Source organism: Streptosporangium sp. NPDC000396, from assembly GCF_042898655.1.
Taxonomy (GTDB): Bacteria; Actinomycetota; Actinomycetes; order Streptosporangiales; family Streptosporangiaceae; genus Streptosporangium.
Genome location: NZ_JBIAZA010000012.1, coordinates 82646 through 193023 on the forward strand (window position 1 = coordinate 82646; position 110378 = coordinate 193023).

Here is a 110378-nt window from a genome sequence, read left to right on the forward strand (position 1 = left end):
CGTAGCCCTGCTGCTGACCGTAGTCGGGCTGGGCGGCCTGCTGGCCGTAACCGGGCTGAGCGGGCTGAGCGGGCTGCCCGTAGGCACCGGTCCCCTGCTGCTGGCCGTAACCGGGCTGTGAAGCCTGCTGGCCGTAACCCTGCTGCTGACCGTAGTCGGGCTGGGCGGCCTGCTGGCCGTAACCGGGCTGAGCGGGCTGAGCGGGCTGCCCGTAGGCACCGGTCCCCTGCTGCCCGTAGGCGCCGGTTCCCTGCTGCTGGCCGTACCCCTGCTGCTGGCCGTAGTCGGGCTGGGCGGCCTGCTGGCCGTAACCGGGCTGAGCGGGCTGCCCGTAGGCACCGGTCCCCTGCTGCTGGCCATAGCCCTGAGGCTGCCCGTACCCCTGCTGCTGCCCGTACCCCTGCCCGTAGCCGGGCTGGGTCTGTCCCGGACCCGTGTGCGGCTGTGAGGCCTCCGATCGGTATCCCACAATTGTCACGTCGGGGTCATGCTCGACAGGGGCTCGACCCGCGTTGTGCTGTCCGTACTCCGGCTGACCCGACGGTGTGCGATCGCGGTCGGGATCATCCTGGTACGGCGGCTGTCCGGTGCTCACCGCGTCACCTCACTTCGACTGCGCATGTGGCATATGTGAGACTCACATGCTTGCTGCTGCACAACGTATCGACATAGGTATCAACAGTCATCTTTTTGATCAGTCACAGTCAAGGTCAAGTCAGTCGGACTCTTGTGTCAGGTGAAGCAGCATTCGGGTGTTTCCCAAGGTGTTCGGCTTGACGTGCTCAAGATCAAGAAATTCCGCGACGCCTTCATCGTAGGAAGCGAGAAGTTCTGCGTAGACCTCCGGCGAGACGGGCGTGCCCTGGATCGGGCGGAATCCGTGCCTGGCGAAGAAGTCGACCTCGAAGGTGAGGCAGAAGACCCGGCGCAGGCCGAGTTCGCCGGCGGTGCGGATGAGTGCGGAGACGAGCCGGTGGCCGATTCCCTGACCGTGGCAGGCGGGGTCGACGGCGACGGTGCGGATCTCGGCGAGGTCTTCCCAGAGCACGTGGAGCGCCCCGCAGCCCACGACGATCCCGTCCCGGTCGGCCACCCAGAACTCCTGGACGTGCTCGTACAGGGTGACCGTGGCTTTCTCCAGGAGGCGTGGGCCGGCGCCCCCGTAGGTGTCGACGAGCCGCCGGATGGCACGCACGTCCGGGGTGCGGGCGCGGCGCACCGTGACCACGGCCGCATCCGCCCTGGCCTCCCGCTTCGCGTCCACGCCGTCGCCCCCGGCCCCCTCTCGGCGGCCCGCGATCCCGGTGTCGCGTACGGCCGGCGTCGGGGAATGCTCCGCAACCTGCTCCATGACCGATCAGAGTACGTCCTCGGCGCACTCTAATTACGGCTCACCCATAACTCACAGCTCACAGTCATCAGATGACTTTCGGTAGCGCGGACATCACGCTGAGCAAAAATTGCCGGTGATGGGCCGGATCTCACCTTTCATGCGGTCCGAGACCTGCGAAGACCCGCCCCATCCGCACCCCTGAAGCGCATAGAACCAGCATAATGCGCATGTTGATCATGAAATCGCGTGATCCTCCCGTGACTTTTCAGTTGTGGAAGCTCTACCAAGTTTGTAGTTCTGGTTGAGCATGAACCTTGAATTGCACTAATGTCCCTGCTCGATGTCAGCGACGCGAAACAGCTGACCCGCCGAATCCCCGAACCCGGGGAACCGGGGACCCACCCTCCACAAGTCCCCCGGGGTGAATCCGAGATGCCACAAGCATCCTCGGTAGGGCTGCCTCCGGCCCGAACCCGTCAGCTAACCCGGTAGGCGGCCGAGAGAGGAGCCTGTTGGTGAAGCGCACGCGCAGCCGTGGGAGAAGGCGCACGGGCAGACCTGCCCGTCATCGAGAACACGCGGCGCGTGGACTCTCCGGCCGGATAGCGCTCATCGGGCTGGCGTTCACCTCCCTGGCCATGGGCACTCCTCTGGTCGCGGCCACCGCCGACCCCAAGCCCAATCTCCAGCAGCTCGCCAAGCAGGCCGAGAAACTGCACACTGAGATCGAGACGCTCACCGAGCAGTACAACGGCGAGCGGGTCAAACTCAAGCAGGCCCAGCGCACCGCCGAAACCGCCAAGAAGACCCTGGCCGTCAGCGAATCCGAGCTGGCGTCCCGACGCGCCAAGGCCTCTCTCCTTCTGCAGAGCGCCTACATGTCGGGCGGCCTGGGTTCCGCGCTCGCCTTCACCCAGTCGGCCGACCCCGACACCTTCCTCGACCAGGCCACCACGACCTACGCGCTCCGGCAGCAGCAGAGCGAGGAGGTCGCCCAGGTCACCCGGGCGATCCAGGCCGCCGAGCGAGCGCAGGCCAGTGCCAAGGCCCGGAGCACCGAGGTCAAGACGCTCCTCACCGAGATCGGCACCAGACGCACCAAGATCGAGCGGCTGGTCGCCAGGGTCGAGAGCGACCTGTTCAGAGAGGTGCGCGTCCGGGCCGACTCCACCCGCGGCAGGCGAGTGAAGATCAACGTTCCGATCGTGGGCGAGGGCAAGGCCGCCGAGGCCGCCCGCTGGGCGCTCACCCAGCAGCTCAAGCCCTATGTCTGGGGCGCCGAGGGGCCCAACTCCTTCGACTGCTCCGGCCTGGTCATGTGGGCCTACCAGAAGGTCGGCATCAGCCTGCCGCACTACACCGGCGACCAGTGGACCGCGGGCACCCACATCTCCAAGAGCGAGCTGCGCCCGGGTGACCTGGTCTTCTTCTACAGCGACCTGCACCATGTCGGGATCTACATCGGCGCGGGACTGATGGTTCACGCACCCCAGACGGGTGACGTCATCCACATCGCCTCGATCAACAACCGGCCCTTCGCCGGCGGCGTGCGGATCGCGGGCTGAGGCGGCCCGTGCCGGGCCGAGGCGGACCGGCACGGCTTCAGACCCTAGATCAACCGGCGGCGGGCGGCCCAGGCCACGGCTTCGATCGCCGTGGCCACGCCGATGCGGTCGCAGATGCCACGGAGCCTGCGCCGGACGGTCCGGCCGCTGATGTCGAGGCGACGCCCCACCCGGTCCACGGTGACGCCCTTGGCAAGTTCTGCCAGGAGCACGAGATCTTCGTCACTGAGACCGATCTCGCCCATGCCCGGGAAGCTGTCGCCGCGGCGAGAATCCACTTCTGGATACGCCATCTAGAGTCGCTCCCCCCGCACTGGAACTCAGGCGTGAGTATCTTGGAATGAATGTCGTCCGTCAGGAACGGTAAACGCCTTGTTCAAAGGTCGTCAAGTTCCACTCTCCGTGCGAGCAGCGCACGCTATTGACATAGTGGTCGCTACGTGAAGTACTCATGATATGTCAGCGCCTTTACGGTTAAGTCGCGGCCAAGCCAAAGCTCGCACCCGCAGGCGTCTGATGGCCGCGGCGGCCCAGACCTTCGCAGAACAAGGTTTTGCTGGAGCGTCGGTCGACGAGATCGCCTCCAGGGCGGGTCACACCGTCGGCGCCCTCTACTCGCATTTCACCGGAAAGACGACCTCTTCCTCGCCCTCTTCGACGAGCACGCCGCCCACGAGCTTGACGACGTGGAGAAAATCACCGTGCAATGGAAGAGGAAGGATGGAGCCGGCTTTAGGACGTTCGGCGCATATCTGGCCGAGGCCGCCGATCGTCACATGATGTGGAGCATGCTCGAAATCGAGTTTCTGCGCTATGCACTAACTCGGCCGGAATTGCTCGATCGCCTGGCCGCCCGCTGGAGGTCTCCCCGTACGGCCGTCGCGCGCCTGGTGGCCCCGCACTGCGCGGCACACGACCCGGTCGCGGTGGCGACCGCGATCATCGGACTTTTCGAGGGGCTCGTGACACAGCGGCGCGCCGACCGGGACGCGGTGCCGCCGGAGCTGTTCGCCCAGGCGTTGCGCTGGTTGATGGCCGGGGTCGCTCACACGCCGGAAGGCGGGCCGTGAGCGTCGTCACGGCCCGCCTCCCCGGCTTCGGCCTGTTCGTTCCCCGCGCCGCCCGAGCGGCCGCCGGGCTCAGCCGGTCGGCTTGACCAGCGGGAACAGAATGGTCTCGCGAATGTTCTTTCCGGTGAAGGCCATGATGAGGCGGTCCACGCCGAGCCCCATGCCGCCGGTGGGGGGCATGGCGTATTCCAGGGCGGTGAGGAAGTCCTCGTCGAGCTGCATGGCCTCGGGGTCGCCGCCCGCGGCGAGCAGGGACTGCTCGGTGAGGCGGCGGCGCTGCTCGACCGGGTCGACCAGCTCCGAGTAGGCGGTGCCCAGCTCGGTGCCGAACCCGATCAGGTCCCACTTTTCGGTGAGGAGCGGGTTGTCCCGGTGCTGACGGGTCAGCGGGGAGGTCTCCAGCGGATAGTCCATGACGAACGTGGGCTGGATGAGGGTGTGCTCGACGAGCGCCTCGAAGATCTCCTGCACGAGCTTGCCCTGACCCCACTTGGGATCCCAGCGGATGTCATGGGCGTCGGCGTGCTTGCGGACGTGCTCCAGCGGCGTCTCGGTCGTGATCTCCTCGCCCAGCGCCTCCGAGACCGACCCGTAGAGGGTGATCCTCGGCCACTCCGCCAGGCCGAGGTCGACCTCCTGACCCTCGTAGGTCACGACGGAATGGCCGAGCGCGGCCACGACCGCGCTCTGGATCATCCGCTGGGTCAGGTCGGCCATGTCGTTGTAGTCGAGATACGTCCCGTAGGCCTCAAGCATCGTGAACTCGGGGTTGTGGGTGGAGTCCGCGCCCTCGTTGCGGAAGTTGCGGTTGATCTCGAAGACCTTCTCGATGCCGCCCACCACGAGCCGCTTGAGATAGAGCTCGATCGCGATGCGAAGGTAGAGCTCCATGTCGTAGGCGTTGATGTGGGTCTTGAACGGCCGGGCCGCCGCGCCGCCGTGGATCGGCTGGAGCATCGGCGTCTCGACCTCAAGGTAGCCCTCGCCGTGCCAGAAGTCGCGGATCGCCCGCACGACGGCGCTGCGGGTGTAGGCCATGCTCCGGGCCTCGTCGTTGACGATGAGGTCCAGGTAGCGCTGGCGAACCCGCGCCTCGGGGTCGGTCAGCCCGGCGTGCTTCTCCGGCAGCGGGCGCAGGCACTTGGAGGTGATCGCCCAGCGGTCGGCGAGGATGGACAGCTCGCCCCGGCGGGAGGTGATGACCTCGCCTTCGATGCCGATGTGGTCGCCGAGGTCCACGTCGCGCTTCCACGCGGCCAGGGAGTCCTCGCCCACCTTGTCCAGAGAGATCATGACCTGGAGGTCACCGGACCCGTCGCGGATCGTGGCGAAGCAGAGCTTGCCCCCGGTCCGGGACAGCATGACCCGCCCTGTGACGCCCACTTTGTCGCCGGTCGCGGTGTCAGCGGCGAGATCGGCGTATTTCTCGCGGATCTCGGCGTTGGTCGCGGTGCGCGGGAAGCTCACCGGGTAAGGATCGACGCCCTCGGAACGGAGGCGGTCGAGCTTTTCCCGGCGCACACGCATCTGCTCAGGCAGATCTTCGGCTGGGTTCGTCACGTCGTCGGTCACAAGGGCAAGGGTACCGATGTCCGACTACATGGTGTTGCGGTGATAGATCAGACGGAGACCGATCAAAGTGAGCCACGGCTCATGCACGTCGATCGAGCGCGCCTCGCCGACCACGAGCGGCGCCGCGTTGCCGGTCGCGACGACGGTGACGTCGTCCGGGTCGTCGGCCAGCTCGACCGCCATGCGCTCGACGATCCCGTCCACCTGGCCGGCGAAACCGTAGATGATGCCCGACTGGAGCGCCTCGACCGTGTTCTTGGCGATCACCGAGCGAGGCCGGATCAGCTCCACCTTGTGCAGCTGCGCTCCGGCCGCGGCCAGCGCGTCCACCGAGATCTCGATGCCGGGGGCGGTCACCGCGCCGATGTATTCCCCCTTGGCGGAGACCGCGTCGAAGGAGGTCGCGGTGCCGAAGTCGACGATGATGCACGGCCCGCCGTACAGCTGGATGGCCGCCAGCGCGTTGACGATCCGGTCGCTGCCGACCTCCTTCGGGTTGTCCATCCTGACCGGCACCCCGGTGCGGATGCCCGGCTCGACGATCACCGCGGTGACGTCGCCGTAGTAGCGGCGGCACATCTCGCGCATCTCGTTGAGCACCGACGGCACCGTGGAGCAGAGCGCGATGCCACTGATGTCGGCGTCCTTGAGCAGCGGCGACTGCCCGAGCAGCCCCTGAAGCACGACCGCGATCTCGTCGGCCGTGCGCCGGGCGTCGGTGGCGATCCGCCAGTGCTCGATGACCTCCTCACCCTCGAACAGGCCGAGAACGGTGTGGGTGTTACCGACATCAATGGCGAGCAGCATCAATTCCCCCGAAGGTCCAAGGCGATGTCGAGTGCCGGCGCCGAGTGGGTGAGCGCGCCCACGGCAAGATAGTCAACGCCTGTTTCAGCCACGTCACGAGCCGATTCCAAGGTCAACCCTCCACTGGACTCCAGTCGTGCCCTGCCGTCCACCAGCCGTACGGCCAGCGCCAGCTGGTCCACGCTGAAATTGTCCAACAAGATCTCCTCGGCTCCCTCGGCGAGTACCGGCTCGATCTGGTCGATCCGGTCGACCTCGACTTCGATCGGCAGGCCAGGGTAGGCGTCCCGGACCGCCCGGAACGCCTCGGCCACCCCTCCGGCGGCCACCACGTGATTGTCCTTGATCAGCGCGGCGTCCGAAAGCGACATGCGATGGTTGACCCCGCCGCCGCACCGCACGGCGTACTTCTCCAGGGCCCGCAGTCCGGGCAGCGTCTTGCGGCTGTCCCTGATCCGGGCGCCCGTACCCGCCACGGCCTGGACCCAGCGGCCGGTGAGGGTCGCGATGCCGGACAGGTGGGTGAGCAGGTTGAGCGCGGTCCGCTCCGCGGTCAGCAGGTCTCTCGTGGGACCGGTGACGGTCATCAGCACGTCGCCCTTCGCGGCGCGCTCACCGTCCTTGACCAGGCGCTCCGCCTTGAGGCGCCCCTGGCTGACATACGAGAACACCCCCTCGGCGAGGGCCAGCCCGCAGACCACCCCGTCCGCGCGGGCCACCACGTCGGCGGTGTCGGTCTGCCCGGCCGGGATGGTGGCGAGGCTGGTCACGTCGCCCTGGGCCTGCACGTCCTCGTTCAGGGTGGTCTCGAAGAGCGCCGCCACCGCGACCGGGTCGAGGCCCGCCTCCGTCAGCTCCGTCTCCACCTGGGGCGGCAGCACGGTCGCGCGCCGTCCGTGCGGCACGTAGGTCATGGTCATTCCCTCCACTGTCAGGGTCACGTCGAGGTGGCCCAGCCACCAGGCATCGTTCTGCCGGGAGAAGTCCTCACGCCAGTGTGACCCTCGGGTCTCCTCGCGGCTGCGGGCGGCCAGCACCAGCGCCGACGCGACCGTCAGCAGGTTGGTGGCCTCCCACGACTCGGTGCACGGCTCGACCGCCACCGGGGTCCACCGGGCGGCCAGCAGGGCCTTGGCGACCTCGGCCAGAGACTCCTGGCTGCGCAGCACGCTCGCGCCCCGGCTCATGTGCGCCTGGATCCTGGGCCGGGTCCTGGGGTCGACCAGGCCGGCGGGCCGGTCGTCGGTCACCGGTTCGCCGGGGGCCCGCCGTACGGTGCCCGCGGGTGCGCCCGCCGATCCGGCCTGCCGCTCCGCGTGGATGTCGGCGGCGATCCGCTCGGCGAAGACCAGCCCTTCGAGAAGCGAGTTGGAGGCCAGCCGGTTGGCGCCGTGCACGCCGGTGCAGGCCACCTCGCCGCACGCGTACAGACCCGGCACGCCGGTGCGGCCGTACAGGTCGACGCGGACGCCGCCGCTGGCGTAGTGGGCGGCCGGGGCGACCGGGATGGGCTGGGTGACCGGGTCGACGCCGTGCTCCAGGCACACCGCGTAGATCGTCGGGAAGCGGGTGCGCCACTTCTCCTCGCCGAAGTGGCGGGCGTCGAGATACATGTGGTCGGCACCGGTCTCGCGCATCCGCCTCATGATCGCCTTGGCCACGACATCGCGAGGCGCGAGGTCGGCCAGCTCGTGGACGCCCGCCATGAAGCGGGTCCCCTCGGCGTCGATCAGCACCGCGCCCTCGCCCCGGACCGCCTCGGAGATCAACGGCTGCTGACCGGTCGCTTCCTCTCCGAGCCAGAACACGGTCGGGTGGAACTGGACGAACTCCAGGTCCCGGACGGTGGCGCCGGCCCGCAACGCCAGCGCCACCCCGTCGCCCGTGGAGACGACCGGGTTGGTGGTGGCGGCGTAGACCTGGCCCATGCCGCCGGTGGCCAGAACCACCGCCCTCGCCCTCACCGCGCCCACGCCGTCGCGTTCGCCCTCGCCCATGACGTGCAGGGTGACTCCCGCCGCCCGGCCCTCGGCGTCCTTGAGCAGGTCGAGCACGAGCGCGTGCTCGATCACCTCGATCGCCGACTCCCCGACGGCCTGGACAAGCGCCCGCTGGACCTCCGCCCCGGTGGCGTCGCCGCCCGCGTGCACGATGCGGTTGCGCCGGTGGCCGCCCTCCCGGGTGAGCTGGAGCTCACCCGATTCGTCGGTGTCGAACCGGGCACCCGCCGCGATCAGTCTGCGCAGCGCGGCGGGCCCCTCCGTCACCAGGACGCGGACGGCCGCCTCGTCGCAGAGGCCGACCCCGGCGATGAGCGTGTCGGACAGGTGCTCGGCGGGAGTGTCCTGCGGATCGAGCACGGCCGCGATCCCGCCCTGCGCCCAGCGGGTCGATCCCGACGACAGCACGTCCTTGGTGACGACCAGGACCTTCGCCTCGGGGTCGAGACCGGCATACCGCAGTGCCAGGGTCAGCCCCGCGATGCCGGAGCCCACCACGACCACGTCCGCTTCGACCGTCCAGCCCGGATCGGGCGCGGTCAACCTCTGGGGGATGGCCGGGATAGTCATTGCCGCCTCCTCGCGGGGACTGTTAGAGGCTCTTCATTTCGTCAACATGACGATAACGTCAGCGCCGCGCCGGCTGTTCCCCGGGGGGCCACGACGGCCGCTCCCGGAGGGTGGAGGATTCGTCCCTGTCCCCCGGACCGCCTACCGGGAGACGTCCGCCGCCGGGTGCGGCTCGTCGCCGCGGAGAAGGCCGGGCGACGCGGCGGCGAGGTCGTGGCCGAGATCGACGATCCGGTTGCCGCCGTCGACGTGGACGACCCGGGGCTGGAAGGTTCTCGCCTCGGCGTCGTCGAGCTGGCCGTACGCGATGATGATCACCAGGTCACCCTGGTGGATGAGGCGGGCGGCGGCGCCGTTGACGCCGATGATCCCCGAACCCCGGGGACCGGCGATCGTGTAGGTCACCAGCCGGGCACCGTTGTCGATGTCCACCACGTGGACCTGTTCGCCGGGGAGCAGGCCCGCCGCGTCCAGCAGATCCTCGTCGACGGTCAGCGATCCCACATAGTGCAGGTCGGCCTGGGTGACGGTGGCACGGTGGATTTTGGACGTGAGCATGGTCCGGAGCATGCGTCGATCACCTTTCGCTCGGTCGCGCCGCTTCGTGAGCGTGCACGCCTGAGCGGAATATACCTAAGCCGCAGAACACGGTCTCGCCGACCGTCTCCGGAGGTGGCCACCCATGCCCGACCGACCCGGTGGATCCCGCCGCCGCCGTCGAAGGGTGATCGTCACATCGCCGATCGGCCCGGTGGACCCCGTCGCCGTCACAGGGTGATCGTCACGTTGTCGATCAGCCTGGTGGACCCCACCTTCGCCGCGACGGCCAGGATCGCCTCACCCGCGTGGTCCTCACCGACCTCCGTGAAGGTCGCGGGGTTCACCAGGACCAGGTAGTCGACGGCCACCGCGGGCTCACCCTCCAGTACGGCGAGCGCGGCCCGGCGGATCTCCCCCGGCGTCCGCCGGTCGGCTCCGGCGAACAGGGCCCGGGACAGGGCCAGGGCCGCCCTGCGGTCCTCTGCCGACAGGTAGCGGTTCCGGCTGGACAGCGCCAGGCCGTCCGCCTCCCGGACCGTGGGTCCCCCGACGATGGAGATCGGCAGGTCGAGGTCGGCGACCATCCGGCGGATCATCGCGAGCTGCTGGGCGTCCTTCTGGCCGAACACCGCCACGCCCGGCTGGACCAGGTTGAAGAGCTTGAGCACCACGGTCAGCACACCGTCGAGGTGTCCCGGCCGGAAGGCTCCCTCGACGACCGTGCCCATCTCCCCCGCCGACACGCCGACCTGCCTGTCCGGCAGATACATGTCCTCGGCGGCGGGGGCGAACACCAGGCTCACGCCTTCGGCCGCGCACACCTCCAGGTCGGCGTCGAACGTGCGGGGATAGCGGGAGTAGTCCTCGTTCGGGCCGAACTGCAGCGGGTTCACGAAGATGCTCACGGCCACGTGGTCGGCCCGCTCGTGGGCCAGCCGCATGAGCGAGCGGTGCCCCTCGTGCAGGGCGCCCATGGTCGGCACCAGCGCCAGCGAGGCCTTCCCCGGAGAAGTCACGCCGCCGACCCCGAGGACCTGCCTGGCCTTGGCCAGCTCGGCACGGTCGCCCGCCACGATCACGTCCATATGTTCCCTCCCAGAGCGTCCAGGAGGCGCTCGGCGGCCTCGGGCTTGAGCAGCCCCGCCGCCAGCGCCCGGTCCGCCGTGAGCCTAGCGAGGGCCACGTAGGCGTCCGCCGCCTCGGGTGCGGCCAGGATCAGCGCGTCCACGTGCTTGCGGACCGTCGCGGCGTCCCCGCGCACCACGGGGCCGGTCAGCCCGGCGATGCCGAGCCGCAGCACGTTGTCCAGGGCCGCGCCCAGCAGAGGGCCGAGCATCCGGCCCGGCTGCTCCACACCGATCTTCCCCAGCAGCTCGGAGGACTCCGCGATGAGCGTCACCATGTGGTTGGCCGCGCCCGCCAGCGCCGCGTGGTAGAGCGCCCGGTCCTCGTCTTCGATCCAGACCGGCTCGCCCTCCATCTCGATCACCAGGGCCTCGGCCACCGGACGGAGCGGATCGGGTGCGGTGACCCCGTACGAGATGCCGGTCAGGCGGCGCAGGTCGTCGTCCCGGCCGGTGAAGGTCATCACCGGGTGAAGCGCCAGCGGCAGCGCTCCCGCCCTGGTCGCCGGGTTCAGCACCGCCAGGCCGTACGCGCCGCTGGTGTGAGCCACCAGCTTGCCCCGCAGGTCGACGCCGGTGCCGACCAGACCCGAGACCAGATCGGGCAGCACGTCGTCGGGGACCGCGAGGAGGACCAGGTCCGACTGCGCGACCACGTCCTCCGGGCGGGTGGGAGTCACACCGAGGCGCTCGGCGGCCCGTTCCCTGGAGGCGTCGGAAACACCGCTCGCGGCGACGACCCGATGACCCGCCCGCGCGAGTGCGGCGCCGAGCGCCGAGCCGACCCGGCCGGCTCCGACCACTCCGACGGCCAGCCGTGCCGGGCGATCGACTGCGTCCATGACGTCCCGTCCTTACCAGATGGGGGCTCCGTGCCCAGTTGACCCAGAGTAACGGGCTCGGCCGTGACAGCCACGTCAAGGCACGTGTCCGGAATCGGCCGCGGACACGGACCAGCGAATTCGCCCGCCGTACCGGCGAGATCGACAACACCCCCTTACCGGGACGGGTAGCGTCTGTGAACGTGTGGCTCACCTGGCGCGCCGCGATAGAGCAAGCCCTCTACGGCGAGAACGGCTTCTATCTCAGAGAGCGGCCCTCGGGGCACTTCCGGACCTCGGTCGAGGCCTCCCCCGTCTTCGCCGAGGCCGTGCTGCGCGAACTCGTCGCGGTGGACGACGCGCTCGGCCGCCCGCGGACGATCCACCTGGTGGACATCGGCGCGGGCGAGGGCAGGCTGGCCGCCGGGGTGCTCGCCGTCGCGCCCCCCGAGCTCCGGTCCCGGCTGCGGGTGATCGGGGTGGATCTGGCGCCCCGGCCCGCCCGGCTCCCCGAGGAGATCGAGTGGGCGTGCGCCGTGCCGGACGGGATCCACGGACTGGTGATCGCCAACGAGTGGCTGGACAACATCCCCGTGGACATCGCCGAGCAGACGGCGGACGGGCCCCGGCTGGTCCTCGTCGACCCCGCGAGCGGCGAGGAACGGCTCGGAGACCGGCCGCGGGGAGCCGACCTGGCCTGGCTGAGCCGCTGGTGGCCGATGCGGGCCGTGGGCGAGCGCGCCGAGATCGGCAGGCCCCGCGACGAGGCCTGGGCGTCGGTGATCGTACGGCTGGCACGCGGGCGGGCGATCGCGATCGACTACGCGCACTCCGTGGACGACCGCCCGCCGTACGGCACCCTGGCCGGTTACCGCGACGGGGCGATCGTCGCGCCCGTGCCCGACGGGTCGTGCGACATCACCGCGCACGTGGCCCTGGACGCCTGCGCGGCCGCCGGGGAGCGGGCCGGGGCCACCACGACGGCCCTGACCACGCAACGGCAGGCGCTGCGGGCCCTCGGCGTCACCGGGGCCCGCCCACCCGCCGAGCGCGCCCACAGCGACCCTCGCGGTTACCTCCAAGCCCTCGCCAGGGCCTCGGAGGAGGCTGAGCTGATCGCCTCCGAAGGGCTCGGCGGCTTCGGCTGGCTCGCCCAGGAGAAACCGGCGCGGGCCTTACTTCTGGGTGCAGAGCAGGGTGTCGAGGGCGCTGTCGACGCGCTGGGCCGCGGCCTCCGAGGTCGGTAGCGCGGTCACGGTGAGCGTGGCCGACCGGCCGTCCTCGGTGATGCCGTTGCGGGTCTCGTAACCGGGAATGTCGCCGCCGTGGCCCCATGCGTGACCACCGCAACTCAGCTTGATCTTCATCAGGCCGAGCCCGTACGCCCAACCGGGCGGGAGGTCCGGAGACTCGACCGTCCGCTTCATCTCCTTCAGCTGGGCCGGCTTGAGGAGCTCACCGCCCATCAGCGCGCTCAGGAAACGGGTGACGTCGCGTGGGGTGCTGATGAGGTTGCCGGACGTCCAGCCCCAGGAGGGGTCCATCCGGGTGTATTTCACGAGTTTTCCGCTCTTATCGGCGTGGTAGCCGTTCGGGTGGCTGCCGCGGAGGGTCTGCTCGCCGACGCCGGGCCAGTAGGTGTCCCGCAGGCCGAGCGGCTTGATGATCCGGTTGGTGACCTCTTCTCCCATGGGCCGGCCCGTGACCTTCTGCACGATCAGGCCGAGCAGCACATATCCCGTGTTGGTGTATCTCCAGGCCTTGCCGGGGGCGAACTGCGGCTTCTGCTTAAGGGCCTTGTCGATCAGGTCTCGTGGCTCGAAATAGGTGTGCCGGACGTCGGACACCGCCGGGAAGTTCGTGTACTCCGGCAGGCCGGAGGTGTGCTGCAGCAACTGGCGGACCGTGATCTCGTGGCCGTCGTTGCCGTTGCCCCGGACCACGCCGGGCAGGTATTTCTCGATCGGGGCATCCAGGTCGAGCTTGCCCTCCCCGGCCAGTTGCAAGACGACCGTGGCGGTGAATGTCTTGGTGTGGCTGCCGATGCGTACCGTCCCGTTGACCGGCACCTTGGCCCGGGTGTCCAGGTCCGCCACCCCGGCGGTGTAGTCGCGCACCCGCCCGTCGCGTTCCCGCACCGCGGCCACGACACCGGGGAAGTCGCCGGTGTGAACCAGCTTGTTCAGACTTGTCTGCGCGGCGTCGCCGGAACCGGTCCGCGTGGCGGCGCCGGCGGCAGCCGTACCCAGGCCGAGGGCACCGGCGGCTACGGCTCCTACGGTGGCCAGGGCCAGGAGACGGGTGGACGCTGGGGACATAGCGGTGAAAAGACCCACCAGGGGACTCCCTGTTTGATTACGAAACGTGACGCTACCCAGCATGTCGACGGAGGCATGTCCCGATCGATCCCGCATACCCGAATTGTCGGGTATGGCTGGCCCTACCACGGTCAAGCTTCGGGATGCGGGTTGAGGGTGTCCGGCTTTCGGCTGGAGCGGGGATCGACCGGGTTTCATCATGATCGCCACCCTGCGTCACCTCACCCATGCCCCGCACATCCCCTGCGATCGGCTCGGGCCGGCTGACAACACTCCTGAACCGTTAAAGACATCGTGAACGACGATTAATGAAATGATTCGGAGCCGCGGAGCTGATTACGCTCCGGATCATGCCCTCAAAGATCACTGTTCGCCCCTTCCTCGCGCCGGACGACTACGAGGTCCTGGCGGCGCTGCTCACCCGCGCCGGGGGAAGCCCGGTGTCGGCGACCGCGCTACGCGAGTTCGACGACCAGATGCCACCCCACGACGAGCTGACGACCGATCCGGGCGGCAGGCTGACCGGTCACGGCCGCACCAGGGCTCTCGCGGTCACCGGCGACGGAAACCCGGTGGGGTGGGCGGTGGCGTGGCGTGCCCCGTGGACCCCGGCCGGAGACGTCGTCAGCGAGGTCACCGTCGACCCCGGCGTCTCGGCGGCCGAGGTGCTGCCCGGTCTCCTGGACCACTTGGAGACGTGGGGCGTAGCGGCCGGAGCCGACCGCATCCTGAGCGAAGTGGCCGACGCCGATGAGCACCGGCTGGATCACGTACGGCGGCGCGGCTACCGGATCGACGCGCACGTCCGTACGGCGAGCACGGAACTCCCGCTGGACGGGGCGGAGAGCGCGCTGGACCACCTGCGGGCCGCGGGGCTGACGGTGACCACCCTGGCCGAGAGCGGCGGGGACGCCGTAGAGCGCGAACTGCACCTGCTGTACGACCAGACGCTCACCGACAATCCCGGTCACCTGGACGGGCCGATCGACTTCGACACCTGGCGCGAGGAGGTGGTGACCGGGCAGGGACGCCGCACCGACTGGGTGTTCCTCGCCCTGCGGGAGGCGGAGATCGTCGGGGTGACCGCCGCCCAGTCGACCGACGACCCGCACACGGCCTACGTCGACTACACCGGTGTGGCCCGCGACTGGCGCGGGCGCGGCATCGCCCGGGCGCTCAAGCTGGTGGCGGCGCAGAGGCTGGAGCAGTCCGGCGTCCGCCGCCTGCGCACGGAGGTGGAGGCGTCCAACACCGCCATGATGGCCGTCAACGCCCGGCTCGGCTACACGCTGGGAACGGGCCACTACCGGATGGTCAAACCCCTCTGAGGAGTTGCGGCCCCGGACAATCGGGCCTCACGATCATCGCGCTCCGCGCGACAGGCGTTCGGGCTGCGTTCCGTGGAGCTCCGCCCCACGCCCCGGGTGAGGGACCTGCCGGTCCCTCATACTCCCCGGCCACCGACCGGTTACCAGAACGGCACGGCATCGCGATCGGTGTCCCCGTATGGAGGCGATCTCATCCACAATGAGAGCGACTCGAAATCAAATAACTACACAGAGTTGCAATCATGCTATAGGTGCATAGTACTATTCATCCATGAGGGATCTTCCGCCTCTGCTGCTTCCCCTGATCCGGTCCAACGCCATCGGCGAACTGCTCGCCTGGCTGTACCTCCACCCGGAGAAGGAGTATTCGACAACCGATCTCGCCAGACAGACGGGCATATCCCAGCCGACGGTGAGCCGCGAGGCAGATCGGTTCGCCGCCGCCGGGCTGACCAAGGAGAGACGGCACGGCAACCTCCGTCTCATCCGCGCCGACACTGACACCATCGTCGCCAAGCCACTCACCGACCTACTGGCGGTGACCTTCGGCCCAGCGGCCGTCCTACCGCCCCTCCTCCAGCCGATCCCGGGCATCGACGAGGCGTACATCTACGGCTCCTGGGCCGCCCGGTACGCGAACCAGGCCGGACCACTCCCACGCGACGTCGATGTCCTCGTGGTGGGATCCGCCGATGAGGACGAGCTGTACGACGCAGCACGAGCAGCGGAGCGCGTCCTCAGCCGCGAGGTGAACATCAGCCGGATCTCACCCGCGTCGTGGGCCGCAGACCAGGGCGATCCGTTCGTGGCGTCCCTGCGGAGCAAGCCCCTCCACCCCCTGATTCAGAACCGGAGCACATCGTGAGATGGATGCAAGGACGCGACCGGATCGACGCGATGCTGGACGCAGGCCAGTCGGAGCGGGTGCCACCGAACCGGGAACACGCCGACAGCGGGCTTCCGGCCGTACGGAAACCCTGAAGGCCAGCCGCAAACACCTCCTGGCGGCGTGCCGCCGTACGGCCCTGCGGATCAGAGGTCTCCGTCGCGGACACTCTTGAGAAAGTCACGCCAGACCTCCGGAGTGAAGGTCAGCACCGGACCGGAGGGGTCCTTGCTGTCGCGCACGGCGACGACAGCAGGAAGGTTCATGGCAACCTCCACACAGTTGTCGCCGCCACCGCTACAGCTGGACTTACGGAACTCGGCACCCGATAGGTCAGGGGAGATCATGATCGCTCCTTACCGTAGCGATGAACACTGCGGACTCCTGAGGGGACAAGCACACGTCGGCAAGGTGTTCGAACGTCAGCTTAAGCTTCCGCACCTGATCCGTCGCCTCTACATAGATTTCTCCACCCGGGCACCCGATGTAGCCCGCATCCGGATCTTCATCGTCGAATGACAGCAGAGAGAAAGCGCCCTCCAGACCACTGTGTGCACCAGCCCGGAGCGGCAAGACTTGAACCGTGACATTGGGCTGGTCAACGATCTGAAGAATGTCACCAAGTTGGCGAGTCATGACGCCGGGTGGCCCGATGGGGCGGCGCAGGGCGCATTCGTCCATGAGAACGTGCAGCGTTGGCGCACGCGCTCCAAGAAGATTGATCTTTCGCGCCATTCGGGCGTCCACACGCCGTTCCAGTTCGCCGCTAATCAACTCCGGACGCACGGCATTGATGATCTCGCGGGCATACTCCACGCTCTGAAGTAGACCTGGCACCAGGAGTGGCTCCCAGGTGCGAATGGCCGTCGCCTCGGCTTCCAAACCAACATAAGCACTGGCGAACACATCGCTGTAAGCAGTCCACCAGCCGCGACGGCTGGCATCGCGACCGAGCTGAATCAGTTCCGCCTTCGTCAGCGGATCCACACCGTACAGATCGCAGACGTTGGCGATGTCCGCGCCGCTGGGCATGGTCCGGGCATTCTCGATACGGCTCAGCTTTGCCGTGGACCAGCCAAGCCTCGTGGCCACCTCCTCCAGCGTGAAGCCCATCTTTTCGCGAAGTCCCCGCAGTTCGCGGCCGAGGCGGCGGTGCCGCACGGTAGGACCCGTAGAAGCCATGCCGCCAAGTCTGCCCGATCCCGGTCACCTTGCGTAAAGAAAAGTCACGGAAAGTGCTTGTGATCATGCAAGTTACACACGACACTATGGGAAATCAATCGCTCACAAGAGGTGATGATGATGCGAAGGTGCACGGGCGACACCGCCGCCGTCATTGATCATCTACGGTCGGGCCTGCCACGAAATTACCCAGCCCTCGGACGGCGTAGACGACCCCTTCTTCACGTAGACGCACCAGAACCTTGCGGGCCGTACCGCGAGCGACACCAAACTCCTGCACGATCTGATGTTCGCTCGGGACCTGCTCGTCGACGGCGTAGACACCCCCGTCGATGCGCTGTTTGATCACGGCCGCGATCTGAACCCATCGCGGCTGGTTAGCACGCCATTCGATCACCACAAGGATCACCGTAGATCCCTGTGATGAACCTGAGATACCCAGAGAGAACTCAGGTTCACCATGGTGAACCGTAGTGAGGGAACAGCAAAATCAGACCCGCCCGGCGCTTGCGACGACCGGACGGGCCCTTGATCAGGAAGTGAGTCCTGACCCATAAGCAAGCCTAGTGCTCCGGTCCTCGACCGGCAGGCGATAAGCAACTGTGGCTGCTTCACCGACAATCCGCCGATGCCGATGGGATGCGCCCTCTGTGGCCACCCGCCGTACGCGCACGGCTGCCCTGGTCAGCCCGCCGATCATGACTACGCGCAGCCATCCGGCTCACTGATCGCCGAGCGACTGGAATCGCACGCCTCCCCTGAAGCCGGGCGAACGGCCTCTGAAGCCGAATCAAACGCCGCGACGGACCTGGCGTTCGTCCCTTCTGCCAAGCGACTGCGATTTTCCGGTTGTCGATGTGGTGATTGGTCAGCCGCTATGGCCGGGGGCCGGTGAGGCCGTGTCGCAGCAGCCCGGTGAGGGTGTCGATCGCCTCGTCATCCCCGAGTGAGCGGCCGATGGGCTCGCCGCCGCCGGTGAGCCAGGCCGCGCAGAACCCTTCCAGCAGGGCGTTGAACGCCGATGCCAGAACGGCGGGGTCGCCGGGCAGGTCGAACCCGGTGGTCTGGAGCCGCTGGAGGTGTTCGCGCATGGTCTGCAGTTGGGCGTGCCGGATCTGGGCGACTCGCTCGGCGAACTCTGGGTCGACCAGTGCGGCTTGGCCGAGCGCCTGGATCTCGGGCAGGTGCGCCTTGTAGGTGTGCCAGTACGTGGCCACCCGGGCGCGCAGGGCGGGCTCGCTCGACAGGTCGTCGCCCGCCTCATGGACGGAGAGTTCCTGGCCGGCTTGGGCGAGCCAGTCGGACAGCAGCGCTTGGAGCACTTCCTGCTTGCCGGCGAAGTGCTTGTAGAAGGAGCCGGCGGAGCGTCCCGCCTCGGCCGTGATGTCGGTGATCTTGGCGTTGAGGTAGCCGTTGCGGGCGAACACGCGGCGGGCGGCCTCCTTCAGGGCGATCTCGGTCTGCGCGGCCTTTTCCTTCCGGCTCGCAGGCGTCGGCTCGGATGCGGACACACGGCCCCCTTGACGGATAAGCAAACTTAGATGAATCTAGATTCATCGAATCCAGATTCACTGAAAATTCGTTCATAGACAGTATGACCTACCGAGAGGGCGGAGCCATGGGCGTGGCACATAACGGCGACATCGAACTCGCCTACGAGACTTTCGGCACCACGGATGGAGCGCCGTTGCTGCTGATCAGCGGTACCGGGGTGCAGATGCTGATCTTCCCCGAAGACCTCTGCAACGCGCTGGTCGAACTCGGCTTCCAGGTCGCCAGGTTCGACAACCGCGACACCGGCCTGTCTACCCACCTGACCGGCGTGCCGGCGCCCGGCTGGCTCAAGACCATGATCCGCCCCTCTTCGGCGCCGTACCGACTGAAGGACATGGCCGAGGACGCCCTCGCGGTGCTGGACGCCCTCGGATGGCAGTCCGCGCACCTGGTCGGCACCTCGCTGGGCGGGATGATCGCCCAGACCCTCGCCATCCTGCACCCCACCCGGGTGCGCACCCTCACCTCGATCATGTCCACCCCCGCAGCTCGAATCGGCACCATGCCCAAGATCGCCACCCTGAAAGCGATCATGAAACTCTCCAACATGCCGGTCACCAGCCCGGACCAGGCAGCCCAAGAGGCAGTCGCGATGAAGAAACTCATCGGCTCCCCGCGCTACCCCTTCGACGAAAAGGAAGCGGGCGACATCGGCCGCCGCTCCTATGAGCGCCATCCCGGCAGTCCCGAAGCCGACGCGCGCCAGCGCGCCGCAGTCACCGCCTCCGGCGACCGGCGCAAGGCACTGGCCACGCTACGCATCCCCACCCTCGTCCTGCACGGCGAGGACGATCCGGTCATCCAGCTCAAGGCCGGACAGGCGACCGCGGCAGCCATCCCCGGCGCACGCCTGGTCACCTACCCCGGCATGGGCCATGACCTGCCCAGGCGACTCTGGCCGTCCATGCTCGAGCAGATCCGGGCCCTTGCCTTCACACATCGATAGATCATCAAGCGACCAAGCCAGAAGATCATCAGGAGTCCCGACATCCCCGCAGGTAGGGACGTTGGTGACGGTTGCTGAAAGTTTGCTGCCCGGTATGGGGAAGTAGAGACAGGACGAGGGACGCTGGAGGCGAGGCCCAAAGAAATTCTGCTGGGACTGTCGCAGGCCGGGAGGCTGTCCTGTCCTAGCCGGCGACCGGTTGGCAAAGAATGCCCCCGGCGGACGGGGAGGCTTGTCATGAAGATCGTGGTAGTCGGCGGAACCGGTCTGATCGGGTCGAAGCTCGTGACCAAGCTCGGTGAGCACGGTCACGAGGCGGTGGCGGCGGCGCCGAGCACCGGCGTGAACACTCTCACCGGCGAAGGGCTGGCCGAGGTGCTGGTGGGCGCGTCGGCGGTGGTCGACGTGTCGAACTCCCCCTCCTTCGAGGAGGCCGCCGTGCTGGAGTTCTTCGAGACCTCCACCCGCAACCTGCTCGCCGCGGAGGCGACGGCCGACGTCGGCCACCACGTCGCGCTGTCGGTGGTGGGAACGGATCGACCCCCTGGGAACGCCTACTTCCGGGCGAAGATCGCCCAGGAGAGGCTGATCGAGAAGTCGTCGATCCCGTTCTCGCTCGTGCACGCCACCCAGTTCTTCGAGTTCGTCCGGAGAATCGCCGACGATGCCACGGACGGCGACAAGGTGCGGATGGCGCCCGTACTCTTCCAGCCCATCGCGGGAGACGATGTCGCGCGGGCGATCGGCCGGGTCTCGGTGGGGACGCCGTTGAACGGCAGGGTCGAGGTGGCCGGGCCCGAGCAGTTCCGGATGGACGAGTTCTTCCGCGACGCGCTGGCCTCCTGGGATGACCCGCGCGAGGTGGTCACCGACCCGCATGCGCGCTACTTCGGAGCCGAGCTGCTTGAACGGTCGCTGGTGCCGGACGAAGGCGCCACCCTCGGAGAGATCCGCTATCGCGACTGGTACGGCCGGAACACGGCCGGGAAGTAGCGCGTCCTCGCCCGGCACCACCCGGGCCCCATCACCCAGAGGTCACGGAGGTAGGTCCCATGTCCGATATCGACCCGGCGACCACCGAGGCCAAGCCGAGATCGACCGCGTGGCAGACGGCGATCACCATGCTGCAGGAGGCCGAGCCGCCCTTCATCCCGGAGGGAGCGCACGCGATGACCGTGGTCGTCGAGTTTCCGCCCGGCGACCCCGGCACGCCGCCGCACCGGCACTCCGGCCCGGCGTTCGGCTACGTGCTGGAGGGCGAGATGCTGCTGGAGCTGGAAGGCGAGCCGGAGCGGGTCGTGCGCGCCGGTGAGGCGTTCTGGGAGGCGGGCGGCGACGTCATCCACTACCAGGACGGCAACAACCGCGACGACGTCCCGCTTCGCTTCACCGTCACCATGCTGTGCGAACCCGGCCAGCCGATGCTCACCCTGGTGGACGACGAAGAACTCGCCCAGCGCAAGGACCGCCGCGCCCCTCGCCCGTCCTGAACGCGGATGGACAGCATGACGGCAGCAGCCGATCTTCAGCTGCACTAACGGCTCGGCCTTCGACGCCGCACGTAGTAGGCGTAGGTCAGGACCAACACCAGGGGGCCCCACAAGATCCCAGGGGCGATGCACACGTTCGCCAGCGCTTCCCACCAGCCGTTGGAAAACCCCAGACCATGGAATCCCGGGACGTTCAGCCAGGTCGGCAACGCGCTTGCGTACAGCGCGGTCGCGGCCAAGCCCCCCAGAGTGGAGGGGATGATCACCGTCAGCGGTGGGATACGCCTCCCACCAACGATCGGAAGCCAGGCGGGCGCGACCTCACCCCATCCCCGCACCAGACCGAGGGAGAGCAGCGCCGCCGCCTCCGACACCACGCTGAGCCCGAAGACATAGGGGGTGGCCCACCACACCCATGCCGGCGCGTTCGGATCGATCATCCCCATCCTGAAGTCGAAGGCGAACGGCAGCCGCCACAGGCAATGGGGAAGCAGCAGGAAAGGGATCGCACGGGCGGTGATGACCGCCCATCTCGGAACTGGCTGTTCGGTATCGTGCGCAGCCAGCGTCGGAGTCATCAACCTGATCGCCATGAGATCACCGTCTCCGATCTTCGACGGCTGGACCTCCCCTACCCGGGTGACCTCACTCCCCCCGGCGGGGGAGAGGTCGTTCATGCCGATGACGAGTTCTACCCGGGCCCCACACTCCGGCGGCAAGCGAATGGAGCTGTCGAAGCAGCGCGTCCATCAGCTCAAGCACGCCAGTCGACAGCCGACCTTCATCGGAAACCGAAGTGATCGCCCCCGATGGGCTCGGGGGCGACCAACTGGTTCAGACCCGCACCTCAAGGGCCGTGAGGCCCCGGATGATGTAGCCGGCGCCCCAGGCGGGCTCGGAGACCAGCTCCAGCTTCGGCGCCTTACGCAGCAGCGCGCCGAACGACTCGGCCAGCTCGATCCTGGCCAGCGGGGCCCCCAGGCAGAAGTGGATGCCGGCGCCGAAGGAGATGTGCGGGTTGTCCGCCCGGCCCACGTCGAGGCGGTCGGGGTCGTCGAACACCTCGGGGTCGCGGTTGGCCGACCCGAACAGCAGCGCCACCTCCGTCCCGCGCGGGATGTCCACCCCGCCCACGGTGATGTCCTCCAGCACCCAGCGCTCGAACATCTGCAGCGGGGTGTCCCACCGCATCAGCTCCTCGATCGCGGTGGGCAGCAGGCCGTGGTCGGCGCGGAGCCGTTCCAGCTCGGCCGGGTTGCGGAACAGCGACCACCAGCCGTTGCCGGTGACGTTGACGGTGGCCTCGTGGCCGGCGTTGAGCAGCAGCACGCAGGTGCCGACCAGCTCCTCCTCGGTGAGCCTGTCGCCCTCGTCGGCCACCTGGGCCAGCGCGCTGATCAGGTCGTCCCCGGGGTTCACCCTGCGGGCGCGGGCCAGCTCGATGAGGTAGTCCGAGAACTCCTGGGCCGCGCGCACGGCGGTGTGCTGGGCCTCGATCGAGGGGTTGAGCTCGTACATCCCGCAGATGTCGGCGGACCAGGGCCTCAGCAGGTGCCGGTCGGCCTCGGGAACGCCGAGCATCTCCGCGATCACGGTCACCGGGAGCGGCTCGGCCACCTCGGCGATCAGGTTTCCTCCGCCGCGCTCGACGAACGCGTCCACGAGCTCCCCGGCGATCCGGGCGACCTTGGGGCGGAGCGCCTCGACCATGCGGGGGGTGAACGCCTTCGACACCAGCCGGCGCAGGCGGGTGTGGACGGGGGGTTCGACGTCCAGCATCCCGGCCCTGACCACCCGCCAGAACGGATCCTGGAACTCGGGGTCGTCCGGTCTGCCGAACTCCTCGTGCGTGGCCACGTGCAGGTAGGACCTGCCGAGCCTGCGGTCACGCAACAGGGCGTTGACATCGGCGTGCCGGGCGATCAGCCACTGTCCGGTGGGCTCGAAGAAGCTGACCGGGCGCTCCCGCCTCAGCTCGTCGTAGACGTCGTAGGGGTGGGCGACAAATTCCGGATTCCAAGGATCAAAGTGCACGTAAACATCGTAATGTTCGCCCCTGAGAGGTGCGGTGACCGGGAACGTTCACCGGGTCGGGCACCGCTCACCCGCGCCGATCGAGACCACCGCACCGCTCGCCGTACCGACCGAGACCACCCCACCGCTCGCCGTACCGGCGCCCTGGACGGACGACGAACACGGTGAAGGTATGCGGTCACCGCAAGAGGGCGTCTTCAGACCCCTCAACGATCTTGATGTAGCGTCAAATGACCCAAAGTGAGCGCCTAGGGCGCTATCGGATGTCAGGCCCGTTTTGAGGAGGGGAAGCCCAATGCTGACTGACATGCTCGCCTTTGCTGTCGCTTCCCTGCTGGTCTCCATGATTCCCGGGCCCACCACCGTGGTCATCTTGCGGCAGTCGATCACTTCGGGACGTTCGGCGGGCACGGCCACCGTGCTGGGCAACGAGACCGGTTGGCTGCTGTGGTGCCTGGCGGCCGCCTTGGGCCTGTCCGCTCTGCTGGTCGTCTCGCAACTCGCCTTCGACATCATGCGGATCGTCGGCGCGATCGTCCTCGTCTGGTTCGGCGTCAGGATGTTGTGGCGGGCTCGGCGGACCGCTCCGGACTCACCGTCTGTGGACGGGGTCGCGCCGTCGCTGTGGGGTTGTTACCGGACAGGGTTGCTGACCAACCTGGCCAATCCGAAGGCCGGCGTATTCGCCCTGTCTTTCTTGCCGCAATTCGTGCCCGAGGGCGCGCCGGCGCTGCCGACGCTGCTGCTCTTGGCGGTGGCCTCGGCCCTCATCGATCTGGCGTGGTATCTGGGGATCGTCCGGTTGGTCGGCGTCGCCGAGCGGTTCTTCAGGCGGCCCGCCGTGCGCCGGTACCTGGAGTACGTGTCCGGAACCCTGCTGATCGGGCTGGCTGTCCGCCTCGCTCTGACGAGCAAGCCTTAACGCGATCTTGCGCACGTCGATCGGCGGTGCCCCGAGGCGGGAAACGGCCACGGGGCGACCCCGGTCTCAGTACTGGTTCGGGCTTATGGCGTAGGTGATGACGTTGTGGTTGCCGTTCCAGACATCCACCTGCGTGAAGAACCCGCCCACGTCCGAGGAGTAGAAGTAGCTCGTGGAGTAGGTCCGGCCGGTCCAGCAGCCGGAGTCGATGCTGTTGAGGAGCTTCCTGGACCGGGTGAACAGCTTGACGGTCACACCGGCGCACCCGGACGGGACGCTGCTCAGGTAGCCGTCGGCGACCAGGTAACGGCTGCTGTTGACGCTGATGCACGCCCGTACGGTTCCGCTGCTACAGCCGCCACCGCTGGCCGCGTCGGCGGGGGTCGCCGTGAGGACGGCGGCCAGGGTGACGCTCGCGGCGCCAAGGGTCGCGAAGGCGCGACGAAGATTCTTCACAGTGTTTCCTCGATCTAGATCAGAAAACGGATTTCCGTAATCTAGATCACAAGTGATCAAAACAACCAGATCCACGCGCGCCGGGCGAGGCCCGCGACGCGGACCCTAGGATCCGGTCTGCTCGTCCGCCTCGTAGCGGTGGTGCAGTTCGACCGGCTCCTCCCGGCCCGCCTTACTGCGCGCCCGGATGTTCAGCAGTTCCACGGCGAGCGAGAACGCCATCGCGAAGTAGACGTAGCCCTTCGAGATGTGCTGATCGAAGCCCTCCGCGAGGAGCACGACGCCGACCAGGACCAGGAAGGACAGGGCGAGCATCTTGATGCTCGGGTGCTCGTCCACGAAGCGGCTGATCGGGCCGGAGGCGGCGAGCATCACGAGAACCGAGGCGATGACGGCCGCGACCATGACGCCGATCTGGTCGACCATGCCCACCGCGGTGATCACCGAGTCGAGGGAGAACACGATGTCCAGGATCATGATCTGGACGATCACCGCGGCGAAGCTGGACGCGACCTTGCCACCGGCGTGACCGGACTCGCCCTCCAGGCTGTCGTGCATCTCGTAGGCGCTCTTGGCCAGCAGGAACAGGCCGCCGAAGATCAGGATCAGATCGCGTCCCGAGATCTCCTGGCCGAAGATCTCGAACAGCGGCGATGTGAGCTTCACCACCCACGACAGCGCCAGCAGCAGCGCCAGCCGGCTGAGCAGGGCGGCGAGGAGGCCCAGCTTGCGGGCCCTGTCGCGCTGCTCGGGCGGGAGTTTCCCGGCCAGGATGGAGATGAAGATGATGTTGTCGATGCCCAGCACGATTTCCAGGCCCACAAGGGTGACGAACCCTATCCATATCCCCGGATCTGTCACCCAATCCATTACGCTCTCCTTCATACGGTAACCGGCAGTAATTGCTAGACGACCGAATGGTTCCGTAAGTTCCTCCTGGTCAATCACCTGGCCGATCACCGTCACGCGATCATGCCCCGCTCAGGCGGTGACCTGCGGTGATCGTTGGACGGCCGGATGCCCCGAGCACCCCGGGAAACAGCACGCCGCCATATTTGACGACTTGCGATCCACCGCGGGGGATCGGTTATAGTCCCCCCTATAGGTCATGAGTGCCAGCGACAAGCCCCGGCTTGCTGGCCGGCAACCCTCGCGTCCGCGGCGGGGTGCCCCGGGTGAGGACCTGGTCCGGCGCGCAGGGCGCCGGGCAAGCGCGGGCTCCACGCACCAACGCCATGGGTTGGGGTCCGATGACCTCATAGGGAGTCCTGGCGTGTCCACACTGACGATCTTCACTTCCGCCGCCACCACCACCGCAGCCGCGACCGTGACCGTTCCCGCGACCCGTGTGTCCGACGACCGGCGGATCCCCGCGGTGCTGGGCTCGGACCTCGAAGTGCCCGTCAAGGGCGGCAGGCTCGCCCCCTACGCCAACCTCGACTACGCCGCCAGCGCGCCCTGTCTGGAGCCGGTGAGCGCCGCCGTCGCCGCCGCGCTCCCGGCCTACTCCAGCGTCCACCGCGGCGCCGGGTACGCTTCGCAGCTCACCACGGCCCGCTACGAACAGGCCCGGCACACGGTCCGCGCCTTCGCCGGGGCACGCCCCGGCGACTCGGTGGTCTTCACCCGGAACACCACCGACGCGACCAACCTGCTGGCCCGCAGCCTGCCCCGGGAGACCACCGTCGTGGTCTTCGACACCGAGCACCACGCCTCGCTCCTGCCCTGGGCCGACGCCGTACGGCTCGCGCCCCCGGCCTTCCCCGGCGAGGCGGTCCGCGCGGCCGACGACGCCCTGGCCGGGATCGACGGTCCCAAGCTGCTGGTCGTGACCGCCGCGTCCAACGTCACCGGGGAGCTCTGGCCGATCGCCGCCCTGGCCCACATCGCCCACCGCCACGGCGCCCGCATCCTCGTCGACGCCGCCCAGCTCGTCCCGCACCGCCCGCTCAACCTGACCGCGCTCGACCTGGACTACGTGGTCTTCTCCGGCCACAAGCTCTACGCCCCGTTCGGCACGGGCGTCCTGATCGGCCGCGGCGACTGGCTGGCGGAGGCGGAGCCGTACCTGCGGGGCGGCGGCGCGGTGAAGTCCGTGAACGACGACGAGACCGAATGGCACGAGGACCCCGAGGCCCGCCACGAGGCCGGCACCCCGAACGTCCTCGGCGCCATCGCCCTGGCCGCCGCCTGCGACGCCCTGAGCGCCACCGGATGGAACGTGCTGCTCCGCGAGGAGGAGCGCCTCCTCGGCCGTCTCCGCGCCGGCCTCGCCACCGTCGAGGGCGTCCACGAGCTGGGCCTGTGGGGTCCCGACCACCCCCGCGTCGGCATCGTCTCCTTCGTGGTGGACGGCTACACCGCCCGCGAGGTCGCCGAAGCCCTGTCCGGCGAGTACGGCATCGGCGTCCGCGACGGCAAGTTCTGCGCCCACCCCTTCGTCCGCCACCTCCTCGACGTGAAGGACGGCGGCTGCGACGACACCACCGCCTCCGCCGTACGCGCCTCCATCGGCATCGGCACCACCGAGGAGCACATCGACCGGTTGATCACTGCTTTGCGGGAGCTTGTCTCGCGTCGCTGACATGGCAGCATGGCTCTATGACTGAGCATCGGACCGAAGGCGCGCCCCGGGAAGTGAGCGTGGGGATCGGTGCCGGAGCCGGTGCCGTGCAATCCGCGCGCGGCAAGGAGCTCGCGACCGAAGACATGATCCTCAACATCGGGCCGCAGCACCCGTCCACGCACGGGGTGCTGCGGCTGCGGCTCACTCTGGACGGGGAGCGGATCAGCGCGGCCGAGCCGGTCGTGGGCTACATGCACCGCGGCGCGGAGAAGCTGTTCGAGGTGCGGGACTACCGGCAGATCATCATGCTGGCCAACCGGCACGACTGGCTGTCGGCGTTCGCCAACGAGCTGGGCGTCGTGCTCGCGGCGGAGCGGATGCTCGGCATGGAGGTGCCGGTCCGGGCGGTCTGGACGCGCACCCTGATGGCCGAGCTCAACCGGGTGCTCAGCCACCTGATGTTCCTCGGGTCCTATCCCCTGGAGCTCGGCGCGATCACCCCGGTCTTCTACGCGTTCCGGGAACGCGAGACCCTCCAGGCCGTGATGGAGGAGATCGCCGGCGGGCGGATGCACTACATGTTCAACCGGATCGGCGGGCTCAAGGAGGAGCTGCCCGAAGGCTGGACCGGCCGCGTCGCGAAGGCCGTCGCGGACGTGCGGCGGCGGCTGCCCGACATCGAGAACCTGATCTCCGGAAACGAGATCTTCCTGGCCCGCACGGTCGGGGTGGGCGTGCTGGACCGCGAAACGATCATGCAGTACGGCGTGAGCGGCCCGATCGCCCGCGCCTCCGGGGTGGACTTCGACCTGCGCAGGGACGAGCCCTACCTCGCCTACGGCGAGCTGCCGGTGCGGGTCGTCACCCGGTCGGCGGGAGACTGCAACGCCCGGTTCGAGGTGCTGCTGGAGCAGGTGAAGGTCTCCCTGGACCTGGCCGACGCCTGCCTGGAACGGCTCCGCGAGCTCCCCCAGGGGCCGATCAACCAGCGCCTGCCCAAGGTGCTCAAGGTCCCCGAGGGCCACACCTACGCCTGGACCGAGAACCCCCTCGGCATCAACGGCTACTACCTGGTCTCCCGCGGCGAGAAGACCCCGTGGCGGATGAAGCTCCGCTCGGCCTCCTACAACAACGTCCAGGTGCTGCGCGAGATGCTCCCGGGCCACCTGGTCCCCGACATGGTGGCCATCCTCGGCTCGATGTTCTTCGTCGTGGGCGACATCGACAAGTGACGCCCACGGGCGCCAGGCGTGTTTCGCGGCTCTTTCCGCCCATCACCGGTGGCCGCGCACCCTCGTCGTCCTCCGGGAGCGCCGGTACGGCGAGCGGTGGGGTGGTCCTGATCGGCGCGAATGAGCGGTGCCCACCCCGATGGGCGTGCCTGGTCACCACGCTGGGAGCCCTCCCGCCGGCCGCGTCACCGGCCTCACGGGTCAGTACGGCTAGCCCCGTTTTCCGCACGTGCCGCTTCGTCCCTGGTACCGCGTCCACACCCCGTCCTTCTCTTCCACCTAAGCTTCCTTTTCAAAGGACCCAAGCCTCCCTCTCTTCCAGAAGGACCTAGGCCGAAGTGCGGCGGGGGATGCGGACGCGGGATAGCCGTGATGACGTGCGGAAAACGGCGCTAAACCACGTCGAATTCGTTCCCCTCGGGATCCACCATCGCCACCGCATAGTGATCAACCCCGGGCTGCGACAGCACCCGCACAACGGACGCCCCCGCCTGGACAAGCCGCTCCATCTCGGCATCCACCCGCGCTTTCCGGGTCTCCAGTGGTACGTCCTCCCGCTTGCCGCCCACCTTCACATCCAGGTGGAACCGGTTCTTGACCACCTTGCCCTCAGGCACCTGCTGAAACCAGATCCTCGGCCCGTACCCCTCGGGATCGATGATGCTGTCGCTGCCGTCCCCCTCGCCCAGCTCGTCCTCCGGCACTCCGAGACTGCGCCAGTAATCCCGCCACGTGTCGAATCCAACCGGCGGCGGCTCCACCGTGTATCGCAGCGCGCCCGCCCAGAACCGGGCCATCCGCTCGGGTGCCGCACAGTCAATGACCAGCTGATAAGAAACCATGGCAGCCATCCTGCCGGACCCATCCGACAATTGTTCCGCCTGCTCATGCCCCGCGACTGCGGCACTCGGCGCTGACCCACGCGGCCGAGGACGGGGCAAACACCTCTACGTTGCTCGCGTTTTCTGGCCATACTTCGGTTGATGCCTGACCCAGGGCTCCCGCTTCTTGATCTACTGAGCTCCTGCCGGGTTTCAGCACCGCTCCGCCCGCTGTAATCCGCTGAGCCGGCGATGATTCCGTTGATGCCCCTCGTTACCGACTGGGCTGGCCGTGCTCACCGACGAGGTGGGGACGGTCGCGGTTGTCGTAGGCGTGGCGTGCTGCGGCGATGACAGGGCCGGCGTGGCGGGCCCATGTCGCCAGAGCCTCCAGGGGAGCGCGTATGTCCTCAACCAAATACGTGGTTGCGTAGACGACGCGGGGCGGAGCGTCGGGGTAGACGGTGCGTGTGATGAGTCCGTTGCGTTCCAGGTTTCGCAAGCTCACCGTCAACATCCGCCGGCTGATGCCATCGATCGCCCGTTCGAGCTGAGTGAACCGGCGCGGGCCCTCCCCCAGTTCGACCAGTACCTGGGCACTCCACTTGTCTCCGATCAGGGCCAAGACCTCCGGCAACGGGCAATCCTCGGGCGGGGGCGCATCGGCGGGTGCCACGAGCTGGTCTGTTACCACGATGTTCCGTTGCGACAAGAAAGTGCCTCCTTCCGGGCCGTTTGATCATGCTGCAGGATAAACCCGTTACAAGTCGTAACGTTCCTGCACGGAGGCCATTATCGGTCTCTTGCCGATGAAACTCACCAAGAGGGTAAGGAGCAACAGGTGCCAACCGCCCGCAGCAACGGTTTCAAGATCTCGTATGAGGTGTTCGGGGACGGCCCGCCTCTCGTGCTGCACCCGGGGATGTTCCAAGACGGCGCGCACTGGGCGCACAGCGGATACACGCCGGCTCTGACCGCTGCCCACACGGTGATCGCCATCGATCCGCTGGGGTTGGGCGCCAGCGATGCCCCGCGCGAGATCGAGGCCTACGCCTTGCAACGCCGCGTCGACTATGTCACCGCCGTACTCGACGATGTCGGCGTCGGCAGAGCTGCATTCTGGGGGTATTCGCTGGGGGCCATGACAGGCTATGCGGTCGCCGCGCACGCACCCGAACGCCTGACCCGCCTGGTCGCCGGCGCCTACGATCCCATCCACGGCTTCCGGTCTGCGGTGGAACAGGCGATTGCGCAGTTCGGCTTGCCCGCCGACATCGACGCGTATGAAATCGTCAAGCAGGGGGCCTCCGCCGACCCCTACCAGGCCGCTCTGATCGACGCCGGGGACCTGGGGGCTTTCCGCGCCAACTACGACGCGTTCTCGCGCGAGCCCGGCCTGCACGCCGAGCTGGCGGCCTGCGGTGTACCGATCCTGATGTACGCGGGCACGGCCGACCCTTGGCACGAGCCGATGCGGACCTTCGCCGAACGCTTCAGCTCAGCCTTCTTCTCCCTGCCCGGCGCCGACCACAAGGGTGGCTGGGACAGGTCCATCGACGTGCTCCCTCACGTACTGCCATTCCTGGATGCAGACATTCACCATTGATCGGTCAGAAAGCCGCCCTGAACGCCTTCGCCATCACCTTCGAAAACCGCGAGCAGAACCCAGCCACCACCGGTAATGCCCAGCATCTTCTCGACACTGGCCTGGCCCCACTGCGCACGCTGTCTCACCAGCCACGTCATACCGCGACGACGATCACCACAGCAACCCGGCGATCTTCAGACAACCTCACGTGCGGAAAACAGGGCTAGCGCTCCCGGTCCTCTTCGGAGCCCTTCGGCACCCTGCAGCAGTACTCCAGATAGAGAGCCGAGCAGATCAGCAGGATGCACGCCACGAACGAGCCCCCGGCGATCAGGAAGTCGCGGCGGGGCACGCTCTGCTCCAGCAGGTCGGCGGTGTGGAAGGTGAATCCGGCGAAGATGCCGGCGAACACCGCTCCGCCGTACGCCGAGGCCTTGGCGAGGGCCACGAGGCGGGCCACGGCCAGCGGCTCGACGGGTTTGGTACCGGCCTTGCGCTCGATCCTGGCCTTCGTCATCCACCCGCTGTAGATCTCGCCGAGCGCCAGCAGGAACACCGTCGGGATCGCGGTCCACGGCACGGTCGGCAGGGACGAGTAGAGCGACCTCAACAGCACCCAGGTGAGGGCCCCGAACACGACGACAAGCCCGACGATCACGCCGGGGCGGCTCTGCTTCACGCGGGCCCCTGCAGCGTCAGGTCGGTGCGGAGCCTCACATAGTCCTGATCCAGCCCCTCCAGCAGGTCGGCGATCCGGCGCCCGGCCAGAACCGCGTCCGGATCGATCCGCGACCACGGCACCAGCACGAACGCGCGCTCGTGTGCCCTGGGGTGCGGCAGCGTCAGCTCGGGGTCGTCCGAGACGACATCCCCCACGGTGATCAGATCGACGTCCAGGGTGCGCGCTCCCCAGCGCTCCACCCGGACCCGGCCGAAGGCGTTCTCCACACTCTGAGCACGTTCGAGGAGCGTCTGGGGTTCCAGGGAGGTCTGGGCGATCACCACGGCGTTGAGGTAGGGCCCCTGATCGGGGCCGCCGACCGGGTCGGTCTCGTAGACCGGTGACACCGCGACGAACTCCAGCCCCGGCGCGTCGAAGAGCGAGTCGACCGCGCCCTGCAACGTGTCGAAACGGTCACCCAGGTTGCTGCCGAGCGCCAGCACGACCTTCATGCCCGGCTCCGGTTGATCGTCACGATCACGTCGTCGAACGGCAGCGGGATCGGCGCGGCCGGCTTGTGCACGCTCACCTCCGCCGACTGCACCAGCTCGCGAGCCAGGCAGACGTCCGCCAGGCGTTGCGCCAGGGTCTCGATCAGCTCGACCGGCTCGCCCTCCACGACCTTCACCAGGTCCTGGGCCAGCTCACCGTAGTGCACGGTCTTGGTCAGGTCGTCTCCGGCCGCCGCGGGCGCCGTGTCGAGAAAGAGCGTGACGTCGACGACGAACTCCTGGCCGAGCTCCCGCTCCGCCGCCAGCACGCCGTGCCGTCCTCGTGCCCGCAGGCCCTTCACACTGATCCGATCTGTCACGCGGCTTCCTCTTCCTCGTCTTCGTCTCCCTGGAGCACGGGCGAGCCGTGATGCAGCCAGAGCCGCCACCCGGCCGATGTCCTGACGAAGGTGTTGCTCGCCACCACCTTGCCCGCCGCGAAGCTGGAATCGCCCTCGTCGCCCGCCGTGAGGATGTTCTCCTCGCAGGTGAGGATGGCGACGTCGCCCAGGACCATGACCCGGACGTCGGTCAGGACGAACTGGATGTAGGGCGTGTTGGCCATGATGAGCGCCCAGGAGCGCAGGACCTCCTGCCGGCCGTTCACGATCGGCCACCCCGGATGCACGCAGCTCACCTGCTGGCCGTCGATGTCCTCGGCCCATATCTCGGTCATCCGGTCAAGGTCGGCGTTCTCGATCGCGGTGTAGAACGCCTGGTTGACCGTCTCGACGGCGCTGGTGTCGACGCTCATGATCTCGCTCTCTGGACTGCGGCAGCCACGCGGACGGCGTCCGCGTTCGGGCGTACGTCGTGCACCCGCACACACCACGCCCCCGCCTGCGCGACAAGGGCGGTCACGGCGAGCGTGGCGTCATCGCTCCGGCTGAAAGGACGCGGGCTGCCGTCCGGGTCGGCGAGGAGGCGACCCAGGAAGCGCTTCCGCGAGGCTCCGATGATCAACGGGTAGCCGAGCCCGGCGAGCTGGTCGATGCCCGCCAGCAGGGCCCAGTTGTGCTCCGGGGTCTTGGAGAAGCCCAGCCCGGGATCGAGCACGATCTGGCTCTCTGAGACCCCTTCGGCCAGCACGGAGGCCACCCGTTTGGAAAGCTCCTCCCGCACCTCGGTCACGACGTCGCCGTAGACCGCCCGGCTGTCCATGGTGTGGCTGTGACCCCGCCAGTGCATCACCACGTACGGCACCCCGGACGCGCCGACGACCCTGGGCATCGCCGGGTCGGCCAGCCCGCCGCTGACGTCGTTGACCAGCTTCGCCCCGGCGTCCACGGCCGCCTGGGCGACCTCGGCCCGCATGGTGTCCACGCTGACGGTGACGCCCTCGCGGCTCAGTGCCCTGATGACCGGCTCGACCCTGGCCAGCTCCTCCTGGAGCGACACCCGGGCCGCACCGGGCCTGGTGGACTCGCCTCCCACGTCGACGATGTCGGCGCCCTGCTCGACCAGCTCCAGGCCGTGCCGTACGGCCGCCGCCGTGTCGAACCACTGCCCGCCGTCGGAGAACGAGTCGGGGGTCACGTTGACCACGCCCATCACCAGGCAACGGCCCGCGTCGGGCACTCCCGGCACATTCCACGTAGTCATGCGGACAAGCCTAGGCGTTGTCCACCCTTCGCCCATATCGCGGGTCCAGCTTGCGTCACAACGGACCGGCCCGCCCGTCGCGAAGCGGGCAGCCGCCGATCGGCACGCCGCTCGGGGCGCCTGTCGGCCATGTGTTCCTCCACCCGGATCCTGGAGCTCCGCCGGCCCCGGCCGCCACCCTTCCGCACCTCAGCAGGCCGTACCCGGCCACGCCCGGCTGTGCCGCCTCCGCGAGCCCGGACGGGCCGTGCCTCCCCGGCCGGCCGATCGAAAGAGCATTCGGATCAGGAGTTCGGAGCATGCCGGACCTTGGCAAGTGTGGCGATACTAGCCCGAGCGGCGCGAGGTTGGGAGGGTTTCGAACCGGGCCATAACGCAGAAACCTTGTTCGGGCCGCCGTAGCGGCCCGAACAAGGTTTCTGCGGCAAAGGTCAGCGGGACGGGTCAGCGGACGAGGAGCGCCATCGCTTCGGCGCGGGTCTTGTCACTGCTGCGGAAGTCTCCGCGCACGGCCGAGGTGATGGTCTTGGCACCGGGCTTGCGAACACCTCTCATGGTCATGCAGAGGTGCTCGCACTCGATCACGACGATGACCCCACGAGGCTCCAGCACCCTCATGAGCGCGTCGGCGATCTGGGAGGTCATCCGCTCCTGCACCTGGGGGCGCCGGGCGTAGACGTCGACGAGGCGGGCGAGCTTGGACAGGCCGGTGACCTGGCCCTTCTCGTTCGGGATGTAGCCGACGTGGGCGACGCCGTGGAACGGCACCAGATGGTGCTCGCAGGTCGAGTAGACCTCGATGTCACGCACGAGCACCATCTCGTCGTGGTCGACGTCGAAGACGGTGGTCAGCACGTCTTCCGGGGACTGCCCCAGCCCGGCGAACTGCTCCGCGTAGGCGCGGGCGACACGGGCCGGGGTGTCCTGCAGGCCGTCTCGATCCGGGTCCTCGCCGATCGCGATCAGGATCTCGCGAACAGCCTTCTCGAGCCGGGCCGAGTCGACCTGGTGTTGCTTGCCTCCCACGTTCAGTTCCCGTCCCTGGGCACCGAGTCGGTGTGACTCACACCCGTGGGGAGCGCGCCGTTGCCGGACTGCTCCTTCGGGGTCAGGATCGGCGGCCGGTTGGACGGCAGCCGCTTGCCGTAGCCGGAGTAGGAGGGACGCTTCTCCTTGACGACCACCGGCGCGAAGATCTGCAGCACCTGCTCGCGGGAGAGCGTCTCCTTCTCCATGAGTTCGAGCACCAGGTTGTCGAGCACGTCGCGGTATTCGACGAGGATCTCCCAGGCCTGGTCGTGCGCGGTCTCGATGAGGCGGCGCACCTCCTCGTCGATCGTGGAGGCGATCTTCTCGGAGTAGTCGCGCTCGTGGCCCATCTCGCGGCCGAGGAAGACCTCGGCGTTGCCGCTGCCGAACTTGCGCGCACCGAGCTGCTCGCTCATGCCGTACTCGGTGACCATGCGGCGGGCGATGGAGGTGGCCTTCTCGATGTCGTTGGAGGCGCCGGTGGTGGGCTCGTGGAAGACGAGCTCCTCCGCCGTGCGGCCGCCCAGCAGCATCGCGAGCTGGTCCATCATCTCCGAGCGGGTCGCGAGGAACTTGTCCTCCATCGGAAGCGTCATCGTGTAACCGAGGGCGCGTCCGCGGGACAGGATCGTGATCTTGTGGACCGGGTCGGAGTTGGGCAGCGCGTGCGCGACCAGGGCGTGACCACCCTCGTGGTACGCGATGATCTTCTTTTCCTGGTCCGACATGACCCGGGACTTGCGCTCGGGACCGGCCATCACGCGGTCGATGGACTCCTCGAGCACCTCCATCGTGATCAGCTTCTGGTCGGCGCGCGCGGTGAGCAGCGCGGCCTCGTTGATCACGTTGGCCAGGTCGGCACCGGTGAAACCGGGCGTCCGGCGGGCGATGACGTCGAGGTCGACGCCCTCGGCGAACGGCTTGCCGCGGCCGTGCACCTTGAGGATGCCCTTGCGGCCCTCCAGGTCGGGGCGGTCGACGGTGACCTGACGGTCGAAGCGGCCGGGACGCAGCAGCGCCGGGTCGAGGATGTCGGGCCGGTTGGTCGCGGCGATCAGGATCACGCCGCCCTTGACGTCGAAGCCGTCCATCTCGACGAGGAGCTGGTTCAGCGTCTGCTCGCGCTCGTCGTGACCACCGCCGAGACCGGCGCCACGGTGGCGACCCACCGCGTCGATCTCGTCGATGAAGATGATCGCCGGGGCGTTCGTCTTGGCCTGCTCGAACAGGTCACGGACGCGCGAGGCGCCGACACCGACGAACATCTCGACGAAGTCGGAGCCGGAGATGGAGTAGAACGGCACGCCGGCCTCACCGGCGACGGCCCTGGCGAGCAGGGTCTTACCGGTTCCGGGCGGGCCGTACAGCAGGACACCCTTGGGGATCTTGGCGCCGATCGCCTGGAACTTGGCCGGGGCCTGCAGGAACTCCTTGATCTCCTGGAGCTCCTCGATGGCCTCGTCGGCACCCGCGACGTCGGCGAAGGTGGTCTTCGGCGTGTCCTTGGTGATGAGCTTGGCCTTCGACTTGCCGAAGTTCATCACCCGGGAGCCGCCGCCCTGCATCTGGTTCATGATGAACAGGAAGATCAGAACGATGATGACGATCGGCAGGAAGCTCACCAGGAGGCCGAGAAGGAAGTTCTCCTTCGGCACCTCGACGGTGTAACCCTCGGCGAGCTTGCCGCCCTTCTCCGCGGCTTCGAGCTTGTCTGCCAGCTGGACACCCTGACCGGTCACCCACGAGGAGTAGTAGCGCTTCTTGTCGGTCAGAGTGACCTCGATGCGCTGATCCTTGTCAATGATCTTCGCGTTGGAGACCTTGCCCTGGTCGATCCAGCTGATGACCTTGGAGGTGTCGGCCTTCTCGTAGCTCCCGTCACTGCTCCACATCGTGGTGACGAGCAGGAGTAGCACGACGATGCCCAGGATCCACAGCAGTGGCCCACGTGTAAATCGCTTGAGATCCATCCGATGCGGAACCCCGGCGGGCCCGTCCCTTCCTGACCATGGCCTGCAACCCCGGGCGAACCCGGGGCTCGCGGTATCCCAAACCGCTCCAACTGACTGCCGAGGGGAGGGCCCGGAAGCCCGCTCCCTCGGTGTCCGAAGGTACACCGGCGTGCCGCGCAGGGTAACTGCCCGGACAGTACCGGCTTTGCCCTACCAACGTACGTCAGGTATCCCAGTGTTCCCTGCCGCTCTGGGCAATGTCGCCTTTGTTAGGGGCCCACTTCGCGCAGGGCGTACTTTTTCAGCTCGCTCCATACACGTGAGGGGCGAGGGTCCCGATGAAGGGCAGATTGCGGTATTGCTCCGCGTAGTCGAGGCCGTAGCCGATGACGAACTCGTTGGGAATATCGAAACCGATGTATTTCACATCGATCGGCACCTTGACCGCGTCGGGCTTGCGAAGCGCGGCGCAGATCTCCACGGAGGCCGGGTTGCGCGACTTCAGGTTGTGCACCAGCCACGACAGGGTCAGGCCGGAGTCGATGATGTCCTCGACGACCAGCACGTGACGGCCCGCGATGTCGGTGTCCAGGTCCTTGAGCACACGCACGACGCCCGAGGACTTGGTGCCCGCGCCATAGGACGACACGGCCATCCAGTCCATCTGGAGCGGCAGGTGCAGCGCCCTGGCCAGGTCGGCCATGACCATGACCGCGCCCTTGAGCACACCCACGATCAGCAGTTCCTTGCCCGCGTAGTCCTCGTCGATCCGGCCCGCGAGCTCCTTGATCTTCGTTTGGAGCTCTTCCTCGGAGATGAGGACCTTCGCGAGGTCCTTACCCATGTCGGCTGCGTCCACCTGGGATTTCCTTACGAAACGGGACTGATTTACTGTCTGGCGAATATCAGGGTGCCACACCGACGGACCACCCCAATCCCCCCGGGGACCTCTACTCGCCGCTGCCCCCGCCACTCGGTGATCAAACGGTCCACCTGGAGGACGTGCGACGCCGCGAGCGTGCCCGCCGGAGCCCCCGCCTCGATCGCCGCCCGTCGCAGCACCCGCCGCCGCACCGCGACGGGCAGGTCCGAAAGATCCGATACGGCCAGCGCCACCGTTCCGATATCGCTAAGAGCGGAATCACGGACGACGGTCCGCGCGTAGACGGTTTCGGCCCAGTCGTCCAGGGCGTCGGCGTCCTCCCGGCAGAGGATCGCGGTCCTGGAGAGCGCCTCGGCGATTCCGGGCCCCAGCTCGTCCTCCAGGGCCGGCAGCAGCCGCTCACGGACCCGGACGCGGGTGTAGCGGGGGTCGAGGTTGTGCGGGTCGTTCCACGGCGTCAGCCCGAGCGCCGCGCAGACCGCCACGGTCGTCTCGCGGCCCAGCTCCAGCAGCGGCCGCCGGTAGAGCCCCGCCCGCGCGGGCATCCCCGCCAGCGACCGCGTCCCGCTCCCCCTGGCCAGCCGGAGCAGGACGGTCTCCGCCTGGTCGTCCCTGGTGTGCCCGAGAAGCACGGCCGCCGCCCCGAGGCGCTCGGCGGCCTCGGACAACGCCGCGTATCTGGCCTCCCTGGCCGCCGCCTCGGGACCTCCCGAGGTTCCGACGGAGACGCTCAGCGCCTCGGCGGGGGCCAGCCCAAGGGTGGGCGCGAGCCGTACGACGTCGGCGGCCTGCTCCGCGGAGCCCGCCTGAAGGCCGTGGTCGACGGTCAGCAGGCCGCCGCGAAGCCCGATCCGGGGCGCCACGAACCCCAGCGCGGCGGCCAGCGCGAGGGAGTCGGCGCCGCCGCTGCACGCGACGACCACGAGAGCACCGGGCGCCAGGTCGTCCAGCGCGTGCCGTACGGCACGGCGGACATCGGCGACGACAGGAGGCGGACCCATGTCCGCCATTGTCGGGCCTCGGATCAGCCTGTGGTGCCGTTGACCTCGGACCAGCGCGTGGCGCCCGTCGGCCCCAGGTCAGCCCGCGGTGCCCATCGGCCTCGGATCAGCCCGTGGCGCCGTCGGCCTCGGGAAGGGCCGGGGTGTCGATCACCCTGGCGATCCATTGCTCGGGCCTGCTGATCTCCTGCTGGGTGGGAAGCGTCTCCGGGGAGGTCCAGACCTTGTTGAAACCGTCCATGCCCACGCGGTCGACGACCGTGCGGACGAAGGTGGAGCCCTCGGCGTACTGCTTCATCTTGAGGTCGAGCCCGAGCAGCCTGCGGACCATGCGGTCGAGGTTGGAACCGCCCTCGCGGCGGTGGTGGAACTTGGCGCGGATGTCGGCCACCGAGGGGACCACCGAGGGGCCGACCGCGTCCATGACGTAGTCTCCGTGGCCCTCGACCAGCGTCATCACCGCGGTGAGCCGGTCGAGGATCTTCTTCTGCTCCGGCGTCTGGATCGCGTCGATCAGATTGCCCTCGCCACCCCGGACGGCGTCGGCGACCGCGTCGGCGGCCGAGCGGAGCCGTTCCAGGAGCGTGCTCAGGTCCATGTCGGAGGCGAGCAGGAACTCGGTCATCTGGGAACGGACGTATTCCCGCAGCCAGGGGACACCGGTGAACTGCACCCGGTGGGTCTCCTCGTGCAGGCAGACCCAGAGACGGAAGTCGCGCGGGTTGACGTTGAGCTCCTGCTCGACGTGCACGATGTTGGGCGCGACCAGGGTGAGACGGCCGGTGGCCGCCTGGCCCGTGGGGTCGGGCGGGAGGAACAGTTCGTACTGCCCGAGGACGCGGGAGGCGAGGAAGGCCAGCACCGCGCCGACCTCGATCCCGGTGACGCGGGAGCCGACCGCGCTCACGATCGCCGGCGTCTGGTCCCTGCGGGCGGCCATCCGCTGGGTCAGCGGCTCCAGGACCACCCGGAAGCCCTCGACGTTGGCCTTGATCCAGCCGGGCCGGTCGACGATGGTCGCGGGCTCCGGCGCGGTCTCGGTGTCGATCCGGGTGAACTCGCGGACGTGCCCTTCGGCCTCGCGAGACAGCTGTCTCAGCTCCACGACCGCTTGCCGGGCCTCCTCTCTGCTCACTTGAGGCCCGGGGCGCACCAAGCGCGTTCCGGTCGTCACGGCAAGGTCCCAGTCGATCACCTGCATACCGTCCACCGTACGTGGTCTCCGACCGCGCCGCGCGCCCCAGGTCGTCGATCAGCCGGCCGCGACGGTGGCGGCCAGCCTGTCGAGCGCCGCTTCCGCCTTGCCCCAGCCGGGTGGGACATGATCGGCCATGAAGGCGAACGTCACCAGGCGTCCGCTCTTCGTGGTGGTCATCCCGGCCAGCGTGCTGACCCCGTCGAGGGTGCCGGTCTTCGCGCGGACCAGGCCGTAGGCGGAGTCGCTCTTGCCGAACCGGTGGCCGAGCGTGCCGCTGAACCCGGCCACCGGCATGCCGCTGATGATCGGGTGCAGGTGGGAGTTCGCCGGGGAGGCCGCCACCGCGACCAGGCGGGCCAGGCTCGCGGGAGCGATGCGGTTCTTGGGCGACAGCCCGCTGCCGTCGAAGACCTGCACGCCCTCGGCCGCCTTCAGCCGGGTCAGCACCTGCTGCACGGCCGCCGCGGCGCCGTCGAAGGAGGCGGGCTTGCCCTCCTTGACGGCCACCTGCCTGGCCAGGGCCTCCGCGAGGTCGTTGTCGCTGAGCGTCAGCATCCGCTCGACCAGGGCGTAGACCGGCGCGGAGTCGACCCTTGCGATCTCCTGGGCGGTGGCGGGCGCCTTGGCCCGGCGGGCGGACCGGGAAACCGTGACGCCGTACTTCGACAGCAGCGAGACGAACGCCCCGTGCGCCGTGCGCGAGGGGTCGGAGACCCGGTCGCGGCTGCCGGAGGCGACCCTCCCCTCGTTGACCATGAGCGCCGTGACCGGGGCGACGTTGCCCTGGGGGGCCACATAACCGGGCTTCCAGGTCGAGGCGGTGCGCGGCCCGGTGTAGAGGCTGTCGTCGTAGGCCACCGTCACCTTGGTGACCCCGGCCGCTTTGAGCGCCTTCGCGGTGCGCAGGGCGAGCATGGCGAGCGAGGCCGGCTGGGGGTAGACCAGACCGGCCGGCGACCTGGAGCCCGCCAGCGTCGGGTCTCCCCCGCCGACCAGGATGATCGAGTCGGGCGAGGCCCCCCGGACCACGCGGGTGCTCAACCTGGCGTCCGGCCCCAGAGAGGCCAGCGAGGCCACCCCGGTGACGACCTTGGTGGTGGAGGCGGGGGTGAGGCCCGCATCCGCGCCGCTGTCGAACAACCTGGCGCCGCTCTCGGCGTCGATGACCACGGCGCCCACGCTTCCGCCCAGTGCGGGGTCCCCCAGCGCCTCGGTGAGGCGCCTCGCCAAAGTACCCTTGGCAGGGAGAGGTCCGTTCCCCCCCGAGGCCAGCACCGGACCCGCGGTGATGACCGGGACGGGAGGCGGCTCAGGTGAAGCGACCGGTTCGGGAGCCTTCTTGGCCAGCAGTCCGCTGGTGAGCAAGTGGGCGCCGGCCGCGACGACGAACAGTTGCAGCAAGACGAGAGTGACCAAGGCCACCCCCCGCTCACGCCGCATCATGTCGCCGACCTCTCATCATTTCGGTATGCCAACAGGTACCAACCAGGTATCAACGCTTACGAGACACTAACGCCCGGCCGGGAGTGCCCGGAGGGCTTGAGCGGAGGAACAAGCGGTGGAGTTCGACGTTCTCGTTGAGATTCCCAAGGGACAACGGAACAAGTATGAGGTGGACCACGAGTCCGGGCGGATCAGGCTCGACCGGATGCTCTTCACCTCCACGCAGTACCCCGCCGACTACGGTTTCATCGAGAACACCCTCGGCGAGGACGGCGACCCCCTCGACGCCCTGGTGCTGCTTCAGGAGCCGACATTCCCCGGCTGCCTGATCAAGTGCCGCGCCGTCGGCATGTTCCGCATGACCGACGAAAAGGGTGGCGACGACAAGGTCCTGTGCGTTCCCGCCACGGACCCCCGGATGGAGCACATCCGCGACATCCACCACGTTCCGGAGTTCGACCGTCTGGAGATCCAGCACTTCTTCGAGGTCTACAAGGACCTGGAGCCGGGCAAGTCCGTCGAAGGCGCCAACTGGGTCGGACGGGTCGAGGCCGAGGAGGAGATCACGCGCTCCATCAGCCGCGCCCAGGAACAGCAGCACTGAGTATCAGGCCGGGCGGGTCGCGCCGACGAGGTCCTTACGCCATATCGGCGCGACCCGAACCACGTCTCCTGTCTGCGGGGCGTGCACCATCAGACCCCTGCCGATGTAGATCCCCACGTGGGAGATGTCGGCCGGGTTCCGGGTGCTCCGGCCGAAGAACAGCAGGTCCCCCCGGCGGATCTGGCTGAGCCGCACGTGCCGCCCCGAGGTCCACTGGGTGCCCGTCCAGTGGTCCATCTTGACCCCGACCCGCGCCCACGCCCGCATGGTCAGGCCTGAGCAGTCGTAGCCGCGGGGCCCGGTGCCCGCCCACACGTACGGCTTGTCGAGCTGGGTGAGCGCCCAGTCGGCGGCGATGTCGCCCCGCGACGTCCACGGGGTCGAATTGAGCGTCCAGACCGGTCCGGGCCCCGCGGGAGCCGATGCGGCCTGCACCCCCTCATCTGCCGGCGCCACGACCTGACGGTCCTCATACGCCGGCGCCATGACCTGATGGTCCTCATGTGCCGACGTCACCGCCCGACGGTTCTCATGTGCCGGCGCCACGGCCCGGTGGTTTCCGTGCCTGACTCTGGCTCGCTCTTTGACGGCCCTGCCTCCCCCGAGCGCCGCCTTCCGCTTTCCGGCGAGCCGGCTCGTGGTGGCCCTGACCCCACCTGCCCGCTCCCGCAGTCCCGCCTTCGCCGCCTTAAGCCTGCGCACCTCGGAGTCCTGCCTGGCCACGGCCTCGCCGACGGTCTTCTTCCCCTCGGCGGCCCAGGGCACCACCCCCTGCTGCCCGCCATAGGCCTCCTCAGCCTCGGCCTGGGCCCAGGGAATGAGGATCTGCCGGGTGTCATCCGGTTGCCCGAACTCCTCGGCCTGGACTTCCCCCGTGTACATCGGGATCTCGACCCGGTGCGGGCGATACTGCTCCATGCCGCCGGTATCGGCCGTCACCGGCGGCCTGAGGTCCTGATCGGCGTGACTCCACGCGTTCAGCTCCGCGAGCATGGCCTGAGCCTCTTCGAGGCGGACTCTGGCCGCCTCTAACCGTTTACTCCGTTCGACGGCTTTGGACCGGGCCTCGGCGGCTTCCTCGGCGGACGGGCCCGGTTTGGCCGGCATCGCGTGAGCCGGTGCACCCACACCTGCGATCAAGAAACAGGCGAGTCCCGCCACTCCTACGGCGGCGCATCGGCGTCTTCCCTTTACGGAGTGCATATGTTCACCTCCCGAATCGCCGGATGTCGCTGTATGTCATTGCGCGGCATCCGGCTTAACTCAGGATTCCCACTAGTCACTCTTCGCACACATATAACACACGTAACGCAATCAATGCAGATGGGGCGGCTTTTAGCGCGATGACTGCGGAGAAGTAAGGCAACGGAATCTCGGCACTCATGCCGAAGAGCGCGTCAGACGGCGGACTTCGGCGCGGAGGGCGTGGCCGTCGGCCTGTCCGTCGCGGCAGGTGGCTCCGAAGGCGCGGGAGACTCCGACGGGGACGCGGTGGGCTTGTCCGTGGGAGTGGGTGTGGGGGTCGGCTTTGGAGCGGTCGGGGTGGGCTGTGGAGGCGTGGGCTTCGGCGACGGCGTTGGTTTCGATGTTGGTTTCGGCGTTGGTTTCGGTGTGGGGTTCGACGTTGGCTTCGGGGCCGGACGGGTGGGAGCCGGGGATGGAGGGGTCGGCCTGGGGGTGGTCCGGCAGAAGTGGGAGCCGGACCTGCCTCCCTGGTGGTCATGCGGCGGACCAGGCCTTTCCGGCGTGACCGGGCGTGGAGGGGCAGGCTCCGGCCGGGACGGCTCGTGAGGTGCGGAAGGCCGCGTGGGCCTCGCCGTCGGAGCCCTCGGTCCGCCGGTGGGCCTCGGGGAGTGCCCGTCGGGCACGGGCTCGCTGACGGCGATCGGCTCCGTCAGCCCGACGGAGCCGATCGGGTGGGTGGACGCCCCCTCCACGAGAGGCTCCAGGGTCATCGGGATGTCGCCCGGCTTGGGACTCCACGGCAGACGGACACCCGGCGGCTCCACGGTCGCCGGTGACGTCTCCGACGCGACGGCGACGACCGTCTCGCCGGACCCGCCCACGAACTGGGCGACGGCCAGGGCTATCGCGGCCACTGCCGCGACCGCGGCCATCGCACCGGCCATCGCGCAAGACCGGCGACGGTTTCCGCGAATCCTCTCGATGGGAAAGCCGCCGGCGTCGAGAGCACCGACCCTCCGGGCGACATGGCGCCGGTAGGGGACGAGTTCGGGGTCGGTGAAGCAGCTCATCACCCGCACGCGCAGCGTCTCCGGCAGCACGACCACAGGCAGCAGGTCGAAGACCTTGTCCGCGGAGACCTGTCTGGCCCGGTGCGGCGCGCAGGTGCCGCAGCGGCTCATGTGGCGGACGATCCGTTGGCGTTTCTCCAGGGGGAGCTCTCCGGGGAAGTCGCCCAGCAGCCGCATCCGGCTCGCGCAGTCACGCGGCCCCTTGCGGGCGAGAACCTCGACGGCGACCACGTCGCGCAGCCGTTCTCTCGCCGATTCGTACATCGTTCCGGCGGTTTTGACGGAGACCCCCAGCACCGTGGCGAGGTCGTCGATGGTCAGGCCGTGCCGGGAGGTCAGCTCAAGAACCTCGCGGTCTTCCGGCGGAAGACTCCGGACGGCGTTCCAGGCCATCGTCCGTGGTCCCGCTTCGTCGCCTTCGGCGGGCGCCACGTCCACGGCCGGCGGGTCCAGGTCGGCCGCCAGGCGCCGCCGTACGCACTCTCCCCGAGCGAGTGCGTACAGCCACGTCTCCAGCCGATCGGGGTCGGCGAGCGCGTGGATGTGGGCCTCGGCGGCGATCAGGGTGTCGCGGAGCGCCACCTGCGAGCCGTCGGGGCCGCCCAGCATGAACCAGCAGTATCGATAGAGTCCCTCGGCGTAGGAGTCATAGAGCGCGTTGAGGGCCCCCGGCTTCCGTGCGCGGAGAGCTTCGACCAGGACGCTGTCGTTCATGTGGCAGACGGTAAATGATTGGTAACTGACAGTTCCAGGAAATCTTGCGCATTGACTATTACTGTATTCATTTTGTCAAGATCAGAAACAAACAACGCCATGCGGCATGCACTTATAAATCCCGACTAACAGCTACTTTTCGGGTGCCGCCGTGCCAATCGGTTTCCCGTCAAGACCCTTGGGAAGAGGAATGCCGAGCTGGGCGAAAACGGTGGCCGCCACGTCCACCTGACGGGCGTCCCTTCTCCGCACCCCCCGCGCGATGCCCGGCCCGGCGGCGAGCAGGAAGATGCCCCGTTCCTTCAGGGATTCGCCCCCGTGACCGCCCTCGTCCCGGTGACCGTGGTCGGTGACGATGATGATCGTCCATTTCTCCGCGGGGAAGATCGGCCGGGCCCGGATCGCATCGAACAACCGGCCGAGACGGCTGTCCATCAGCTCGATCGCCCTCAGGTAGTCGCGGCCGAGTGCCCCTTTCCGGTGGGCGACCGCGTCGGTGGAGTCAAGGTGCACGAATCCGACGTCGATCTGGGTGGTGCGGAGGAGGTCGCTCATCCGGCCGACGACGAGATCGTCCTTGACTCCGGCGCCGTATCGCCTGTCACGGCTGGTGGTGCGCAGGTCGACCCGGGGCCCGACCGCCCCGGTCTTCGGCAGTAGTCGCCAGGAGGTCACGGCCGCGGTGTTCAGGCTCGGCCGGATCCTCTCCAGCCGCGTCAGAAAGTCCGGATATTTCTTGAACTTACTTCCTTTGAAGGAATTGTTATGCACGCCGTGCTTGTCTGGCCCCACCCCGGTCAGCACGGTCGTCCATCCGGGACCGCTGCTGGAACGGACACTTTTCATCACTTTCCGGCGCCCGTTCTTCAGAAGCCTCAGATAACCGGTCTTCAACACCTTCAAATACCCGGTGGCGAAGGTACCGGCCTCCATCAGCCGCCGGAAATGCGGCACCCTCGCCGCGAGGAGCCTGTCGGGCCGTACTCCGTCCACGCCGACGACCAGCACCTTCGGTCGCGGCGGAGGCTTCATGATGAGCGTCATCGCCCCGGACAGGGGCGGCGAAGGGGTGACCACCGTCACGGTGCTGGGTCTCGGCGACGGCTCGACTCGCGGCCCGCCCGGGACGCCGCCGCAGCCCGACGCCAGCAGCACCGCCGGCCAGGCCAGCGAGACCGGCAGGATCCTCGGCGACGTCCGAGACCGGCCCTTCGCCTCCGGACGGCGGGCGCGGCCGGTCCGCCTCGCCGTAGCCATGGTCGTCGCCGTACACCACGCGTGAGAGACGCCTCGCCGTACACTCCGCGTGAGAGAAACGGTCACGGCCGGGCGTCACCGGGGGGCATCCCCTGCCTGCCGCGGTCCTTCGCGAACGGGGCCGTGGTCGGCTTGGCCGTGTGTATCGGGGCGAGGCCGCCCAGGGCCAGCTCCTCATAGGGGCGGCTGCTCGATCCCCAGGTGCTCGCGACCACCTCGGCCCCGGCTATCTTGCCGGTGTCCGCGACGTTCTCGATGTTCATGATGAACCGCTGCTTCTTGCCCGTGCGCACGTCGTCCACGAACGCGCTCCCGCCGCCGAGCAGCTTGCCGTTCTTGTCTCGCAGGAGCGCGGTGACCGCCAAGCTGTCGGCCGGCAGCCTGTACGGCGTGCCGACGTATCCGGTGACCAGGTAGCTGCCGTCCTTGCGCTCGGTCAGCACGTCGGAGACGGGGAACGACTCGAAGGCCGAGACGATCCGGCCCGCCTGGCGCCATTGGGCCGGGCGATACTCGATGCTCACCTGGGTCGGCTTCTCGACGGCGACCACCTGGCCGGTGAAGGAGAGCGACCCGGCCGGCGGAACGGCGTCCAGCGACTGCTGCAGGCGGGCGACCTCCTTGCCCTGGGCGTTCTTCGCGACCACCGTCGCCACCACGTGCTCGCCGAAATGCCAGGGGTTGCCGTTGGCCAGCACCCCGGCCCAGCTCACCACATATCCGCCGCCGCTCTTGCGGATGGACGAGACCTGCTCTTTGACAGTCAGCGGCCGAAGCTGGGTGACCTGCTCCTCCTCAGCGCTGGAACAGCCGGTGAGGAGCAGGAGAGCGAGAGCGCCGACGATTCGGGTGCTGTGGGTCACCTAGTGGTGATAACCCGTGAACGCACGGCTCTCCAGGGGACACGCTCAGGTCGGGCGAACTCTTTAACGGCCTCTTTAACAGCCGCTTTAACGGCGGCGGACCACCCGGGTCTCGTCCCAGACCGGTTCGGACGATTCGTACACCATTCCGTCGGAGCCGAAGACGAGATAGCGGTCGAAGTCGTCGGCGAACCAGCGGTCGTGCGTGACCGCGACCACGGTCCCGTCGAAGGCGTTCAGCCCCTCCTGCAGTGCCTCCGCACTGGCCAGGTCGAGGTTGTCGGTCGGCTCGTCCAGCAGCAGCAACGTGGTGCCGGACAGTTCGAGCAGCAGGATCTGCAGCCGCGCCTGCTGCCCGCCGGACAACGTCTCGAACCGCTGCTCACCGATGGTCCCGGCCAGCTCGTACCGCGACAGCGCCTTCATCGCCTCGTTCTTCAGGCGGGCGTGCTCGGTCATGACGATCTCGCAGGGCGTCCGGCCGACGAGCTCAGGGCGGGCGTGGGTCTGCGCGAAGTGGCCGGGGACGACCCGGGAGCCGAACCTGGCCACGCCGGTGTGCTTGACCTCCTCCCCGGCCATCAGCCGCAGGAAGTGCGACTTGCCGGAGCCGTTGGAGCCCAGCACGGCGACGCGCTCGCCGTACCAGATCTCCATGTCGAAGGGCTTCATCAGGCCGGTGAGCTCCAGTTGCTCGCAGATCACCGCGCGCTTGGCGGTCCGGCCGCCCTTGAGCCTCATGCTGATGAACTGATCCTTGGGCGCCGCCTCGGGCGGACCGGCCTCCTCGAACCGGCGCAGCCGGGTCTGGGCCGAGTGATAGGCGGCGGCCATGGTGTCCATGTATTTCGCCTTGTTCTTGAGCATGTTGACCAGGCGCTTGAGCTTGGCGTGCTCCTCGTCCCAGCGTTTCTTCAGCTCCTCAAGGCGCTCGTTGCGCTCCCTGCGCGCCTCGGCGTAGGTGCGAAAACCCCCGCCGTGAACCCAGATGTTGCCGGACTCGACGGTGATGATCCGGTCTGCCGCGTTGGCCAGAAGCTCCCGGTCATGGCTGACCAGCAGCACCGTCTTGGGCGTCTCGCGGAGCGCCTGCTCCAGCCACAGCTTGCCCGGCACGTCCAGGTAGTTGTCCGGCTCGTCCAGCAGCAGCGTCTGGTCGGGGCCCCGCAGCAGCGCCTCCAGCACCAGCCGTTTCTGCTCGCCACCCGACAACGTGTTGACCTCGCGGTATTTGCAGTTGTCGTACGGTATGCCGAGCGCGGCCATCGTGCAGGTGTCCCAGAGCACCTCCATGTCGTAGCCGCCCGCGTCGGTGTAGTCCGTGATGGCCTGCGCGTAGCGCATCTGGGCCTTCTCGTCCTCGCGTTCCATCATCACGAGCTCGGCGGCGTCGAGATCTGCCGCCGCCCGCCGTACGCGCTCGGGGGCGACGCTGACCAGCAGGTCGTGCACGGTCCGCCCGTCGCGGATGCTGCCGATGAACTGGCGCATGATCCCCAGCCCACCGGAGCTGGCGACGGTTCCCTCGATCGGTTGCAGGTCTCCGGCGATCAGCCGCATCAGCGTCGTCTTGCCCGCTCCGTTGGGCCCGACGAGCGCCGCCTTGACCCCTTCACCGACCCGGAAGGACACGTCATCCAGCAACGGCCGCCCGTCCGGCAGCACATATGTCAGATGCCCGATCTCGACGTGTCCCACGGCGACTCCCCTCCAAAGGTCCTCGCGCAGGCTACATGCCGTTCTCTCCGAAGACATCCGGGTTTCTTCCGGACCGCCCACGCGAACGGCCCTTCCCTCCTGATGCCACAGCGGGGAACCCGGCCCAGGATCGGGCGACGGTCTCCTACGCCGCTACGGGTTCAGCTACGGCGCACGACCGGCTGGTTGCCGGCCGTGGCCTGTCACCAGCTCACCAGACGGTCAGGGAACCGCCACGCCGAAAGCGGCATCGAATGATAGTGATCTCTGTCCGACGCCTCTCGGCGGTCATGACGGTCCTAGTCTGCGTTTTCGTAGGGGCCGGCGCCAGCAGCCCCGCGACCGTCCCCTCACGCTCCGATGCCGCTCCGTTGAACGTCCCGCCAGCGTGGGCGGCGTCCGGCACGTGCCAGACACGGCCCCTCGAGTTCTCCGGTTCGCAGGTGCTGAGCGCGGGCGGCCACACCGACGTCAATACCGTCGATTTCGGGCGTATGAACGGGCGTCCCATCGCGGTCTCCGCGGGTGCGGAGGGAACTGTCAGGTTCTGGAAGCTGCCGGGCTTCCAGCCCGCCGCCGAACCTCTGAACGGCACCTCGGCCATGTTCGTCGAGCTCGGCGATGGCCCAGGGGTTCTCACCAAGGGTGAGTACGGCGCGCGGCTGTGGGATCTGTCCACGCGCAAGGTCGTCAAGCGCTTCCTGGAGAACACCGTCTTCACGCTCGGCGACTACGGCGGTGTCCGCGCGCTGTTCGCCAGCGACGGCGAAACCGTCCGCGTCTGGAACCCAGCCACCCGTGCGCTGATGCGTACCCTGCGCACCTCGGGCGCTTACGCGATGGCCGTGGGACGGTTGCGAGGCAGGCAGATCCTGGTCGCCTACGAAGGAGAAGACAGCCCCCTTCGGATCTGGGACCTCGCGAGCGGGCGGAAGATCGGCCGTGAGTTTTACATGGACGACGAGTACGCCACCCCCGAATGGATGACGATCGCCGAGATCGGTGGCAGGACGCTCCTGCTCGCCCGCTCCTACCTGGGCATTCACCAGTGGGACTTGGCCGCCCAGAAGGACATGGGGATGCTCGTCTCCGGCAACCTGGAGTCACGAGAGGATGACAACGAGGATCAGGAGGACTACTCCACATCGGCCCTCACCACTGACCGTGGCCGCCAGGTGCTCGCCCTCGGCCAGTTCACCTCCGACCACCAATCGCTGACCAAGTCGGTCCCCGCCTCGACTTTCCTGTGGGATCCCGTCCGCGGCCGAAGACTGGGCACGCTCAAGGGGCACCAGGGCGCGGTGACCGCACTGGCGTCTGGCACTCTGGACGGCAAGCCGGTCCTGCTCAGCGGCAGCAGGGACAACACGATCAGGCTATGGGACGTGCGCGCCCGCAGGCAGATCGGCGATCCTAGCCCGGCCGGGCCGATCGACGGCGCGGAAGCCGCCGCCTTCGCCACGATCGACGGCCGCCCGATCGTGGTCACCGGCGAGGAGAACGGTACGGTGCGCACCTGGGACCCGGCCACTCGCCGCCCGGCCGGTAAGCCCATGCGAGGCGCGCCGACCTCCGACCTGGGGGGCCTCACCTCGCTCGCGGCGACCGACCTGGACGGCGATCCCGTCGCGGTGATCGGGCGCTGGCCGACGGACATCAGAGTCTGGAACCTGAAAACATCGACACTGCTGGAGACCTTGCCCGTGCCGAGCAAGCCGGGTGACGACGGCGGGCTGTGGCAGCTCGTGACGGTGCGGCAGGCCGCCGGGCCCCTGGTCGTGGCGACCGTGGGCACCGCCGGTGGCCCGCGCACCTTCACGTGGGATCTGCGGACCCGGCGGCTGACAGCCCGCTTCGATCTGGACCCGCGAGGAGAAAACTGGATCAGCGACACGCTGGTGTCACTGGTCGACGGCCAGGCCTACGTCGTCGCCTACAACGGCGGCTACCGGAGCCACCGTCTCAGCAGGAGGGTGGAGATCTGGGACGCCACCGGACGGCGGATTTCCGCCTTCACCGTGTCGCCATTGTCCGGGGAGAAGCCCGACGAGGAGTTCCAGGTCTACCACATGGGCCGGTTCGGATGCAGAGTCGCCGTCCTGGCCACCAGCGGCAGCGACAGTGTCCGGGTCCTGGACCCCGCCACCGGCAGGGACCTGACACCACCGATCGACCTCGGCGGCGAGGGCAGCGCCTCCGCGCGGCTGCTGGGCGTGGCGGAGATGGGCGGCCACACCATCGCGCTGACGGAGGTGGGAGTCGACGACAGCCGCACCAGCCGCGTGTGGGACCTGACCACCCGCAAGCCACTCTCGGCACCCATGAAGGAGGTTTACTGGAGGGCGTTCGCGGCCGGTGCCCCCTACCTCGTCAGTGCCGGCCCCGAGGAACAGCTGCTGCTGTGGCGGCTGGCCAATGCTCCGTGACCCTTCCAGACCTCAACGAACCGTCACCACCCTTCGCCGTTCCCGCGGCTCGAACGACTGAGGACTTCCTCGTCTAGTCCCATTTCCCCTGCGGGAGAGCCCGTTCCGGGCTGAAAATCGGAGTGGTTGCCCGCCGACGCCGTAGCTCTATGGTCCGCATGAGGCCGTCGTCTAGTCGGGCGCTGGGAGCCTTCGATGGGCCCTTCATTGTCGCTTCGAGCACGCGGATTAGCTTCCGCAACCGCCCTGGCTCCTGCGGGCATCCGCCGTTGCCCATGGGAGCGAGGAGGAACCGGTGCTGGCCGAGACCAACGACGAAGAAGAGATCATCCCTAGGATCGCCGCACTCGACATCGGCAAGGCCGAGCTGGTCTCCTGCGTACGCGTGCCGAGCGAGACCGGCCGCGGCAAGCGGATGCAGGAGATCGCCACCCACTCCACCATGACCCGCGCGCTGCTGGCCATGAGCGATCACTTCCGCTGCCTGGGCGTGACCCGGGTGGTCATGGAGGCCACCTCCGACTACTGGAAGCCCGTCTTCTACCTGCTGGAAGCGGCAGGGTTTGAGGTCTGGCCGGTCAACGCGCGTGACGTCAAACACCTGCCCGGCCGGCCCAAGAGCGACACCATCGACGCTGTGTGGTTGTGCAAGGTCGCCGAACGGCAGATGATCCGTCCCAGCTTCGTCCCCCCACCCCGGATCCGCCGCCTGCGGGATCTGACCCGCTACCGGGTCGACCTCGTCGGCGCGGCCACCGCCGAGAAGAACCGCGTCGAAAAGCTGCTGGAAGACGCGCACATCAAGCTCAGCGTCGTCGCCTCCGACATCTTCGGCGTCTCCGGCCGGGCCATGCTCAAGGCCCTCATCGGCGGCCAGCGCGACCCCAAGGTGCCGGCCCAGATGGCCCGCTCCCGGATGCGCACCAAGATCCCCGCCCTGGAGGAGGCGTTCACCGGCCACTTCACCGACCACCACGCCTACCTGCTGGGCAAGATGGTCGCTCGCATCGAGGCGATCGAGGCCGACATCGCCGATCTGGACCACACGATCGAGGAGGTGATCGCCCCTTTCGGTGACGCGGCTCAGCGCCTGGATGAGATTCCCGGCGTCGGCTTGATCGCCGCCCATACGATCATCGCGGAGATCGGCCTGGACATGAGCCGCTTCCCCACCGCAGGCCACCTCAACTCCTGGGCCAAGTTCACCCCGATCATCAAAGAGTCGGCCGGCAAGAAGAAAGGCAAGAACTCCACCGGCCACGGCAACCGCTACCTGGCCCGGGTGCTGGGCGAAGCCGCGGTGGCGGCCAGCAAGACCCCCACCTTCCTCGGCGAACGCTACCGCCGCATCGCCCGCCGCCGCGGCAAGAAGAAGGCCGTCGTCGCCATCGGCCGCTCCATCCTCACCATCGTCTGGCATCTGCTGTCCGACCCCGACGCCCGCTTCCACGACCTGGGCGCCGGTTTCTACGACACCCGCATCCGGCCCGACCGCAAAAAGCGCAACCACATCCGCCAACTCGAAGCCCTCGGCTACCGGGTCATCCTCGAACCCGCTGCCTGACCACGACTCGCTCGCCAGGCCCTATCCGATATTCACCGGCATGGGCTCACTACCGCCTGCCCAGGTACTGTCTGATTTTCGGATTAGGTGCCGGTACGGCGATGCGCCTGGCTCCGCTCCACGAACCGGTCCTGCGCGTTCAGTACGGCGTCCCCGTAACGCGCGGCCCACACACCCATCGCCCGCATCGGGCCGAGCAGCGCGACACCGGCCTCCGTCAGCGCGTAATCCACGCGGGGTGGCGCCTCCGCGTACGCCCGGCGTTCGACCAGGCCGTTGTACTCCAGGCGCCGCAGTGCCTCGTTGAGGACCTTGGGATGGATCCCGCCGATCCGGGCGACCAGTTCACGTGGCCGCATCGGACTGGTCTCACCGAGTGTGTACACGACAACGCTGTCCCAGCGGTTCGCGAGCACCTCGAACGCGAGGCGCGCCCGGCAGTCGGAGGTGTACGCGAGCTCCGGCAGGTCGGGGAGATTCTCCACGCCCCCATCCTGCCCGGTCCGACAGACACCATGCGGTACGCATCGGACCACCTAGCGTCAGGGACCGGCATCACCTGCCATGCCACCTCGGAACATGCCGGATCACCGACGATCCGGAGTCAGGAGTCACACCATGCGCATCGGCATCCTCGGCACGGGCATGATGGCCACGACATTGGGCGGCGCGTGGGTCCGCGCGGGGCACGACGTCCTCGTCGGCGGACGCGACCAGGCCGCGGCCGCCGCGGCGGCGGCCCGCATCGGCGCTGCGGGGCACGGAACCCTCACGGACGGGGCGGCCCACGGCGACCTCGTCCTCGTGGCGCTCCCCGCGGACGTGGCGCCGGAGGTGGTGAGGGGGCTGGCCGGAACCCTCACCGGGCGGACGGTCATCGACTGCACGAACCCCATCGTGCCGACCGACGACGGGCTGATGCTGACGACAGGCGGCACGACGTCGATCTCCCGGCGGATGGCGGACGCCGCGCCGGGAGCCCATGTGGTCAAGGCGTTCAACCTGTGCCATGAAAGCATCTGGACGCTCCCGCGCCCAACGTTCGAAGGCGCCCCGCTGGCCGTGCCGTTCTGCGGTGACGACCCGGGAAGCCTCGACCAGGTCACCGCGCTGATCACGTCGATGGGCTGCACGCCTGTGCCCTGCGGGGGGCTGTCCCGTGCGGTCTACATCGAGGCGACGGCGGCGTTCGCGATCGGGGTGTGGTGGTCCGGAGCGGAGACGCGGTTCGCCTTCCCGACACCGGCGCAGGCCCCGCTGAATCTCTAGGACTTGCCCTCAACAGGGCCTTTATCCAAAGCGATCCAGTGTCGCCCTCTTCCGATGGGATGACGACACGTTCTCTCGGACGAACGTGAGCATCGGAAGCACCTGGTCCGCCAGTAGATGGAGTTCCTCACCGGCGTCCCGATGTCCGCCGAGTACGGCATGAGCGGAACTCGTCACGGCCTTACCCGAGGGCACAGCGCACCGACGGTGATTTCGACGGCCGAGGCGGCCAGCAGGGGAACCCCGGGATGTAGTTTCAGCAGGAGCGCGCCGATGACGGCGCCGACGAAGGTCGCCGCGACGGTGGCGAACCGCCGTCCCGCCGTCTCCCGGCCCGGCAGCATCAACAGGCCGGCCAGTGACCGGGTCACCACCGTCGTGGGCAGGTCATGGGCCGCCACCCGCAGCACCGTGGCGTTGCGCGACCCCATCGCCAGGGCGAGCACGACGATGACGACGAGCCGGTGGGCCGGCTGGTGCGAGGAACCGCTGAGCAGCCCGAACGCGAGCATCGCCGCCACCAGAAGGAGAGCTCCCTCGCCGAACACCGCGAACGCCAGCCACCGCTCCCCTTTCCTCGCGCTCAGCACGCCGTTCACCCGGTGCCCGACGAGGGCGCCGACCGCGAAGGCGGCCAGCGCCACCGCCGGACCGGCGACCGGCACGGCGTGGTCGACCAGCCCGAAACCGAAGAACAGGATGTTGCCGGTCATCACCGCGGTGAACACGCGGCCGAGCCCGAGAAAGCTGGCGGCCTCCACCACTCCCGTGACCCCCGTCAGCAGGATCAGTATCACCGTCAGCCGCGAGAACGGCCTCCCCGTCGCGAAAGGCATGCTCCTTCATATCCGGCCGCGGGTCGGCGCCGTCCCATCGGTACGCATGCCGCATTCCAGACCTTTGTCAGCTCTTCGCGCACCGCTTGAGGGTGAGTCTCGTCAGAGATCTTCGTCTCGTATGACGTCGAGGTCCATGTAACGAGGCGGTCCGCCGCACAGATCCCGCATGCGGTGGGCCAAGTCGTCGGTCTGCGGCATGTTGCTGTTGCGCATCGCCTCTTCGTAGGAGGGGAACTGGACGATGGCGACGTAGTGGCCGGGGCGCGTGCGATCACGGGTGAGGGTGGTGTGCGTGGCCGTGTGCTCGCCCTGGGTTGAGTCGCGCCATTCGTCCATCAGCCGCTGGACGTCCTGCTCATGGGTGGTGTCGAACTCGACGACCTGTATGAAACTCATGAGGTCCCCCTTTTCACGCTCACTACTAATCGACTCCACCCCCGCCCAAAGGGCACGGCAAGCGGCATCAGGTCAAAACACATCCGCCTTTCCATGACCCGGTCGCCCGCCCTCGGCGCGCCCGTGGCCCCTGCCCGATGGCCGGATTCCTCTTCTCGGGACGCTTTCGGGAGGCTCTCAGCCTCTTCTCTGCCGCTGCCCCAGTGCCTCCACGAAGGCGGTGAGCAGCCGGGCGAATTCTCGCTGGTCATGCTCCGGCCAGCCGCGCATCGCCGTACCGAAGACTTCGCGCCGGAAGCGGTGAACCTGCTCGGCCTGCTCGGCGCCCAGGTCGGTGAGCTCCAGGGTGCTCCGGCGGCCGTCCTCGGGGTCGGCCACCCTCCGGACCAGCCCCGATTCGACCGCCCTGGTCACCAGACGGCTGGCACGGGGCTGGTCGACGCCCATCCGGTCGGCGACGGAGCTCACCGTCGCCGCCTCGGGGCCCTCCTCCACGGCGTCGATCACCCCGAACAGCGCGGGATCCATCTGGGCGCCTCCCGCGATGCGCTGGATGGCACGACGACTCTGGCTGCGCCGGATCGCCACCATGGCCCGCTCGACGGCGGCGATCGCCTGAAGGTCTTCCATGAATCCATGATACATGTAAAAATACAAGTTATTGTCAAAGTACATATATCTATCGCGAAGGAAGTACCGTGAACGTCTCCGAGATCACCAGTGACCGGCGCCCCGTCGGCTACTGGATCAAGCAGCTCCACGTCGCCGTCGAACGCTCCATCGACAACCTGCTCGCCAAAGAAGGGCTGACCCGCCGTCACTGGCAGGTGATGAACATCATCGCCAGGCAACCTCGCACCGTGGCGGACCTGGACGCCGAGCTCAGCCCCTTCCTGAGCGCCGAACAACCGTCCCTTCGCCCGCTGGTCGACGAGCTCCGCGGGCGCGGCTGGCTCACCGGGGACGAGCCGCTCGCCTTCACCGGCCCGGGTGTCCGCGCGCACGCGGACATGCAGGACAAGGTGACCGCCACCCGCGCCCGCGTCACCGAGGGCATCAGCGCCGAGGAGTATCGGGTCATCATCGACGTCCTGTCCCGGATGGCGGCCAATCTGGGCGGCTAGTAACCGGCGGTGAAACGCTCCCGGACGAAGGAGCCCTTCTCCAGGGCGTCAACGATGGCGGCGGCGAGGTCCGGGACCGTGATGCGGGTGCCCTCGTCATGGATCGGGGTGTCTCCCGCCTTGACCCGGTAGGAGCCGGTGCGCTCGCCGTCGATCAGATAGACCGGGGGCGGGCTGACATAGGACCAGTCCAGCCCGCCCCCCTCGGCACGGAGCAGCTCAAGGGCCTCGACCTGGGCGCGGGCGTCGGAGAGATGCTCCTTCGGGAAGTTCGGGCTGTCCACGAACCGCCGCCCCGGAGCCCGCTCCAGACTTCCGCCGCTGCCCACGACCAGCAGCCGCCTCACTAGATCCCGTCCGCAAATTTGTGGAATGAATCATTCCGTTCTGCTATTCTGGAACAGAACGAACCGTTCCGCATGGTTCGAGAACAACCCGGACATTGCGGGACCAGATCGTCCGCTATCCCTCGTAGCGTTCGCGCTGCCCCCGACACAGGCTCTGGAGGAGCGATGACCACCACCCTCGACATGCCTCCGATGGAAGCCCCGGCCGCCGCTGAATCCTTGCCGGAGCCTTTGACTGAGCCCTCGCCCGAGCTCTCGCCGTACAAACGGCGCTGGCCAGCGCTCTTCGTGATCCTCGCCGGCTCCGTGATGGAACTCCTCGACGCCACCGTCACCAACATCGCCGGTCCGACGATGCGGGCCGACCTCGGCGGCGGAAGCTCGATGATCCAGTGGCTCGGCGCGGCATACACGCTGGCCATGACCACGGGCTTGCTCACCGGCGGACGGCTGGGTGACATCGTCGGCCGCAAGCGGATGTTCGTCATCGGCGCGGCGGGCTTCGTGATCGGCTCCCTGCTGTGCGCGGTCTCCGTCTCACCGGAAACCGTGATCGCCGCCCGCATGGTCCAGGGGCTGTTCGGCGCCGCGATGATCCCGCAAGGGCTCGGCATGATGAGGGAGATGTTCCCTCCCAGGGAACTGCGGATGGCCTTCTCCGCGTTCGGACCGGTCATGGGGCTGTCCGCGGTGGGCGGGCCGATCCTTGCGGGCTGGCTGGTCGAGGCCGACCTCCTCGGCACCGGCTGGCGCATGATCTTCCTGATCAACCTGCCGATCGGCTTGGTCACGGTGCTGGCGGCGATGAGGTTCCTGCCCGCCACCCGCCCCATCCGGGCACTCACCCTCGATCTTCCCGGCGCGGTCCTGGCCTCCCTCGGTTCGCTGATGATCGTCTTTCCGCTGGTCCAGGGACGCGAGCAGGGCTGGCCGGCCTGGGCGTTCGCGATGATGGCCGCGTCCGCCGCGGTGTTCGCGCTCTTCGGCTGGTACGAATCGCGCAAGAACCGCAGGGGCGGTGACCCGCTGATCGCGCCGAGCCTGTTCCGCAAGCGCTCCTTCGTCGGCGGCATGGTCACCGGGACGATCTACTTCTGCGCCTTCTCCGGATTCAGCCTGGTCTTCAACCTCTACGCCCAGTACGGCCTCGGCTACAGCCCACTGAAGGCCGGCCTGGCCGGTGTCCCGCTGTCCCTCGGCATGGTTCTCGGCATGGGCCTCATGCAGGTGGTCGGCAAGTATGGCCGCAAGGTGCTGCACGTGGGCGCCGCGATCATGACGATCGCCGTCGTCGCCTTCCTGCTGCTCATCGGCCCGGGAGTCAACCCGTGGCTGCTCGCCCCGGTCCTGCTCGCCACGGGTCTGGGATCGGCTCTGATCATGGGCCCGTACTTCGAGATCACGCTGGCCGGGGTCGAGCCGCACGAGACCGGTTCGGCCGGCGGCACCCTCAACGCCCTCCAGCAGGCCGGGGGCGCGCTCGGGGTCGCCCTGCTCGGCACCGTCTTCTTCGGCGCGGCGGACGGCGACCTCACCGCCTCCGCGCGGAACACCTTCTGGATGGTGGCCGGGATGATCATGCTGACCTTCGTGGTCGCGTTCCTGCTCCCCAAGCAGGCCCGCGAAGGCACCGAGCCCGTCCACTGAGATCCGGCATCGGTGCAGCCGGGCCCCTGAACCGGCCGCCCGGAGGCGGGCCGGCTCAGGGGCCCGGCCGTACCTCCGGGCGGCCTCGGCTGCGCCCGCCAAGATCCGTGGACGGCGAGGAGATCACAGACTGCGGCAAGGCCGCAGCAACGCCGACTCGAAGATCACGAAGTGCCACCGGACTCGTCGACGACGGGTCCGGTCGAGTGCGCCGAAGTCAGTCCGCGACGAAGCGCGCCCTGCGCCCTTCGTGCTCGCGCTGCCGCCGGACGACGTAGACACCCGGTGCGCAGCCCGTGGCCCCATGCTCGGGATGCAGCAGGTAGACGACGGCCGAGGCCTTGAAAACGCCGATCGCCAGCCCGTCGGAGTCCGACACGTCGGTCGTCCATCGGCAGGTGCCCGGGTCGGCCACGAGCGTGTGCGGGTTGCCTCCGGCCACGCCACGAAGCAGTTCGACCCCCTCGGGGGGCACGTCCGTCCAGTCGGCATCGTGCCAGAACCTCACGGACGGCGCGACGACGGAGAGCGGGATGACGATGAGGTCGCCCTGGGCTTGGAGCCCGTCGACGACGGGGATGCTCGCCGACCGCTCAAGATGGTCGAGCACGGCGAGTCCGGTCCGCTGGGAGAGCGAAGCGAGAGTCACGGTCATGGAAGGCACCTCAGGTTCGGCGGACGAGAAGGGAGTACTGCTCGGCGGACAGCCCGTAGGTCCAGCCGGCGGCGGCGATCGGATCGTCGAAGAAGCCCGGCACGGTAAGCCCGTACCGGCGGCGGCGCCCGTCGCGTTCGACGGACCCGTTGACCGCGAGGAGCACCCTGGTCTCCTTCCGCATGTCGTAGAGCCGCAATTCCGAGCCGGGGTTTCCGGGGTCCGGCGCGGAGGCGACCAGCCGCAGCCCGGCCCGGCCGATGTAGGACGCCCAGCCGATGTGCTCGATCGCGCACCGCCTGACCTCGACATTGACCTCCCGTGCGATCCGCTGGACGCTCGGATCCGTGATCACCCAGGAGGGCACCTGCGTCCCGTGCCAGGCGTGCACGTCCCACCCGTCCGCGTAACGCACCGCGGGGCCGTCCGCACAGTGCAGCCGCACTTCGCCGTCATCGCCCCACACCTCCGTGTGCACGGCGACAGGCCGCTCGGAGATGACGCACACGCCTTCACGAGGCCACCACCAGCCGCATGACCGGGCCGCTGTCACCCACAGATCGAACTGCCGGGTCTGCTCAGGAGTGAAGACCACACCGGCCGCTCGGCGGAGGGCGTCGTAATGGGCGACCCAGGAGGCGCACTGCGTGCCGTACCAGACGTTCTTCAGGCGGTACCGCGAGGCGTGCACCGTGAGCAGTGGCTCGAAGAGCGAACTGTCGGCGGACCGCGAAAGCGAATTGCGAACCTTCTGGCGAATCAGCTGGTCCATCGGCTGGTGGACCCATCTGACCTGGGCGTCGAGTTCGCGGCACAGCCCTCTCATCAGTGAGGAGAGCCGGTGCGGCACGGGCCATTCGGACATGCGCTCGATGGCCTCCGAAGGCCGTAGACGCACACCCGGTGGAACGGTTTCCAGGGCCGCGACCGGTGACGGGACCCAATGGAAGCGCGGTGGAGCAAGCCCGATCAGGGAATACAGCCCGGAGATGGCGGCCTCTGCGGCCGGACGGTCGGCGGGCAGCGTCGACAACGCCCAGCCCAGCCATTCTTCGCGGACTTCAGCAGCTTCCCGCTGCACAAGAACACTCACCGGATGAAGGTGGTGTCATCCTTTCCAACGATCATGTCCGGAATGGTGACAGATCAACGCGGCGCATGTCCACCGCGGATTCATGCCGCCGTCGATGCGCACGAAGTCAGACGCCGCGAAACAAGCAGGCTTCCTGTCCCGCCCCAGAAAGCACGCAGGGCTTTCCCGTCCAGAGCGATCACCCGGTCGCCGGGGATGTCGATGCCACGGCTCGGTGGACCCGCCTCCTCCCCTCGCTGCCGGGCTCGTGCGTCACCGCGCTCAGGCACCGCCGGCGCGTTCAGCCGACCCGGCCGTAATCATCTCCACGACTTCCACCGCGCAGAGACAACCTTGCTCGCGGGCTCGGGCTGTGGATCACCTGCTCGGAAAGGGCAGCATTGTCGGGTTGTCCTCGTTGAGGATCTGCGTCATCCGATGTTCTATGTGTTCTTTGTATTCCGGGTGCGTAAATATATAGAAACGCTCCTCGCGGATCGCCTGCAACACGTGTTCTCCGACGATTCGCGGACTGAGGCCCAATTTGAATGCCTGCCGGGCGACGTCGACGGACCAAGTGCTCGGAAACGGACCGGCATCGGGAAAACGGGCCGACCGGTTACGTTGGGAAGTGAAGATTTTCGTGTCGACCAACCCGGGACAGAGCACGGAAATCCGTGGTTTGTAGCCGCCGTCGACGAGTTCGAGGTGAACGGTCTCCGAGAGTGCGACGACGGCCGACTTCGTCGCACCGTACAGCGAGCCACCCGCGATCAGGCCGGCCACTGACGCGGTGTTGACGATGTGCGCCTCCTCTCCCTGCTCGATCATGACGGGCAGGAAGGCGTGGATTCCGTGCGCGACGCCCATCAGGTTGACCCCGAGGATCCAGGACCAGTCGTCGAGCGTGCTCTCCCAGCTCGGCCTGCTGCCGGTATGAACGCCCGCGTTGTTGCACAACACGTGGACGGCGCCGTATTTCTCAAGCGCGGACGCCGCGAGCGAGAAGACCTCTTCCGCCTGCGACACATCGGTCACCACGGCATGCACGTCCGCGCCCGCATCACGCAGATCAGCCGTCGTGGAGTGAAGCACGGCCTCCTCTATGTCGCTCAGCACCACGCGCATACCGGCGGCGGCGAACGCCTCGGCCATTCCACGACCGATACCGCTCGCCGCACCGGTGACGACGGCGACTTTGTTCTCCAGGTCTTCCATTTCTTTCCCTCCGTGTCGCGCCGGGTCAGGGCCACAGGTTAGGAAAAAGCGGCCGCACAAACATCGGCCTTCAAGCCGATGTATTCCGGCGCCCACCGAGTTACTGTGAAAATGGCAGAGGAAGGGAACACCGCCCGCCGTACACCCTCCGGCCGGGCCCAGAAAGTCGGCGACCAAGACGCGCGATCCGGGGCCGACCGGAACGGGTGGCGCCGCGGCCCCCGCGGACGACCCCTATCCGGACTCCCCCATCCAGGTACGGCTGCGCCGCCGGCGGCGGGCGCCGATGTCCGGCGCGGCAGACGGGACGGCGGCGGCACCGGCATGTGAGGAAGCTACGATCACTCGTGAGAACCTCACGAACGGTGTAGAAGGCTATAAAAGCCTCTTCCTGTGACTGATGGGGAGGCGCGTTGATCAGGATTCTGCTCGCTGAAGACGTGCACATGGTGCGCGGCGCACTGGTGGCGCTGCTGAACCTGGAGCCGGACATCGAGGTGGTCGCCGCCATCAGGCGGATCATGGCGGGTGAGCGGGTGATCGATCCGAAGCTGGCCGTCGCCGCCCTGGACATGGCGATCAGCCCGCTCAGCGAGCGAGAGCTCGACGTGCTGCGCCGCTTCTCCAACGGCGACGACCTGGAGCAGATCGCCGCGCAGCCGTACCTGTCCGTCGGGACGGTGCGCAACTACCTGACCAAGATCGTCACCAAGCTGTACGCCAGGAACCGGCTGCACGCCGTCCACATCGCCAAGGACGCCGGTTGGCTCTGAGCGGCGTGCCGAACGCCCGGTGGTTCGTCCTCGCCTACATCGGCGCCCTGACGGTGACACGGGTCTCCGACCTGACCGGGATCCTGAAGGATCTCGGTCTCTTCACATCCGAGCATGTCGGCATGATCACCGGAATGGCCGGCGCTGTGGTCCTGGTCGCGGCGGGCGACGCCGCCGCACCGTCGGGCCAGCCGCTGCGGATGAGTGGCTACGCCGCCGGGCCGCTCGGGGCGCAGGCCGCCAACACCGTGCTGAGCCGCATCGAGGGGACCGAACCGGTGGTGATCGACCTGGCCTTCACGGGGGCGTGCGTCAGCCTCGGCCGGCGCGCGGGCATCCGACAGCTCGCCCGCAAGGACGACACCGCGGTGAACGTCTACATCGGTGGTCGCATGGGTGCGGTGATCAAGGAGGTGACCTGTAAGTTCGCGGTGTCGATGAGGATCCGCCAGGAGGCCCGCAAGCCGGGTTCCATGGGCTGGCCCAAGGGTGGCCCGCGTCCCGGGCAGCCGGCCTCCGCTGCGCGAGTGGTCACGTCCCCGTGACCACCGAACCATGATGCTCACGGCCGCCTTCAGCGTCGCGGCGGCCGTACAGATCGACGAGATCGTACGGCGGTGCGCGGCCCTCGCCGTGCACCGCCGTAGGCGGTGGAGTACCGGCCGGACGCCATCCTTTGATCTAGATGATCTCTAGGTTGGCCATCATGCCCATGTCCTCGTGTTCGGCGTTGTGACAGTGGAGGAGGTAACGGCCGTGGTAGCCGTCGAAGCGGGTGATGACGGGCAGACCTCGTTGCTGTGTTTCGTTGCCGTACGAACATGAAAGAGGCCCTCTGGGATCATCCCAGAGGGCCTCTGACCTGCTGCGCGGCCGAGAGGACTCGAACCCCTGACCTTCTGATCCGTAGCCAGTTCGAGATCGTCCACCGGCGTCTACAGGTATCAGAAACGCCTGCTCAGGACCACTCTTCCCGTGATCGCCTTCCAGGGATGTCCACCGGCGTTCGGAGACGTTGTGAGCAACGGCGTTAGCAAATCTCAACACCACTTCCGTAGACGCAACCGGGTGAGCTGAGACTGCTCCGGAGGGATCTGTCTGGAACACGAGTCCCTAGCTGGTCCTTACCAGCCGCCGGGTATGGCAGGCGGCCCATGGCCTGACGACCGCCCGCCGTACCCGGAGGTCACTTCTGCCCCGGCTTGTCCACCACCTTCGTCTCCAACTGGGCCGACAGGCCGAACACGGTGTTCGCTGGGACGTCGACCCTGCCGACGTCGTCGTACTCGAACGTCCTGTCCTTGACCGTGATCCCGTAGGTGCCCAGGTAGCGGAAGTCGGTGGGGTCGAGGATGAGGTCGAGGTGCGACCAGCTACCGGTGTAGCCGAAGGCGACCCCCCGCCGCCCGTCGGCGTCCTTCACATCCTGCTTGACCGTTACGCCGGGGATGGATGGAAGCGCGCGGAACAGCGCCGCGCGCACCTCCGGAACCAGTGCCTGCTCACCCATCAGCTGGAGAATGCTCCGAAAGAGCTTCTCTTCCGGCGCGAAATCCGGCCCAGTCCTCGCGAGGGCCCTCCCCTTGGAGAAAGACTTGCGGATTCTCTCGAGTACCCCCTCCGGCGTGATCGGCTTCGCCGCCAGATCCGCGCTTGAGATTCCCAAGGTGCCCTGGATCAGCAGCTCGCCGTTCTCCGTCCGCCAAGCCACCTTCTTACCGTCCGCGCTGGTCCACAGTTCCCGGGTGACCCGCTGGCTGAGGTCCACGGCGAAGCTGGTGCCCCCCACGGGCTTGGCCTGCAGTTCCTTGATGTACAGCCACTGCCCGGCACGAGCCGGTGGCGTGACGTCGTTCTCTGCGGCTCTGGCGGCCAGCTCGCTCAACTCCCGCACGCTGGCCACCGGCGCCATGACCGCTTCCTTCTGATTGGTGACGAGCATCCCGGCGCCGACGGCCGCCATCAACGCGCCGGCGAGCGCCAGCCGCCAGACCATCCGCGGCCTCGACCGCCGGGGCTCGGGCGCGGGCTCACGCATCGCGGCCAGCAGCCTGGCGCGCGCCACGTCTTCGGCCTCCCGCGTCATCGCTGGGGTGTCACGGCGAAACTCCTTGAGCATCATTCTTCCTCCAACTCCAATACGGCACGTGCCTTCTTGCGCGCGCGATGCAGCCGAGACCGGACGGTCCCCAGCGGGATATTCAGCGCTCGTGCAACCTCCTCGTAGCTCAGGTCCTCCCAAGCCACCAGCAGCAGCACCTCGCGGTCACGGAGGGACAGTGCCGCCAGCGCCCCCGCCAGCTCGCGCCCCCTGCCACTTGCGGTGACCCGCCGCACGACGGTGTCCGCCATCGGCTCCGGCAGCGGGTCCACGCCGGTACGGCTCAACGCGCGCAACAGGCGTTCTTCCTGCCGCTTGTGTCTGGCCACGAGCGTGCCGGCGATGCCGTACAGCCAGGGCCTGGCCAGCGGGAACTCATGGTCGTAGGTATGCCGACGGCGGAAGGCCACCAGGAACGTCTCCGCGACGATGTCGTCAGCGGCCTGGGTGCCGAGCCGTCGCGCGACATACAGGTGGATCTGCCGGGCGTAGCGGTCGAAGAGCCCGGCGAACTGCCCCGGATCATCAGCCGACCGCCTTATCAGCTCCGCGTCGTCGAGTTCGGCCGTCTCAACGGTCAACGGCCCTCCTTCATGGGAAACGGGTTGGTCAACAAGCTGTCTCCCGAACCCGCTTCCAGGGTTCTCGGAAGGACATGCGACCCGGTCCGATGCCGTATCTCGCTCTCGAACACACCCCGCACCGCCCGCAACCGACCGAAGCAGGTCTTGCTTCGGCAACGTCTCTCCTGCCGCGTAGTCGTCTCGCCTGATACCTGTGCGAAAGACTTCGGCCAACTCGGCAGCCGATCGTCATGTCCCGCCCAGATCAGTCCCAGGATCTTGACCATGTCCGAGTCTTCGGCGCGTATACGGGCTGTGGCGTCACTGTCACCGATTCGCCGCTCGGGAAGAGTGGCGTCGGCCGGGGCTTCTCAATTGGCGGTGGACAGGTATCAGGACTCCGCACACCTCGCAGCCGACGAACATCCCGGTCAGGATGGTGATCTAGCCACCTCTTGCTTGTGCGGTCGCGAAACGGTGATCACCATGGGGTGGACGTGGACCGAGCTGACTTGGGACAAAAGCGCCGCTTGATCTTGCAGATCCGCCGGTCAACCGTGTTCAACGTGCAGGGGTGCGGGACAGCCAGCCTGTGACGAGGTCGGCGATCAGGGTGCCGGCTTGGTCGCTGAGGTGGATGTGGTCGGTGAGCATGGTCAGGCCGTTGCCTGTGGCGATGTCGTTCAATGAGCGGCGCAGGAGATAGTGCTGCAGGGCGACGCGCAGCGCCAGGCCGAAGCTGAAGGCGAAGCGGGGCGCGGTGCCGTTGGAGCGGATGTGCTCGGCGATGCGCTCATATGCCGGCAGGTAGGTGATGCCCGCACAGGTGGCGGTCTGCTTGATGGCGGCGTTGTAGGGGGCAAGTTCCCGGTTGGCCGGGCCGTCAAGATCCTCGCCGAGCGGGGGCGCCGACAGCAGGGCGATGCGGGCGGTGGTATGGGCTTGCAGTTGGTCGACGATCTGTTCCAGGTTGGTTTGGAAGCGGGTCACGGGGATGCCGTTGCGGGCGTCGTTGGTGCCGATGAGGATGGTGACGGCGTCCGGCTGGCAGGCCACGACCTCCTCCAGGCGGCCCAGCAGATCGGCGGTGGTGTGGCCGTTGATGCCCGCGTTGACGAACTCGTGCCCGCCGGGGCCGAGCCGCTCGCGCAGCGCACCCACCCAGTCCGCGCTGAGGCTGGCGTGGGTGAGGCTGTCACCGAAGGTGACCGTGACGGTGTGGGCGCCGGGCCTGGGCCCACGGGTGCGGAACTTCTTGGGCGGGTTGACGGGCGGGCGGCGGAAGGCCAGGTACATCAGGACACTCAGGCCGCCGACGAGGAGCAGGATCAGGGTGATGGCAACGGTCATGGTGATCTCCGATGGGGGCGAACTGGAGGTTTCAGCGGGTGCTGGGTCCTGTTGACAGCCAGTGGGAGGTGAGGCCGGTGATGACGGCCGCGCCGCGGTCGCTCAGGTGGACGTGGTCGATGAGGAGCTCGCGTCCGCCGACGCGAGCGATCTCGTCCCAGCTGCGCCGTAGCAGGTAGTGCTGGGCGGCGGCGGTGAAGGCGAGCGGGAAGCTGAAGGCGTACGGCTGCCGCCCACCTTGCGGCCGCAGGTGGTCGGCCAGACGTTCGTGTACGGGCAGGTAGTCGACCTGGGCTTGGTGCGCGATTTCCTTGATCGCGGCGTTGTATCCGGCGAGCTTTCGGTTGATCTCTGTGTCCAGGTCCTCGCCGAGCGGCGGCAGGGACATCAGCGCGATCCTGGCCGTGGTGCGGGACTTGAGGCGGTCGATGATCGCTCCGAGATTGTCTCGATACTGATCCAGCGGGACGCCGTTGCGGACGTCGTTGGTGCCGATCAGGATCGTGACCGCGGCCGGGTGGCAGGCCACGATGTCGGCCTCGACCCGCCGGCGCAGGTCGGCGCTGGTGCTGCCGTTGATGCCGGCGTTGATGAACGCGTATCCCTGGTGTTCGGGCTGGGCGCGCAGCGAGCCGACCCAGTCCGAGCCGAGTGTGCCCTGGGTCATGCTGGCGCCGGCGGCGACCACGCGAGGGCGGGCGTCCGGCCTGTGCCCGGGGGCGCAGAGTTCGGCCGGGGCATGGTCAGGCGGGCGGAGGAAGGTGAGGTAGCCGACGATGCCGGTGGTGGCGAGCGCGGCGGCGAGTAGCAGGCACAGGCCGATGATGATCTTCTTCTTCATGGTCAGTATCCCAGGGCGAGGCTGTGGCCGATGGTGGCCGGGTCGGCCAGCGCGGCGAGGATGGCGTGGGCCAGATCGGCGCGGGCGATGGTGATGCCGCCGCGCACGTTCTCATCCAGGGCGGTGCGGTAGGGGCGGTGTGCGCCGTCGGTCAGGCGCGGAGGCCGCATGATCGTCCAGTCCAGGCCGCTGGTGCGGACGGCTTGGTCGGTGTGGGCGAAGTCGGTGAACCCGGCGCGGAGGAGTTGCCGCAGTAACGGCTTGACCAGGAAGCGGTTGAGTGGCCCGTCACCGCCGTCGACGACGTGTCCGCTGGCGGTGACGACGATCAGGCGGCGGGTTCCGGTGGCGCGCATCGCGGTGATGATCGCGCGGGCGCCGTCGGCGCATACCGTCGCCTCCGCTTTGGCACGAGGCCCCAGGGCGGAAACGACGGCGTCCCGGCCGGTGAGGCTGGCGCGGATCGCGTCGGGGTCCATCACATCGGCGATGACCGGCTCCAGCCGAGAGTGCGGTGCCTGATGGAGCCGGGCCGGGTCGCGAACGACCGCGGTGACGTGGTGGCCTGCGGCCAGGGCCTGGCTGACGAGGTGCTGTCCGGTGCCGCCGGTAGCGCCGAAGACGGCGAGTTTCATCTACACTCCTAGTGGTTAGTAAACGCTCGCTAACTGCTTCGAGCGAGAGGTTAGTGAGTGTTTACTAACCACGTCAAGCGTGACCCGAATCAAGAAGGGACTCAGATGGGTACCAGGGATGTGATCCTCGACGCGGCGGCCAAGGTGATGGCCGAGCGGGGACTGGCCAACATGACAACCCGCCAGATCACGCAGGCCGCCGGGTTCACCGAGGCGGCCCTGTACAAGCACTTCACCAACAAGGCCGACCTGATCGTGGCGGTGGTGCGGGAGCGCTCGCCCGGCATGACCCGGCTGATGCAGGCGCTCCAGATCGGACCGGGCACGGGCGAGCCCGCGGACAACCTCACCGCCATCGCCCAGACCGCGATCGCCTTCTACCGCGACGGCTTTCCGATGTTCGCCTCGATGTTCGCCGACCCCGCCACCCTGGCCACACACAAGGAGGAGCTACGGCGCCAGGACGCCGGCCCGCACAAGGCCAACGAAGCACTCACCGCATACCTGCGCGCCGAACAGGAAATCGGCCGGCTACGACCGGACGCCGACATGCACGCCGCCGCCGGACTGCTGCTCGGCGCCTGCTTCCAGCACGCCCTCCTAGACCACATGTCCACACCCGACCTCCGCGACGACGACGAAGCGGCAAGGGGGTTCGCCCACGCGCTCCTCGCATCGCTGGTTCCCTGACAGACTCCGCCCTCCGGGAAACCATGGCCGGGGTCGGCAAGAGGGGCGGCGCCACATCCCGGGGACGACAGAAGGAGGGCGGCGGCGCCCCTGCCCAACCTGGGCTACGACTATGTTCAGCTCGTCCCCATGGCGCATGCTGTACGCCACGGCCCGCGCGGAAGAGATCCTCGCCCTGAAGGTCGAAGACCTGGACCCCGACTTCCGCTGGGCCTGCGTCGTGTCCAAGGGCGGCGCGTGTCTTCTGCTGATTTTCGCGCCCTCACGGAACGGCTCGATCTGTCGCTGGGCATGTGGCTCGGCTTCGACTACTGCCATAGCCGCCATGCCCGGGTGCAGAACGGCGCGCTCCTCCCGCTGGCGAAGGAGGGGATATTGAAGATCAGCAAAGAGCGGCTTGAGCAGGTCTTCCCCACCGAATGGGTCCGCCGCCTCCGGGATGACCTCGGCGGTGCCTGAGCGAGCCCGCTGGCCTCGGAAGTCTGACAGGGCGCCCTTCAGCTCCCACGAAAGCTCCCAGCTTCGACGCGTGAGGTCCGCAGACGACCGTCTGCGTGAGGTCACGTTGCTGTATTTCGCTGCTGTACGAACACGAAAGAGGCTCTCTGGGATGATCCCAGAGAGCCTCTGACCTGCTGCGCGACCGAGAGGACTCGAGCCCCTGACCTTCTGATCCGTAGGCCCCCAAACGATGTCCAAGGGCGTTCAGATCAGTTCGCCGCGCACGTCATGAAGGGTTCGCTCGTTCATATCAGTCCAGCTCGGTCCGAGACCGTACGGCCCGTTGGCTCCCAAGATGGCTCCCAGAAATAGACCCCTGGCAGCTTGGCCACGTCGCTCATGCTCCCGTGCGGCGCCCACGCCGCACGCTCGGGCGGCGGGCGGCGGGCGGCGGGCGGCGGGCGGCGGAGGGCCGGGTACGGCGGCGACCGGGCCGCGCTGATCTACCAGCACGCGACACGAGACGCCGACCAGAAGATCGCTGACGCGCTGAGCGCACGCGTGGAAGTCGAGCGGAAGAAGGACCGGGATGGCGATGATGACGGCATGGCCGTACTGGTCCCTATGAGCTAATGGCCCGGATGCCTCACATCAAGATCAGCTGCGAGGCGTTTGGGTGGTGGAGCCTAGGAGATTCGAACTCCTGACATCCTGCTTGCAAAGATGCATGCCGATCTTGCTCGACCAGCGAAGACGCAGCTCAGCGCCCTGATCGCATTCCCCGTGACTCCCCGCTGTTCCCCCTCGTTTCCCGCCCCATCGGGCACGCGACGGGCACGGCGGTACTCTCGTTGAGACGATCTCCGGCATTGTGCCGCCCCTCCCCGCATGGGTACGGCTTGCCGTAGGCGATCGGGCACGACGACGGGGATGCTGGATAGCACCGGAGGCCGTCACCACATCGTGAACCTTTTCATCTTGGCGCCACAGCTCATCAATGGTCAGGACAAGAAACAGACCACCGTTCGGCAAGCCGCTGTGCGACCAGGCTCACGACACCCGGCACGTAAGACTGAAAAGCCTCAGTACTCAAGGACGCCGTGGGCGACCACGATGTGGCTGGAAACGTTCGGCCGTACCCCGGTGATGCGCTCAGCCAGCTGCCGCGCCGCGACAAGCCCGCCCTCCGAGTTGCCATGGACTAGGCCGAGCTCGATCCGGTCGGACAGGTAGGCCGCCTGGGCATCGGCCGCGGGATGGGGGATCAGCGGGTCAAACGACAGGACCTTGCAGCCGTCCGCGTAGTGGACGAAGTCCGCGACCCTGTTGACGTTGACAAAGACGCTTGCCGTGATCGTTCCGGCCGACAAGGGCCGCAACACCTCGTCCAGCGTGCCGGCGAAGCCGTTCCACTCGCCCAGAATGGTGCCGCCCTCGGCCGGATGAGCACAGATGAGACCCTCCTCGATCTCACCTTCCTCATCGTCACCGTCAAACACCTCGATACCGAGGCGGGCCAACGCCTCATGCGGAGTGAGGCCGCGGACGTGCGTTGCGCAGAACGCACCGTCATCAAGCCAGCTGTAAACGCTCATGGGAATCCCGCTCTCTCTGAGGCTAGATCAGGGGAATCCTGGCATGCGGGTCTGACGGAAATCACGGGCGATCCTCTCAGCCTCATGTGCCGGGCGTCGTGAGCGCGGTCGACCTGGGACAGCCCCGTTACCCGGTGGGCTGGGACTGAGGCACGAAGCCCCAGACCTTCGATCGCCCTCGACTCTGGGCGGAGATCAGCCATAGTCAGGCGATCGTGAGGGCGGTACCGGCTTGATCCTGTCCTGCATTAGGTACAGGACGTGAGAGAGCCAAGCGGCCGGCGCCTATCTGATGCTTGCCCAGGGCACGCCGCTGCATGTGGTCTCCGACGTCCTCGGGCACGCGAGCATCTCGATCACCAAGGATGTCTATGGGCATCTGATGGAGGGCGACAAGCGCGCGGCGACGGAGGCGATCTCCGGGGCCCTACTGGGCAGACTCACACCTTTGGCTCCCAGGTTGGCTCCCACAGACACCGAAGAGACCGGTTGAGCACCAAAAGAAGAAAGGCCCCTGAGGGCATAACGCCTGCTCAGGAGCCTTTCTGCATCTGCGCGGCCGAGAGGACTCGAACCCCTAACCTTCTGATCCGTAGTCAGATGCTCTATCCATTGAGCTACGGCCGCTCGCTGCGTAAGTAATCATAGCGGGTCCCAAGCGATGCCTCGAACCAGTTAACGGATCCGCTGTCGATGTGCTCTCCGGGAGCCGGATCGGCCCCGGGGGTTGCTCTGATGGGGGCTCCGGGAGGCTCTCGGGTTGATCATGCTTGGTGCGGTGGATGCGCGGTTCGGGAGATCCGCTCAGAGATCACGCACGGGAGTCGCCGGTGACCTTCTTCGGGAACAGGGTGTAGGTCAAGGGCCAGAGCACGGCGATCATCGGGATCTTGAGCAGGCCACCCATGAAGGCGGTCAGGGCGGCCGTTCGCGAGGGGTCGTCGACGATCCAGATCAGGCCGAACAGCAGAGCGCAGGCGATGCCGTACGCGATGATGATCCTGAACCACATGCCCCATTCGTATCGAGCCCTGGCCATGCCGCCCGCCGGGGGCCTCCACGGTTCGGGACCGTCGGAGAAGCGGTGGGCGAACTTGGCGTCGGCCCATTTCAGGGTCCGGTGACCGAAGACGATCGAGTAGGCGATGTATGCCGCTGCCAGGCCGTGGTGCCAGGTCGCGCTGGCTCCGCCGCGCATGTCGATGACGGCGGCGACCAGCAGGACCACGTCGAGCAGCGGCACCGACACCAGCAGGATCGCGCTGAGGCGCCGCAGGCCCAGCATGTAGCGTGAGACGAGCCCCAGCCCCAGCAGGACCCAGAACCCGATCTCGCAGCCGAGAATAATCGCCAGAATCATGGTTCAAGAATCACCAATCGGGCCAGGTGGGACATCGTCGGCGCAGATGAACCCGTCTACATCCTTGTGTGTACGGTGAACCCGTCTGCCGCCGGATCAACCGCCTGCCCCGGAGTGGTGGGATGGGGCCATGAGACGGGACGACGCGCTTGGGGCCGTGGTGTGCTTTCTCGTCGGCCTCGCCCTGCTCGCCGCCGGCGCCTATCTCCCCCGGGCGACGCCCGCCTATCTGCTCGTGGGGCCGTTGCTGGTCAGCTGCCTGGCGGTCGCGGTGCGGCGCAGCTCGCCGATGGCCTGCCTCTGGCTGGGCGTCGTCGCCGCCGTCGCGGACTGCTTCGCGGGCCCGTCCATGGCCACGATTCTGATCTTCACCGACAACCTCTACTCGGCCGTGCGGTACGGCCCGGCCGTGGCAGGCCGGTGGTTGCTCGGCATCACCTCGGTCCTGGCCGTCGTCGGCGGGGTGGGAGCCGCGTTCGTCTTCGACGATCTCAGCCTTCTCGCCCTGGTCGCCGTCCAGATCGGCCTGATCGGGATCGTCCCCGTCTCCACCGGAATGATCACGAAGCAGCTCCAGGACCAGGCCGATTCCGAGCGGACCAGGGCCGAGCAGGTCGCGCGGCTGGCCGAGCTGGATCGGCGGGCGGCGGTGAACGCCGAGCGGACCCGGATGGCCAGGGAACTGCACGACATGATCACCAATCACTTCAGCGCGATCGCCATTCAGTCCGCGGCGGTGCTCTCCCGCAAGGACCTGAACGCGCAGGCCGTACAGGGGGTGGTGGAGTCGATCCGGGAGAACAGCCTCCAGGGAATGGCCGAGATGCGCACCATGATCGAACTGCTCCGGCAGGACGGCGAGGAGGTCGAGGCGACCCGGCGCCGGGTCGCCGAGGTCGGCGAGCTGGTGGAGCGGGCGCGGGAGGCGGGGATGGAGGTACGGCTCCGCGTGGACGGCGAGGCCCGGGAACTGCCCGCCTCGGTGGACCTCGCCGGATACCGGGTCCTTCAGGAGTCTCTGACCAACGCGCTCAAGCACGGCGACGACGCCGCCGACCTGGTCATCTCCTACGACCCCGGCCTGATCACGCTGACCCTGGACAACTCGACCGACGGTGCCGGTGCCAGGCGGAGCCTCCCCGGCGCGGGCGCGGGGATCATCGGCATGCGTGAACGGGTCGCCCTCGTCGGCGGCGTCTTCGAGGCCGGGCCGCACGATGACGGCTGGCGCGTCCGCGCCCAACTGCCCACAGGGGAGACCATATGACCATCAGGGTCCTCGTCGCCGACGATCACGCGGCGGTCCGTGCCGGGATCGTCCTCATCCTCGGGGGACACGACGACATCGAGGTCGTCGGCCAGGCCTCGGACGGGGAGCAGGCCGTCGCCATGACCCTCGCGCTACGGCCCGACGTGGTGCTGATGGACATCCGGATGCCGAAACTGGACGGGATCTCCGCGACGCGCGAGCTGAGCGGGATCGCCGACGTGCTGATCCTGACCACGTTCGACATCGACGAATACATCTTCGGGGCGCTTCGGGCCGGGGCAGCCGGGTTCCTGCTCAAGAACACCGACGCCGAGGCGTTGGTGGACGCGCTGCGGGTGGTGGCCCGGGGGGACGGGCTCATCTCGCCGTCGGTCACCCGGCGGCTGATCTCGGCCTTCAGGACGACCGTCCCGGAGCGCAGGCCGTACCAGGTCGACAGCCTGACCCCGCGCGAGCGCGAGGTGCTGATGTGCATCGGGCGGGGCCTGTCGAACGCGGAGATCTCCGCCGAGCTGGACATGGCGGAGGCGACCACGAAGACCCACGTCAGCAGGTTGCTGAACAAGCTGGGTCTTCGCAGCCGCGTCCAGGCCGCGATCCTGGCCCAGGAGCTTTCGGCAGGGGGATAGACCCCTGCCGCCCTCAGCTCAAGGGCTTTCGGCGGGGACGTAGAGGGAGAGCGTCTCCGCGATGCAGGCGGGTTTCGCCTGGCCTTCCACCTCGATGGTCAGGCGCATGTTCGACAGGTAGCCCGCGGGGGTTCCCTTGACGTCGACGAGCTCCGCCCCGGCCCGGATCCGCGCGCCGACCGGGACCGGCGAGGGGAAGCGGACCTTGTTGAGCCCGTAGTTGATGCCCATGGCCAGGCCGTCCACCCGCACCAGCTCCGTCATGAACGACGGCAGCAGCGACAGGCTCAGGTAGCCGTGGGCGATGGTCGTGCCGAACGGCCCTTCCTTCGCCCTCTCGACGTCCACGTGGATCCACTGGTGGTCGCCGGTCGCGTCGGCGAACAGGTTGACCTGCTCCTGGGTGATCTGGCGCCATTCGGTGTGGCCGAGGTGCTCGCCGGCGGCGGCCTTGAGCTCCCTGACATCGTTGAAGATCCTCATGTCTGGAACTTTATTCCGCCTAGGGCACGGCGAGAAGGTTCACCACCGTGAGCTCTTTGCCGCCGCCCTTCTGGGTCGTCGTGCACGACCTGGTCTTCCCCGTGGGAGCAGGCGCCCCCGACGGGCGCGGAACGGACTCGGCGTCGACCATCTTGCACTCCTCCACCTGCCTCTCATCCTCGTCCCAGTAAACGATCGAGGTGGGTGAGGAGGAGGTGCCGGTTCCGTAGCTCCCTCCACCGGATCGGTCCCGCTTGCCGATCCCGGCCATGGTGCCGGTCTCCGGGTCGTACACCACACCCAGAGGCACCTGCGCGTCCTCGATCTCCTCTCCCTGTGCGTCCCGGCCCACGACCCCGGAAACACCGAAGAATCCGAATTCTCGGGCGAGGGGGCGCTCCCCGCCCATGGAGCTCAGGCCCGGCAGGGTCTTGCGCTCCAAGCCGCCTGTTCCCTGCACCATGACCGCTTCCTTCTCCTTCCCGTAGCACCAGACCTCGCCGCAGCGGAGCCCCTGGACCCCGTCCGGGGCGTCCACGTTGCCTATGATTCCCTCCTCCACGTTGACCACCTTGGTCTGGTTCTTCTCCCAGTCCTCACCCGCTTCCTGGGCGACGTCGGCCGCCCACGGCCAGGACATCAGGTGAAGCCCGTCCGTTCCCTCGATCTTCTCCGGTGATCCGCCGGTCAGGGGCATGCGGTAGATCCCCCCGTCGATCACCGACCAGACGACGGAGTCCGCGGCGACGCCGATCCGCTCCACCCTGGAAAGATCACCGGTGACCTCTCCGACGCGCTTCGCCGTACCTCCGGTCCGCGGCACGACCCAGAAGTCGGCCCACTTGTCGGAGTTGTTGGGAGTCTCGCCCCACCACGCGATGTACTCGGCCCCCACCTCGACATCCTGCGCGTAGTAGCCCTTGACCCCCTCGGGGGCGGGCATGTCGGCGAGCACGGTGCTCTTACGGGTCGCGGTGTCGTAGACCTCCAGGCGCCCGGCCTTCTCGAAGGAGGACTCGGCGGTCAGCAGCAGCTCGGTGGCGCTCAGCCCGGTGATCGGCCGGTATTTCCAGCCGTCCGCGGCCTTGGCGGGAATCTTGGTCACCGCCGCGGGCCAGACTTCCGCGGCGGGCCGCACCGCGATCTTGCCAGGCTCCTCGGCACCGGTCGGCCTGGCGGAAGCGTCGGCCGTGGCCGTGGTCTTCGCGAGGATCTGGCCTTCTCCGCCCCTGTTGGAGAAGACTCCTCTGGCCACCGCCGTACCGCCACAGATCACCGCGACCACTCCGGCGACCGCGAGCGCCGACTGCACGCGCCTGCGGGTGCGTCGTCTGCGTCGCCTGTCGATCGTTCCGAGCAGGTCCCCCACCGGCTCGGGAGCGGCGTCCGCCGCCCTGGTCAGCGCGCGGATCAGCTCCGCCTCACTCCTATCGCTCATCACACTCACCCCGTCTCACACTCGCCCCGTTTCGAGAGCGGCCACCCGCACTCTGAGCTTGTCCAGCGCACGGGCCGCCTGGCTGCGCACCGTGCCACGCGAGATGCCGAGAAGCTCGGCGATCTCCTGATCCGAGAGGTCCTCGTAGTACCGCAGCACCAGCACGGCCCGCTGCTTGGGCGGCAGGCCCTTCAGCTCGTTCCACAGGCCGAGGTCGTCACCGAACCGGTCATCGGTGTAGGCGGCCTCGGGCACCACGTCGACCAGGCGTTCCCGGCGTAATCGCCGCCAGATGCTGATGTGCAGGCGGGCCATGATCGTGCGGACGTACCCTTCCGGGTCGTCCCTTTTCCTGACCCTGGACCAGGCGTCCCCCAGGCGCATCAGCGCTTCCTGCGTCAGGTCGGCCGCGTCTTCGGCGTTGCCGGTGAGCACGTAGCCGTACCGGTACAACGCGTTCCCCCGCGCCGCGACGAAATCGGTGAACTCCACGAACCCAGGGACGCATGGGGCGCGCGTTCTGTTGCATCCCTTTCCCATTTCTCCCCCGCGTGGCTTTCCGCCCGTTTTCTCCGCACGATTTTCTGTACGGCCCGCGGCACAACACCGGCCGTTTACGCGGGTCCTCTACCGTGCCGCCATGAGACGACGCATGACGATCGCACTCGGCGCGGCCGTACTGGCGCTGGCGGTGTCCGCACCCGCCATGGCCGACCCCTGGCGCCCCGAGTTCGACCGCGCCACGCTGACCGGACTGGCCTCTCTGCCCGCCCAGACGTTCGTTCCCGGCAGCGAGCCGTCGGGAAGCCAGCTCGGCACGGCCCCGATCAACGGCGTGACCCCGCCGTTCGCCGGGCAGCCGGTGCAGGGCTTCAGTGGCATCGCACGGCGACATGACGGCACCTTCGACGTCCTGTCGGACAACGGCTACGGCGCCAAGGCCAACAGCGCCGACTTCCTGCTGCGGGTGCACCAGATCAAGCCCGACTTCCCGCAGGGCAAGGTCGAGGTGCTGGGCGGGTTCAACCTGAGCGACCCCGACGGCCACGTGACCTGGCCGCTGACCCGGCCCGACCGGACGCTGACCGGCGCCGACTTCGACGTGGAGTCGATCGTGCGGACCGTCGACGGAACCTACTGGATCGGTGACGAGTTCGGCCCGTTCCTGCTGCACTTCTCCTCCTCCGGCAAACTGCTGGAGGAGCCCGTCTCCCTGCCCGACGTGAAGGCGCCGGAGAACCCGTTCCTGGAGGGCGGCCAGCCGAACCTGGGCCGGAGCAAGGGGTTCGAGGGCATGGCCCGCTCGGTCGACGGCCGCAAGCTCTACCCCCTGCTGGAGGGCACCGTGACCGGTGACCCGGCCGGGTCGCTGCGGATGCACGAGTTCGACCTGCGGAAGCGGACCTACACCGGGAAGCGCTGGACCTACCAGCTGGAGAGCCCCGACAACTCGATCGGCGACATGATCGCGGTCGACCGGCACCGGTTCCTGGTCATCGAGCGCGACAACCTCCAAGGGGACGCCGCCAAGACCAAGCGCATCTACCTGGTGGACATCCGCGACCAGGACCTGCGCAAGACCCTCGTCGCCGACCTGCTGGACCTGGCCAACCCCCGGGGCCTGGGAGGGTTCGGGGAGACCTTCCGCTTCCCGTTCCAGACCATCGAGGACGTCGTGATCCTCAACGACTGGACCCTGGGCGTGCTGGACGACAACAACTTCCCGTTCTCCTCCGGCCGTACGCCGGGCAAGCCCGACGACAACGAGTTCATCACCGTACGGCTGTCGCGCCCGCTGCTGGCCGATCCCCGCGTCTACCTGTGACGGCTCGCGGGCCCTTCCCCATCGGGTGGGAAGGGCCCGCGAGGCCGGGATCAGTGCTCGGTCGTGATGGTCACCCCGCCGAAGGCGGTGGCGGCGTGCAGGCTGATGTAGTGGTAGCCCGCCGCCGGGTTGGTGACGGTCAGGGTCTCGGCGTTGCCCGAGGTCGCCGAGCGTGCGGTGTAGTTGGTCGTGGTCGCCCAGGAGCTGGGGCTGTAGTAGAGGTCGGCGTTGCCGGTGCCGCCGCTTGTCGTGATCCTGAGCTGGGCGGTCCCGGCCGGGATGTAGATGTAGCGGTAGGCGAGGTCACCGGCGGCCGCCGAGATGTTGCTCCGCCTGCAGTTCTTGCCGAGCTGGCGGACGTCGGGCTCGGAGCACTCCGGATACCCGCTCACGGTGACGCTCTTCGTGATCGTTCCGGTGGCGCCCTTGTCGTCGGTCACGGTGAGCCGGGCGGTGTAGGTGCCCGTGGCGGTGTAGGTCTTGGTGGGGTTGGTGGCGGTGGAGGTGGTGCCGTCGCCGAAGTCCCAGGCCCGTGCGGCGACGGTGCCGTCCGCGTCGGTGGAGCCGTCGGTGAAGGAGACCGTCGAGCCGTTGACCGCGAAGGTGAAGGCGGCCGTCGGGGCCTGGTTGTTCGGGGTTCCGCCGCCGCACGCTCCGGCGGCGCAGGCGGTCAGCCAGGTGTTCCAGTCGCTGTTGTAGTTCAGGCCGGTGACGAAGCTCCGGGCGGCGTTCCAGTTACCGGTCCGGTAGTGGCCGAGGATCGTGGTGACGTCAGCCGGGTGCCTTTCGAGCATGTAGCGGACCGCGAGGTAGCCCCAGCGGTAGATGCGGGTGGTGTCGTGGTCGTAGGTGGTGTCGAAGAGCTGGCGCAGGGTGTAGGTCTTCTTGGCCGCCTCGGTGATGGCGGCCTGGTAGACCTCCCTGCGGTAGGAGTAGGAGACGAACTCCGCGAATCCCTCGACCCACCAGATCGTCGGGGTCGAGGTGCCCGCGGCGAAGTCGCCGTACATGTCGAATCGGCCGTCGAGGTAGTGCGTGTACTCGTGGTTGAGGTTCCAGATCGCGAAGACCGGGCGGAGCCACTCGGCCTCGTAGGCGATGAACCGCGGCTGGTTGCCGGCGGCCTGGGGGTTGCCCTCGAGATACATGCCGCCGTTGTTGGTGTCGATGCCGTACAGCGGGCCGGCGTAGGTCTGGTAGTCGGCGCTGGAGTCGAAGACGACCACTTCGAGTGTGGTGTTGCGGTCGTTTGCGACCGGGCCGTTGTCCTTGACGATGCCGTGGAAATAGGCGTCCTGGTTGGACAGGCTGGTGCAGGTGGAGGTGAGCTGGGGCGAGGTCATCTCCTGGGCCACGATCCGCAGGGTGGAGCTGCAGGTGTGACGGATCGGCAGTACGGCCGCCTTGATCCGGTTCTGCAGGTCACAGGTCCCGAAATATGAGCAGTTGGCCTGGTCGTAAGCGTCGGCCATCTCGGCGACGCCCATCCACAACCGCGCGGTCGGGCCGGTGATCGAGCTCCGGTCGAGCAGGCCCCTGGCCAGGGGGCGCGTCTTGGCCTTCAGCGCGTCGTGCCGGAGGAACCGGCTCAGCTCGCGTCCGGCGTTGGCGGTGAGGAAGCCGTTGCCGGTGCCGAGCAGGTCGAGGTGGTTGACGGCGAAGCCGTACAGGGTGTCGAGGACGCTCGGATCGGATGTGACGGCGGTGACGAAGTCCGGCATCTGGTGACCCCGGAACAGCACGGTGTAGACGTTGTTCACCGCGTTGCGCATGTACCAGAACTGGTTGTAGGCGTTGGTGTAGGCGTTGAGCAGCCGTTTCACCACATAGAGGTAGCGGGCGTTCTCCTCGGCGCTGTCGATCAGGATCACCGCCTCGGACAGGATCTCCCCGTTGGCGTCGTTGACGTCACCGGAGTGGCCGCTGGCGAAGAACGCGTCGAGCGCGGCGCGGATCGCGGTTTCGAGCGGCGCGCCGTAGGGGCCGACGGTCGAGGAGTTGTTCCACTGGACGTAGTAGCCGGCCCGGAGATACAGCACGAGCTGGGCGGTGCCCGCGCTGTTGTCACCGGTGTAGGTGAGGGAGTTGTCCCGCAGGCCGTAGGCCACGCTGACCATCTGCGCCTCGCGGAACGCCAGATAGGCGTCGTTGCCGGTGAGGCTGAACAGCGTGTTCACGCACTCGGTGGTCGAGGCCTTGATGGCCGCGACCAGTGCGCTGCCCGTCCGGCTGGTGAAGTCGCCGACGTTGCAGGCCGCGGCGGCCTTCGCCGCCGGCTTGGCCTCCTGGCGGGGTGCGTCGTAGTCGCGCTTGAGCGCCTCGTCGGAAGCGGGCAGGGGCGCCCGATCCTGGGCAGGGAGGCGTTCGCGCTGGAGGTGAGGGGGTTCCGCGGTGCTCGATCCCGACACCTCTCGGTCGGGTCGCGGTGCCGCCGCCGCGCCCGGTACGGCGAGCACGGTCTGCGTGCCCAGTCCGATCCCGAGTGTGGCGACGAGCAGGAGCGTCTTTGCGAGGGAGCGACGTAGGGGAGATGTCACGGCTACTCCTGGGGGTGCGGAGCAGCGTCGCCGGCCCCGATCCGGCTGGCCGCTATCTACGTATGCAATGTAAAATTGCATACGTGACATAGGTCTTACAAGACCTAAACCATCCTTTTCATCCTGTTGTCAAATGATCACTTTCGGCCACGGCGAGTCCCCGCCGGCCGTACCCGCGATCAGCCCGGAGGGCCGTCGGCTCCTGCCGGACGGGGTGGTGCGCAGCAGGAGGCGGCCGGGAAGCGGTCGTGAAATGGCGAGGAAGCGGGCGGAGGAGCAGCCCGGCGCGCCGGGCTGAGAGGCGGCCCGGCGAGCGGCATGTCCGGCGAAGGCCCGCTCGGCTCCGGACGATCACGGAAGGCCGACGAGGGACGCGGAGCGAGCACCTCTCTCAACAGGATGCGAGCACCCGTCTCAACAGGACTGAGGAAATCCATCCGAAACATGCTCATCGCCAGCCAACGGCGTCCAACTCCGATATTCGGACCGAGAGTGCAACTCATCCCAGAACACGAATTGATAGAAACAAAAGGCCGCGTCGTCTCCTGCCACAGTGGCACCATTTAACCTTCGTTAACCCAGTCCACGCACTGTCGCGCCAGGTATCGGGTATCTCCTGACTGGCACCGCCGTCGCGGTTTCAGATGAACCTGATTTTTCGGAACCAAAAACGACATGGGATGAAATGACTTCTAGCGGTAGCAGATGGACACCGGACCTTCGCAGCGGCAAGCAGGCCCGGGTCCGGGCAGTCACAGCGACAGCGATCAGTGCATTTCTGGTGGTATCACCTCAGGCATCGGCGTACAGCATGGCCGAGAACGCAGAAGTCGCCCGCCTTAATTCGCCTTCCGGCAACAGCCTGTCGGCTCCGGACCGCGATCTCACCCACGCTTCCGTGAAGCCGGTTCTCCGGGCGAGAGACAAGTGCAAAAAGGGAAATCTCAAGAGCGACAAATGCCAGCGCGGAGCGCAGGGACCGCAGGGCCCGCCAGGTCTGCAGGGCCCGCCGGGGCCGGGAGCGAGCATCGACACGGCGTTTCAGGGCAGCATCGCGTTCATCGGAGCCGCCCGGAGCGACGGGGCGACATTGATCCGCGACCCGCGAACGACCCCTCGCTGGCTCGACATCTCATCGCTACCGGGCTATCCCGGGAACGTGGTCGGCCTCGCCCTGATGAGCATGGGCAACGACATCCATGTCACGGTACGGAACGCCGACGGCAGGGTGGCTCACACGAGCTGCGTCGTGCAGCCCACTCCCGGAACGCCGGGCAACCCGAGCTGGCCACGAAACTGCGCCCCTTTCATCGATCTGACGCCGCCGAACTGAGCTTCACGGGGTCTGACCGGATAACCGCCGATGCCGTGCTCGGATGCTCCCGGCACGGCATCCGTCCGCTGACAGAAGAACACCAAGTCTCTTAGCCATACATAATCAGACCTAAGTGCTCACCGCAGAAGCTTGGCACACCTTTTCGGAAATATCCTCAAAACAGCCTCTCCACACCCAACGGGGCCGATCCAAGCGCAGTAAATGAACATTTATTTGCTCTTTCAGGACTGTCACGATGCGCTATTCGCCAAGCCATCGGGCATGTCTTCGATGCTGCCATCGACCGTGGTAGAGCAATAGATCGACACTTTTCAGGATTAGAAACAAAACGGGGACAAAAAGTGCTTTCTCGCAAAAGCAGTGGGATGTCGAGTTCCTTCTCCCGCAGGCGTGCCGGAAGTCTGGCCGTCGCGGCGGCAGCGGGCATACTCGTGGTGTCGGCGAATCAGGCACTGGCAGACACCGCTTATGGAGGACCACCGGTCGTCAACAACGGAAAAAGCACCACCGCTTTTCACCCGAAGTCCAACCACGCGAGGCCCCCTCTCAGGCGATCGCCAGGTTGCGGCTGTCACAGGCACTGCGGGTGCCGCCCGCACTGCGGTTGCCAGAGGTGTGGATGCAAGGATCTCGGGTGCCGGGGCTCTGGTCTGAACGGCCCGAGCGGCTCGAGCGGCTCGAGCGGCTCGAACGGCTCGAACGGCAGGAACGGACTGGACGGCCTGAACGGCAAGGACGGTCAGAACGGTCAGAACGGCAAGGACGCGGAGGGCCGCGGGTGGGGCGTCGGCCCGCAGGGTCCTCCCGGTCCTCCAGGACCGGCAGGTCCGGCAGGTCCGCAGGGCGCACAGGGCGCACAGGGTCCAGCCGGTGAGCAGAGCCTCACCAGCTCCAGCTCCGTCGACCGCTCGCAGAACTCCCCCGGTTCCCGGAACCTTCCGAGCTCCGCCGACCGCTCACAGGAGTCCACCGGCACGCAGGGGCTCAACGGCTCCAGCTCCACCTATCGCCCCATCGTCTCCGGCGTCCAGGGATTCTCAGGCTCCATCAGCCGCTCAGAGGAATTCGTCACGCACATCATCATCGACTCCCAACGCGTCAGCCCTGTCACCCTTGTCGACTCTCAGGGCTTCATCATCGGTCCCCAGAGTTTCATCGGTTCCGCCGATCACTCCCAGGGGTTCATCAGCTTCGTCGATCGTCCTCAGGTCATCATCGGCTCCGTCAACCACCCCTACGCCGTGGGCACGCAGGGCTTCATCTCCATCAGCCGTCCTTACGCCGAGGGCACACAGGGCTTCGTCTCCGTCGACTGCCCCTACGTCGTAGGAACACAGGGCTTCATCTCCGTCAACCGCCCCTGCGCCGTAGGAACACCAGGCTTCATCGGCTCCGTCGACCGCGTGCAGGGGCTCGTCGACTGTTCCTGCCATATCCGTCCCGCCGGCTCCGTGACCGTCGTCGACGGCGTCGTCCGGATGAACCCGGTAGAGCCGGGCTCACGGCCTTCACAGATGCGGTAATCGTGATCACGACAAAGGCGCCGGAGTTCTTCGGCGGATTCCGGCGCCTTTGTGGCCGGTGACGGCGGTCGCAGTCCGACCGATGCCACCACGTCGGCCAACGGCACAGCCACCGGTCGGCTCACCCCGGCTGGGTTGTCCTGACGGGTCGCATTCCCTTCGTCAACTCGTCAACGACGGGAGCCTGTCGATTCGGGCGGCGTGATCCGCACCCGCTCCTCCTCAGGGCGGCTCTCGATGTCGTCGAGCTGCTCGCGGATCGTCTTCCGCAGGTCGTCGTAGTCCCGGAAGTAGTAGTCGTTGAACAGGGTGTAGCCGGTCCACATCAGGTTGGCGCACACCCGCGGCGGAACCCCACCTGTCGCCGCGCCCATGCCGACCAGCGCCACCGACTCGACGCTGCCCGGCTCCTTCTCGTTCTGCACGTGGACGGCCTGGAACGCGGCGGCGCACGCCAGAGCCACGTTCAGCGTCTCGCTCACGTTCTGCACCGACTGCACCATCGTCGGCGTCGAGATCAGGAATTTCGGGTTGACCGCCCCGGACGGCACGCACACGGCGCTTCCCACCGGCAGCGACCCCCCGAACTGGTCGCGGATCGCCCGCTGGACGCGCAGCTGGATCCCCGCCCCGAGGTGTCGCTTGATGACCGCGTCGACCCCGCCGTCCATCCGTCCACGCGAGTTGGTCGGGCTGACCCAGGCATCAACGTGCTGGTCGAGGATCGACCCCTTGTGGATCTCGATCTCGGGGGTGTCGGCGAACGCTGCCCGCCACGACTCCACCACCTCCGCGTTGACGTCCGCCAGCACTACCCTGAGCGGCGACTTCACGCATTCGACGGCCATGGCTCACCCCGGTCACAGGAAGGGATCTTTCCGACGCCCACGAAGGTACCGCGCCACACTGACAAACGGACTCTTGATGGAAACTCAGGAGCGATCTTGGCGCTTGCGAACGTACCGGCCTGGGGCTAGCGTGCCGTGAGCCTCCCGCGGATCAGACCTTGAAGCAAACTGCCGCCTACGGCGGGAAAGCCCACCCACTCCAACCGGTGGGCTTTCTGGTTCTCCCACATCGCATCCGGGGTCTTCGCGCGGCACAATTCCCCCGCCCCAACCACCCGTGCCGTCACCGGCACGCCCCGCCGACCCGGGAGCCCCCGATGCGTGACACCAGCGCCTCCACCCCGCCCGACGCGAATGACCCGAATGACCCGAATGACCCACTGGCACTCGCCGAACTCTTCAAGGGCGGCGGCGAGCCGTGGCTGCCGCTCCTGAAGCCGGTCATCGAGGCGCAGCCGGCAGCGGCCACGTTCATCGGCCCAGGCCGCAGCCCGCAGGTCGTGCCCGTTCGGGAGCTGACCTTCCAGGCGCTCAAGCCCAACCCGCCGCACAAGTGGAAGGTCGTCGTCTTCGGCCAGAACCCGTACCCGCGAGCCGAGAGCGCCACCGGCATCGCCATGTTCGACAACACCTTCCATGACTGGAAAGACAGCCAGTTCGGCAAGGTCATCACCATCCGCTGCATCATCAAGGCGGCGGCGATGTGGAAGTACGGCATCCCCAAGAAGACGCCGATCGCCGACATCCGCGCACTCCTGAAGAAGCACGACACCGTGCAGCCGCCGGAGTGGTTCCAGGCGATGCTCACGCAGGGTGTGTTGCTTCTGAACGCGGCACTCACCGCCAGCGGCGACGGGGCGATGGCCACCGACCGGCACACCGCGTTCTGGAGGCCGGTCGTCGAGAGGCTCGTCGAGGAGATCCTGAAGGCCAAGCAGAACGCCGACGACGAGAACGACCGGGGCGTGGTGTTCGCATGGTGGGGGGCTCACGCCCGCAGCCTGAAGGAGGTCGTGCTCCGGCTCCAGAAGAAATACCCCGAGGTGGAGGTCTGGCACATCGACCACCCCAACCCCGCGGCCCAGGGCGACATCTTCTGCGACGGGGACCACTTCGCCGCGGTGAACACGGCGCTCAAGGCGCTCGGTGCCGACGAGATCGACTGGCTGCCCAGCAAGGGGTGGAACAAGCCCACGGCGCAGACCGGCGGGGCGGACGCGGACACCGCCGACCGCATGGGCGCGTTCATCGCCTCCACGATGGAGTTGCACAAGCTCTACCTCGAACGGCTCGCCAGCGTCAAGGACGAGGGGCTGGTACTTCCCGCGATCACCGGCGTGTTCGACACCCCGCTCATGGACTTCCGCGAGGCCGTCGCCCCGGTGGCCAAGCTGCTGTCGGGGCTCGACTGGCACGTGGAGCAGTCGCACCAGTTCGGCACGGGGCAGGTGGGCGGCGCGGCCGACACCCTGTCCGCCGACGAGGTCGCGGCCCTTTACCTCTACACCTGCGAGTCGGCGTTCTACCGGCAGATCAACGCCACCCTGCGCAACCCGGACCGCACCCAGGTCGTCCCGTACCTCCCGTATCTACGGCTCCTGTTCTCGGCCGTGTCACGTCTGCCGGCCCGCAAGGAGCCGCTGTGGCGCGGGGTCTCGCTGGACCTGCGGGCGCAGTATCCGCTCGGCCGGACCGTGACGTGGTGGGGCGTGTCCTCGTGTACGTCGAAGCTCAGCGTGGCCCAGGCGTTCCTCGGCCGCCGCGGCAAGCGGACGCTCTTCGAGGTGATCCCCATGCGGGCCGTGGGCATCCGCCGTTTCTCCGCGTTCACCGGCGAGGAGGAGTTCATCCTCACCCCCGGCACGCAGCTCAAGGTGACCGACGTGAAGGTCGAGCGCGGTGGCCTGTGCACCGTGAAGCTGGCCGAGCTGGACGAACAGTCCCTGGTGGCATGAGCATCCCCAGCATGATCAAAGTCCGCCGTGCGGCAAAGGCCACGACTGTTTGACCCCAGCCGGTCCCGGACAGCCCAAAACCCCCTGCAGATCAAAAAGGCCCTCCCCGAGCTCGGGAGAGGGCCTTTCGAAGAGCAAAAGCTCGGGAATTTGAACTCCGGACGGGCGGTAACCCAAACCGCGTTAACAGCTCCGATCTTGCCCGTCTCGATCGGTTCAACCTGGACCAACCCGCATGGCCGGTCCGCCTGGAACGGCATCGAACGGGGCCATATTGCAACCCAGAGTGCAACCCGAGCCCGATGCGGAAAAAGATCACATACTGGTGCGCGCCTCCCCATGGAGGAGGGTGCCACTCTCATTGATCGCAAGAGATACGGACATCGCGGCGCATATCCAGGCTTTGGCTGGGCTGGTTCAGATGTGTGTGACCGAGTAGTAGAACCAGTAGGCGAGGAGCGCCATCAGGCCCACACTGCCGACGAAGACTCCCAGCGCGACTCCGAAGAATCTGCTACCCGACCCCTGAAATTTCAGAAAGGCTCCGATGAACGCCCCGAGCGCAGGAAGTCCGATCAGGATCAGCGTGGGGACAAGCAACTGTCGTAGACCGTACTCGCTCACCTCGATCATGACGCGGCGAACCGGCATGACCATGAGAAGCGCGCTCAATAGAAGGAGGATGGAAGCGAAGGGTCTGTAGTTGCGCTCGTCCAGATCTGAAATGTCGGCGGTCATAGTGCCTGAATGCTGACATCGCCATAACGCGGTATCAAGATCGACTGCTGTTGGAATTGGGCTGGGCACGGGAGGGGACTTGCGCTGTCAACCTGGTAAATGCATGGATTGCGCCTCACAGGGGCGCCGACCTGGACGTCGGACCGATTGCGAGTGACCGTGATTGACCCCTCGTCACCCTTGCCAATGGCCCGGTGATCTTCTCTACCCTGCCGCGCCGCCCCCCCTTATCAGGACCAGGCCACCCGTGATCAGGGGCTTGCAGTCCAGGTCTGCGCAGTGCCAGGGGTGGATGTGAGCGGTTGTGTGCCTCTGGTGCAGTACTCGTTGCAGTACGGACTTTCACCCCCGAAACCCTCGACGGGAGCACGCATGGCGAGATGTCCCGGCGATTGTGCACCGGACGCGGATTGAGGATCGAACCTGCGACCAGCTCACAGGCTGTCCCATCCCTGCCAGTCCCACCAGGATCCAGTGAAAGGGGTGTATTCGTTGTCATAGCCCGCATCGGACGGCGCCCGACCCCCCGGAAGCCACGCGAACCCTGTCCCCGCCGTCTGTACCATTCCGAGGCCCTCATGTATTCCAAGGTCCTTAATCCCGATCAGGGCACCACCCTCGACAGGTTCGCCCCAGCAGGTGTAATAGAGCCCTAGCCACCGACAACTCTCATCGATGTCACCGCCTGCGGCGATCGTTTTCGCGTATGCCTGCATGCTCGGTTCGGAGAGCGTGAACCGCACCCACCGCGGGCCGTCTACCGCAAGCGCCCCCACCATGCCGAGGAAGACGAGTGGTGTCAGCGCCCAGCGAAACCACTGCCGGCGTACGGTCACCCACCCCGTCATCCTGGCTTCCGCAAGCATGCGGAAGAACCAGTACAGGCCCAGCGACAGCCAGATAGGGAACATCAGGAACACGAGATCGTAAGACCAGACAGGTCCGCTGGCCCAGTAGCAACTAATCAGCGTCACAACGGTGAGCACCGTAAAGTACCACCGAGCGGGCTGTCGTTTACCTCTTTCCCCGTCTCGCATGCAGAGATGATCTCGAATGTCCGCAGTGGTGACAAGACGTTGTTCATGCAGACAGGTTTCTTGTCTCTCCAGCCCTAACAACACAACGTGGTCAACCCTGTTACCCGGTGATCCGGAGCCGAAGAACGAAGTCCCGGACCGTCGGTCGCCCCAATCCCGTGCGATGATCAACCACCTTCGGGCGATCGCGACGAATATGCCAGTCGCTAACTCACGCGACGGTGTAACCGGTGACAGCGGTGGAACTGTCAGTTCTTGGGAACCACAACCGAATAGCCCCCGGAAAGTTCGGCCTTCGTCAGTTCCTTGACGAGGTTTTCCCTCTGGTCACCGGCCTCGCGCCAGTAAGCATGAAAATGCTTCTTGTCCACCATGGTGGCCTCCACCCTCCGCTCAGCTTCTATGAGCTTGGCGCTCCATACCTTGCCCGAACGGACCTGAGCCAGCATGGTAGCCAGCTCTACCTGCTGAGAATCGTCGCGGTTGAGCAGGAATAAGCCACAGACGAGTAGTGCACCGACAGCAGCAGTGGTCACGATTAACGCTCTGGTACGTGAGGGACTTTTTTGCCACTTGGAATTGGTCGCGATGTTCCTCTTGGTCATTTCAGCAGCATGCCAGGTCGTGTGTGACGACAGAAAGGCCTGTGATCAGATCTGGGCGGGAACCCGGAAGACGGACGTAGAGAGTACGTCGCTTACACCACTCTGCCTCGGCTCACCGCGAAGCGGGCAGATCACCGACGCCAAGGGATGAGTCGCGCGAAGTGCGATGGGTGCCACGCGACGAGGTCCTGTCGCCGCCCAAGGATCGCTCGATGCGCATGCGGATAAAGCACTATTTGAGTGGTTCGGCGTGTGCCCTACATCGGCTGATGGCATCGTGGGCCCATGGGGAAGGATCTTGCCCGGGGCGCTGGTGTCGGGCTGGTGGCAGGCCTCGGGCTCGGGTATCCGGTGTCGCGGTTGTATGAGGAGGACATAGACGCGTACACGGTCATGCCCATGGTCGCTATCGGCATATTGCTGGTCGTTCCAGTCGGATGGCTGCTTGCCAGAATGCTGAGGATTGCGCACCCGATCCGCAGCGCGTTGCTTGCGCCCTTGCTGTTGCTGGTATTCAAGAACGCGGTGGACCTGGCCGTGCCGAGCCCACGCCCCCACATGGCCTTGCTCGGATTCACCGTGCTGGCCATGGTGAGTTACGCGAGCGCCGCCGGATTGGCGAGTACGGCGTCGCTGATACCCCGGGTCATCGCGGCTGTGGTCGTGTGCGCGTGCGTGATCACGACGGCGACGATCCAGCAACGACGAACGGAGGCTTGGGATCAGCGACACCGCAAAGAGCTGATCGCCTCTTACAACGCGTCCCTTCCCCTGGCGGTGCCTGATTCTGTCCCTGGGCGCACACTGGTGAGTGTGTGGACCATCACCGACGACGTCCTGGCGCTCGACTACGCCAAGAACCGGCTGAGCGAGCCCGATGTATTCGTCCGTATCAGCAGCGGCGGGGATCCACGCAAGGCGTGCGCGGCGTGGGGGAGGGACTCTGAACCCTGCGAGCGGCTGGCGGCGGATCGATGGCTGTCCAAGAAGGAGGCGAACGGCAGGATGGTGCTGTTCGCCAGGGTCGGGCGCCGGCTTGTTGAGGTCGACTCAACCACTCTGAGTCTCAACGAAACCCTTGCCGCGGGGAGCAAGCTGCGCACGGTCAGCGCGGAGTATCTCGTCGACTTCAAGCCTCCGCAGAGATGATCGTCAGTCAATCGATGGGAGGATCACGATCTCGTGTTCGCCACCCGGTGCGGTGGCCCGATCGAGCGCACTGAGAACTGGATCCTACTCAGCGAGTATCGCTCTGAGGCCATCATCGGTGTCGGGGCGGGGCCGGCGGGGTGAGGCCGAGGTCGGCGAGCGCGGCCGCGCCGCGCTCGGCATGGTCGCCGCCTGCGAGCACCATGGTCCGTGCGGACTGGTAGCGGCAGCCGGCGGCGTCAAACGCATCTGCCGTGGCGAGCAGCGCCTCCTGGTCGCCGTCGAGCAGGGCTTCGGCTCGCTCCACAATGGCACCGGCGACCGGGTTGCCGGCCACGATGGTCCGGGCCTCGGCCAGACGGTCGCGAGCGTCGGGGCTCCCGGCGAGCACGGCGGCCTCGGCGCGCAGCGCGACGTACCAGTGGTGCCAGATCCAGGTGACCCATTTCCATACCTGCCTGGGCTCGGGGGCCATCCGCTCCAGCGCCTCCGGTACCTGGCCGTGGTGCAGCAGAAGCATCGCGTCGAAGACCGCCCCGTAGCCGTAGGCACGCTCCGGTGGGGTGCCGAGCTGATCCAGGACCTCTTGCCATTCGCGCCGGGCGTCACGGTCGTCGCGGAGGCCGTGGGTCAGCGCCACAGCGGCCATCGCCGGACCGAGGAACGACCGGGCGGGGCTGCCTGCTCGCCGCCACGCGTCGAGGAACCGGATGCTGCCGGTGAGCACCTGGTCAACGTTGCCCGCCAACGCGTCGGCGACCAGCAGCCAGTTCATGGCGCGGTGGCCGACCTCGGCCAGCAACGGATGATCGGCGAGTTGTCGTGCCCACCGGCGAGCCCCCGGCAGGTCTCCGGTGCCGAGGCTGGTCTCGGCGGCCTCACCGAGCGCCTCGATCAGCTCGTGGGTAGCGGCCGGCGTATTCGGTGTGGACGACAGCAGCATGACCCGGCGCTGGGCCGTGGCGGCGGCGGCAAACATGTCACCAGCCCAGCTCAGGGCGCCGGTCAGCACATCGAGCGCGGCGGATTCGGCGAGTGGATCACCTGTACGGTGGGTCAGTTCGACTGCCCGTTCGGCGCGCGCAATCGTCTCTGGCACGGAGTTGTCGGGCTGGTCCTGGACGGCACCGATCGCGTCGGTGAGCGCCCGCGCGGCCTCGGCCAACGCCACCGTGGCCTGTGCCGCCGGGTCCTCGCCGGCCAGTTCCTGTGCCTGGGTGATGAGCGCGTCCGTCTCCTCCGGCGGCAGCTTCCGCACGAACTTGGTCGAGAATCGGTACGCGGTGGTGGCGATGGTCGCCAAGTCACGGGCGGCGTCAGCGGTGTCGCCGGCGCGGCGGGCGGCTTCCGCAGCCGCGTGGTGAAGACGGTACATGTCATCACCACGCATCCGGCAGCCGGCCACGGCTGCGGCGTGCCGGAGAGCCGATGCGGCCGAGCCCGGCTCCTCGGCGAACGCGGCCGCCTGCTCGTAGCGCTGCTGGGACTCACCGATCAGGTTGCGGGTGAAGGTCAGCTCCGCCAGGTATTGGGCGAGGCGGTAGGCGTTCGTGCGCTGCTTCGGCTCTTGTGCCGCCCACGCCAGGGCGGCGCGGAGGTCGTCGGCAACCGCGTCGAACCCGGCCCGCCAGTCCTCGCGTACCACCGCCAAGCCGGCGGCCTTGGCCAGGCACCAGTGAAGGTGCCGGGATCGAGTGTCGACCAGCTCGCCGGCCTCAGTGAGCCGCTCCGTCGCGTACTGGCGGATGGTCTCCAGCGCCCGGTACTCCGTACCGCCGGGGGACACCGTCACCACCAGCAGGCTCTGTTCGGCGAGCCGGGCCAGGCCGTCGGCGACCAGGCATTCTTCGGACTCGGCCACCTCCTCCGCCGCCGCGGCGGTGAACGGCGCCACGAACACCGACACCCGGCGCAGCAGCGCCCGGTCGGCCGGCTCCAGCAGGGCATGGCTCCAGTCCAGCGCCGCCCGCACCGAACGGTGCCGTTCATCGGCACGGGAGCCGCCGGTGAGCATCCGGAGCGGGTGGGACAGGGCGGCGGTGATGCCATCGAGCCCGAGCGTGGGATACCGGGCGGCGGCCAGCTCGATCGCCAGCGCCATTCCATCCAGCCGCTCACAGATGGCGGCGATCTGGTCGCGCAGTGGAGGATCCAGCGGCCAGCCGACCGCCGCCGCCCGCTCCATGAACAACGCGACCGCGTCCGACTCACCATCGACGGGCAGCGACAGCGGCGGGACCGAATACACCCGTTCGAACGGCACCATCAGCCGGGCCCGGCTGGTCGCCAGCACCGACACTCGAGGGCATGTCGCCAGCAGCCGCTCGAGAAACAGCGCCACCCCGTCCACCACTTGCTCGCAGTTGTCCAGCACCAGCAAGGCATGACGGTCGGCCAGCGCGGCGACCACGGACTCGGTCATGTCGCGGCCAGGCTGCTCACCGAGGCCCAGCGTCCCGGCGACCGCAGTCACGATCATGCCCGGATCGGTGACCGGGACGAGGTCGACGAACCACACCCCGTCGGAGTATTCGCCGGCTGCTTGCGCGGCCACCGCCAACGCGAGCCGGGTCTTGCCCACTCCGCCGGGACCGACCGCGGTCACCTGGCGGTGTGTCTTGATCATCTCGTTCAGCACGGCCCGCTCGCTCACCCGGCCGATGAATGAGGTCAGCGGGGCCGGCAGAACCGGTGCCGGGTGAGACGGGCCGGCACCGGCCGGCTCGGGCGCACGCTGGGCGAGCGCCCGCCGATCCGGCACCTCCAGTTTGCGCAGCAGCGAAGAGACGTGGCTCTCCACGGTACGCACCGAGATGCACATCCGTGCCGCGATCTCGGCGTTGCTGAGATGAGCCCCGACCAGTTCCAGCACCTCGGCTTCGCGAGGCGAGATGTCCACTGTTGCTACCACTGCCCCAGTTTGCTACATCCCCTCTGCGATGCCATCTGCAGTGACCACCGTGCGCAATCCGTGCCGTCGATCCGTGGTGCGGTTCCGTGGTGCGGTTCCGTGGTCACCACGGATGCGGATCGGCCAGGCCGGAAGGAAAGCTGTGAATACGCACAGCGGGTCGGTGTGACCCACGACTACAGGAGTGACCATGACCGGCTCTTCCACCCAGGGAATCAGGACCGTGCTGCACCCCGTGTCCAACCTGGCGAAGGCCAAGGCGGTGTATGCGGCCCTGCTCGGTATCCCGCCGCAGACCGACTCGCCCTACTACGTCGGCTTCGAGGCCGAGGGCCAGCACATCGGGCTGGTGCCGGACGGTGGACCGCAGGGCATGACCTCGCCGGTGACCTACTGGCACGTGCCGGACATCGAGGCGAAGCTGGCCGAGGTGACCGCCGCGGGGGCCACCGTGAAGGAGGCCGCGCACGAGGTCGGTGGCGGCCGCCTGGTGGCCACCGTCATCGACCCCGATGGCAACGTCCTCGGGCTCCTGCAGGACCGGTGAGCGCCGACCCTGCCCCTGCCATATCTGCGGCGTGGCGGCCGCCGACAAGACGACAAACCCACTTCGTTCAAAAAGGACTTGCCATGAGCAGCGCCGAAAGCAGCACGTACAAGGGATTCACGGCCGAGGAGCGGGCCGCGATGAAGGACCATGCCCAAGAGCAGAAGAAGGCAGTGCGCCGCAGCTCACGCGCGGACAAGGAGGCGGAGGAGGCGCGAGACGTGCTCGCGAAGATCGCCGAGATGCAGGACTCGGACCGGATCATGGCCGAGCGCGTCCATGCCGTCATCATGGCCAGCGCTCCGGTCCTAGCGCCGAAGCTCTGGTATGGGATGCCCGCTTACGCGCTGGACGGCAAGATCGTCTGCTTCTTCCAGAGCGCGGAGAAGTTTAAGGCGCGCTATGCGACGCTCGGGTTCAACGACCAGGCGAAGCTGGACGAGGGCACGATGTGGCCGGCCGCATTCGCCCTGACCGAGGTGACGCCCGAGGTGGAGGCGCGGATCAGCGCGCTGGTGAAGCAGGCAGTGAGCTGAGGCGTGCCCGCTGAACGGGCTGGACCCCCGGTGGGATCGTCACCGGACTGCGCGTACTCACCTCGAAAAAGCAAGATCACGATAGTCGGTGGAACGGCAGGGTCGAAGCCCTGTCGCGTCCCCTCAGGTGCGCGACGCGGCCGCCCGCAGGGGAGCCGCGCTGCGGGGCGAGTGAGGCCAACTGCTCACCTGATCGCTCCCCAAACGAAAACTGCTCGTTCCCCGGCGACCCTAACGTCGGGGAACGAGCAGCTGAGAGCGGAGGCTCGGGGATTTGAACCCCGGATGGGCGGTAAACCCAAACCGCATTAGCAGTGCGGCGCCATAGACCTGACTAGGCGAAGCCTCCTGGTTGCCGTGTGGCTCAGCACAGAGTACCGGCCATTTGCCGAGGCAGCAAAGCGATTCCCGGCTGTGTCTCCGGGAGGGCATGGGACCAGGTTATCCACTGTCTGTGGATAACCTGGTCCACATCTGTGGACAGGGGCAAGATCTCCCAGCTAGACGCACCGGCGGCTCTGGGGATTCTTGCCTCGCAAGACGCAAAATCTCGCTCAGTGGACCCCGTCGGGCCCCTTCTCCACCGGGGAGAGCCGGGGAGAGAAGCCCGCATCGCCTCAGACGAGGGAGCCCGGGTGTGCGGCGGAGATCAGGCGGGGTTGGCTTCGCCCTCGATCTCGATCTTCACCTTCTTGCCGACCAGGACACCGCCGGTCTCCAGGGCCTGGTTCCAGGTCAGGCCGAAGTCCTCGCGGTTGATCTCCGTCGTGATGGAGAAGCCCCAGACCTTCTGGCCCCAGGGGTTGATGCCGGCACCGCCGTACTCGACGGTGAGCTCGACCTGCTTGGTGACGTCGCGGATGGTGAGGTCGCCCAGGACGGTGAACTCGCCTCCGGAGTAGCCGACCACGCGGGTGCTGCGGAAGGTGATCTCGGGAAACTTCTCCACGGCGAGGAAGTCGTCGCTGCGCAGGTGGCCGTCGCGGTCGGCGACACCGGTGCTGATGCTCTCCGTCTTGATCGTGAGCTCGGCGGAGGAGTCGAGGGGGTTCTCGCCGACCGTGACGGTGCCGGAGAAGTCACCGAAGTTGCCGCGAACCTTGCTCACCATCATGTGCTTGGCCATGAAGCCGACCCGGGTGTGGGCGACGTCGATGACGTAGGTGCCGGCGGTGGGGAGCTGAAGGTCTTCCCAGGTCCGAGTGCTCATGCCTGCTCCAAACGAGATGCTTGCTTTGCGGATATTTGCGTCAACAGATTTCTACACGAGGAATATTCCTCTCGTCAACTATCGTCGGATACAGTGGGAGCGTGATCCCCTTTGATGACTCCCGGCTGACGGCGATGGGCCTCCTGGCCGAGGCCTTCAGCGGTCTGGCGGCGAAGACGCATGCGGCCCTTGCCTCGGTGGGGCTCTCCGAGATCGATTTCGAGACCCTGATCCGGCTGGCGCGCTCACCCGGCCGGCGGCTGCGCATGAGCGACCTGGCCGCGCAGACCAACCTGTCCACCAGCGGGGTGACCAGGGTTGTGGACCGGCTGGAGCGCGAGGGGCTGGTCGTACGGCAGGCGTGTCTCAGTGATCGCCGGGCCTCCTACGCGGCCATCACCGAAGCCGGCGTCGACCGGCTCGGCGCCGTGCTCCCGCAGCACCTGGAGGACATCGAGACCTGGTTCACCGGCCTGCTCTCGCCCGAGCAGCTCAGCGCCTTCCTGGACGCGCTGAGGATCATCCGCGACGCCGTACGGCCATGCGCCACGGCAGGGGTCGAGCCACTCGTGCCATCTGAATGAGGGCCGGATCCCATACGGCTGTCGGCGGATCAGCGAGTCCTCCGGATCCGACCCGGCGGACCGGCCTCAGGGCTGCGGCTCCAGCTGCCGCTGCTCCGGAATCGTGAGGTCACCTCGGAGCTTGGCCATCGCCCGTGAAACCGTGCTCTTGACCGTGCCGACGCTGATTCCCAAGGCCCTGGCGATCTCCGGCTCGGTCATGTCCTCGTAGTAGCGCAGCATGACCGCGGCCCGCATCCGGTTGGGCAACCGCTCAAGGGCCTGTTCCACGCGTTCGGGCAGGTAGGCGTGGCCGCTCGGGAGAACCGGTTCGGGGATCTCGTCCGACGGATACTCCTCCAGCTTGCGCCGCCGCCACCAGGAGATGTTGATGTTGACCATCGCCCGGCGCACGTAACCGTCCAGAGCCGCGCGATCCTGAATCCGGTCCCAGGCGAGATAGGTCTGCGCCAGCGCCGCCTGGAGCAGGTCCTCGGCGTCGCTGGGATGCCCGGTGAGCTGGTAGGCGGCACGCAGCAGCGCAGGACCGCGAGCAACGACATACTCGCGGAACTCCTCATGCGTCCCGCCGGTCACCGCGATCACCAGCCTGTGGTCAGGGTGCGTCTCGTGGCCAGAATCGCAGCCGGAGCCCATAATTCGGCTGAACCGGAACCTATGTTTCGTCCCATCAACGGCAAAAATCGGCTCAGCTCGGTAACGGGACATCTGGTGGGGACTAGGTACGGGTTTGCCCCAAGGTGGATGACAACGCGTTGCACCAGGGATGGGAATTTTGATACGAGGTCGGACACATGCTCGACCTATTGGCGTAAGCAAACGGCAGGATTCCGGCAAGCGTGTGACGCTAACAGGGAAACCTCACCGAAACATGGGAGTGATGATGCCGTACAGCAGCGTTGACCGCCGCCGCGTTCTGGCGGCGGCCGCGCTTGGCCGGCCCCTCGATGATCCGGGCCCGGTCTCCGACGAAGGCGAGCTCCTGTACTCCGTCACCGGCACCATCCTGGACGTCAGCCCCCATCTGATCGTCATCGACACCCCCGAAGGACGCGAGGAGCGGCTCGTCATCGCGCCGTGGGCGACCGCCTGGCGCGGCGAGACCGTCGCTCCGGCCGACCTGCCGCTGGGCGCTCACGTGATCATCAGGGCGGTGCAGTCGGGCCGGGTCGTGGAACGGATCTGGGCGGACATCACCCGGATCACCGGGGTGATCCAGTCCGTCGACGCCGGTCCCAAGGACCGCACCATAGAGCTGTACTGCGGGCCGCACCGGGGCCGGCGCACGATCGTCATTCCCTACGGGGCCTCGGGGAGGATACGGGTCCGGCACCCGCAGTTCGAGCCCGGATACCTGTTCGACGCCATCGGGGTCCGCGAGGACGGCGTGGTTCACGCCCGGCTGCCGGCGACGTCGCAGCCGCCCTACCGATGGACGGCCGTGCCGAAACCACTTCCCGGCTACAGCGGCGTCCAGTCACGAATCTCGGGCACCGCCACCTGGTCGGACGCCTTCGACCACGAGGAGCGGGGAGCGGCCTACCCCATGCTGGAACGCTCCGACACGGACTGCCAGGATGCCGGAGTGTCGTGTGCCGGGCTTCCCTATCTCGCGCTGGGCTCGATGCTCAACGTTCGCAACGTGTGCGCCGGACGCACCTCGGTCCTGCCGGTCGCGGCCTGCGGCTGCCTGGCCGGCCGGTTCTGCGACCGGTGCCTGGAATGTGGCACCTCTCCGCGAGGCCGGATCGTGGAACTGTCGGCGGCCTCCTTCGTGGAGCTCGGCGGAGACCTCACCAAGGGGTGTTTCAACGCCCGGGTCGGATTGGGATGACGCAGATGTTGACGACGATCATCACCGCGCAGTTTCCGGTACTGGGCGCGTTGCTGGCCGCGGGTGCGTTCGCCAAGGTGTGGACGGTCATGGGCGACTCCGAACCGGGCGTGCTGGGCAGGCTCGGACCGGCGGTGCTGGTGACCGACCGCTGGCGCACGCCCGCCATGCTCGGCTGCGCGGGCGGGGAGGCGGTTCTGCTGGTCGGCCTGACGACCACCGGCCATCCCCTGTTCCGATGGGGTGCGGTCGCGTTCTTCGCGGTGTCCACCTATGTCCTGTGGGAGTTGCGGCGCCGTCGCCCCGATGTGGGATGTGGCTGTTTCGGCGAGGTCAGCGCCATCCCGGTGGGGTTGCGCTCGCTGGGCCGCACCATGGTGTTGACCGCCATGGCCGCGGGGATGGCCTGGACCCCGCCGATCTCGGGCTGGTCGGTGCTGACCGGTTTCACGTGGTTCCAGGTGCTGGCCGCGGTCGGTGGGTTGCTGGTGCTCGCCGTACTCTCCCCGGAGATCGAAGAGGCCGCCGCCCGGCTCCGGTATCGCGCCCCCTGCGAGCAGCGCCCGATCGATCCGGCGGTCACGCTCGGGCGCCTGCGTTCGAGTACGGCGTGGCGGTCGCACGAGCGGTTGCTGTCGAGCACGGATCCGATCGACAGCTGGCGAGAGCTCTGCTGGCGGTTCTTCGTCTATCCGGGACGGAGCCACGCGGGCGACCCGGTGGACGTGGTCTTCGCGGTCTATCTGAGCGGCCGGCACCCGGCGGTGCGGGTGGCGATGGTCGACGTCGAGGGGCGACCCGTCGAGATCGGGTCTCTGCAGGAATCTATCCCCGTATCGGCTGGACGCTAGAGATCTTTAGATTTTTCTAGCGCACCATGATTCAGCTCTATATGGCTCTCTAGCTTCCCCACTAGAGAGCCATATAGAGGTCTAGGAGACAGTCGCCATTGTATCGAACATATGTTCAGATGGGTTGAGAACGCAGAAACTTTCCGAAATGTGGCACGGTGAACGCGATCAGCCCACGCTCGGCGCTGTAGATAAGGCCCTTCTTGATAAGGCTGTCACGGGCCGGGGAGAGGCTGGACGGCTTGCGGCCGAGACCTTCGGCCACGTCGGCCGTGGCCACCGGCTCGTCACCGATGACGGCCATGGCGTGCATGTAGTCGCGCTCGGCGGGGGTGGCCCTCTCGTAACGGCTGCCGAAGAACCCGACCGCGAGCTCCTCCTCGGCCTCCGGCGCGGAGATCCTGATGTCGTCGACGGTGATCGGGCTGCGCAGCGCCAGATCCCAGGCGACCTTGCCATAGGCCTGGACGAAGTAGGGATAGCCGTCGGCCGCCTCATAGAGGGCGTCGAGGGCCTCCTGGGTGAACTCCACCCCCTCACCCTCGGCCGGGGCGATGAGCGCGAGGTCGGCCGCCTCCCGGTCGAGCCGGTCGATCCTCGCGTAGCGGAACAGCCGCTCGGAGTAACTCTTGCTGGCCGACAGCACGCTGGGCAGGTGCGGCAGACCGGCGCCCACCACGATCAGCGGGCCGCCGCTCTGAGAAAGCTCGTGGCAGGCCGCGCAGAGGGCGGAGATGTCGGGGGCCTGCACATCCTGCATCTCGTCGATGAACAGGGCGATGCCGACACCCAGGTCGGTGGCGACCCCGGCGGCGTCGACGAACAGCTCGGTGAGGTCGATCTCCAGGTCTCCGGAGTCGGCTCGGCCCCTGCTGGCGGGCACGTCGATCGCGGGAGACCAGTGCGAGGTGCCCTTGGCCGCGGCGGGATCGCGCATCGCGAAGGCCTTGAGCACACCGAGGAACTCCTCGATGCGCTCGGGCGCCCGGTGCCTGGGTGCCAGCTCGCGGATCGCCATGTGCAGGGCGGCCGCCACCGGCCGCCGGATCGACTGGTCGGGCCGGGCCTCGATCTTCCCGGTGCCCCACAGCCGCTGCATGGCCATCGACTTGAAGGTGTTGAGGAGGACGGTCTTGCCGACGCCGCGCAGGCCGGTGATGACCATGCTGCGCTCCGGGCGCCCACGGGCCACCCGCTCCAGGACGACTTCGAACTGCTGCAGCTCGCGGTCTCGCCCGGCGAGCTCTGGGGGACGCTGCCCCGCACCGGGGGCGTAGGGATTGCGCACGGGGTCCACGCTCTCGGACTTTATGACGGGATATAGCGGCCGACGTAGATTTCCATAGAAAGCGCTACGGCGTGTCGCGTGATGCCGGGAAGGTGCCCGCAGAACGGGTGTGCAGGTCACTGACGGCGCTGCGAGCATCGTCATGACACACCCCTCACCTGGGCAGACATCTGTCCGAACCCGTGTTCGACCCAATGCCCTCGACTGTAGCGCCACTTCGAACACAAGGACGAGAGTTTCGAAGAAAAGCCCAGCCAAAGAACGTGGACGCGCTCGCCAAGGTGCCTGAAATCCGGGCGAAAGCCGTACGGCAAGCTCGCCCGCGACCGCTCAGTCCCGGACGGTCAGCCCCATCGAACGTGCCGTACCCGCGACGACCTTCTCCGCCTGGTCCAGATCGGTGGTGTTGAGGTCGGGCATCTTGGTCCTGGCGACCTCGCGCAACTGTGCGCGGGTGATCGTACCGGCGCTCTGGTGACCCGGACGCTGGCTGCCGCCGCTCAGGCCGAGGGTCCGGCGGATCAGGGAGGCCGTGGTCGGCATCTTGGTCGCCAGCTCGAACGACCGGTCCTCGAACACGGTGATCACCACCGGGACGACGAACCCGCGCTGACCCTGGGTCGCCGCGTTGTACTGGCGGCAGAACTCCATGATGTTGAGTCCCAGCGGACCGAGGTCCTTGCCTACGCTCGCGGGGCTGGCCTCACCGGCCTTGAACTGCAGCTTCACCACTCGGCTGATCTTCTTTTTCGACATGCCCGCCACGGTAAAGTGTCCAGTTACTGGAGACTCAACAGAAATATCGGGACCATGAGCTATACGATCGGGCAGCTCGCCAGGCTCTCCGGGGTGCCGGTGAAGACCATCCGCTTCTACTCCGACACCGGAGTGCTTCCTGAACGGGAGCGCACATCGGGTGGATACCGCCTCTACGAGGACGACGACCGGGTGCGGCTGGAGCTCGTCCGGGCGCTGCGCGAGATGGACGTCGACCTGGCGACCATCAAGTCGCTGGGTGAGCGCGACCTGCGCCAGACCCTGCTCCTGCACCTGCGCACGGTGGAGGCGCGGATCAAGTCACTGCAGCGGACCCGGGCCGTACTGCGGGCCACGCTTGAGCGGGGCGATCCCACCGACGACGACCTGCGCCGGCTCAACGCGCTCGGACGGCTCGGCACCGCGGAGCTGACCGCGCTGGTGAACGATTTCGTCGACGACGTCTCCGACGGAAACCCGGCGCTTGAGGAGTGGATCGGCAACCTGCGCGTGGCCATGGTGCCCGACCTGCCCGACGAGCCGAGCATCGAGCAGCTCGACGCCTGGCTGGAACTGACCGAGCTGCTCGCCGACGCCGGCTTCCGCGCCTCCCTGCGCGACATGAACAGCGATTTCTGGGAGAACGCGGACGAGATCGACGTCGCCGCCTGGCAGGCGGCCAACAACCTGATCATGGATGAAGCTCTTGCCGCGGCGCGCAAGGGGGTGGCCCCCGAATCGGAGGCCGCCGCGCCCATCGTGAGCCGGATCGTCACGATCATGGCCGAGTCGCAGAGCCGCCCGCGCGAGTCGATCGTGCGCGACTACGCCGAGTACGACCCGCGCGCCAGCCACTACTGGAAGCTGCTGGCCGTGATCAACGGCACACCCTGGCCGTCCGAGATCATGATCGCCTACGACTGGATCTCCGCCGCGATCGCTTGTCACTTCAGGTAGCCAAATAGTTACAATGGAGGCTTGCCGTTCATCCGGGGGTCACAAGTGAAAAACTCCCAGCTCATGACGCATATCCGGGCGATCGCCGTGATAACCCTCGGCTCCGTCACGATGACCGCGTGCGGCTCGGTCGCCGCACCCCAGTCCGCACAGCCCACGCGAACCGGGCCGCTCACAACCGGGCAGCCCCCCTCGCCGCCCTCGTCCTCGCCCTCGCCCTCACCCGAACAGACCGCCGCCTCGCCCGGCCCGACCACCGCGAGTCCGAGCCCCACCGGCCCGCCGAAGTTCTCCGCCGAGGTGTCCAAGGTCACCCGCGCCCAGCTCCGCTACTCCTGGCGGCCCGGATGCCCCGTCCCGCTCGACGACCTGCGGATGATCACGATGAGCTACTGGGGGTTCGACGACAAGCCCCACACCGGCAAACTGGTCGTGCACAAGAGCGCCGCCGACGACATCATCACGGTCTTCAGGCGCCTGTACGGCTGGCGCTGGCCGATCTACAAGATGGAGCCCGTCGACGCCTACAAGGGCGACGACTTCGACTCGATCGACGCCGACAACACCTCGGCCTTCAACTGCCGCGCGGCGACCGGATCGAGCAACTGGTCCCAGCACGCGTACGGCAGGGCCATCGACATCAACCCCCGCGAGAACCCCTACGTGTCCTCGGACGGCTCTGTGGCGCACAAGAACGCCCGCAAGTTCGCCGAGCGTCCGCTGGAGGCGCCCGGCGTCATCAACCCCGGCGACCGGGTGGTCAGGGCCTTCGGGAGGCTCGGCTGGGAGTGGGGCGGCTCCTGGACGGGCATCAAGGACTACCAGCACTTCAGCAAGGGCGGCGGCTGAGACCTGAGAGCCTCGGCCGGAACCTGCTGCGGCGCCTCGGCGCCGGACGCACCGCCGTACATGTGTTCCGCAGGCGCCGGGAGTGAACACCCCGGCTCCGCCGCCGCGTAGTGGAATGCCCGATATGATCCCCGCCGTGACTTCTCCGGACTCCTCCCCGGGTACAACCGAGTCACCTCGGGAATACCGGCGGCTGTGGATGGTACTGACGGCCGTACTCTTCGTGCTGGCCACCGTACTGGCGCTGGCCTGGCCCACCGGAGGGCTGGAGACGGCCAGGGTGCCGATCCCGCAGCGGAAGTTCGGCCAGGTCGTCAACGGAGAGCGGTTCGAGGTCAGGCCGCAGAAGGTGTGGTACGCGACCGTCGACCCGGCGCCGAAGTTCGGCGATCCCAAGCCCGGCCGCTTCCTGGTGGTCGAGCTGGAGGTGACCAACGCCGGCCATGACACGGCGACGACGGACGACCTGGCCAAGCAACTGCAGATCACCACCTCTCCGGGTGGCAGGCTCCACGTCTTCAAGGACCGGCACACGCAGTTCGTCGTCCGTGACGGCGACGACAGCCGCGACCAGCTTCACCCCGACCTGCCGGAGAAGGTGATGATCGTCTACAGGATTCCCGAGAAGTACGCCGACCCCGAGCACGTCACGATGGACTTCACCGACTCCGCCTACGGGCCGGGATTCCAGTCGTCCCTGTCCGAGTGGTGGGACGGGGAGGTCCTCGCGACCTACTCCGGCGACGTGGGCCGGGCCGGATGACGCGCCGGATCCTGAGCCTGCTGACCGGGGTGGCCCTGCTCGCGGCGATCGTCATGGTGACCCGGCTGTCACCGGGCGCGGACCGGCGGTACGCTCCGATCGCCTCCACCGGCGACGTCCGCGACGAGATCGACACCGTCGACTTCCAGATCCGGGTGGACCGGGTCCAGCTCGCGAAGTCCCTCAAGATCAAGGACTCCTTCGGGTCGGAAGGAAAGCCGCACAGCACCGTCGGGACCTGGGTGATCGTCTGGGCGACGGCTTCGGCCACGAGAAAGGAGCTCCAGCTGAAGGGTTCCGAGATCGTGACCACCGACGGGGACGTGTACGCCGCCAGCACCCTCTCCGACACCCTGAACCAGGAGACTCTGCAGCCGGGGATCCCGGCCTACGGGGCGATGCTGTTCGAGGTCCCCGGTGTCAAGTTGCCCGGCGCCGTGCTCAAGGTGCACACCGAGCAGATAAAGGGGTTGCGCGTGCTGGGTCCGGCGGCCGAGATCAAACTGGGCCTGACGAAGGCGGAGCCCGAGGAGTCCGCCGTGGTGGGGGCGGTGCGGGAGATATGAACGCGGTGCTGCGCAACCTCGCCTACGGCGTCGGCCTGGTGGCCGTGCTGGCGGCCACCGCGGCCGCGCAGACGCTTCCGTGGAAGGAGAAGTACGACGACAGCACGGGCGAGGGCGGCCCGACGGTGGTCGCCGGGCTCGGCCGGCCCGTACGGCTGCACGACATGGAGTGGCGGTTCGGCGGCATCACCGAGGGAAAGCCGCAAAAGAGCTTCTCCCCGCCGCTGCCGCCCCGGACCAGGGTCGCGGTCGTGGTGTTCTCGGTGAAGCCGCTGACCCCGGCCGCGAGCCAGTGGTTCACCGGCGCCTCAGGCGACTGCTCCATCCAGGTGACCGACCGGCGGAACCGCGTCTGGTCGCCGTCGACCCGGTCCGACCTCGCCCCGCCGGGCGGCAACGAGGCCGGTTGCAAGGCCGATGACGCGAACTTCAAGCCGAAGCCCCTGGCCGTGGGCCAGGAACGCAAGATCCAGAAGGAGTTCGTCGTCCCGCAGGACGCGTTCTCGGCCCTCCAGGTCCAGATCAGGCTGGCGATGCGCCCGGGGACGGTACGGATGTCGCCGCAACCCCGGTGACCTCGGCCGTCGTCTTGGCGGCCACCCTGCGCAGGGCCAGGTCGAACCCGGCCGCCAGCAGGCAGACCCGGAGAACCTCGTGGACCACCTCGATCGGCAGGTGGGCCGCCTTCTCCCACATCTGCCACCAGATGACCTCGTGCGGCCCGATGAGGTGGGTCACGCCGATGAAGGCGACCTTGCTCAGCGCCTCCAGGACGGCGTAGATCAGGCTGAAGGTCAGATAGAACAGCGGCCCGGCGCGGAGCACGAACCGCAGGCCGTTGATGATCGGCGTGTACTTGTCGCGGAACCCGCGCGTGAAGAACTCCACCGTGGTCTGCACCTGGACGGGCAGCATCTTCCACAGGCCGGACACCCGCTCCTCGATCCTGGTGCCCTCGATGACCTTCACGTCCTGGGTCATGTCGGAGCTGTAGACCACCGCGGTGATCGCCAGCCAGAGCATCGGCGCGACCAGGCCGTCCTTCAGGTCCGGCACGTACGGCGACAGCATCGCCCAGGCGTTCTTGAGCGGTTCGGGGACGATCCCGGGCAGGTCGATCAGGTCCACCGCGTCCTTCCACACCACCCGCGTGGTCAGCCAGTCCTTGGCCACCCCGATCCAGTTGCCGATCGAGATGATGCCGAAGAACATCCACAGGCACTCCAGGCCGCTGGTCGCCAGCCCGAGCACCTTGATCTGCCGCGACTCGTACAGCCGCTCGACCACGACCTTGAGCAGGAAGACCACCAGGGTGACCACCACGATCAGGACGTTGATGTCGAACAGGCCCTCCAGCAGCCCGGCCTCCGCGAGGAAGTCCGTCTGCCACAGCGGCCTCAGCTCGTTGGAGAGCCGCTGGAAGTCCTTCAGATCGTCGAGGAACAGTTCCCAGGCGCTGTAGAAGATCAGGAAGGGCAGCAGCGTGTGCGCGAGCGCCTCCACCAGCCGCCGCTCCCGCTCGTCCAGCGTCAGCACGGCCGCGTCCACCGTGCTCAGCTGGCGGCCCAGCGTGTTGAGCATCGCGATGTAGGCCATGAGCGTGGCCAGCAGAGCGAAGCTGAGGATGCCGAACCCCGCGTAGGCCCGCCACCCCGCGGGTTCGGCCACCCACACGGACAGGAATATGGCCGCGTCGTGGGCGAGAAGACCGAGCGTGTAGAAGAACGCCAGCGGCAGGAAGAACTTCGCCGCGAGGCGGAGCATGTCCCAGGGCAGCCGGATGGGAGAAAAGGAGCTGTCCATAGCGGAAGGATCGTAGCGAACTCCGACAATCCAGGCTTATTTCCGCTTCTTGTCCCCGGGCGCTCCGCGATCCTTGGTGCATCATGGATTCCATGGCGGCCAAGGACGGCGACGGATGGGCCTACTGCGAGCGCGGGCATCGGCACTGGGGCATCCACGGCGCGTCCGGGTTGCTCGCCGTCCACCATGACGCCTCCGGAACACCCCGCGTCCTGATGCAGAAGCGCTCCATCTGGAGCCACCACGGCGGCACCTGGGGTCTGCCCGGCGGCGCCATCGACAGCCACGAGGACGCCATCCCCGGCGCGCTCCGCGAGGCCTGGGAAGAGGCCGCCCTGAGCGGCGAAGACCTCCGCGTTCAGGGAATCTATCTTGACGACCACGGGGGCTGGTCCTTCTCGACCGTGCTGGCCGAGGCCTCCGCCCTGCTGGACGCGGTCCCCGCCAACAGCGAAAGCACCGACCTTCGCTGGCTCTCCCCCGAGCAGATCACCACCAAGAAGCTTCACCCGGGCTTCGCCGAGACCTGGCCCGCCATCAGCCCGGCGCTCAGCCCTCTGGTGGTCATACTCGACGTCGCCAACATCGTGGGCGCCCGCGCCGAGCACGGGTGGTGGAAGGACCGCGCCGGAGCCGCCGCCAAGCTGGTCAGCGAAGTCAGCGCCTTCAGCTCCGAGGGCCTGCGCACCACACCTGACGGCCTCCCGGCCCTCGACCGATGGTTCCCCTTCTTCACCATGGTCGTCGAAGGCGCCGCCCGCGACGTCCCCCCGCTCCCCGGCGCCTCCGTCATCACCGCCCCGGGCAGCGGTGACGACGCCATCGTGCAGGCCGTACGAGACGTCCCCTCCTGGAAGCACGTCCTGGTCGTCACCGCCGACCGGGGCCTGCGCGAGCGGGTCACCGCCGAGGGCGCCATGGTCACCGGCCCCAGGTGGCTGCTGTCACAGCTCTGACGCCCCGCCTGGACGTCTTTTGGATGTTCCTCATGGGACACCGCGATCTGAGACGATGCGGGACATGTCCGAGCTTCGTAGCGATCCACTGGACGCCTGGATCAATGATGACGAAGCACTCCCCCCGGACTCCTGGGGCCGTCCGGTCTCCCCTAAACGTGTCCTGCCGTGGGGCTTCGCGCTCGTCATCGTCCTGCTGGTCGTGGGCCGGCTCATGCTCGCGCCCTATCTGACGGCTCCGGCACTCCGGACCTGGGCCACGATCTTCGTGGCGATCTGCGTGCAGGCCCTGCCGTTTCTGGTTTTCGGCGTGGCCCTGTCCGCCGCGATCACCGCGTTCGTCCCGGCGTCGTTCTGGACCAGGGCTCTACCCCGGCGGGCGGCCGCCGCCGTACCCGTCGCGGGAGTGGCCGGCGCGGTGCTGCCCGGCTGCGAGTGCGCGTCCGTCCCGGTGGCGTCGGGCCTGATGGCTCGGGGGGTGACCCCGGCCGCCGCCCTGGCCTTCCTGCTCGCCTCTCCGGCGATCAATCCGATCGTGCTGGTCGCGACCGCCGTCGCCTTTCCAGGACAGCCGTTGATGGTCGTATCCAGGTTCGGGGCCTCGCTGACGGTGGCGGTCGTGGTCGGCTGGCTCTGGCTGCGGTTCGGCCGGAGCGAATGGCTGCGAATCCCCTCCCGCCCGCACGGTGACGGCCCGAAGTGGACGCGGTTCGGCGAGGCGATGCGTCACGACCTGCTCCACGCGGGCGGATTCCTCATCGTGGGCGGTCTGGCCGCCGCCACCCTCAACGTCACGGTCCCCCGTGAGTGGCTGACCACGCTGGCCGGGGTGCCGTGGCTGGCGGTCCTGATCATGGCTCTCCTGGCCGTTCTGCTGTCGATCTGCTCGGAGGCCGACGCGTTCGTGGCGGCCTCGATGACCGCGTTCTCACCGACCGCGAAGCTGGCCTTCCTGGTAGTCGGGCCGATGGTGGACCTGAAGCTGATCGCGCTACAGGCCGGCACGTTCGGCAGGGCGTTCGCGGCCAGGTTCGTCCCGCTGACCTTCGCACTCGCCGTCCTGGTGAGCGCCCTTTTCGGATGGCTGCTGCTGTGAACCGCGTGACCCAGAACCTGGTCCTGACCATGCTCGGCTGTGCCGTGCTACGGATCTCGGCGTTCTCCACGACCTATCTGAACTACGTCAAACCCGACTTCCGGCCATTCCTGATCGGCGCCGGGGCGGTGCTGGTGATCCTCGGTGTCACCGGCCTGATCCAGGCCGCGCGGTCCAGCTCGCGATCACACTCGCGGTCCGAGAGACCCTCCACCGACGGCCAGGTGCACGACCATCCGGAGGAGCACGGCCCCGAGCACTCCCACGGCCAGGCGGGCGGACACGACCACTCGCACGGAGGTCCCCGGGTCGCCTGGCTGATGTGCCTGCCCGTGTTCGCGATCTTCCTGATCGCGCCGCCCGCCCTGGGCTCCTTCGCCGCCTCCCGATCCGAGGCGCCACCGCCACGCTCCCAGGCCCTCAGCTCCTTCACCCCTCTGACCGGCAACGGGCCGGTGGACATGCCGGTCGGCGAGTTCATCGCCCGAGCCTGGGATGACGAGAAGAAGTCCCTCACCGGCCGCCAGATCAGGCTGACCGGCTTCGCCGTCCCGTCGAAGAAGAAGGACCAGTGGTACGTCACCCGCATGCAGATCGCCTGCTGCGCCGCGGACGCGTTCCCGCTGAAGGTCGCGGTCAGGGGGATCAAGGCGCCGTCTCCGGACACGTGGGTCGAGGTCACCGGCACCTGGATCCCGCAGACGTTCGGCAAGATGCCCAACGGGGTCGTCTATCCGGAAATGTCCGGCACGGATCTGGTGAAGATCGACGCGCCGGCCGAGCCGTATGAGTAGATCCGGCCTCTCGCCCCTCCGCGCGAGCCACGCGAAGGGGGTTCGGGCAGGTTCAGAGATCAGGCGCGGGACGGCGCCGGTTCCAAGGACATCTCCGGGGTCAGGTCACCGGTGGACCGGTGGAAGAGCCAGTAACTCACCGCCGCGACGGCGACGAAGAGCAGCCGGAGGGGTCCGGGGATGTCGAGCGTGAGCAGTCCGTCGTTGAGCGAGTGCAGTACGGCCGCCGCCGCGAGAACACCGGCGACGGAGAGCGTGATCACGACCCGCCCCCTGGCCTGCCAGACCCCGAAGGCGATCGCGCAGATCAGGCCGGTCCAGGCGAGGTGGCTGAACGGCGTGGCGAGACCGCGGACGAGCAGCACCACGCCGGCGCCGACGGTGCTGTTGCCGTCGACGCTCTTCCATGCGTAGGACATCGACTCCATGATCGCGAACCCGGTCGCGCATGACACGCCCAGCGCGACACCGGCGGCCTTGGTCAGGTGGCGGCCGGTGAACGCGACCGCGAGAAGCGGGACGATCTTGGCCGGCTCTTCGATCCATCCGACCAGCAGGATCGTGGGATCGCTTCTGCCGGCGATGAAGAGGGAGTCGAAGTATCCGCCCAGCAGGAGGGCGACGCCCCCGCCGAACAGGAACATCCCCACCAGCGTGACGGCCGGCACGCTGAGACCGATGCCGGTGCGGTCATGGATGGCGACCAGGAGAGCGAGTGGCCCGGCCGCGGCCCCGTAGAAGAAGGCCGCCGGCATCACCGCGCGGTTGCCGGCCGTCTCCATCAGGACCAGGAGGGAGGCCGACAGCGTCATCATGGCGATCCACACCTTGAACCATCTATGGCGGTAAAACCGCATATGTTCCCGCATGCAAAGTAATTCCCCGGTTGATATGACCCAAATTCGGGTGAATTGTCCATCTTTAGCTAAAGATCGATTCGGCCACGATGACCGCGCCGATCACCATGAACACCACCGGCACGAGCCACCTCCCCGACCGCTCGACCAGGCCGATGACCCTCCTGTGCGAGCCCAGCCAGGAGGCCGCCACACACCACACCCCGACCAGGACGGCGAACACCGCGACCGTGACCAGGCTGGAGGTCAGACCGATCGCGCGAAACATCGGGACGTAAACGGAGATGTTGTCAGCGCCGTTGGCGACGGTCACCCCGGCGATCGAAACGACGCCGGAGGCGACCGGCGCCGCCCCGTCGTCGTCACCTTTTTTGATCAACCCCCACACGCCCATGCCGAACGGCACCAGCCCGAGCAGCCCGGCCCACCGGTCCGGCACCACGGTCAGCCCGAGCGCCGCCACGGCCGAGACGACCACCAGAGCGGCGATGCCGGCGTACTGGCCGACGATGATCTGCCAGGACCGGGGAACGCCACCCGCCCGGGATGCCAGGAACAGCACCGTCAGGATGACGATGTCGTCCACATTGGTTCCGGCGAAGACCGCGACGGCCGTACCGATCGTTTCACCCACGGGCGCATTATGGGGGTTCCGCCCGCCCGCCGTTCCAGGGCCTCCCGACCGACCGCCCGTCATCGACACGGATCGACGCTCGCCATGGCCAGCCACGGGCAGCGGGCGTTACGATCATGTTCGTCCGTTCCTGTCGGCTCCCGGAGGCCTCGCGTGGGCTATCCGCCACAGTACGGCCGGCCGCCCCGGGGCGAGACAGGCCGAGGGCTGGCCGTGATATTGATCATCGTCACCGGCGTGCTCATCGGGGCGATCATCACCATGACGACAGCGCTCAACCCGCCCTCCGCGACGAGCCCTCCGGAGACCCAGGGACCCGGGCATTCGGAGACCAAGGTCCGCATGGGCGTCCAACCGGTGCTCGACGCCTACTCCAGCGGGTCCTACGGTGATTTCTGGGACCTGTGGAGCATGCAGGCGCAAAGGCTGATCGCACGTGAAGAGTACGTTCGGCTGTTCCAGATCTGTCCGCCCCCTGTTCAGGACAGCCAGAGCAGCCAGTTCACCATCACCGCGGTCACGATCACCGGTGACGACGCCAGAGTTCAGGCGACCCGGCTCAACGACACGACCGACTTCACCTTCGTTTTCGAGAGCGAATCGTGGCGGTATGTGCCCTCGCTGGAAGAGCGTCAGGAATACCAGGGCAAGGCGGTCGAGCAGATAGCCGAGCAGCGGCGGGCCGCGGGACTCTGCGGCACCGCCAGTTCCGTTCCCACCCCTCCCGCTCCCACCGCCACCGGCCCCGCCGTTCCCACCCCCACCATCACCGGTCCTGCCGTTCCCGTTCCCACCGCCACCGGCCCCGCCGTTCCCACCCCCATCACCACCGGCCCTACCGTTCCCACCCCCACGGCCACTGCTCCCACCGCCCCCACCTCACCGGCTCCGTCATTCACCACGGCGCCGTCCTCCGGCCAGCCATCGGTGCCACCGGCATGATCCCCGTACCGGAGAAGCCGTCAGAGGCGGAAGGGGTCGCACGAAAAAACGGGAAATTTCGGCATGACCTTCCGTCGGCATATCGATTGATTATTAAAGTCGCGTAAACGTGCTGCCGTCATCACAATTCACAGTTACCGTCAGAGGTATGGCCCGCCCCCTACCGGCCTGGCGAGACGGCACAGGTTCGGACGCGTCACAATCAAACGACCAGGAAGCCGCCGGAGAGACGGCAGCCGTTCCCCTGTGGCTGGCACACCTGCGTCCCAGAGAGGGAGAGGAGGGGGAAATCCCGCCAAACTCTAATATCTCTATCACCATAGAGTTCGACAAAGCGGATTTTGAGGCGCTTTCTCGCAGAGCGAGATCGACAGGCAACAAGATCTCCGATGTGATCCATGCCGCCGTCCAGCGAGAGATCGGCAACAAGCCACAGGTCATCACGCTGATGCAACGCTGGAACCTGCACCGCGAAGATCTCGACATGGCAGCCGACGTTCTCGGAGTCGATCAGCTGTCCGAGGTGGAGTGGGGTCAGGTCGGCATCCGCCGGATCCGGAGGAGCTGAGGCATGCTTCCCGGTCGAGTGCTCGACGTCAGCGCGCTGATCGACATCGCGGTGGCGAAGACCGAATATTCACGAAGCATCGCCGCCATGTGCCTTTTCCGCGGCGGCGGCATATGCATCCCGGCGACCAGCCTGGCGGCCGTCCTGTCCATCTCCCCGATCTCCACCCAGGTGGAGCTGTTCGAGCTCGTCACGACTCCCAACGTGAAGATCGACGACTTCACCTACGGCAAAGTGGGAGACATCGCGGAGATCCTCGACGGATCACGCGACATCACCGCAGGACACGTGGTCTGGTGTGCCCGGAACACCAAATGGCCCATCCTGACGGATCGCGGCAGGGAGCTCATCCAGTACGACC

General features: G+C 67.6%; 117 protein-coding genes, 2 tRNA genes, 1 pseudogene and 2 riboswitches (1 of these 122 cut by a window edge). Of the genes and pseudogenes, 48 read left to right on the forward strand and 72 right to left on the reverse strand.

The genetic code is table 11. The features are described from left to right. Together ACFY2X_RS20610 and ACFY2X_RS20615 are read right to left on the reverse strand one after the other, a co-directional pair. Positions 1-595, reverse strand: a pseudogene (locus ACFY2X_RS20610) (hypothetical protein); the annotation flags it as partial. A gap of 120 nt (positions 596-715) precedes the next feature. After that, positions 716-1351 carry an amino-acid N-acetyltransferase gene (locus tag ACFY2X_RS20615; RefSeq protein WP_389940084.1) on the reverse strand — a complete coding sequence of 212 codons (636 nt, stop codon included), beginning with the start codon at positions 1349-1351 and terminating at the stop codon, positions 716-718. A 338-nt stretch (positions 1352-1689) separates the two neighbouring features. Then, a riboswitch (cyclic di-AMP (ydaO/yuaA leader) is annotated at positions 1690-1843 on the forward strand. A 5-nt stretch (positions 1844-1848) separates the two neighbouring features. Here ACFY2X_RS20615 and ACFY2X_RS20620 point away from each other — a divergent pair. Next, positions 1849-2898, forward strand: coding sequence for an NlpC/P60 family protein (locus tag ACFY2X_RS20620; protein ID WP_389940085.1), 1050 nt, complete (start codon positions 1849-1851; stop codon positions 2896-2898). Positions 2899-2942: 44 nt separating this feature from the next. On the opposite strand, the gene ACFY2X_RS20625 is transcribed toward ACFY2X_RS20620, so the two are convergent. Beyond that, positions 2943-3143 (reverse strand): LuxR C-terminal-related transcriptional regulator, encoded by a 201-nt coding sequence (locus ACFY2X_RS20625; protein WP_031157992.1) that lies wholly within the window; start codon positions 3141-3143, stop codon positions 2943-2945. Positions 3144-3414: 271 nt separating this feature from the next. Here ACFY2X_RS20625 and ACFY2X_RS20630 point away from each other — a divergent pair, with 271 nt between their 5' ends. After that, on the forward strand, positions 3415-3678 hold the full coding sequence (locus tag ACFY2X_RS20630) for a TetR family transcriptional regulator (RefSeq protein ID WP_389940086.1): 264 nt from the start codon (positions 3415-3417) through the stop codon (positions 3676-3678). Then, positions 3585-3968: a hypothetical protein gene (locus tag ACFY2X_RS20635; RefSeq protein WP_389940299.1), complete on the forward strand. Its 384-nt coding sequence runs from the start codon at positions 3585-3587 to the stop codon at positions 3966-3968. Before ACFY2X_RS20630 ends, ACFY2X_RS20635 begins: the two co-directional genes overlap by 94 nt. Positions 3969-4037: 69 nt before the next feature. Here ACFY2X_RS20635 and lysX read toward each other — a convergent pair whose 3' ends face one another. From lysX to ACFY2X_RS20665, 6 genes are all read right to left on the reverse strand, one after another. Next, complete coding sequence (gene lysX / locus ACFY2X_RS20640; protein ID WP_389940087.1) at positions 4038-5540, reverse strand: bifunctional lysylphosphatidylglycerol synthetase/lysine--tRNA ligase LysX; 1503 nt, start codon at positions 5538-5540, stop codon at positions 4038-4040. A gap of 24 nt (positions 5541-5564) precedes the next feature. Continuing rightward, on the reverse strand, positions 5565-6347 hold the full coding sequence (locus ACFY2X_RS20645; RefSeq protein WP_389940088.1) for a type III pantothenate kinase: 783 nt from the start codon (positions 6345-6347) through the stop codon (positions 5565-5567). Beyond that, a complete protein-coding gene (locus tag ACFY2X_RS20650) occupies positions 6347-8917 on the reverse strand; it encodes an L-aspartate oxidase (RefSeq protein WP_389940089.1) in 2571 nt (856 codons plus the stop codon). The genes ACFY2X_RS20645 and ACFY2X_RS20650 overlap by 1 nt, the downstream gene beginning before the upstream one ends. 141 nt (positions 8918-9058) lie before the next feature. Beyond that, on the reverse strand, positions 9059-9487 hold the full coding sequence (panD, locus tag ACFY2X_RS20655) for an aspartate 1-decarboxylase (protein ID WP_389940090.1): 429 nt from the start codon (positions 9485-9487) through the stop codon (positions 9059-9061). 197 nt (positions 9488-9684) lie between these two features. Continuing rightward, positions 9685-10542: a pantoate--beta-alanine ligase gene (gene panC, locus ACFY2X_RS20660; RefSeq protein ID WP_389940091.1), complete on the reverse strand. Its 858-nt coding sequence runs from the start codon at positions 10540-10542 to the stop codon at positions 9685-9687. After that, positions 10533-11423 carry a Rossmann-like and DUF2520 domain-containing protein gene (locus tag ACFY2X_RS20665; protein WP_389940092.1) on the reverse strand — a complete coding sequence of 297 codons (891 nt, stop codon included), beginning with the start codon at positions 11421-11423 and terminating at the stop codon, positions 10533-10535. Before ACFY2X_RS20665 ends, panC begins: the two co-directional genes overlap by 10 nt. 176 nt (positions 11424-11599) lie before the next feature. On the opposite strand from ACFY2X_RS20665, the gene ACFY2X_RS20670 reads away from it, so the two are divergent. Then, positions 11600-12649, forward strand: a complete 1050-nt coding sequence (locus tag ACFY2X_RS20670; protein ID WP_389940093.1) for an SAM-dependent methyltransferase — start codon at positions 11600-11602, stop codon at positions 12647-12649. Here ACFY2X_RS20670 and ACFY2X_RS20675 read toward each other — a convergent pair. Further along, entirely contained in the window at positions 12578-13738 is a 1161-nt protein-coding gene (locus ACFY2X_RS20675) for a serine hydrolase domain-containing protein (RefSeq protein WP_389940094.1), read from the reverse strand. The two genes, ACFY2X_RS20670 and ACFY2X_RS20675, sit on opposite strands and share 72 nt — an antisense overlap. 332 nt (positions 13739-14070) lie before the next feature. On the opposite strand from ACFY2X_RS20675, the gene ACFY2X_RS20680 reads away from it, so the two are divergent. Next, positions 14071-15048 (forward strand): GNAT family N-acetyltransferase, encoded by a 978-nt coding sequence (locus ACFY2X_RS20680; RefSeq protein ID WP_389940095.1) that lies wholly within the window; start codon positions 14071-14073, stop codon positions 15046-15048. 271 nt (positions 15049-15319) lie between these two features. After that, positions 15320-15913: a MarR family transcriptional regulator gene (locus ACFY2X_RS20685; protein ID WP_389940096.1), complete on the forward strand. Its 594-nt coding sequence runs from the start codon at positions 15320-15322 to the stop codon at positions 15911-15913. Between the two features lie 167 nt (positions 15914-16080). Here the strand turns inward: ACFY2X_RS20685 and ACFY2X_RS20690 are convergent, their stop codons facing one another. From ACFY2X_RS20690 to ACFY2X_RS20705, 4 genes are all read right to left on the reverse strand, one after another. Further along, positions 16081-16281, reverse strand: a complete 201-nt coding sequence (locus ACFY2X_RS20690) for a DUF397 domain-containing protein (RefSeq protein ID WP_389940097.1) — start codon at positions 16279-16281, stop codon at positions 16081-16083. Beyond that, positions 16268-17116: a helix-turn-helix domain-containing protein gene (locus ACFY2X_RS20695; RefSeq protein WP_389940098.1), complete on the reverse strand. Its 849-nt coding sequence runs from the start codon at positions 17114-17116 to the stop codon at positions 16268-16270. The genes ACFY2X_RS20690 and ACFY2X_RS20695 overlap by 14 nt, the downstream gene beginning before the upstream one ends. Positions 17117-17267: 151 nt before the next feature. Next, positions 17268-17525: a GntR family transcriptional regulator gene (locus ACFY2X_RS20700; protein ID WP_389940099.1), complete on the reverse strand. Its 258-nt coding sequence runs from the start codon at positions 17523-17525 to the stop codon at positions 17268-17270. Positions 17526-17991: 466 nt separating this feature from the next. Then, the gene (locus ACFY2X_RS20705) at positions 17992-18627 is read right to left on the reverse strand and encodes a TetR/AcrR family transcriptional regulator (RefSeq protein ID WP_389940100.1); all 636 of its coding nucleotides are present in this window, start codon (positions 18625-18627) and stop codon (positions 17992-17994) included. Between the two features lie 83 nt (positions 18628-18710). Between ACFY2X_RS20705 and ACFY2X_RS20710 the strand changes: the two genes are divergently transcribed. The 3 genes from ACFY2X_RS20710 (at position 18711) to ACFY2X_RS20720 (ending at position 21106) form a co-directional block, all read left to right on the forward strand. Then, complete coding sequence (locus ACFY2X_RS20710; protein ID WP_389940101.1) at positions 18711-19616, forward strand: alpha/beta fold hydrolase; 906 nt, start codon at positions 18711-18713, stop codon at positions 19614-19616. Between the two features lie 237 nt (positions 19617-19853). Further along, entirely contained in the window at positions 19854-20609 is a 756-nt protein-coding gene (locus ACFY2X_RS20715) for an SDR family oxidoreductase (protein WP_389940102.1), read from the forward strand. Between the two features lie 59 nt (positions 20610-20668). Next, positions 20669-21106, forward strand: a complete 438-nt coding sequence (locus ACFY2X_RS20720; RefSeq protein WP_389940103.1) for a cupin domain-containing protein — start codon at positions 20669-20671, stop codon at positions 21104-21106. Between the two features lie 44 nt (positions 21107-21150). On the opposite strand, the gene ACFY2X_RS20725 is transcribed toward ACFY2X_RS20720, so the two are convergent. Further along, on the reverse strand, positions 21151-21783 hold the full coding sequence (locus tag ACFY2X_RS20725) for a hypothetical protein (RefSeq protein ID WP_389940104.1): 633 nt from the start codon (positions 21781-21783) through the stop codon (positions 21151-21153). A 157-nt stretch (positions 21784-21940) separates the two neighbouring features. After that, entirely contained in the window at positions 21941-23140 is a 1200-nt protein-coding gene (locus ACFY2X_RS20730; protein WP_389940105.1) for a cytochrome P450, read from the reverse strand. A gap of 295 nt (positions 23141-23435) precedes the next feature. Here ACFY2X_RS20730 and ACFY2X_RS20735 point away from each other — a divergent pair, with 295 nt between their 5' ends. After that, a complete protein-coding gene (locus tag ACFY2X_RS20735) occupies positions 23436-24062 on the forward strand; it encodes a LysE family translocator (protein WP_389940106.1) in 627 nt (208 codons plus the stop codon). Between the two features lie 66 nt (positions 24063-24128). Here the strand turns inward: ACFY2X_RS20735 and ACFY2X_RS20740 are convergent, their stop codons facing one another. Both ACFY2X_RS20740 and ACFY2X_RS20745 read right to left on the reverse strand, forming a co-directional pair. Beyond that, the gene (locus ACFY2X_RS20740; protein ID WP_389940107.1) at positions 24129-24518 is read right to left on the reverse strand and encodes a hypothetical protein; all 390 of its coding nucleotides are present in this window, start codon (positions 24516-24518) and stop codon (positions 24129-24131) included. A 105-nt stretch (positions 24519-24623) separates the two neighbouring features. Continuing rightward, positions 24624-25388 carry a TerC family protein gene (locus ACFY2X_RS20745; RefSeq protein ID WP_389940108.1) on the reverse strand — a complete coding sequence of 255 codons (765 nt, stop codon included), beginning with the start codon at positions 25386-25388 and terminating at the stop codon, positions 24624-24626. A gap of 234 nt (positions 25389-25622) precedes the next feature. Beyond that, positions 25623-25738: riboswitch (SAM riboswitch) on the forward strand. A 53-nt stretch (positions 25739-25791) separates the two neighbouring features. Here ACFY2X_RS20745 and ACFY2X_RS20750 point away from each other — a divergent pair. Then, the gene (locus tag ACFY2X_RS20750; protein WP_389940109.1) at positions 25792-27102 is read left to right on the forward strand and encodes an aminotransferase class V-fold PLP-dependent enzyme; all 1311 of its coding nucleotides are present in this window, start codon (positions 25792-25794) and stop codon (positions 27100-27102) included. A 17-nt stretch (positions 27103-27119) separates the two neighbouring features. After that, complete coding sequence (locus tag ACFY2X_RS20755) at positions 27120-28316, forward strand: NADH-quinone oxidoreductase subunit D (protein ID WP_389940110.1); 1197 nt, start codon at positions 27120-27122, stop codon at positions 28314-28316. A gap of 392 nt (positions 28317-28708) precedes the next feature. On the opposite strand, the gene ACFY2X_RS20760 is transcribed toward ACFY2X_RS20755, so the two are convergent. Then, positions 28709-29167: a VOC family protein gene (locus tag ACFY2X_RS20760; protein ID WP_389940111.1), complete on the reverse strand. Its 459-nt coding sequence runs from the start codon at positions 29165-29167 to the stop codon at positions 28709-28711. 244 nt (positions 29168-29411) lie between these two features. Next, positions 29412-29774 carry a winged helix-turn-helix transcriptional regulator gene (locus ACFY2X_RS20765; RefSeq protein WP_389940112.1) on the reverse strand — a complete coding sequence of 121 codons (363 nt, stop codon included), beginning with the start codon at positions 29772-29774 and terminating at the stop codon, positions 29412-29414. 204 nt (positions 29775-29978) lie between these two features. On the opposite strand from ACFY2X_RS20765, the gene ACFY2X_RS20770 reads away from it, so the two are divergent. Next, positions 29979-30743: an alpha/beta fold hydrolase gene (locus ACFY2X_RS20770; protein WP_389940113.1), complete on the forward strand. Its 765-nt coding sequence runs from the start codon at positions 29979-29981 to the stop codon at positions 30741-30743. Here ACFY2X_RS20770 and ACFY2X_RS20775 read toward each other — a convergent pair. From ACFY2X_RS20775 to dacB, 12 genes are all read right to left on the reverse strand, one after another. Then, positions 30734-30883, reverse strand: coding sequence for a hypothetical protein (locus tag ACFY2X_RS20775; RefSeq protein WP_389940114.1), 150 nt, complete (start codon positions 30881-30883; stop codon positions 30734-30736). The two genes, ACFY2X_RS20770 and ACFY2X_RS20775, sit on opposite strands and share 10 nt — an antisense overlap. Positions 30884-30948: 65 nt before the next feature. Then, positions 30949-31404, reverse strand: a complete 456-nt coding sequence (locus ACFY2X_RS20780; RefSeq protein ID WP_389940115.1) for a DUF3180 domain-containing protein — start codon at positions 31402-31404, stop codon at positions 30949-30951. Further along, positions 31401-31898, reverse strand: coding sequence for a 2-amino-4-hydroxy-6-hydroxymethyldihydropteridine diphosphokinase (gene folK, locus ACFY2X_RS20785; RefSeq protein WP_389940116.1), 498 nt, complete (start codon positions 31896-31898; stop codon positions 31401-31403). The genes ACFY2X_RS20780 and folK overlap by 4 nt, the downstream gene beginning before the upstream one ends. Further along, complete coding sequence (gene folB, locus ACFY2X_RS20790; RefSeq protein WP_389940117.1) at positions 31895-32257, reverse strand: dihydroneopterin aldolase; 363 nt, start codon at positions 32255-32257, stop codon at positions 31895-31897. The genes folK and folB overlap by 4 nt, the downstream gene beginning before the upstream one ends. Next, positions 32254-32691, reverse strand: a complete 438-nt coding sequence (locus ACFY2X_RS20795) for a nuclear transport factor 2 family protein (RefSeq protein WP_389940118.1) — start codon at positions 32689-32691, stop codon at positions 32254-32256. The genes folB and ACFY2X_RS20795 overlap by 4 nt, the downstream gene beginning before the upstream one ends. Beyond that, positions 32688-33539 carry a dihydropteroate synthase gene (folP, locus tag ACFY2X_RS20800; protein WP_389940119.1) on the reverse strand — a complete coding sequence of 284 codons (852 nt, stop codon included), beginning with the start codon at positions 33537-33539 and terminating at the stop codon, positions 32688-32690. The genes ACFY2X_RS20795 and folP overlap by 4 nt, the downstream gene beginning before the upstream one ends. Positions 33540-33983: 444 nt before the next feature. Continuing rightward, positions 33984-34565: a GTP cyclohydrolase I FolE gene (folE, locus tag ACFY2X_RS20805; RefSeq protein WP_389940120.1), complete on the reverse strand. Its 582-nt coding sequence runs from the start codon at positions 34563-34565 to the stop codon at positions 33984-33986. 2 nt (positions 34566-34567) lie between these two features. Continuing rightward, positions 34568-36538, reverse strand: coding sequence for an ATP-dependent zinc metalloprotease FtsH (ftsH, locus tag ACFY2X_RS20810; RefSeq protein ID WP_389940121.1), 1971 nt, complete (start codon positions 36536-36538; stop codon positions 34568-34570). Between the two features lie 283 nt (positions 36539-36821). Beyond that, positions 36822-37379 carry a hypoxanthine phosphoribosyltransferase gene (hpt, locus tag ACFY2X_RS20815; protein WP_389940122.1) on the reverse strand — a complete coding sequence of 186 codons (558 nt, stop codon included), beginning with the start codon at positions 37377-37379 and terminating at the stop codon, positions 36822-36824. A gap of 29 nt (positions 37380-37408) precedes the next feature. Beyond that, positions 37409-38404: a tRNA lysidine(34) synthetase TilS gene (gene tilS, locus ACFY2X_RS20820; protein ID WP_389940123.1), complete on the reverse strand. Its 996-nt coding sequence runs from the start codon at positions 38402-38404 to the stop codon at positions 37409-37411. A gap of 106 nt (positions 38405-38510) precedes the next feature. After that, positions 38511-39605 carry a zinc-dependent metalloprotease gene (locus ACFY2X_RS20825; protein ID WP_389940124.1) on the reverse strand — a complete coding sequence of 365 codons (1095 nt, stop codon included), beginning with the start codon at positions 39603-39605 and terminating at the stop codon, positions 38511-38513. Positions 39606-39656: 51 nt separating this feature from the next. After that, positions 39657-41024: a D-alanyl-D-alanine carboxypeptidase/D-alanyl-D-alanine-endopeptidase gene (gene dacB / locus ACFY2X_RS20830; RefSeq protein WP_389940295.1), complete on the reverse strand. Its 1368-nt coding sequence runs from the start codon at positions 41022-41024 to the stop codon at positions 39657-39659. Positions 41025-41160: 136 nt separating this feature from the next. Here dacB and ACFY2X_RS20835 point away from each other — a divergent pair, with 136 nt between their 5' ends. Continuing rightward, a complete protein-coding gene (locus tag ACFY2X_RS20835; protein ID WP_389940125.1) occupies positions 41161-41649 on the forward strand; it encodes an inorganic diphosphatase in 489 nt (162 codons plus the stop codon). 3 nt (positions 41650-41652) lie between these two features. Here ACFY2X_RS20835 and ACFY2X_RS20840 read toward each other — a convergent pair whose 3' ends face one another. The 3 genes from ACFY2X_RS20840 to ACFY2X_RS20850 all read right to left on the reverse strand — a co-directional run bounded on the left by ACFY2X_RS20840 (position 41653) and on the right by ACFY2X_RS20850 (position 45650). Beyond that, a complete protein-coding gene (locus tag ACFY2X_RS20840; RefSeq protein WP_389940126.1) occupies positions 41653-42642 on the reverse strand; it encodes a C40 family peptidase in 990 nt (329 codons plus the stop codon). Positions 42643-43046: 404 nt separating this feature from the next. Beyond that, positions 43047-44618 carry a sigma factor-like helix-turn-helix DNA-binding protein gene (locus tag ACFY2X_RS20845; protein ID WP_389940127.1) on the reverse strand — a complete coding sequence of 524 codons (1572 nt, stop codon included), beginning with the start codon at positions 44616-44618 and terminating at the stop codon, positions 43047-43049. A 132-nt stretch (positions 44619-44750) separates the two neighbouring features. After that, positions 44751-45650 (reverse strand): alkaline phosphatase family protein, encoded by a 900-nt coding sequence (locus tag ACFY2X_RS20850; RefSeq protein ID WP_389940128.1) that lies wholly within the window; start codon positions 45648-45650, stop codon positions 44751-44753. Between ACFY2X_RS20850 and ACFY2X_RS20855 the strand changes: the two genes are divergently transcribed. After that, positions 45649-45900 carry a hypothetical protein gene (locus tag ACFY2X_RS20855; protein WP_389940129.1) on the forward strand — a complete coding sequence of 84 codons (252 nt, stop codon included), beginning with the start codon at positions 45649-45651 and terminating at the stop codon, positions 45898-45900. The two genes, ACFY2X_RS20850 and ACFY2X_RS20855, sit on opposite strands and share 2 nt — an antisense overlap. Before the next feature lie 37 nt (positions 45901-45937). Here ACFY2X_RS20855 and ACFY2X_RS20860 read toward each other — a convergent pair whose 3' ends face one another. Then, positions 45938-46738, reverse strand: coding sequence for a hypothetical protein (locus ACFY2X_RS20860; RefSeq protein WP_389940130.1), 801 nt, complete (start codon positions 46736-46738; stop codon positions 45938-45940). 87 nt (positions 46739-46825) lie between these two features. Then, a complete protein-coding gene (locus tag ACFY2X_RS20865) occupies positions 46826-48436 on the reverse strand; it encodes an ABC-F family ATP-binding cassette domain-containing protein (protein WP_389940131.1) in 1611 nt (536 codons plus the stop codon). Positions 48437-48930: 494 nt separating this feature from the next. Between ACFY2X_RS20865 and ACFY2X_RS20870 the strand changes: the two genes are divergently transcribed. Together ACFY2X_RS20870 and ACFY2X_RS20875 are read left to right on the forward strand one after the other, a co-directional pair. Beyond that, on the forward strand, positions 48931-50862 hold the full coding sequence (locus ACFY2X_RS20870) for a WD40 repeat domain-containing protein (RefSeq protein ID WP_389940132.1): 1932 nt from the start codon (positions 48931-48933) through the stop codon (positions 50860-50862). Between the two features lie 295 nt (positions 50863-51157). Beyond that, positions 51158-52426 (forward strand): IS110 family transposase, encoded by a 1269-nt coding sequence (locus tag ACFY2X_RS20875; RefSeq protein ID WP_389940133.1) that lies wholly within the window; start codon positions 51158-51160, stop codon positions 52424-52426. 83 nt (positions 52427-52509) lie between these two features. On the opposite strand, the gene ACFY2X_RS20880 is transcribed toward ACFY2X_RS20875, so the two are convergent. Beyond that, on the reverse strand, positions 52510-52911 hold the full coding sequence (locus tag ACFY2X_RS20880; protein ID WP_389940134.1) for a winged helix-turn-helix transcriptional regulator: 402 nt from the start codon (positions 52909-52911) through the stop codon (positions 52510-52512). A gap of 94 nt (positions 52912-53005) precedes the next feature. Here ACFY2X_RS20880 and ACFY2X_RS20885 point away from each other — a divergent pair, with 94 nt between their 5' ends. Beyond that, complete coding sequence (locus ACFY2X_RS20885; RefSeq protein WP_389940135.1) at positions 53006-53695, forward strand: NADPH-dependent F420 reductase; 690 nt, start codon at positions 53006-53008, stop codon at positions 53693-53695. Between the two features lie 173 nt (positions 53696-53868). On the opposite strand, the gene ACFY2X_RS20890 is transcribed toward ACFY2X_RS20885, so the two are convergent. The 3 genes from ACFY2X_RS20890 to ACFY2X_RS20900 all read right to left on the reverse strand — a co-directional run bounded on the left by ACFY2X_RS20890 (position 53869) and on the right by ACFY2X_RS20900 (position 55560). Then, positions 53869-54531: a YoaK family protein gene (locus ACFY2X_RS20890; protein ID WP_389940136.1), complete on the reverse strand. Its 663-nt coding sequence runs from the start codon at positions 54529-54531 to the stop codon at positions 53869-53871. Positions 54532-54633: 102 nt separating this feature from the next. Further along, positions 54634-54930: a hypothetical protein gene (locus ACFY2X_RS20895; RefSeq protein WP_389940137.1), complete on the reverse strand. Its 297-nt coding sequence runs from the start codon at positions 54928-54930 to the stop codon at positions 54634-54636. A 177-nt stretch (positions 54931-55107) separates the two neighbouring features. Next, positions 55108-55560 carry a MarR family winged helix-turn-helix transcriptional regulator gene (locus ACFY2X_RS20900; RefSeq protein ID WP_389940138.1) on the reverse strand — a complete coding sequence of 151 codons (453 nt, stop codon included), beginning with the start codon at positions 55558-55560 and terminating at the stop codon, positions 55108-55110. Between the two features lie 68 nt (positions 55561-55628). Between ACFY2X_RS20900 and ACFY2X_RS20905 the strand changes: the two genes are divergently transcribed. Continuing rightward, the gene (locus tag ACFY2X_RS20905) at positions 55629-56054 is read left to right on the forward strand and encodes a MarR family winged helix-turn-helix transcriptional regulator (RefSeq protein ID WP_389940139.1); all 426 of its coding nucleotides are present in this window, start codon (positions 55629-55631) and stop codon (positions 56052-56054) included. Here ACFY2X_RS20905 and ACFY2X_RS20910 read toward each other — a convergent pair. After that, positions 56051-56401: an NAD(P)-dependent oxidoreductase gene (locus ACFY2X_RS20910; RefSeq protein WP_389940140.1), complete on the reverse strand. Its 351-nt coding sequence runs from the start codon at positions 56399-56401 to the stop codon at positions 56051-56053. The two genes, ACFY2X_RS20905 and ACFY2X_RS20910, sit on opposite strands and share 4 nt — an antisense overlap. Positions 56402-56566: 165 nt before the next feature. Between ACFY2X_RS20910 and ACFY2X_RS20915 the strand changes: the two genes are divergently transcribed. After that, positions 56567-58048: an MFS transporter gene (locus ACFY2X_RS20915; protein WP_389940141.1), complete on the forward strand. Its 1482-nt coding sequence runs from the start codon at positions 56567-56569 to the stop codon at positions 58046-58048. A 217-nt stretch (positions 58049-58265) separates the two neighbouring features. Here the strand turns inward: ACFY2X_RS20915 and ACFY2X_RS20920 are convergent, their stop codons facing one another. The 3 genes from ACFY2X_RS20920 to ACFY2X_RS20930 all read right to left on the reverse strand — a co-directional run bounded on the left by ACFY2X_RS20920 (position 58266) and on the right by ACFY2X_RS20930 (position 60993). Next, positions 58266-58703, reverse strand: a complete 438-nt coding sequence (locus tag ACFY2X_RS20920; RefSeq protein ID WP_389940142.1) for a hypothetical protein — start codon at positions 58701-58703, stop codon at positions 58266-58268. Positions 58704-58713: 10 nt separating this feature from the next. Then, positions 58714-59796, reverse strand: a complete 1083-nt coding sequence (locus ACFY2X_RS20925) for a DUF6745 domain-containing protein (protein ID WP_389940143.1) — start codon at positions 59794-59796, stop codon at positions 58714-58716. A gap of 357 nt (positions 59797-60153) precedes the next feature. Then, positions 60154-60993 carry an SDR family NAD(P)-dependent oxidoreductase gene (locus tag ACFY2X_RS20930; protein WP_389940144.1) on the reverse strand — a complete coding sequence of 280 codons (840 nt, stop codon included), beginning with the start codon at positions 60991-60993 and terminating at the stop codon, positions 60154-60156. A 413-nt stretch (positions 60994-61406) separates the two neighbouring features. On the opposite strand from ACFY2X_RS20930, the gene ACFY2X_RS20935 reads away from it, so the two are divergent. Both ACFY2X_RS20935 and ACFY2X_RS20940 read left to right on the forward strand, forming a co-directional pair. After that, the gene (locus tag ACFY2X_RS20935) at positions 61407-61766 is read left to right on the forward strand and encodes a response regulator transcription factor (protein WP_389940145.1); all 360 of its coding nucleotides are present in this window, start codon (positions 61407-61409) and stop codon (positions 61764-61766) included. Then, entirely contained in the window at positions 61757-62311 is a 555-nt protein-coding gene (locus ACFY2X_RS20940) for a hypothetical protein (RefSeq protein ID WP_389940146.1), read from the forward strand. The genes ACFY2X_RS20935 and ACFY2X_RS20940 overlap by 10 nt, the downstream gene beginning before the upstream one ends. A 136-nt stretch (positions 62312-62447) precedes the next feature. Here ACFY2X_RS20940 and ACFY2X_RS20945 read toward each other — a convergent pair whose 3' ends face one another. The 6 genes from ACFY2X_RS20945 to ACFY2X_RS20970 all read right to left on the reverse strand — a co-directional run bounded on the left by ACFY2X_RS20945 (position 62448) and on the right by ACFY2X_RS20970 (position 67256). Beyond that, on the reverse strand, positions 62448-62873 hold the full coding sequence (locus tag ACFY2X_RS20945) for a multicopper oxidase domain-containing protein (RefSeq protein WP_389940147.1): 426 nt from the start codon (positions 62871-62873) through the stop codon (positions 62448-62450). A gap of 79 nt (positions 62874-62952) precedes the next feature. Further along, entirely contained in the window at positions 62953-63885 is a 933-nt protein-coding gene (locus ACFY2X_RS20950; RefSeq protein ID WP_389940148.1) for a CU044_5270 family protein, read from the reverse strand. Then, positions 63885-64448 (reverse strand): RNA polymerase sigma factor, encoded by a 564-nt coding sequence (locus ACFY2X_RS20955; RefSeq protein WP_389940149.1) that lies wholly within the window; start codon positions 64446-64448, stop codon positions 63885-63887. The genes ACFY2X_RS20950 and ACFY2X_RS20955 overlap by 1 nt, the downstream gene beginning before the upstream one ends. 543 nt (positions 64449-64991) lie before the next feature. After that, the gene (locus tag ACFY2X_RS20960) at positions 64992-65780 is read right to left on the reverse strand and encodes an SGNH/GDSL hydrolase family protein (RefSeq protein WP_389940150.1); all 789 of its coding nucleotides are present in this window, start codon (positions 65778-65780) and stop codon (positions 64992-64994) included. Between the two features lie 31 nt (positions 65781-65811). Continuing rightward, on the reverse strand, positions 65812-66621 hold the full coding sequence (locus ACFY2X_RS20965; RefSeq protein ID WP_389940151.1) for an SGNH/GDSL hydrolase family protein: 810 nt from the start codon (positions 66619-66621) through the stop codon (positions 65812-65814). 2 nt (positions 66622-66623) lie between these two features. After that, positions 66624-67256 (reverse strand): NAD(P)-dependent oxidoreductase, encoded by a 633-nt coding sequence (locus tag ACFY2X_RS20970; RefSeq protein ID WP_389940152.1) that lies wholly within the window; start codon positions 67254-67256, stop codon positions 66624-66626. Positions 67257-67361: 105 nt separating this feature from the next. On the opposite strand from ACFY2X_RS20970, the gene ACFY2X_RS20975 reads away from it, so the two are divergent. From ACFY2X_RS20975 to ACFY2X_RS20985, 3 genes are all read left to right on the forward strand, one after another. Then, entirely contained in the window at positions 67362-67946 is a 585-nt protein-coding gene (locus ACFY2X_RS20975; protein WP_389940153.1) for a TetR/AcrR family transcriptional regulator, read from the forward strand. Between the two features lie 237 nt (positions 67947-68183). Next, the gene (locus ACFY2X_RS20980) at positions 68184-68405 is read left to right on the forward strand and encodes a hypothetical protein (RefSeq protein ID WP_389940154.1); all 222 of its coding nucleotides are present in this window, start codon (positions 68184-68186) and stop codon (positions 68403-68405) included. A gap of 366 nt (positions 68406-68771) precedes the next feature. Further along, positions 68772-69020 carry a hypothetical protein gene (locus ACFY2X_RS20985; RefSeq protein ID WP_389940155.1) on the forward strand — a complete coding sequence of 83 codons (249 nt, stop codon included), beginning with the start codon at positions 68772-68774 and terminating at the stop codon, positions 69018-69020. Between the two features lie 449 nt (positions 69021-69469). Here ACFY2X_RS20985 and ACFY2X_RS20990 read toward each other — a convergent pair whose 3' ends face one another. From ACFY2X_RS20990 to ACFY2X_RS21000, 3 genes are all read right to left on the reverse strand, one after another. Then, the gene (locus ACFY2X_RS20990; RefSeq protein ID WP_389940156.1) at positions 69470-69982 is read right to left on the reverse strand and encodes a DUF6461 domain-containing protein; all 513 of its coding nucleotides are present in this window, start codon (positions 69980-69982) and stop codon (positions 69470-69472) included. Positions 69983-70536: 554 nt separating this feature from the next. Continuing rightward, positions 70537-70609, reverse strand: a tRNA-Arg gene (locus ACFY2X_RS20995). Between the two features lie 184 nt (positions 70610-70793). Further along, on the reverse strand, positions 70794-71342 hold the full coding sequence (locus ACFY2X_RS21000) for a hypothetical protein (protein WP_389940157.1): 549 nt from the start codon (positions 71340-71342) through the stop codon (positions 70794-70796). A gap of 130 nt (positions 71343-71472) precedes the next feature. Between ACFY2X_RS21000 and ACFY2X_RS21005 the strand changes: the two genes are divergently transcribed. Together ACFY2X_RS21005 and ACFY2X_RS21010 are read left to right on the forward strand one after the other, a co-directional pair. Next, the gene (locus tag ACFY2X_RS21005) at positions 71473-72609 is read left to right on the forward strand and encodes a sensor histidine kinase (RefSeq protein WP_389940158.1); all 1137 of its coding nucleotides are present in this window, start codon (positions 71473-71475) and stop codon (positions 72607-72609) included. After that, positions 72606-73241 (forward strand): response regulator, encoded by a 636-nt coding sequence (locus ACFY2X_RS21010; RefSeq protein WP_389940159.1) that lies wholly within the window; start codon positions 72606-72608, stop codon positions 73239-73241. The genes ACFY2X_RS21005 and ACFY2X_RS21010 overlap by 4 nt, the downstream gene beginning before the upstream one ends. A gap of 18 nt (positions 73242-73259) precedes the next feature. Here the strand turns inward: ACFY2X_RS21010 and ACFY2X_RS21015 are convergent, their stop codons facing one another. From ACFY2X_RS21015 to ACFY2X_RS21025, 3 genes are read right to left on the reverse strand one after another with little or no spacing between them, the layout of a single operon-like run. Next, a complete protein-coding gene (locus tag ACFY2X_RS21015) occupies positions 73260-73724 on the reverse strand; it encodes a MaoC family dehydratase (RefSeq protein WP_389940160.1) in 465 nt (154 codons plus the stop codon). Between the two features lie 19 nt (positions 73725-73743). After that, a complete protein-coding gene (locus ACFY2X_RS21020; protein WP_389940161.1) occupies positions 73744-75162 on the reverse strand; it encodes a hypothetical protein in 1419 nt (472 codons plus the stop codon). Positions 75163-75177: 15 nt separating this feature from the next. Continuing rightward, positions 75178-75654 carry a SigE family RNA polymerase sigma factor gene (locus ACFY2X_RS21025; RefSeq protein WP_389940162.1) on the reverse strand — a complete coding sequence of 159 codons (477 nt, stop codon included), beginning with the start codon at positions 75652-75654 and terminating at the stop codon, positions 75178-75180. Between the two features lie 148 nt (positions 75655-75802). Between ACFY2X_RS21025 and ACFY2X_RS21030 the strand changes: the two genes are divergently transcribed. Next, positions 75803-76987, forward strand: coding sequence for an esterase-like activity of phytase family protein (locus ACFY2X_RS21030; protein ID WP_389940163.1), 1185 nt, complete (start codon positions 75803-75805; stop codon positions 76985-76987). Positions 76988-77037: 50 nt separating this feature from the next. Here the strand turns inward: ACFY2X_RS21030 and ACFY2X_RS21035 are convergent, their stop codons facing one another. Then, complete coding sequence (locus ACFY2X_RS21035; RefSeq protein ID WP_389940164.1) at positions 77038-79524, reverse strand: collagenase; 2487 nt, start codon at positions 79522-79524, stop codon at positions 77038-77040. A gap of 133 nt (positions 79525-79657) precedes the next feature. Here ACFY2X_RS21035 and ACFY2X_RS21040 point away from each other — a divergent pair, with 133 nt between their 5' ends. Next, positions 79658-79822, forward strand: a complete 165-nt coding sequence (locus ACFY2X_RS21040; RefSeq protein ID WP_389940165.1) for a hypothetical protein — start codon at positions 79658-79660, stop codon at positions 79820-79822. A gap of 600 nt (positions 79823-80422) precedes the next feature. Continuing rightward, positions 80423-80857, forward strand: a complete 435-nt coding sequence (locus ACFY2X_RS21045; RefSeq protein WP_389940166.1) for a hypothetical protein — start codon at positions 80423-80425, stop codon at positions 80855-80857. Between the two features lie 1058 nt (positions 80858-81915). On the opposite strand, the gene ACFY2X_RS21050 is transcribed toward ACFY2X_RS21045, so the two are convergent. Together ACFY2X_RS21050 and ACFY2X_RS21055 are read right to left on the reverse strand one after the other, a co-directional pair. Continuing rightward, a complete protein-coding gene (locus ACFY2X_RS21050; protein WP_389940167.1) occupies positions 81916-82293 on the reverse strand; it encodes a hypothetical protein in 378 nt (125 codons plus the stop codon). 260 nt (positions 82294-82553) lie between these two features. Further along, positions 82554-83231: a macro domain-containing protein gene (locus tag ACFY2X_RS21055; RefSeq protein ID WP_389940168.1), complete on the reverse strand. Its 678-nt coding sequence runs from the start codon at positions 83229-83231 to the stop codon at positions 82554-82556. A 317-nt stretch (positions 83232-83548) separates the two neighbouring features. Here ACFY2X_RS21055 and ACFY2X_RS21060 point away from each other — a divergent pair, with 317 nt between their 5' ends. Beyond that, positions 83549-85186 (forward strand): ADP-ribosyltransferase domain-containing protein, encoded by a 1638-nt coding sequence (locus tag ACFY2X_RS21060; RefSeq protein ID WP_389940169.1) that lies wholly within the window; start codon positions 83549-83551, stop codon positions 85184-85186. A 417-nt stretch (positions 85187-85603) separates the two neighbouring features. Here the strand turns inward: ACFY2X_RS21060 and ACFY2X_RS21065 are convergent, their stop codons facing one another. The 3 genes from ACFY2X_RS21065 to ACFY2X_RS21075 all read right to left on the reverse strand — a co-directional run bounded on the left by ACFY2X_RS21065 (position 85604) and on the right by ACFY2X_RS21075 (position 87566). After that, complete coding sequence (locus ACFY2X_RS21065; RefSeq protein WP_389940170.1) at positions 85604-85924, reverse strand: hypothetical protein; 321 nt, start codon at positions 85922-85924, stop codon at positions 85604-85606. Positions 85925-86358: 434 nt separating this feature from the next. Beyond that, the gene (locus ACFY2X_RS21070; RefSeq protein ID WP_389940171.1) at positions 86359-86910 is read right to left on the reverse strand and encodes a hypothetical protein; all 552 of its coding nucleotides are present in this window, start codon (positions 86908-86910) and stop codon (positions 86359-86361) included. A gap of 299 nt (positions 86911-87209) precedes the next feature. Then, positions 87210-87566, reverse strand: coding sequence for a hypothetical protein (locus ACFY2X_RS21075; protein WP_389940172.1), 357 nt, complete (start codon positions 87564-87566; stop codon positions 87210-87212). 285 nt (positions 87567-87851) lie between these two features. Between ACFY2X_RS21075 and ACFY2X_RS21080 the strand changes: the two genes are divergently transcribed. Further along, positions 87852-88715, forward strand: coding sequence for a hypothetical protein (locus ACFY2X_RS21080; RefSeq protein WP_389940173.1), 864 nt, complete (start codon positions 87852-87854; stop codon positions 88713-88715). Positions 88716-88827: 112 nt separating this feature from the next. Here the strand turns inward: ACFY2X_RS21080 and ACFY2X_RS21085 are convergent, their stop codons facing one another. After that, positions 88828-91626 (reverse strand): ATP-binding protein, encoded by a 2799-nt coding sequence (locus tag ACFY2X_RS21085; RefSeq protein ID WP_389940174.1) that lies wholly within the window; start codon positions 91624-91626, stop codon positions 88828-88830. A 190-nt stretch (positions 91627-91816) separates the two neighbouring features. On the opposite strand from ACFY2X_RS21085, the gene ACFY2X_RS21090 reads away from it, so the two are divergent. Both ACFY2X_RS21090 and ACFY2X_RS21095 read left to right on the forward strand, forming a co-directional pair. After that, on the forward strand, positions 91817-92173 hold the full coding sequence (locus tag ACFY2X_RS21090) for a VOC family protein (RefSeq protein ID WP_389940175.1): 357 nt from the start codon (positions 91817-91819) through the stop codon (positions 92171-92173). An 83-nt stretch (positions 92174-92256) separates the two neighbouring features. Continuing rightward, positions 92257-92709, forward strand: coding sequence for an iron chaperone (locus ACFY2X_RS21095; RefSeq protein ID WP_389940176.1), 453 nt, complete (start codon positions 92257-92259; stop codon positions 92707-92709). Positions 92710-92968: 259 nt separating this feature from the next. Here the strand turns inward: ACFY2X_RS21095 and ACFY2X_RS21100 are convergent. Together ACFY2X_RS21100 and ACFY2X_RS21105 are read right to left on the reverse strand one after the other, a co-directional pair. Next, positions 92969-93058 (reverse strand) — tRNA-Ser (locus tag ACFY2X_RS21100). Positions 93059-93358: 300 nt separating this feature from the next. Next, positions 93359-93919 carry a YceI family protein gene (locus tag ACFY2X_RS21105; RefSeq protein WP_389940177.1) on the reverse strand — a complete coding sequence of 187 codons (561 nt, stop codon included), beginning with the start codon at positions 93917-93919 and terminating at the stop codon, positions 93359-93361. Positions 93920-94020: 101 nt separating this feature from the next. Between ACFY2X_RS21105 and ACFY2X_RS21110 the strand changes: the two genes are divergently transcribed. Continuing rightward, on the forward strand, positions 94021-94503 hold the full coding sequence (locus ACFY2X_RS21110) for a MarR family winged helix-turn-helix transcriptional regulator (protein ID WP_389940178.1): 483 nt from the start codon (positions 94021-94023) through the stop codon (positions 94501-94503). Positions 94504-94569: 66 nt separating this feature from the next. Here the strand turns inward: ACFY2X_RS21110 and ACFY2X_RS21115 are convergent, their stop codons facing one another. Further along, positions 94570-95139, reverse strand: coding sequence for a SigE family RNA polymerase sigma factor (locus ACFY2X_RS21115; RefSeq protein ID WP_389940179.1), 570 nt, complete (start codon positions 95137-95139; stop codon positions 94570-94572). Between the two features lie 247 nt (positions 95140-95386). On the opposite strand from ACFY2X_RS21115, the gene ACFY2X_RS21120 reads away from it, so the two are divergent. Next, positions 95387-96337 carry a hypothetical protein gene (locus ACFY2X_RS21120; protein WP_389940180.1) on the forward strand — a complete coding sequence of 317 codons (951 nt, stop codon included), beginning with the start codon at positions 95387-95389 and terminating at the stop codon, positions 96335-96337. Between the two features lie 5 nt (positions 96338-96342). Next, positions 96343-97188: a MauE/DoxX family redox-associated membrane protein gene (locus tag ACFY2X_RS21125; RefSeq protein ID WP_389940181.1), complete on the forward strand. Its 846-nt coding sequence runs from the start codon at positions 96343-96345 to the stop codon at positions 97186-97188. Positions 97189-97303: 115 nt separating this feature from the next. On the opposite strand, the gene ACFY2X_RS21130 is transcribed toward ACFY2X_RS21125, so the two are convergent. Both ACFY2X_RS21130 and rplK read right to left on the reverse strand, forming a co-directional pair. Next, on the reverse strand, positions 97304-98485 hold the full coding sequence (locus ACFY2X_RS21130; RefSeq protein WP_389940182.1) for an AAA family ATPase: 1182 nt from the start codon (positions 98483-98485) through the stop codon (positions 97304-97306). Positions 98486-98806: 321 nt separating this feature from the next. Further along, entirely contained in the window at positions 98807-99232 is a 426-nt protein-coding gene (rplK, locus tag ACFY2X_RS21135) for a 50S ribosomal protein L11 (protein WP_389940183.1), read from the reverse strand. Between the two features lie 54 nt (positions 99233-99286). Here rplK and ACFY2X_RS21140 point away from each other — a divergent pair, with 54 nt between their 5' ends. The 5 genes from ACFY2X_RS21140 to ACFY2X_RS21160 all read left to right on the forward strand — a co-directional run bounded on the left by ACFY2X_RS21140 (position 99287) and on the right by ACFY2X_RS21160 (position 102942). Next, positions 99287-100189, forward strand: a complete 903-nt coding sequence (locus ACFY2X_RS21140; RefSeq protein WP_389940184.1) for a MerR family transcriptional regulator — start codon at positions 99287-99289, stop codon at positions 100187-100189. 63 nt (positions 100190-100252) lie between these two features. Beyond that, positions 100253-101038 (forward strand): M15 family metallopeptidase, encoded by a 786-nt coding sequence (locus tag ACFY2X_RS21145; protein ID WP_389940185.1) that lies wholly within the window; start codon positions 100253-100255, stop codon positions 101036-101038. A gap of 136 nt (positions 101039-101174) precedes the next feature. Then, positions 101175-101801, forward strand: a complete 627-nt coding sequence (locus ACFY2X_RS21150) for a hypothetical protein (protein WP_389940186.1) — start codon at positions 101175-101177, stop codon at positions 101799-101801. Further along, positions 101798-102367, forward strand: a complete 570-nt coding sequence (locus tag ACFY2X_RS21155; RefSeq protein ID WP_389940187.1) for a hypothetical protein — start codon at positions 101798-101800, stop codon at positions 102365-102367. Before ACFY2X_RS21150 ends, ACFY2X_RS21155 begins: the two co-directional genes overlap by 4 nt. Beyond that, the gene (locus ACFY2X_RS21160; protein WP_389940188.1) at positions 102364-102942 is read left to right on the forward strand and encodes a hypothetical protein; all 579 of its coding nucleotides are present in this window, start codon (positions 102364-102366) and stop codon (positions 102940-102942) included. The genes ACFY2X_RS21155 and ACFY2X_RS21160 overlap by 4 nt, the downstream gene beginning before the upstream one ends. Here ACFY2X_RS21160 and ACFY2X_RS21165 read toward each other — a convergent pair. Continuing rightward, positions 102890-104170, reverse strand: coding sequence for a hypothetical protein (locus tag ACFY2X_RS21165; protein WP_389940189.1), 1281 nt, complete (start codon positions 104168-104170; stop codon positions 102890-102892). The two genes, ACFY2X_RS21160 and ACFY2X_RS21165, sit on opposite strands and share 53 nt — an antisense overlap. Positions 104171-104262: 92 nt before the next feature. On the opposite strand from ACFY2X_RS21165, the gene ACFY2X_RS21170 reads away from it, so the two are divergent. The 3 genes from ACFY2X_RS21170 to ACFY2X_RS21180 all read left to right on the forward strand — a co-directional run bounded on the left by ACFY2X_RS21170 (position 104263) and on the right by ACFY2X_RS21180 (position 107016). Beyond that, positions 104263-105126: an NUDIX domain-containing protein gene (locus ACFY2X_RS21170; RefSeq protein ID WP_389940190.1), complete on the forward strand. Its 864-nt coding sequence runs from the start codon at positions 104263-104265 to the stop codon at positions 105124-105126. Between the two features lie 64 nt (positions 105127-105190). Next, a complete protein-coding gene (locus ACFY2X_RS21175; RefSeq protein WP_389940191.1) occupies positions 105191-106222 on the forward strand; it encodes a permease in 1032 nt (343 codons plus the stop codon). 5 nt (positions 106223-106227) lie between these two features. Next, complete coding sequence (locus tag ACFY2X_RS21180; RefSeq protein ID WP_389940192.1) at positions 106228-107016, forward strand: TIGR03943 family putative permease subunit; 789 nt, start codon at positions 106228-106230, stop codon at positions 107014-107016. Positions 107017-107075: 59 nt separating this feature from the next. On the opposite strand, the gene ACFY2X_RS21185 is transcribed toward ACFY2X_RS21180, so the two are convergent. Beyond that, positions 107076-107831: a PrsW family glutamic-type intramembrane protease gene (locus ACFY2X_RS21185; protein WP_389940193.1), complete on the reverse strand. Its 756-nt coding sequence runs from the start codon at positions 107829-107831 to the stop codon at positions 107076-107078. 106 nt (positions 107832-107937) lie between these two features. Next, a complete protein-coding gene (locus ACFY2X_RS21190; protein WP_389940194.1) occupies positions 107938-108507 on the reverse strand; it encodes a cadmium resistance transporter in 570 nt (189 codons plus the stop codon). A 153-nt stretch (positions 108508-108660) separates the two neighbouring features. Here ACFY2X_RS21190 and ACFY2X_RS21195 point away from each other — a divergent pair, with 153 nt between their 5' ends. The 3 genes from ACFY2X_RS21195 to ACFY2X_RS21205 all read left to right on the forward strand — a co-directional run. Then, the gene (locus tag ACFY2X_RS21195; protein WP_389940195.1) at positions 108661-109449 is read left to right on the forward strand and encodes a hypothetical protein; all 789 of its coding nucleotides are present in this window, start codon (positions 108661-108663) and stop codon (positions 109447-109449) included. Positions 109450-109597: 148 nt separating this feature from the next. Beyond that, positions 109598-110017, forward strand: a complete 420-nt coding sequence (locus tag ACFY2X_RS21200; RefSeq protein ID WP_389940196.1) for a hypothetical protein — start codon at positions 109598-109600, stop codon at positions 110015-110017. 3 nt (positions 110018-110020) lie between these two features. Then, positions 110021-110378, forward strand: the 5' portion of a protein-coding gene (locus ACFY2X_RS21205) for a hypothetical protein (protein ID WP_389940197.1). It continues 29 nt past the right edge of the window; 358 of the gene's 387 nt are visible here — the first part of the coding sequence; the start codon lies at positions 110021-110023; its stop codon lies beyond the right edge, outside the window.

Coding starts and splice junctions, on each gene's coding strand:
- ACFY2X_RS20615 (WP_389940084.1), bottom strand. CDS start 1,351: ATGGAGCAGGTTGCGGAGCATTCCCCGACGCCGGCCGTACGCGACACC.
- ACFY2X_RS20625 (WP_031157992.1), bottom strand. CDS start 3,143: ATGGGCGAGATCGGTCTCAGTGACGAAGATCTCGTGCTCCTGGCAGAA.
- ACFY2X_RS20630 (WP_389940086.1), top strand. CDS start 3,415: ATGGCCGCGGCGGCCCAGACCTTCGCAGAACAAGGTTTTGCTGGAGCG.
- ACFY2X_RS20645 (WP_389940088.1), bottom strand. CDS start 6,347: ATGCTGCTCGCCATTGATGTCGGTAACACCCACACCGTTCTCGGCCTG.
- ACFY2X_RS20650 (WP_389940089.1), bottom strand. CDS start 8,917: ATGACTATCCCGGCCATCCCCCAGAGGTTGACCGCGCCCGATCCGGGC.
- panD (WP_389940090.1), bottom strand. CDS start 9,487: ATGCTCCGGACCATGCTCACGTCCAAAATCCACCGTGCCACCGTCACC.
- panC (WP_389940091.1), bottom strand. CDS start 10,542: ATGGACGTGATCGTGGCGGGCGACCGTGCCGAGCTGGCCAAGGCCAGG.
- ACFY2X_RS20665 (WP_389940092.1), bottom strand. CDS start 11,423: ATGGACGCAGTCGATCGCCCGGCACGGCTGGCCGTCGGAGTGGTCGGA.
- ACFY2X_RS20680 (WP_389940095.1), top strand. CDS start 14,071: ATGCCCTCAAAGATCACTGTTCGCCCCTTCCTCGCGCCGGACGACTAC.
- ACFY2X_RS20685 (WP_389940096.1), top strand. CDS start 15,320: ATGAGGGATCTTCCGCCTCTGCTGCTTCCCCTGATCCGGTCCAACGCC.
- ACFY2X_RS20690 (WP_389940097.1), bottom strand. CDS start 16,281: ATGATCTCCCCTGACCTATCGGGTGCCGAGTTCCGTAAGTCCAGCTGT.
- ACFY2X_RS20695 (WP_389940098.1), bottom strand. CDS start 17,116: ATGGCTTCTACGGGTCCTACCGTGCGGCACCGCCGCCTCGGCCGCGAA.
- ACFY2X_RS20710 (WP_389940101.1), top strand. CDS start 18,711: ATGACCTACCGAGAGGGCGGAGCCATGGGCGTGGCACATAACGGCGAC.
- ACFY2X_RS20715 (WP_389940102.1), top strand. CDS start 19,854: ATGAAGATCGTGGTAGTCGGCGGAACCGGTCTGATCGGGTCGAAGCTC.
- ACFY2X_RS20720 (WP_389940103.1), top strand. CDS start 20,669: ATGTCCGATATCGACCCGGCGACCACCGAGGCCAAGCCGAGATCGACC.
- ACFY2X_RS20725 (WP_389940104.1), bottom strand. CDS start 21,783: ATGAACGACCTCTCCCCCGCCGGGGGGAGTGAGGTCACCCGGGTAGGG.
- ACFY2X_RS20735 (WP_389940106.1), top strand. CDS start 23,436: ATGCTGACTGACATGCTCGCCTTTGCTGTCGCTTCCCTGCTGGTCTCC.
- ACFY2X_RS20745 (WP_389940108.1), bottom strand. CDS start 25,388: ATGGATTGGGTGACAGATCCGGGGATATGGATAGGGTTCGTCACCCTT.
- ACFY2X_RS20755 (WP_389940110.1), top strand. CDS start 27,120: ATGACTGAGCATCGGACCGAAGGCGCGCCCCGGGAAGTGAGCGTGGGG.
- ACFY2X_RS20760 (WP_389940111.1), bottom strand. CDS start 29,167: ATGGCTGCCATGGTTTCTTATCAGCTGGTCATTGACTGTGCGGCACCC.
- ACFY2X_RS20775 (WP_389940114.1), bottom strand. CDS start 30,883: ATGACGTGGCTGGTGAGACAGCGTGCGCAGTGGGGCCAGGCCAGTGTC.
- folK (WP_389940116.1), bottom strand. CDS start 31,898: ATGAAGGTCGTGCTGGCGCTCGGCAGCAACCTGGGTGACCGTTTCGAC.
- ACFY2X_RS20795 (WP_389940118.1), bottom strand. CDS start 32,691: ATGAGCGTCGACACCAGCGCCGTCGAGACGGTCAACCAGGCGTTCTAC.
- folP (WP_389940119.1), bottom strand. CDS start 33,539: ATGACTACGTGGAATGTGCCGGGAGTGCCCGACGCGGGCCGTTGCCTG.
- ftsH (WP_389940121.1), bottom strand. CDS start 36,538: ATGGATCTCAAGCGATTTACACGTGGGCCACTGCTGTGGATCCTGGGC.
- tilS (WP_389940123.1), bottom strand. CDS start 38,404: ATGGGTCCGCCTCCTGTCGTCGCCGATGTCCGCCGTGCCGTACGGCAC.
- ACFY2X_RS20825 (WP_389940124.1), bottom strand. CDS start 39,605: ATGCAGGTGATCGACTGGGACCTTGCCGTGACGACCGGAACGCGCTTG.
- ACFY2X_RS20840 (WP_389940126.1), bottom strand. CDS start 42,642: ATGCTCGCGGAGCTGAACGCGTGGAGTCACGCCGATCAGGACCTCAGG.
- ACFY2X_RS20845 (WP_389940127.1), bottom strand. CDS start 44,618: ATGAACGACAGCGTCCTGGTCGAAGCTCTCCGCGCACGGAAGCCGGGG.
- ACFY2X_RS20855 (WP_389940129.1), top strand. CDS start 45,649: ATGATGAGCGTCATCGCCCCGGACAGGGGCGGCGAAGGGGTGACCACC.
- ACFY2X_RS20850 (WP_389940128.1), bottom strand. CDS start 45,650: ATGAAGCCTCCGCCGCGACCGAAGGTGCTGGTCGTCGGCGTGGACGGA.
- ACFY2X_RS20870 (WP_389940132.1), top strand. CDS start 48,931: ATGAACGGGCGTCCCATCGCGGTCTCCGCGGGTGCGGAGGGAACTGTC.
- ACFY2X_RS20885 (WP_389940135.1), top strand. CDS start 53,006: ATGCCGGATCACCGACGATCCGGAGTCAGGAGTCACACCATGCGCATC.
- ACFY2X_RS20890 (WP_389940136.1), bottom strand. CDS start 54,531: ATGCCTTTCGCGACGGGGAGGCCGTTCTCGCGGCTGACGGTGATACTG.
- ACFY2X_RS20895 (WP_389940137.1), bottom strand. CDS start 54,930: ATGAGTTTCATACAGGTCGTCGAGTTCGACACCACCCATGAGCAGGAC.
- ACFY2X_RS20900 (WP_389940138.1), bottom strand. CDS start 55,560: ATGGAAGACCTTCAGGCGATCGCCGCCGTCGAGCGGGCCATGGTGGCG.
- ACFY2X_RS20915 (WP_389940141.1), top strand. CDS start 56,567: ATGACCACCACCCTCGACATGCCTCCGATGGAAGCCCCGGCCGCCGCT.
- ACFY2X_RS20920 (WP_389940142.1), bottom strand. CDS start 58,703: ATGACCGTGACTCTCGCTTCGCTCTCCCAGCGGACCGGACTCGCCGTG.
- ACFY2X_RS20930 (WP_389940144.1), bottom strand. CDS start 60,993: ATGGAAGACCTGGAGAACAAAGTCGCCGTCGTCACCGGTGCGGCGAGC.
- ACFY2X_RS20950 (WP_389940148.1), bottom strand. CDS start 63,885: ATGCTCAAGGAGTTTCGCCGTGACACCCCAGCGATGACGCGGGAGGCC.
- ACFY2X_RS20960 (WP_389940150.1), bottom strand. CDS start 65,780: ATGACCGTTGCCATCACCCTGATCCTGCTCCTCGTCGGCGGCCTGAGT.
- ACFY2X_RS20965 (WP_389940151.1), bottom strand. CDS start 66,621: ATGAAGAAGAAGATCATCATCGGCCTGTGCCTGCTACTCGCCGCCGCG.
- ACFY2X_RS20970 (WP_389940152.1), bottom strand. CDS start 67,256: ATGAAACTCGCCGTCTTCGGCGCTACCGGCGGCACCGGACAGCACCTC.
- ACFY2X_RS20975 (WP_389940153.1), top strand. CDS start 67,362: ATGGGTACCAGGGATGTGATCCTCGACGCGGCGGCCAAGGTGATGGCC.
- ACFY2X_RS20990 (WP_389940156.1), bottom strand. CDS start 69,982: ATGAGCGTTTACAGCTGGCTTGATGACGGTGCGTTCTGCGCAACGCAC.
- ACFY2X_RS21000 (WP_389940157.1), bottom strand. CDS start 71,342: ATGATTCTGGCGATTATTCTCGGCTGCGAGATCGGGTTCTGGGTCCTG.
- ACFY2X_RS21005 (WP_389940158.1), top strand. CDS start 71,473: ATGAGACGGGACGACGCGCTTGGGGCCGTGGTGTGCTTTCTCGTCGGC.
- ACFY2X_RS21010 (WP_389940159.1), top strand. CDS start 72,606: ATGACCATCAGGGTCCTCGTCGCCGACGATCACGCGGCGGTCCGTGCC.
- ACFY2X_RS21015 (WP_389940160.1), bottom strand. CDS start 73,724: ATGAGGATCTTCAACGATGTCAGGGAGCTCAAGGCCGCCGCCGGCGAG.
- ACFY2X_RS21020 (WP_389940161.1), bottom strand. CDS start 75,162: ATGAGCGATAGGAGTGAGGCGGAGCTGATCCGCGCGCTGACCAGGGCG.
- ACFY2X_RS21030 (WP_389940163.1), top strand. CDS start 75,803: ATGAGACGACGCATGACGATCGCACTCGGCGCGGCCGTACTGGCGCTG.
- ACFY2X_RS21040 (WP_389940165.1), top strand. CDS start 79,658: ATGATCACTTTCGGCCACGGCGAGTCCCCGCCGGCCGTACCCGCGATC.
- ACFY2X_RS21050 (WP_389940167.1), bottom strand. CDS start 82,293: ATGGCAGGAACAGTCGACGAGCCCCTGCACGCGGTCGACGGAGCCGAT.
- ACFY2X_RS21055 (WP_389940168.1), bottom strand. CDS start 83,231: ATGGCCGTCGAATGCGTGAAGTCGCCGCTCAGGGTAGTGCTGGCGGAC.
- ACFY2X_RS21060 (WP_389940169.1), top strand. CDS start 83,549: ATGCGTGACACCAGCGCCTCCACCCCGCCCGACGCGAATGACCCGAAT.
- ACFY2X_RS21065 (WP_389940170.1), bottom strand. CDS start 85,924: ATGACCGCCGACATTTCAGATCTGGACGAGCGCAACTACAGACCCTTC.
- ACFY2X_RS21075 (WP_389940172.1), bottom strand. CDS start 87,566: ATGACCAAGAGGAACATCGCGACCAATTCCAAGTGGCAAAAAAGTCCC.
- ACFY2X_RS21080 (WP_389940173.1), top strand. CDS start 87,852: ATGGGGAAGGATCTTGCCCGGGGCGCTGGTGTCGGGCTGGTGGCAGGC.
- ACFY2X_RS21090 (WP_389940175.1), top strand. CDS start 91,817: ATGACCGGCTCTTCCACCCAGGGAATCAGGACCGTGCTGCACCCCGTG.
- ACFY2X_RS21095 (WP_389940176.1), top strand. CDS start 92,257: ATGAGCAGCGCCGAAAGCAGCACGTACAAGGGATTCACGGCCGAGGAG.
- ACFY2X_RS21105 (WP_389940177.1), bottom strand. CDS start 93,919: ATGAGCACTCGGACCTGGGAAGACCTTCAGCTCCCCACCGCCGGCACC.
- ACFY2X_RS21115 (WP_389940179.1), bottom strand. CDS start 95,139: ATGGGCTCCGGCTGCGATTCTGGCCACGAGACGCACCCTGACCACAGG.
- ACFY2X_RS21120 (WP_389940180.1), top strand. CDS start 95,387: ATGCCGTACAGCAGCGTTGACCGCCGCCGCGTTCTGGCGGCGGCCGCG.
- ACFY2X_RS21125 (WP_389940181.1), top strand. CDS start 96,343: ATGTTGACGACGATCATCACCGCGCAGTTTCCGGTACTGGGCGCGTTG.
- rplK (WP_389940183.1), bottom strand. CDS start 99,232: ATGTCGAAAAAGAAGATCAGCCGAGTGGTGAAGCTGCAGTTCAAGGCC.
- ACFY2X_RS21140 (WP_389940184.1), top strand. CDS start 99,287: ATGAGCTATACGATCGGGCAGCTCGCCAGGCTCTCCGGGGTGCCGGTG.
- ACFY2X_RS21145 (WP_389940185.1), top strand. CDS start 100,253: ATGACGCATATCCGGGCGATCGCCGTGATAACCCTCGGCTCCGTCACG.
- ACFY2X_RS21155 (WP_389940187.1), top strand. CDS start 101,798: ATGACGCGCCGGATCCTGAGCCTGCTGACCGGGGTGGCCCTGCTCGCG.
- ACFY2X_RS21160 (WP_389940188.1), top strand. CDS start 102,364: ATGAACGCGGTGCTGCGCAACCTCGCCTACGGCGTCGGCCTGGTGGCC.
- ACFY2X_RS21165 (WP_389940189.1), bottom strand. CDS start 104,170: ATGGACAGCTCCTTTTCTCCCATCCGGCTGCCCTGGGACATGCTCCGC.
- ACFY2X_RS21170 (WP_389940190.1), top strand. CDS start 104,263: ATGGCGGCCAAGGACGGCGACGGATGGGCCTACTGCGAGCGCGGGCAT.
- ACFY2X_RS21175 (WP_389940191.1), top strand. CDS start 105,191: ATGTCCGAGCTTCGTAGCGATCCACTGGACGCCTGGATCAATGATGAC.
- ACFY2X_RS21185 (WP_389940193.1), bottom strand. CDS start 107,831: ATGATGACGCTGTCGGCCTCCCTCCTGGTCCTGATGGAGACGGCCGGC.
- ACFY2X_RS21200 (WP_389940196.1), top strand. CDS start 109,598: ATGGCCCGCCCCCTACCGGCCTGGCGAGACGGCACAGGTTCGGACGCG.